General features: G+C 64.6%; 118 protein-coding genes and 1 other RNA gene (2 of these 119 cut by a window edge). 64 read left to right on the forward strand and 55 right to left on the reverse strand.

Translation table 11 applies throughout. The features are described 5' to 3' along the window. Positions 1–181, reverse strand: the 5' portion of a protein-coding gene (locus tag B6V74_RS05785; RefSeq protein WP_075773879.1) for a pyridoxal phosphate-dependent aminotransferase. The gene continues 929 nt to the left of window position 1, outside the view; the window shows 181 of its 1,110 coding nt (coding positions 1–181); it begins with the start codon at positions 179–181; the stop codon falls past the left edge of the window. A 137-nt stretch (positions 182–318) separates the two neighbouring features. Here B6V74_RS05785 and B6V74_RS05790 point away from each other — a divergent pair, with 137 nt between their 5' ends. After that, positions 319–1,614: an MFS transporter gene (locus B6V74_RS05790; protein ID WP_088722256.1), complete on the forward strand. Its 1,296-nt coding sequence runs from the start codon at positions 319–321 to the stop codon at positions 1,612–1,614. A gap of 91 nt (positions 1,615–1,705) precedes the next feature. On the opposite strand, the gene B6V74_RS05795 is transcribed toward B6V74_RS05790, so the two are convergent. Then, on the reverse strand, positions 1,706–4,825 hold the full coding sequence (locus tag B6V74_RS05795; RefSeq protein WP_088722257.1) for a valine--tRNA ligase: 3,120 nt from the start codon (positions 4,823–4,825) through the stop codon (positions 1,706–1,708). 188 nt (positions 4,826–5,013) lie between these two features. On the opposite strand from B6V74_RS05795, the gene B6V74_RS05800 reads away from it, so the two are divergent. Then, complete coding sequence (locus B6V74_RS05800) at positions 5,014–6,234, forward strand: DUF2235 domain-containing protein (protein WP_088722258.1); 1,221 nt, start codon at positions 5,014–5,016, stop codon at positions 6,232–6,234. Here B6V74_RS05800 and B6V74_RS05805 read toward each other — a convergent pair. The 3 genes from B6V74_RS05805 to metF all read right to left on the reverse strand — a co-directional run bounded on the left by B6V74_RS05805 (position 6,136) and on the right by metF (position 8,139). Next, entirely contained in the window at positions 6,136–6,627 is a 492-nt protein-coding gene (locus B6V74_RS05805) for a PaaI family thioesterase (RefSeq protein WP_075773883.1), read from the reverse strand. The genes B6V74_RS05800 and B6V74_RS05805 overlap by 99 nt on opposite strands. Positions 6,628–6,717: 90 nt before the next feature. Next, positions 6,718–7,050 (reverse strand): GYD domain-containing protein, encoded by a 333-nt coding sequence (locus B6V74_RS05810; RefSeq protein ID WP_088722259.1) that lies wholly within the window; start codon positions 7,048–7,050, stop codon positions 6,718–6,720. A gap of 222 nt (positions 7,051–7,272) precedes the next feature. Further along, positions 7,273–8,139: a methylenetetrahydrofolate reductase [NAD(P)H] gene (gene metF / locus B6V74_RS05815; protein ID WP_088722260.1), complete on the reverse strand. Its 867-nt coding sequence runs from the start codon at positions 8,137–8,139 to the stop codon at positions 7,273–7,275. Positions 8,140–8,232: 93 nt separating this feature from the next. On the opposite strand from metF, the gene B6V74_RS05820 reads away from it, so the two are divergent. The 4 genes from B6V74_RS05820 to mscL all read left to right on the forward strand — a co-directional run bounded on the left by B6V74_RS05820 (position 8,233) and on the right by mscL (position 11,390). Continuing rightward, a complete protein-coding gene (locus B6V74_RS05820; RefSeq protein ID WP_075773886.1) occupies positions 8,233–9,138 on the forward strand; it encodes a LysR family transcriptional regulator in 906 nt (301 codons plus the stop codon). A 144-nt stretch (positions 9,139–9,282) separates the two neighbouring features. After that, positions 9,283–10,074: an inositol monophosphatase family protein gene (locus B6V74_RS05825; protein WP_075773887.1), complete on the forward strand. Its 792-nt coding sequence runs from the start codon at positions 9,283–9,285 to the stop codon at positions 10,072–10,074. Positions 10,075–10,230: 156 nt separating this feature from the next. Next, positions 10,231–10,854 (forward strand): hypothetical protein, encoded by a 624-nt coding sequence (locus B6V74_RS05830; RefSeq protein WP_146694523.1) that lies wholly within the window; start codon positions 10,231–10,233, stop codon positions 10,852–10,854. Positions 10,855–10,961: 107 nt separating this feature from the next. Beyond that, positions 10,962–11,390 (forward strand): large conductance mechanosensitive channel protein MscL, encoded by a 429-nt coding sequence (gene mscL, locus B6V74_RS05835; protein ID WP_075773889.1) that lies wholly within the window; start codon positions 10,962–10,964, stop codon positions 11,388–11,390. A 100-nt stretch (positions 11,391–11,490) separates the two neighbouring features. On the opposite strand, the gene ald is transcribed toward mscL, so the two are convergent. After that, positions 11,491–12,615 (reverse strand): alanine dehydrogenase, encoded by a 1,125-nt coding sequence (gene ald / locus B6V74_RS05840; protein ID WP_088722262.1) that lies wholly within the window; start codon positions 12,613–12,615, stop codon positions 11,491–11,493. 143 nt (positions 12,616–12,758) lie between these two features. Here ald and B6V74_RS05845 point away from each other — a divergent pair, with 143 nt between their 5' ends. Next, positions 12,759–13,223, forward strand: a complete 465-nt coding sequence (locus tag B6V74_RS05845; protein WP_075773891.1) for an Lrp/AsnC family transcriptional regulator — start codon at positions 12,759–12,761, stop codon at positions 13,221–13,223. A gap of 3 nt (positions 13,224–13,226) precedes the next feature. Here the strand turns inward: B6V74_RS05845 and B6V74_RS05850 are convergent, their stop codons facing one another. Together B6V74_RS05850 and rpsU are read right to left on the reverse strand one after the other, a co-directional pair. Further along, positions 13,227–14,675 carry a TrkH family potassium uptake protein gene (locus B6V74_RS05850; RefSeq protein ID WP_088722263.1) on the reverse strand — a complete coding sequence of 483 codons (1,449 nt, stop codon included), beginning with the start codon at positions 14,673–14,675 and terminating at the stop codon, positions 13,227–13,229. A 206-nt stretch (positions 14,676–14,881) separates the two neighbouring features. Continuing rightward, positions 14,882–15,088, reverse strand: coding sequence for a 30S ribosomal protein S21 (gene rpsU, locus B6V74_RS05855; protein WP_011748553.1), 207 nt, complete (start codon positions 15,086–15,088; stop codon positions 14,882–14,884). Between the two features lie 107 nt (positions 15,089–15,195). Between rpsU and B6V74_RS05860 the strand changes: the two genes are divergently transcribed. From B6V74_RS05860 to B6V74_RS05870, 3 genes are all read left to right on the forward strand, one after another. After that, entirely contained in the window at positions 15,196–15,864 is a 669-nt protein-coding gene (locus tag B6V74_RS05860) for a COQ9 family protein (RefSeq protein ID WP_088719497.1), read from the forward strand. 14 nt (positions 15,865–15,878) lie between these two features. Continuing rightward, positions 15,879–16,865 (forward strand): NAD(P)H-quinone oxidoreductase, encoded by a 987-nt coding sequence (locus B6V74_RS05865; protein WP_088722621.1) that lies wholly within the window; start codon positions 15,879–15,881, stop codon positions 16,863–16,865. A 65-nt stretch (positions 16,866–16,930) separates the two neighbouring features. Next, positions 16,931–17,395 carry an STAS/SEC14 domain-containing protein gene (locus tag B6V74_RS05870; RefSeq protein ID WP_168184188.1) on the forward strand — a complete coding sequence of 155 codons (465 nt, stop codon included), beginning with the start codon at positions 16,931–16,933 and terminating at the stop codon, positions 17,393–17,395. Between the two features lie 4 nt (positions 17,396–17,399). On the opposite strand, the gene B6V74_RS05875 is transcribed toward B6V74_RS05870, so the two are convergent. Then, a complete protein-coding gene (locus tag B6V74_RS05875) occupies positions 17,400–18,050 on the reverse strand; it encodes a ribonuclease T2 (RefSeq protein ID WP_088722265.1) in 651 nt (216 codons plus the stop codon). A 132-nt stretch (positions 18,051–18,182) separates the two neighbouring features. On the opposite strand from B6V74_RS05875, the gene B6V74_RS05880 reads away from it, so the two are divergent. Beyond that, positions 18,183–18,959, forward strand: coding sequence for a cell cycle transcriptional regulator TrcR (locus B6V74_RS05880; RefSeq protein ID WP_075773894.1), 777 nt, complete (start codon positions 18,183–18,185; stop codon positions 18,957–18,959). 182 nt (positions 18,960–19,141) lie between these two features. Here the strand turns inward: B6V74_RS05880 and B6V74_RS05885 are convergent, their stop codons facing one another. After that, positions 19,142–20,203, reverse strand: coding sequence for a hypothetical protein (locus B6V74_RS05885; RefSeq protein WP_088722266.1), 1,062 nt, complete (start codon positions 20,201–20,203; stop codon positions 19,142–19,144). 220 nt (positions 20,204–20,423) lie between these two features. Between B6V74_RS05885 and B6V74_RS05890 the strand changes: the two genes are divergently transcribed. Then, positions 20,424–21,173 (forward strand): SDR family oxidoreductase, encoded by a 750-nt coding sequence (locus B6V74_RS05890; RefSeq protein ID WP_088722267.1) that lies wholly within the window; start codon positions 20,424–20,426, stop codon positions 21,171–21,173. Here the strand turns inward: B6V74_RS05890 and B6V74_RS05895 are convergent. Further along, a complete protein-coding gene (locus B6V74_RS05895) occupies positions 21,170–21,580 on the reverse strand; it encodes a metalloregulator ArsR/SmtB family transcription factor (RefSeq protein WP_088722268.1) in 411 nt (136 codons plus the stop codon). The genes B6V74_RS05890 and B6V74_RS05895 overlap by 4 nt on opposite strands. Positions 21,581–21,795: 215 nt before the next feature. Here B6V74_RS05895 and B6V74_RS05900 point away from each other — a divergent pair, with 215 nt between their 5' ends. From B6V74_RS05900 to B6V74_RS05920, 5 genes are all read left to right on the forward strand, one after another. Further along, on the forward strand, positions 21,796–22,152 hold the full coding sequence (locus B6V74_RS05900; RefSeq protein WP_075773898.1) for an AtpZ/AtpI family protein: 357 nt from the start codon (positions 21,796–21,798) through the stop codon (positions 22,150–22,152). Between the two features lie 7 nt (positions 22,153–22,159). After that, a complete protein-coding gene (locus tag B6V74_RS05905) occupies positions 22,160–22,915 on the forward strand; it encodes a F0F1 ATP synthase subunit A (protein ID WP_088722269.1) in 756 nt (251 codons plus the stop codon). A gap of 64 nt (positions 22,916–22,979) precedes the next feature. Beyond that, positions 22,980–23,216, forward strand: coding sequence for a F0F1 ATP synthase subunit C (locus tag B6V74_RS05910; protein ID WP_038144344.1), 237 nt, complete (start codon positions 22,980–22,982; stop codon positions 23,214–23,216). Between the two features lie 91 nt (positions 23,217–23,307). Beyond that, positions 23,308–23,871 carry a F0F1 ATP synthase subunit B' gene (locus B6V74_RS05915; RefSeq protein ID WP_075773900.1) on the forward strand — a complete coding sequence of 188 codons (564 nt, stop codon included), beginning with the start codon at positions 23,308–23,310 and terminating at the stop codon, positions 23,869–23,871. Between the two features lie 4 nt (positions 23,872–23,875). Then, entirely contained in the window at positions 23,876–24,433 is a 558-nt protein-coding gene (locus tag B6V74_RS05920; RefSeq protein ID WP_075773901.1) for a F0F1 ATP synthase subunit B, read from the forward strand. Between the two features lie 57 nt (positions 24,434–24,490). On the opposite strand, the gene B6V74_RS05925 is transcribed toward B6V74_RS05920, so the two are convergent. The 3 genes from B6V74_RS05925 to B6V74_RS05935 form a co-directional block, all read right to left on the reverse strand. After that, positions 24,491–25,252: an FCD domain-containing protein gene (locus B6V74_RS05925; protein ID WP_075773902.1), complete on the reverse strand. Its 762-nt coding sequence runs from the start codon at positions 25,250–25,252 to the stop codon at positions 24,491–24,493. Positions 25,253–25,350: 98 nt separating this feature from the next. Next, entirely contained in the window at positions 25,351–26,031 is a 681-nt protein-coding gene (locus B6V74_RS05930) for an OmpA family protein (protein WP_075773903.1), read from the reverse strand. Positions 26,032–26,172: 141 nt separating this feature from the next. Next, on the reverse strand, positions 26,173–27,027 hold the full coding sequence (locus tag B6V74_RS05935) for a methylated-DNA--[protein]-cysteine S-methyltransferase (RefSeq protein WP_088722270.1): 855 nt from the start codon (positions 27,025–27,027) through the stop codon (positions 26,173–26,175). A gap of 115 nt (positions 27,028–27,142) precedes the next feature. On the opposite strand from B6V74_RS05935, the gene nth reads away from it, so the two are divergent. Continuing rightward, positions 27,143–27,787, forward strand: coding sequence for an endonuclease III (nth, locus tag B6V74_RS05940; protein WP_088722271.1), 645 nt, complete (start codon positions 27,143–27,145; stop codon positions 27,785–27,787). Between the two features lie 19 nt (positions 27,788–27,806). Then, complete coding sequence (locus tag B6V74_RS05945; protein ID WP_088722272.1) at positions 27,807–28,793, forward strand: adenosine kinase; 987 nt, start codon at positions 27,807–27,809, stop codon at positions 28,791–28,793. Between the two features lie 40 nt (positions 28,794–28,833). On the opposite strand, the gene B6V74_RS05950 is transcribed toward B6V74_RS05945, so the two are convergent. Both B6V74_RS05950 and B6V74_RS05955 read right to left on the reverse strand, forming a co-directional pair. Beyond that, positions 28,834–29,214, reverse strand: coding sequence for an HIT domain-containing protein (locus B6V74_RS05950; RefSeq protein WP_075773907.1), 381 nt, complete (start codon positions 29,212–29,214; stop codon positions 28,834–28,836). A gap of 11 nt (positions 29,215–29,225) precedes the next feature. Beyond that, a complete protein-coding gene (locus tag B6V74_RS05955; RefSeq protein ID WP_075773908.1) occupies positions 29,226–30,800 on the reverse strand; it encodes a DUF5928 domain-containing protein in 1,575 nt (524 codons plus the stop codon). Between the two features lie 150 nt (positions 30,801–30,950). On the opposite strand from B6V74_RS05955, the gene B6V74_RS05960 reads away from it, so the two are divergent. Continuing rightward, a complete protein-coding gene (locus B6V74_RS05960; RefSeq protein WP_088722273.1) occupies positions 30,951–31,769 on the forward strand; it encodes a sulfotransferase family protein in 819 nt (272 codons plus the stop codon). Here B6V74_RS05960 and B6V74_RS05965 read toward each other — a convergent pair whose 3' ends face one another. The 9 genes from B6V74_RS05965 to B6V74_RS06005 all read right to left on the reverse strand — a co-directional run bounded on the left by B6V74_RS05965 (position 31,770) and on the right by B6V74_RS06005 (position 39,200). Beyond that, positions 31,770–32,210, reverse strand: coding sequence for a molybdenum cofactor biosynthesis protein MoaE (locus B6V74_RS05965; protein ID WP_088722274.1), 441 nt, complete (start codon positions 32,208–32,210; stop codon positions 31,770–31,772). Between the two features lies 1 nt (position 32,211). After that, positions 32,212–32,460: a molybdopterin converting factor subunit 1 gene (gene moaD, locus B6V74_RS05970; RefSeq protein ID WP_075773911.1), complete on the reverse strand. Its 249-nt coding sequence runs from the start codon at positions 32,458–32,460 to the stop codon at positions 32,212–32,214. Then, positions 32,453–33,082: a CDP-diacylglycerol--glycerol-3-phosphate 3-phosphatidyltransferase gene (pgsA, locus tag B6V74_RS05975; RefSeq protein ID WP_075773912.1), complete on the reverse strand. Its 630-nt coding sequence runs from the start codon at positions 33,080–33,082 to the stop codon at positions 32,453–32,455. The genes moaD and pgsA overlap by 8 nt, the downstream gene beginning before the upstream one ends. 45 nt (positions 33,083–33,127) lie before the next feature. Continuing rightward, entirely contained in the window at positions 33,128–34,186 is a 1,059-nt protein-coding gene (locus tag B6V74_RS05980) for a lysine-2,3-aminomutase-like protein (protein WP_088722275.1), read from the reverse strand. Position 34,187: 1 nt separating this feature from the next. Then, the gene (gene uvrC, locus B6V74_RS05985; RefSeq protein ID WP_088722276.1) at positions 34,188–36,095 is read right to left on the reverse strand and encodes an excinuclease ABC subunit UvrC; all 1,908 of its coding nucleotides are present in this window, start codon (positions 36,093–36,095) and stop codon (positions 34,188–34,190) included. Positions 36,096–36,393: 298 nt separating this feature from the next. Further along, complete coding sequence (locus B6V74_RS05990) at positions 36,394–37,170, reverse strand: SDR family oxidoreductase (RefSeq protein ID WP_088722277.1); 777 nt, start codon at positions 37,168–37,170, stop codon at positions 36,394–36,396. Then, positions 37,167–38,147 carry a calcium/sodium antiporter gene (locus B6V74_RS05995; RefSeq protein ID WP_088719512.1) on the reverse strand — a complete coding sequence of 327 codons (981 nt, stop codon included), beginning with the start codon at positions 38,145–38,147 and terminating at the stop codon, positions 37,167–37,169. The genes B6V74_RS05990 and B6V74_RS05995 overlap by 4 nt, the downstream gene beginning before the upstream one ends. Continuing rightward, a complete protein-coding gene (locus B6V74_RS06000; protein ID WP_088722278.1) occupies positions 38,144–38,356 on the reverse strand; it encodes a hypothetical protein in 213 nt (70 codons plus the stop codon). Before B6V74_RS06000 ends, B6V74_RS05995 begins: the two co-directional genes overlap by 4 nt. Before the next feature lie 4 nt (positions 38,357–38,360). Next, positions 38,361–39,200, reverse strand: a complete 840-nt coding sequence (locus B6V74_RS06005) for a S49 family peptidase (RefSeq protein WP_088722279.1) — start codon at positions 39,198–39,200, stop codon at positions 38,361–38,363. Between the two features lie 138 nt (positions 39,201–39,338). On the opposite strand from B6V74_RS06005, the gene B6V74_RS06010 reads away from it, so the two are divergent. From B6V74_RS06010 to B6V74_RS06030, 5 genes are read left to right on the forward strand one after another with little or no spacing between them, the layout of a single operon-like run. Further along, the gene (locus tag B6V74_RS06010; protein ID WP_088722280.1) at positions 39,339–39,791 is read left to right on the forward strand and encodes a formate dehydrogenase subunit gamma; all 453 of its coding nucleotides are present in this window, start codon (positions 39,339–39,341) and stop codon (positions 39,789–39,791) included. Further along, complete coding sequence (locus B6V74_RS06015) at positions 39,788–41,311, forward strand: formate dehydrogenase beta subunit (RefSeq protein WP_088722281.1); 1,524 nt, start codon at positions 39,788–39,790, stop codon at positions 41,309–41,311. The genes B6V74_RS06010 and B6V74_RS06015 overlap by 4 nt, the downstream gene beginning before the upstream one ends. Further along, positions 41,308–44,193, forward strand: a complete 2,886-nt coding sequence (gene fdhF / locus B6V74_RS06020; protein WP_088722282.1) for a formate dehydrogenase subunit alpha — start codon at positions 41,308–41,310, stop codon at positions 44,191–44,193. The genes B6V74_RS06015 and fdhF overlap by 4 nt, the downstream gene beginning before the upstream one ends. Then, the gene (gene fdhD, locus B6V74_RS06025; RefSeq protein WP_088722283.1) at positions 44,190–44,960 is read left to right on the forward strand and encodes a formate dehydrogenase accessory sulfurtransferase FdhD; all 771 of its coding nucleotides are present in this window, start codon (positions 44,190–44,192) and stop codon (positions 44,958–44,960) included. Before fdhF ends, fdhD begins: the two co-directional genes overlap by 4 nt. Further along, the gene (locus tag B6V74_RS06030) at positions 44,957–45,169 is read left to right on the forward strand and encodes a formate dehydrogenase subunit delta (RefSeq protein ID WP_088722284.1); all 213 of its coding nucleotides are present in this window, start codon (positions 44,957–44,959) and stop codon (positions 45,167–45,169) included. The genes fdhD and B6V74_RS06030 overlap by 4 nt, the downstream gene beginning before the upstream one ends. Here B6V74_RS06030 and B6V74_RS18925 read toward each other — a convergent pair. The 4 genes from B6V74_RS18925 to ubiA form a co-directional block, all read right to left on the reverse strand. Beyond that, positions 45,157–45,315 (reverse strand): hypothetical protein, encoded by a 159-nt coding sequence (locus tag B6V74_RS18925; protein ID WP_168184189.1) that lies wholly within the window; start codon positions 45,313–45,315, stop codon positions 45,157–45,159. The genes B6V74_RS06030 and B6V74_RS18925 overlap by 13 nt on opposite strands. Positions 45,316–45,547: 232 nt before the next feature. Then, positions 45,548–45,874 carry a hypothetical protein gene (locus tag B6V74_RS06035; protein WP_075773923.1) on the reverse strand — a complete coding sequence of 109 codons (327 nt, stop codon included), beginning with the start codon at positions 45,872–45,874 and terminating at the stop codon, positions 45,548–45,550. Between the two features lie 11 nt (positions 45,875–45,885). Further along, positions 45,886–47,973 (reverse strand): OmpA family protein, encoded by a 2,088-nt coding sequence (locus tag B6V74_RS06040; RefSeq protein WP_075773924.1) that lies wholly within the window; start codon positions 47,971–47,973, stop codon positions 45,886–45,888. Positions 47,974–48,051: 78 nt separating this feature from the next. Next, on the reverse strand, positions 48,052–49,032 hold the full coding sequence (ubiA, locus tag B6V74_RS06045; protein ID WP_075773925.1) for a 4-hydroxybenzoate octaprenyltransferase: 981 nt from the start codon (positions 49,030–49,032) through the stop codon (positions 48,052–48,054). A gap of 12 nt (positions 49,033–49,044) precedes the next feature. On the opposite strand from ubiA, the gene B6V74_RS06050 reads away from it, so the two are divergent. The 3 genes from B6V74_RS06050 to B6V74_RS06060 are packed head-to-tail and all read left to right on the forward strand — an operon-like array spanning position 49,045 to position 51,743. Beyond that, the gene (locus tag B6V74_RS06050) at positions 49,045–49,770 is read left to right on the forward strand and encodes a 16S rRNA (uracil(1498)-N(3))-methyltransferase (RefSeq protein WP_088722285.1); all 726 of its coding nucleotides are present in this window, start codon (positions 49,045–49,047) and stop codon (positions 49,768–49,770) included. Then, a complete protein-coding gene (locus B6V74_RS06055; protein ID WP_088722286.1) occupies positions 49,767–50,321 on the forward strand; it encodes a hypothetical protein in 555 nt (184 codons plus the stop codon). Before B6V74_RS06050 ends, B6V74_RS06055 begins: the two co-directional genes overlap by 4 nt. A gap of 51 nt (positions 50,322–50,372) precedes the next feature. Further along, positions 50,373–51,743: a glutamate--cysteine ligase gene (locus B6V74_RS06060; protein WP_075773928.1), complete on the forward strand. Its 1,371-nt coding sequence runs from the start codon at positions 50,373–50,375 to the stop codon at positions 51,741–51,743. A gap of 34 nt (positions 51,744–51,777) precedes the next feature. Here the strand turns inward: B6V74_RS06060 and B6V74_RS06065 are convergent, their stop codons facing one another. Further along, positions 51,778–52,467 (reverse strand): NAD-dependent deacylase, encoded by a 690-nt coding sequence (locus tag B6V74_RS06065; RefSeq protein WP_088722287.1) that lies wholly within the window; start codon positions 52,465–52,467, stop codon positions 51,778–51,780. Positions 52,468–52,495: 28 nt separating this feature from the next. On the opposite strand from B6V74_RS06065, the gene B6V74_RS06070 reads away from it, so the two are divergent. Continuing rightward, the gene (locus tag B6V74_RS06070; RefSeq protein ID WP_075773930.1) at positions 52,496–52,966 is read left to right on the forward strand and encodes a low molecular weight protein-tyrosine-phosphatase; all 471 of its coding nucleotides are present in this window, start codon (positions 52,496–52,498) and stop codon (positions 52,964–52,966) included. Between the two features lie 23 nt (positions 52,967–52,989). Here B6V74_RS06070 and B6V74_RS06075 read toward each other — a convergent pair whose 3' ends face one another. Further along, positions 52,990–53,298 carry a hypothetical protein gene (locus B6V74_RS06075; protein ID WP_075773931.1) on the reverse strand — a complete coding sequence of 103 codons (309 nt, stop codon included), beginning with the start codon at positions 53,296–53,298 and terminating at the stop codon, positions 52,990–52,992. 204 nt (positions 53,299–53,502) lie between these two features. Continuing rightward, positions 53,503–53,694: a heavy metal-associated domain-containing protein gene (locus B6V74_RS06080; RefSeq protein WP_075773932.1), complete on the reverse strand. Its 192-nt coding sequence runs from the start codon at positions 53,692–53,694 to the stop codon at positions 53,503–53,505. Between the two features lie 119 nt (positions 53,695–53,813). Between B6V74_RS06080 and lepA the strand changes: the two genes are divergently transcribed. Both lepA and B6V74_RS06090 read left to right on the forward strand, forming a co-directional pair. After that, positions 53,814–55,613 carry a translation elongation factor 4 gene (gene lepA, locus B6V74_RS06085; protein ID WP_075773933.1) on the forward strand — a complete coding sequence of 600 codons (1,800 nt, stop codon included), beginning with the start codon at positions 53,814–53,816 and terminating at the stop codon, positions 55,611–55,613. A 143-nt stretch (positions 55,614–55,756) separates the two neighbouring features. Then, positions 55,757–56,236 (forward strand): pyridoxamine 5'-phosphate oxidase family protein, encoded by a 480-nt coding sequence (locus B6V74_RS06090; RefSeq protein ID WP_088722288.1) that lies wholly within the window; start codon positions 55,757–55,759, stop codon positions 56,234–56,236. 98 nt (positions 56,237–56,334) lie between these two features. Here B6V74_RS06090 and B6V74_RS18745 read toward each other — a convergent pair whose 3' ends face one another. Further along, a complete protein-coding gene (locus B6V74_RS18745) occupies positions 56,335–56,472 on the reverse strand; it encodes an entericidin A/B family lipoprotein (protein WP_109171601.1) in 138 nt (45 codons plus the stop codon). A 361-nt stretch (positions 56,473–56,833) separates the two neighbouring features. Between B6V74_RS18745 and B6V74_RS06095 the strand changes: the two genes are divergently transcribed. The 3 genes from B6V74_RS06095 (at position 56,834) to B6V74_RS06105 (ending at position 58,060) form a co-directional block, all read left to right on the forward strand. Continuing rightward, positions 56,834–57,151 (forward strand): hypothetical protein, encoded by a 318-nt coding sequence (locus B6V74_RS06095; protein WP_088719523.1) that lies wholly within the window; start codon positions 56,834–56,836, stop codon positions 57,149–57,151. 111 nt (positions 57,152–57,262) lie between these two features. Further along, positions 57,263–57,445, forward strand: a complete 183-nt coding sequence (locus tag B6V74_RS06100; protein WP_075773936.1) for a hypothetical protein — start codon at positions 57,263–57,265, stop codon at positions 57,443–57,445. 123 nt (positions 57,446–57,568) lie between these two features. Further along, positions 57,569–58,060, forward strand: coding sequence for a cytochrome b/b6 domain-containing protein (locus B6V74_RS06105; RefSeq protein ID WP_088722289.1), 492 nt, complete (start codon positions 57,569–57,571; stop codon positions 58,058–58,060). Positions 58,061–58,079: 19 nt separating this feature from the next. Here the strand turns inward: B6V74_RS06105 and B6V74_RS06110 are convergent, their stop codons facing one another. Continuing rightward, the gene (locus B6V74_RS06110; protein WP_075773938.1) at positions 58,080–58,868 is read right to left on the reverse strand and encodes an alpha/beta fold hydrolase; all 789 of its coding nucleotides are present in this window, start codon (positions 58,866–58,868) and stop codon (positions 58,080–58,082) included. A gap of 144 nt (positions 58,869–59,012) precedes the next feature. Here B6V74_RS06110 and B6V74_RS06115 point away from each other — a divergent pair, with 144 nt between their 5' ends. Further along, entirely contained in the window at positions 59,013–59,384 is a 372-nt protein-coding gene (locus tag B6V74_RS06115) for a hypothetical protein (RefSeq protein WP_075773939.1), read from the forward strand. 72 nt (positions 59,385–59,456) lie between these two features. On the opposite strand, the gene glyA is transcribed toward B6V74_RS06115, so the two are convergent. Further along, entirely contained in the window at positions 59,457–60,749 is a 1,293-nt protein-coding gene (gene glyA, locus B6V74_RS06120) for a serine hydroxymethyltransferase (protein ID WP_088722290.1), read from the reverse strand. A gap of 157 nt (positions 60,750–60,906) precedes the next feature. Here glyA and B6V74_RS06125 point away from each other — a divergent pair, with 157 nt between their 5' ends. Continuing rightward, entirely contained in the window at positions 60,907–61,671 is a 765-nt protein-coding gene (locus B6V74_RS06125; protein ID WP_199224616.1) for an NAD kinase, read from the forward strand. Between the two features lie 3 nt (positions 61,672–61,674). Here B6V74_RS06125 and B6V74_RS06130 read toward each other — a convergent pair whose 3' ends face one another. The 4 genes from B6V74_RS06130 to B6V74_RS06145 all read right to left on the reverse strand — a co-directional run bounded on the left by B6V74_RS06130 (position 61,675) and on the right by B6V74_RS06145 (position 69,202). Then, positions 61,675–63,135, reverse strand: coding sequence for a sigma-54 dependent transcriptional regulator (locus tag B6V74_RS06130; protein WP_088722291.1), 1,461 nt, complete (start codon positions 63,133–63,135; stop codon positions 61,675–61,677). Further along, positions 63,122–64,495, reverse strand: a complete 1,374-nt coding sequence (locus B6V74_RS06135) for an ATP-binding protein (protein WP_168184190.1) — start codon at positions 64,493–64,495, stop codon at positions 63,122–63,124. The genes B6V74_RS06130 and B6V74_RS06135 overlap by 14 nt, the downstream gene beginning before the upstream one ends. A gap of 331 nt (positions 64,496–64,826) precedes the next feature. Beyond that, on the reverse strand, positions 64,827–66,719 hold the full coding sequence (locus tag B6V74_RS06140; RefSeq protein ID WP_088719529.1) for a propionyl-CoA synthetase: 1,893 nt from the start codon (positions 66,717–66,719) through the stop codon (positions 64,827–64,829). Between the two features lie 206 nt (positions 66,720–66,925). Next, entirely contained in the window at positions 66,926–69,202 is a 2,277-nt protein-coding gene (locus B6V74_RS06145; RefSeq protein WP_075773943.1) for an NADP-dependent malic enzyme, read from the reverse strand. A gap of 242 nt (positions 69,203–69,444) precedes the next feature. Between B6V74_RS06145 and B6V74_RS06150 the strand changes: the two genes are divergently transcribed. From B6V74_RS06150 to B6V74_RS06170, 5 genes are all read left to right on the forward strand, one after another. Then, positions 69,445–69,837, forward strand: a complete 393-nt coding sequence (locus B6V74_RS06150; protein ID WP_075773944.1) for a cytidine deaminase — start codon at positions 69,445–69,447, stop codon at positions 69,835–69,837. Then, positions 69,837–71,159 carry a thymidine phosphorylase gene (locus B6V74_RS06155; protein WP_088722293.1) on the forward strand — a complete coding sequence of 441 codons (1,323 nt, stop codon included), beginning with the start codon at positions 69,837–69,839 and terminating at the stop codon, positions 71,157–71,159. Before B6V74_RS06150 ends, B6V74_RS06155 begins: the two co-directional genes overlap by 1 nt. Beyond that, on the forward strand, positions 71,156–72,373 hold the full coding sequence (locus B6V74_RS06160) for a phosphopentomutase (protein ID WP_088722294.1): 1,218 nt from the start codon (positions 71,156–71,158) through the stop codon (positions 72,371–72,373). The genes B6V74_RS06155 and B6V74_RS06160 overlap by 4 nt, the downstream gene beginning before the upstream one ends. 11 nt (positions 72,374–72,384) lie before the next feature. Then, complete coding sequence (upp, locus tag B6V74_RS06165; RefSeq protein WP_075773947.1) at positions 72,385–73,017, forward strand: uracil phosphoribosyltransferase; 633 nt, start codon at positions 72,385–72,387, stop codon at positions 73,015–73,017. A gap of 65 nt (positions 73,018–73,082) precedes the next feature. Further along, positions 73,083–73,964, forward strand: coding sequence for an SPOR domain-containing protein (locus B6V74_RS06170; protein ID WP_146694524.1), 882 nt, complete (start codon positions 73,083–73,085; stop codon positions 73,962–73,964). A gap of 47 nt (positions 73,965–74,011) precedes the next feature. Here B6V74_RS06170 and B6V74_RS06175 read toward each other — a convergent pair whose 3' ends face one another. Further along, a complete protein-coding gene (locus B6V74_RS06175) occupies positions 74,012–75,031 on the reverse strand; it encodes a hypothetical protein (protein WP_088722296.1) in 1,020 nt (339 codons plus the stop codon). 175 nt (positions 75,032–75,206) lie between these two features. Further along, positions 75,207–75,641 (reverse strand): DsrE family protein, encoded by a 435-nt coding sequence (locus B6V74_RS06180; protein ID WP_088722297.1) that lies wholly within the window; start codon positions 75,639–75,641, stop codon positions 75,207–75,209. Between the two features lie 197 nt (positions 75,642–75,838). On the opposite strand from B6V74_RS06180, the gene rnpB reads away from it, so the two are divergent. The 4 genes from rnpB (at position 75,839) to rpmG (ending at position 77,949) form a co-directional block, all read left to right on the forward strand. Further along, an RNA gene (gene rnpB / locus B6V74_RS06185) (RNase P RNA component class A) lies at positions 75,839–76,253 on the forward strand. A 195-nt stretch (positions 76,254–76,448) separates the two neighbouring features. Continuing rightward, positions 76,449–76,832: a DUF302 domain-containing protein gene (locus B6V74_RS06190; RefSeq protein WP_075773951.1), complete on the forward strand. Its 384-nt coding sequence runs from the start codon at positions 76,449–76,451 to the stop codon at positions 76,830–76,832. A gap of 80 nt (positions 76,833–76,912) precedes the next feature. Further along, complete coding sequence (locus B6V74_RS06195) at positions 76,913–77,623, forward strand: tellurite resistance TerB family protein (protein WP_088719534.1); 711 nt, start codon at positions 76,913–76,915, stop codon at positions 77,621–77,623. Positions 77,624–77,781: 158 nt separating this feature from the next. After that, positions 77,782–77,949 (forward strand): 50S ribosomal protein L33, encoded by a 168-nt coding sequence (gene rpmG / locus B6V74_RS06200; protein ID WP_036638206.1) that lies wholly within the window; start codon positions 77,782–77,784, stop codon positions 77,947–77,949. 357 nt (positions 77,950–78,306) lie between these two features. Here the strand turns inward: rpmG and B6V74_RS06205 are convergent, their stop codons facing one another. Continuing rightward, positions 78,307–78,636 (reverse strand): AzlD domain-containing protein, encoded by a 330-nt coding sequence (locus B6V74_RS06205; RefSeq protein ID WP_075773953.1) that lies wholly within the window; start codon positions 78,634–78,636, stop codon positions 78,307–78,309. After that, positions 78,633–79,379: an AzlC family ABC transporter permease gene (locus B6V74_RS06210; protein ID WP_240497064.1), complete on the reverse strand. Its 747-nt coding sequence runs from the start codon at positions 79,377–79,379 to the stop codon at positions 78,633–78,635. The genes B6V74_RS06205 and B6V74_RS06210 overlap by 4 nt, the downstream gene beginning before the upstream one ends. Before the next feature lie 88 nt (positions 79,380–79,467). Here B6V74_RS06210 and mobA point away from each other — a divergent pair, with 88 nt between their 5' ends. Both mobA and B6V74_RS06220 read left to right on the forward strand, forming a co-directional pair. Then, a complete protein-coding gene (gene mobA, locus B6V74_RS06215) occupies positions 79,468–80,070 on the forward strand; it encodes a molybdenum cofactor guanylyltransferase MobA (RefSeq protein WP_276206149.1) in 603 nt (200 codons plus the stop codon). Continuing rightward, the gene (locus tag B6V74_RS06220; RefSeq protein ID WP_240496942.1) at positions 80,067–80,654 is read left to right on the forward strand and encodes a GNAT family N-acetyltransferase; all 588 of its coding nucleotides are present in this window, start codon (positions 80,067–80,069) and stop codon (positions 80,652–80,654) included. The genes mobA and B6V74_RS06220 overlap by 4 nt, the downstream gene beginning before the upstream one ends. A gap of 74 nt (positions 80,655–80,728) precedes the next feature. Here the strand turns inward: B6V74_RS06220 and B6V74_RS06225 are convergent, their stop codons facing one another. Next, the gene (locus B6V74_RS06225; protein WP_233242995.1) at positions 80,729–81,775 is read right to left on the reverse strand and encodes a hypothetical protein; all 1,047 of its coding nucleotides are present in this window, start codon (positions 81,773–81,775) and stop codon (positions 80,729–80,731) included. Positions 81,776–81,838: 63 nt separating this feature from the next. Continuing rightward, positions 81,839–82,309 (reverse strand): transcription elongation factor GreA, encoded by a 471-nt coding sequence (gene greA / locus B6V74_RS06230; protein WP_078522518.1) that lies wholly within the window; start codon positions 82,307–82,309, stop codon positions 81,839–81,841. Positions 82,310–82,546: 237 nt separating this feature from the next. On the opposite strand from greA, the gene B6V74_RS06235 reads away from it, so the two are divergent. From B6V74_RS06235 to B6V74_RS06245, 3 genes are all read left to right on the forward strand, one after another. After that, on the forward strand, positions 82,547–84,193 hold the full coding sequence (locus tag B6V74_RS06235; RefSeq protein ID WP_088722299.1) for an electron transfer flavoprotein-ubiquinone oxidoreductase: 1,647 nt from the start codon (positions 82,547–82,549) through the stop codon (positions 84,191–84,193). A 164-nt stretch (positions 84,194–84,357) separates the two neighbouring features. Further along, positions 84,358–86,232, forward strand: a complete 1,875-nt coding sequence (locus B6V74_RS06240; RefSeq protein ID WP_088719537.1) for a tetratricopeptide repeat protein — start codon at positions 84,358–84,360, stop codon at positions 86,230–86,232. Further along, positions 86,219–87,100: a 4-(cytidine 5'-diphospho)-2-C-methyl-D-erythritol kinase gene (locus B6V74_RS06245; protein ID WP_088722300.1), complete on the forward strand. Its 882-nt coding sequence runs from the start codon at positions 86,219–86,221 to the stop codon at positions 87,098–87,100. Before B6V74_RS06240 ends, B6V74_RS06245 begins: the two co-directional genes overlap by 14 nt. A 46-nt stretch (positions 87,101–87,146) precedes the next feature. Here B6V74_RS06245 and B6V74_RS06250 read toward each other — a convergent pair whose 3' ends face one another. Continuing rightward, entirely contained in the window at positions 87,147–88,181 is a 1,035-nt protein-coding gene (locus tag B6V74_RS06250; RefSeq protein ID WP_240497065.1) for a polyprenyl synthetase family protein, read from the reverse strand. Positions 88,182–88,217: 36 nt separating this feature from the next. Between B6V74_RS06250 and B6V74_RS06255 the strand changes: the two genes are divergently transcribed. The 3 genes from B6V74_RS06255 (at position 88,218) to B6V74_RS06265 (ending at position 89,488) form a co-directional block, all read left to right on the forward strand. Continuing rightward, complete coding sequence (locus B6V74_RS06255) at positions 88,218–88,430, forward strand: DUF2007 domain-containing protein (protein ID WP_075773958.1); 213 nt, start codon at positions 88,218–88,220, stop codon at positions 88,428–88,430. 4 nt (positions 88,431–88,434) lie between these two features. Then, a complete protein-coding gene (locus B6V74_RS06260; RefSeq protein ID WP_088722301.1) occupies positions 88,435–89,202 on the forward strand; it encodes a methyltransferase in 768 nt (255 codons plus the stop codon). Positions 89,203–89,320: 118 nt separating this feature from the next. Further along, the gene (locus B6V74_RS06265) at positions 89,321–89,488 is read left to right on the forward strand and encodes a DUF465 domain-containing protein (RefSeq protein ID WP_075773960.1); all 168 of its coding nucleotides are present in this window, start codon (positions 89,321–89,323) and stop codon (positions 89,486–89,488) included. An 80-nt stretch (positions 89,489–89,568) separates the two neighbouring features. On the opposite strand, the gene B6V74_RS06270 is transcribed toward B6V74_RS06265, so the two are convergent. The 4 genes from B6V74_RS06270 to B6V74_RS06285 all read right to left on the reverse strand — a co-directional run bounded on the left by B6V74_RS06270 (position 89,569) and on the right by B6V74_RS06285 (position 93,544). Continuing rightward, positions 89,569–90,489, reverse strand: a complete 921-nt coding sequence (locus B6V74_RS06270) for an EamA family transporter (RefSeq protein WP_088722302.1) — start codon at positions 90,487–90,489, stop codon at positions 89,569–89,571. A 67-nt stretch (positions 90,490–90,556) separates the two neighbouring features. Further along, positions 90,557–91,279 carry a beta-ketoacyl-ACP reductase gene (locus B6V74_RS06275; RefSeq protein WP_075773961.1) on the reverse strand — a complete coding sequence of 241 codons (723 nt, stop codon included), beginning with the start codon at positions 91,277–91,279 and terminating at the stop codon, positions 90,557–90,559. Positions 91,280–91,384: 105 nt separating this feature from the next. Beyond that, the gene (locus B6V74_RS06280; protein ID WP_075773962.1) at positions 91,385–92,560 is read right to left on the reverse strand and encodes an acetyl-CoA C-acetyltransferase; all 1,176 of its coding nucleotides are present in this window, start codon (positions 92,558–92,560) and stop codon (positions 91,385–91,387) included. Between the two features lie 141 nt (positions 92,561–92,701). Further along, the gene (locus B6V74_RS06285; protein ID WP_240497066.1) at positions 92,702–93,544 is read right to left on the reverse strand and encodes an EAL domain-containing protein; all 843 of its coding nucleotides are present in this window, start codon (positions 93,542–93,544) and stop codon (positions 92,702–92,704) included. A 174-nt stretch (positions 93,545–93,718) separates the two neighbouring features. Here B6V74_RS06285 and B6V74_RS06290 point away from each other — a divergent pair, with 174 nt between their 5' ends. Next, positions 93,719–94,966 (forward strand): PAS domain-containing protein, encoded by a 1,248-nt coding sequence (locus tag B6V74_RS06290; RefSeq protein WP_088722303.1) that lies wholly within the window; start codon positions 93,719–93,721, stop codon positions 94,964–94,966. A 280-nt stretch (positions 94,967–95,246) separates the two neighbouring features. Here the strand turns inward: B6V74_RS06290 and B6V74_RS06295 are convergent, their stop codons facing one another. Beyond that, positions 95,247–95,795: a TlpA disulfide reductase family protein gene (locus B6V74_RS06295; RefSeq protein WP_088722304.1), complete on the reverse strand. Its 549-nt coding sequence runs from the start codon at positions 95,793–95,795 to the stop codon at positions 95,247–95,249. 27 nt (positions 95,796–95,822) lie between these two features. Between B6V74_RS06295 and argH the strand changes: the two genes are divergently transcribed. The 5 genes from argH to B6V74_RS06310 are packed head-to-tail and all read left to right on the forward strand — an operon-like array spanning position 95,823 to position 101,595. Next, entirely contained in the window at positions 95,823–97,229 is a 1,407-nt protein-coding gene (gene argH, locus B6V74_RS06300; RefSeq protein WP_088722305.1) for an argininosuccinate lyase, read from the forward strand. After that, positions 97,226–97,384, forward strand: a complete 159-nt coding sequence (locus B6V74_RS18930; protein ID WP_157771608.1) for a hypothetical protein — start codon at positions 97,226–97,228, stop codon at positions 97,382–97,384. The genes argH and B6V74_RS18930 overlap by 4 nt, the downstream gene beginning before the upstream one ends. Next, positions 97,381–97,506 (forward strand): hypothetical protein, encoded by a 126-nt coding sequence (locus B6V74_RS19205; RefSeq protein WP_255415012.1) that lies wholly within the window; start codon positions 97,381–97,383, stop codon positions 97,504–97,506. The genes B6V74_RS18930 and B6V74_RS19205 overlap by 4 nt, the downstream gene beginning before the upstream one ends. A 12-nt stretch (positions 97,507–97,518) precedes the next feature. Continuing rightward, on the forward strand, positions 97,519–98,784 hold the full coding sequence (gene lysA / locus B6V74_RS06305) for a diaminopimelate decarboxylase (protein ID WP_088722306.1): 1,266 nt from the start codon (positions 97,519–97,521) through the stop codon (positions 98,782–98,784). 39 nt (positions 98,785–98,823) lie between these two features. Then, positions 98,824–101,595, forward strand: coding sequence for a DUF4175 domain-containing protein (locus tag B6V74_RS06310; protein WP_240497067.1), 2,772 nt, complete (start codon positions 98,824–98,826; stop codon positions 101,593–101,595). A gap of 53 nt (positions 101,596–101,648) precedes the next feature. Here B6V74_RS06310 and B6V74_RS06315 read toward each other — a convergent pair whose 3' ends face one another. Then, positions 101,649–102,761 (reverse strand): zinc-ribbon domain-containing protein, encoded by a 1,113-nt coding sequence (locus B6V74_RS06315; RefSeq protein WP_088722307.1) that lies wholly within the window; start codon positions 102,759–102,761, stop codon positions 101,649–101,651. Between the two features lie 138 nt (positions 102,762–102,899). Between B6V74_RS06315 and B6V74_RS06320 the strand changes: the two genes are divergently transcribed. The 3 genes from B6V74_RS06320 to B6V74_RS06330 are packed head-to-tail and all read left to right on the forward strand — an operon-like array spanning position 102,900 to position 105,240. Then, a complete protein-coding gene (locus B6V74_RS06320; RefSeq protein WP_075773969.1) occupies positions 102,900–103,571 on the forward strand; it encodes an ATP-binding cassette domain-containing protein in 672 nt (223 codons plus the stop codon). Between the two features lie 8 nt (positions 103,572–103,579). Further along, entirely contained in the window at positions 103,580–104,464 is an 885-nt protein-coding gene (locus tag B6V74_RS06325) for an FtsX-like permease family protein (RefSeq protein WP_088722625.1), read from the forward strand. After that, positions 104,464–105,240, forward strand: coding sequence for a lysophospholipid acyltransferase family protein (locus B6V74_RS06330; RefSeq protein WP_240496944.1), 777 nt, complete (start codon positions 104,464–104,466; stop codon positions 105,238–105,240). Before B6V74_RS06325 ends, B6V74_RS06330 begins: the two co-directional genes overlap by 1 nt. A gap of 99 nt (positions 105,241–105,339) precedes the next feature. On the opposite strand, the gene B6V74_RS06335 is transcribed toward B6V74_RS06330, so the two are convergent. Next, positions 105,340–105,672 (reverse strand): helix-turn-helix transcriptional regulator, encoded by a 333-nt coding sequence (locus tag B6V74_RS06335; RefSeq protein WP_075773971.1) that lies wholly within the window; start codon positions 105,670–105,672, stop codon positions 105,340–105,342. A gap of 83 nt (positions 105,673–105,755) precedes the next feature. On the opposite strand from B6V74_RS06335, the gene B6V74_RS06340 reads away from it, so the two are divergent. Next, positions 105,756–106,976: an MFS transporter gene (locus tag B6V74_RS06340; protein WP_088722308.1), complete on the forward strand. Its 1,221-nt coding sequence runs from the start codon at positions 105,756–105,758 to the stop codon at positions 106,974–106,976. 39 nt (positions 106,977–107,015) lie between these two features. On the opposite strand, the gene B6V74_RS06345 is transcribed toward B6V74_RS06340, so the two are convergent. Beyond that, positions 107,016–107,975, reverse strand: a complete 960-nt coding sequence (locus B6V74_RS06345; RefSeq protein ID WP_088719547.1) for an acetyl-CoA carboxylase carboxyltransferase subunit alpha — start codon at positions 107,973–107,975, stop codon at positions 107,016–107,018. Between the two features lie 183 nt (positions 107,976–108,158). Between B6V74_RS06345 and B6V74_RS06350 the strand changes: the two genes are divergently transcribed. Further along, a complete protein-coding gene (locus tag B6V74_RS06350) occupies positions 108,159–108,626 on the forward strand; it encodes a GyrI-like domain-containing protein (RefSeq protein WP_168184191.1) in 468 nt (155 codons plus the stop codon). 191 nt (positions 108,627–108,817) lie between these two features. Here B6V74_RS06350 and B6V74_RS06355 read toward each other — a convergent pair whose 3' ends face one another. Beyond that, positions 108,818–108,863: the final stretch of an L-malyl-CoA/beta-methylmalyl-CoA lyase gene (locus B6V74_RS06355; protein WP_075773975.1), read on the reverse strand. It continues 911 nt past the right edge of the window; the window shows 46 of its 957 coding nt (coding positions 912–957); the start codon falls outside the window, past its right edge — the gene reads right to left on this strand; the stop codon is at positions 108,818–108,820.

Raw genomic sequence — 108,863 nt, forward strand, 5'->3', positions numbered from 1 at the left:
CATCGCCTGCCGCAGCCGCCATCGCGGAAATCGCCCGCGGCGAGGGGCCAAAGCCGTTCTCGTTGGCTCCGAGCCGCGCAGTGAAGCGGCGACCGGCAAGGCGCTCGTGTTCCTCGGGCCCGACGAAGGGCACGGTGGCGGGAAGGCTGTCGATCAGGCGGGTGTAACGAGGTCCGGTCATGGCTACAGGCGTAAGCGCAAAGCGCGGATGCGGCAAGAGGCTGCGTCGATCGGTTCCTCGCGGCGGAACCGGGGACTGGGCCAAGCGCTTTTCCCTGCGTAATATCGTGAAATGACATAAGTTCGGGAAGCCAGCCGATGAGCGCCAGCGACACCTCTTTCTCCTCCTCCCTATTCGAAACGCTGACCGGCGATGCGCCGGGGAACGTGAAAGAGCTGAGCGACACCGCCGCCAAGCACGAACCCGGCAGTTTTTTGCGCCATGTCGGATCGCTGTCGATGACCAAGCTGGCAGACGGGCTTATCGACCCGAAGCTGGTGCTCAGCTGGCTCATGCAGGCGGTGGGCGCGCCCGCCGCTCTGGTCAGTTGGCTGGTGCCGGTGCGCGAGGCGGGCTCGCTATTGCCGCAGCTGTTCACCGCACCGCATGTCCGCAAGATGCCGCAGCGCAAATGGGCCTGGGCCGCCGGTAGCATGATCCAGGGGCTGGCGGCGGCGGCGATCGTGGTGATTGCGCTGACGATGCAGGGGATGGCCGCGGGGCTTGCGATGCTCGCCGCGCTGGGCGTGCTGGCCATTGCGCGCTCGCTGTCCTCGGTGAGCTACAAGGATGTGCTGGGCAAGACGGTCGACCGGACGCGGCGCGGCACGACGACCGGGATCGCGACGAGCGTCTCGGCCGCCGGGGTGATCCTGTTCGCGATCATCCTGATGACCGGCATGGTGGAGCGGATGAGCCTCGTGATCGGGGCGATCTCGCTGGCGGCCGTGCTGTGGGTCGCGGCGGCGGCGCTGTTCTCGACGCTGACGGAAGAAGACCAGCCGGGCGAAGACAAGGCCAGCATCGGCCTGTCCGAGCTGAGCCTGCTGTGGAAGGACGCCGATCTGGGCAAGTTCGTGTTCGCGCGGGTGCTGCTGCTGCCGACCGCGCTCGCGCCGCCCTATATCGTGCTGCTCGCGGCGCAGGCGGGCGATAACCGGTTCGGCGCCCTGGGGGCGATGGTGCTGGCCTCGGCGCTGGCCTCGCTGGTGAGCTCCTACATCTGGGGGCGGCTGGCGGATCGCTCTTCGCGCAAGGTGTTGATCTTCACCGGGCTGGTCGCCGCCGCGTTCCTGGCGCTTGCGGTGGGATTGAGTTGGTCGGGGCTGATGGGCACGATCTGGGCCTCGCCGGTGGCGCTGTTCGGGCTGATGATCGGCTATCAGGGGGTGCGGCTGGGCCGCTCGACCTACCTCGTGGATATGTCGCCCAAGGATGACCGCGCGGCCTATACGGCGGTGTCCAACACGACCGTGGGGGTGATGCTGCTGGCCTTCGGCGCGGCGAGTTCGGCGCTCGCGATGGCGGGGCCGGATATGGTGCTGATCGTCTATGCGGGGATCTGCGTGGTCGCCTCGGGCGTGGCGTTCACGATGAAGGAAGTGTCGGAGTAAGGTCTCCGCTCAGCTCACGGCGCGGGACGACCGGCCCCGGGGCCGCGCCCACCCGAGGGTCAGGCGCGGCCCTGATCGCTAAAGGCCTCGCTCAGCCCAGCTCGGCCAGACGCGCCACGGCCTGACGCACCTTCTCGGCCTCTTCCTCGGCGCGGGCGAGGTTTTCGCGGGTTTCCACGACCACGTCGGGATCGGCATTGGCGATGAATTTCGGATTGTTCAGACGGCCCTTCATGCCGCCGATTTCCTTCTCCATCTTGCCCAGAGCCTTCTCCAGACGCGCCTTCTCCTTGGCGATGTCGATCACGCCTTCCAGCGGCAGACCGAACAGCGCGCCCTGCGCTGGGATCGAGATCGCGCCTTTCGGGATCGGTCCCTCGGTGATGCTTTCGATGCGGGCCAGCTTGAAAATCAGCGCCTCGTTATTGGCGAGCGCTGCGCGCGCCGCGTCATCGGCCTCGGCCAGAACCATCGGCAGTTTCAGACCCACCGGCACGCCCATCTGGGTGCGCGACGACCGGATCGCCTCGATCAGTTCGATCACCCAGTTCATCTCGCGGTCGGCGGCCTCATCCACCAGATCGGCGGCTTTGTAATCCGGCCAGTCGGCATGGACGAGCATCTTCGCGCGGTCGCCCTGCGGCGCGGTCAGCTCCCACAGCTCTTCGGTGATGAAGGGCATGATCGGGTGCAGCAGCGTGTAGCACTGATCGAGCACCCAACGCATCGTGGCGCGGGTTTCCTCGGCATGCTCGCCATCGAACAGGGGCTTGGCGAATTCGACATACCAGTCGCAGACCTTGCCCCAGACAAAACCGTAAAGCCCCAGCGCCGCGTCGTTGAAGCGGTATGCGGCGAAGGCCTCGTCCACCTGCTCACGGATCTTCGCGGTCTCGCCGATGATCCAGCGGTTCACCGTATGCGTCGGCTGCGGGATCTCGGTCACGACCGGCCCTTCGAACACGCCGTTCATCTCGGCGAAGCGTGTCGCGTTCCAGATCTTCGTGCCGAAGTTGCGATAGCCCTTGATGCGCTCTTCCGAGAGCTTCAGCACGCCGCCCATCGCCGCCATCGCGGCATTGGTGAAGCGCAGCGCGTCCGCGCCGTAAGCATCGATGATCTCGAGCGGGTCGATCACGTTGCCCGTCGTCTTCGACATCTTCTTGCCCTTCTCGTCACGGACGAGCTGGTGCAGGTAGACGGTGTGGAAGGGCACCTGATCCATCACGGCCAGCTGCATCATCATCATCCGCGCCACCCAGAAGAACAGGATGTCGAAGCCGGTCACGAGGACATCGGTCGGGAAATACTTGCGCATCTCCTCGGTATCCTCGGGCCAGCCCAGCGTGCCGATCGGCCAGAGGCCCGACGAGAACCAGGTGTCGAGCACATCGGCATCGCGCCAGACCGGGTAGACGAGCTGCGTCGGGTCCTCGGTCATCTCGTATTGCGCGAGGCTCGCGGCGAGCACTTCGATCGCCTTGTGGCGATCTTCCACTTCAACGATGCGCGCCACGTTGAGCGGCGTCGGCAGCTCGGCATTCTGCGCCTTGAACCAGCCGATGACGCTCTCGAAGTCCGAGGCGCAGTGGTAGCGGTCGTCGCGATGGACCATCTTCGTCTCGACGAGCAGGCGGCCCATCTCCACGAGGTCGATCGTGCCATCGCCTTCGTCATCGCGGAAGTCGGGCGCTTCCATGTCCAGACCGTACCAGACCGGGATCTGGTGGCCCCACCAGAGCTGGCGCGAGATGCACCAGGGCTCGATGTTTTCCAGCCAGTGGAAATAGGTTTTCTCGCCCGCTTCGGGCATGATCACGGTGTCGCCGTTGCGCACCGCGTCGAGCGCCTTGCCGACGATCTGCTCGGCATCGACGAACCACTGATCGGTCAGCATCGGCTCGATCACCACTTTCGAGCGGTCACCGAAGGGCTGCATGATCGGCTTGTCTTCGACATACGGAACGGTGGTTTCGGTCTCAACGCCGTCTTCGTCGGTGACGGTCTTCGTGGTCGTCACCGCGAGGCCTTCCTCGGTGATCTGACGGATCACGGCTTCGCGCGCCTCGAACCGGTCGAGACCGCGCAGCTCCTCGGGCACGAGGTTGAGCGCGTCGATCTCTGCCTCGGTGAAATCCGCGCCGCGGGAGATCTCCATCGCGCGGGCCGCGCATTCCTCGTAGGACAGCCCGTCGGCGCGCATCGCGCCCTTGGTGTCCATGAGGCGATACATCGGGATGCCGCCGCGTTTGGCGACCATGTAGTCGTTGAAGTCATGCGCGCCGGTGATCTTCACCGCGCCCGAGCCGAATTCGGGATCGGGATATTGATCGGTGATGATCGGGATCAGGCGGCGATGCTCTTTCGGGCCCACCGGGATTTCGCAGAGCTTGCCGACGATCGGCGCGTAACGCTCATCGGACGGGTGCACCGCGACAGCGCCGTCGCCCAGCATCGTCTCGGGGCGGGTCGTCGCGATCGAGATGTAGTCGCGCTCTTCCGTGAAGACGACGTTCCCCTCTTCGTCCTTCTCGACATAGGTATAGGTCTCGCCGCCCGCGAGCGGGTATTTGAAGTGCCACATGTGACCGGCGACTTCGATATTCTCGACCTCGAGATCGGAGATCGCGGTCTCGAAATGGGGATCCCAGTTCACCAGCCGCTTGCCGCGATAGATCAGGCCCTTCTCGTACATGTCGACGAAGACCTTGATCACGGCGTCATGGAAGTTACCCTCGTTGCCTTCCGGCGCGCCGGGAGCCCCCGACATGGTGAAGGCGTTGCGCGACCAATCGCAGCTCGAGCCCAGACGCTTGAGCTGGTTGATGATGGTCGAGCCGTATTCGCCTTTCCACTCCCAGACCTTCCCGAGGAATTTCTCACGGCCGAGTTCGATGCGCTTGGGCTGACCTGTCTTGGCCAGTTCCTTCTCGACCATCAGCTGGGTCGCGATACCCGCATGGTCCTGTCCCGGCTGCCAGAGCGTGTCGAAGCCGCGCATCCGGTGCCAGCGCACGAGGATATCCTGCACGGTGTTGTTGAAGGCGTGGCCCACATGCAGCGCGCCCGTCACGTTGGGCGGCGGGATCATCACGCAGAAGGTCTCGTCGCGCGACGCGTTGGCCCCGGCCTTGAAGGCTCCGGCCTCTTCCCATTTCGCGTAGATCCGCGGCTCGGCGCTCGCGGCATCGAAAGTCTTGTCCATCGTCATGTCAGGCATCCTTGGCTCGGCTTGAGGGCTGTTTAGCCCGCGCAGGCGACAAGGAAAACCCCGTGCGCGCGGTCCGAAAAAGCGCGGTGGGCACGATCGGGTCAACAAACTGCCGCGATTACCCCTGAAGATAAGTGAAACTTATCCTACATTGGATAGTATAAGCCCAACTTATGTGGAGCGCTGATATGCGCGGTCTCTTCGAGCGTGTGATCTCTGCCCTGCGCCGCCGCAGCCCGGAACGGGCCGAGGCGCGCTCGGCGGCAGGCGCGGGCCGTGGTCCGGTCGATCATGTCGTGTTGCTCGACGGGACGCTCGGCTCGCTGCGCGCCGACCGGCTGACCTCAATCGGGCTGATCTACCGCTTCCTGCGCCGGGCGGCGCCGAAAGTCTCGGTCTATTACGGGCGCGGCCTGCGCTGGCGCGATTGGCACGACATGTCGGATGTCTGGTTCGGCTGGGGCGTGAATCAGCAGATCTCCCGCGCCTATGGCTGGCTCGCGATGCGCTACCGCCCGGGCGACCGCATCTTCCTGATCGGCTATTCCCGGGGCGGCTTCGCTGCGCGCTCGCTGGCGGGGATGATCGGGCGGATCGGTCTGTTGCGCCCGGAGCATGCGATCGAACGCAACACGCGGCTTGCATGGCGCCACTACGAGGAAGAGACGCCCGCGGACGTCCTGCAAAGCTTCCGCAACAGCCTGTGCCACGAGAATGTCGAGATCGAGATGGTCGGCGCCTTTGATACGGTTCAGGCGCTGGGCATTCGCGTGCCGTTCTTCTGGATCGTCAACGAGGAGCGCGTGCGCTTTCACGACCACCACCTGAGCGACCATGTGCACCACGGGTTTCAGGCGCTCGCGCTCGACGAGCGGCGCTCTGTGCTGGAACCGCTGGTGTGGGAAAGCGACGAGGGCGCTTCCGACGCCGATTCTTCCGCCACCCGGATCGAGCAGCGCTGGTTTCGCGGCGCCCATGGCGATATCGGCGGAATGCTCGGGCATTTCGCGGATGCGCGCCCGCTCGCCAATATTCCGCTCGTGTGGATGCTGGAGCGGGCGGAATCGCTGGGTCTGAGCCTGCCGCCCGGTTGGCAGGCGGAGTTCCCGCGCGATCCGAATGCGCCCTCGGTCGGCACCTGGACTGGCTGGGGCAAGCTGTTCTGGCTGCGCGCGCCGCGCGTCGTGGGGCGCGACCCCTCTGAAGGGCTGCATGAGAGCGTGGTCTTGCCCGAAGGCTCGCGCGCGATTTTCAGGCCGCGCATCCTGCGTCCCGAAATCCGTCGTCTCGCGCGCCGGTCCGAGCCTGTCTCAGAGGTCAGGCGTCATGACGAAACAGGTGGCGGTGCCGGTCGCGTAGAGGCGTCCATCCTCGGCGCCCCGGATCTCACCCCGCGCGACGCCGGTTGACCGGCCGATGTGATCGAGCTGTCCCACGCCGATCACCTCGGTGCCGGGCTTGATCGCGCGGATCAGGTTCACCTTGAATTCGAGCGTGGTCTGCGTCTGCCCCTTCTTCAGTCCGGTGATCACCGAGCAGGTCATCACCGTATCTAGCATCATCGCATACCAGCCGCCGTGAATGCCGCCATAGCCGTTGGTCTGCGGATGGCCCGGCGTCCCGCGGCAGACGACGCGGCCTTCCTCGGCCTCGGTGATCCGATAGGCCATCAGCTTCTGCACGGTGGGCGAGGGAACGTCGCCCGTCACCATCTTGCGAACGTAGTCGAGCCCCGACATCGAAAGCACCTCCTCGAGCGGGAGGAAATCTTCGGGGCCTTCGGCGAAATATTGGTCGGGCATCTTCGGGTCCTTTTCCGGGTCGGCACTAAGCTATCGTCGCCGAGCGGAAAGGAAAGGGGAGGTAGGTGTCGACCTGCGACCGAAGTGGCCTTAACTGCCCGGCGGCACGAAGTTCGAACGGATGCCGGCCGCAGCCTTCTGCATCTCCTTGAAGTCGGCGGTCGTGAAGGCCTCCTGCGTCTGCACCTTCGACAATGACCCCGAGCCAGCGGCGGCCATGATCGCCGGCAGCACCTTCTTCATGTCGTCGCCCGTGGCGATGATCAAAAAGTCACTCGGACCGGTGGTTATGTAGTAGCTTTCCAGTTTCCCCCCAGCCGCCTTTATCAACGCGTCGATGGTCTCCCATCGGTCCGTCGGGCTGTCCATGAAGCCCTTTATGGCCTGAGGAGAGAAGCTCCCCGTGATCACGAAACGTCCCATGTGTTACCTCCCTAGAACGGACGCCAGTCATCGGCGCGATCTCGTCGGCAGATTTGAACTGGTTTCCGCTGGGTAAACATTATCACGACCGGCGCGATTTCCTGAGCGTCTTCTCGGCGGTGGTGTGGGCGTTGCGACAAGCGTCAGACGCGTGACGCATCACGACCAAAAAAGAAAAGGGGCCCAGCCGGGCCCCTTCGTTCAATCCATTTGAGTGCCCTTTCAGGCCACTTTCTCCAGCACCGTATCGGGCGTCACACCCAGCGCGTGGCAGACGTCGCGGGTCAGGCCGGGCCGGTTGAGCGTGTAGAAATGCAGGTCTTCCACGCCGCCCTCGATCAGCTTGTCGCACAGCTCGGTGCACAGCGCGGTCGCCAGAAGATGCTCGCGCCCGTCGCGGATCGCGGCCTCGAAGGCTTCCTCGACCCAGGCGGGGATGGAGGTGCCGCAGCTTTGCGCGAATTTCTTGGCGCCCTTCCACGACTGGATCGGCAGGATGCCGGGGATGATCTTCGCGTCGATCCCTTCGCGCTCACAGGCGTCGCGGAAGCGGAAGAAGGTCTCGGGCTCGAAGAAGAACTGGGTGATCGCCGAGGTCGCACCCGCCTCGACCTTGCGCTTGAGCCAGCGCACATCGGCCATATTGTCGGCGGCGTCCGGATGCGGCTCGGGATAGGCGCCGGCGCGGATCGTGAAGCGGCCATCCTCGGCCAGCGCCTCGATCAGTTCGACCGAAGAGGCGAAGCCCTCGGGATGCGTCGTGAAATGCTTGGCACCCTGCGGCGGGTCGCCCCGCAGCGCCACGATCTCGGTCACGCCGACCTCGGCATAGGCGTCCACGATTTCCATAGTCTCAGCCTTGGTCGCTTCCACGCAGGTCAGGTGGGCGGCGACATTGAGGCCGTAATTCTTGTGGATGGTCCCCACCGCCTCGTGGGTCAGCTTGCGCGTCGTGCCGCCCGCGCCATAGGTCACGGAGGTGAACTCGGGTTTGAGCGGTGCCAGAACCTGCGCGGTTTCCCACAGCCGGAACGACGCATCGAGCGTCTTCGGCGGGAAAAATTCGAAACTGACCTTGGGCGTCGTCATGGGATTTTGTCCTTTCGTTCGCTCTCTTGTGCCAGATCGGGCTTTGTGAGACAAACTCATAATCCTCAAAATGGTTATGAGTGTAACAGCAAGATGCATCTCGAGTTCCGTCACCTGCGCACAATCAAGGCGATTCACGATGCCGGAGGGCTCGCGAAGGCAGCGGACGTTCTGCACATAACACAATCGGCGCTGTCGCACCAAATCAAAGGGCTCGAGGACCAGACCGGGGTGGAGCTGTTCGTGCGCCGCTCGAAGCCGCTGAAGCTCTCGGCGGCGGGGCAGAAGCTGTTGCGGCTGGCCGAACGCATCCTGCCCGAGATCGCGGCAACCGAGGCCGAGTTCGACGCGCTGCGGTCGGGGCGGGCGGGCCGTCTGCATATTGCGATCGAGTGCCACGCCTGTTTCGACTGGCTGTTTCCGGTGCTGGAGCGTTTCCGCCATGCCTGGCCCGATATCGACGTTGATATCCGGCCCGGTCTGGCTTTCAACGCGCTTCCCGCGCTGAGCCGCGAAGAGGTCGATCTGGTGATATCGTCGGATCCGGAAAAGATCGACGGCGTCACCTTCAATCCGCTTTTCGACTACGCGCCGACCTTCATCGCCGCCGCGAATTCACCGCTGGCGGCGAAGCCATATATCGAGGCGCAGGACTTCGCGGATCAGACGCTGATCACCTATCCGATCGACCGCGGTCGCTCGGACATCTTCACCCAGCTGCTCACGCCCGCACGGGTGGAGCCGAAAGCCGTGCGACAGGTGGAGCTGACGGCGGTGATCCTGATGCTGGTCGCCTCGAATCGCGGCGTGGCGGTGCTGCCCGACTGGGTGCTGCGCGAGGTGAAGTACCAGCCTGACTACATCACCAAACCTGTGACCGAACACGGGCTGACCAAGCGCCTTTACGCCGCGACGCGGTCCGAGGATGCCACCCAGCCCTTCATGGCGCATTTCCTGCGGCTTGCACGCACCGAGCCGGTGAAGCTTCAGCGTGCCTGATCCATCGGGCTTGTCCGAATATCCCGGGGGCTCGCGCAGCGAGCGGGGCAGAGCCCCTCCTCAGTTTGCCTCACGTGCCAAAGCTCTTGGATTTTCCGCGCAACCCCTGTAAGGCGACCGCTTGAAACGCGAAGGAGCCCAGAGATGCAAGGCAGCGCAAACCTCAACCTGATGATCAAGGCCGCCCGCAAGGCAGGCCGCTCGCTCGTCAAGGATTTCCGCGAGGTCGAGAACCTTCAGGTCTCCTCGAAGGGTCCGGGCGATTTCGTCTCGAAGGCCGATCGCGAAGCCGAGAAGATCATCAAGGACGAGCTGCGCGGCGCGCGCCCTTCCTATGGCTGGCTTGGCGAGGAGACCGGTGAAGAGGCGGGCGATGACCCGACCCGCCGCTGGATCGTCGACCCGCTCGACGGCACCACGAACTTCCTGCACGGCCTGCCGCATTGGGCGATCTCGATCGCGCTGGAGCATAAGGGCGAAATCATCGCGGCCGTGGTGTTTGACGCCGCGAAAGACGAGATGTATTTCGCCGAGAAGGGCCTCGGCGCCTACATGAACGACACGCGTCTGCGGGTCTCTGGCCGTCACAAGATGATCGAATCGATCTTCGCGACGGGCGTGCCCTTCGGCGGCAAGTCGACCCTTCCGGCGACGCTGCAGGACCTTGCGAAGCTGATGCCGCAATGCGCGGGCGTTCGTCGCTGGGGCGCGGCCTCGCTCGACCTCGCCTATGTCGCGGCGGGCCGCTACGAGGGCTATTGGGAGCGCGGGCTCAACGCCTGGGACATGGCCGCGGGCATTCTTCTCGTGAAAGAAGCGGGCGGTTTCGTGGAAGCAGTGCGCGAGGGGCGCGACGTTCTCGAATCGGGTTCGGTGATCGCGTCGAATGCTGAAATGTTCCCGGCTCTCACCAAGGCGCTTCGGTCAAACGACTGAGAAATCTCTGAAAATTCGATGAGGCGGCGAAAGGTGAGCGAAAGTTCACCTTTCGTTCATTCCGTTGTGCCAGCCTGAAGCGGTTACCAGAAAGGGGATGCCGCCATGGTTGGACAGGAATTCGGGTCCGCGTCACTCGCGCTTGAACAGCGCGCATTGACTGCGCTGCACGGGCCGGGCGATTGCGCGGTCGAACGCGCGTTGGAGGAGTTACGGCAGGCGGTGTCCGATCTCGCCTTCGCCGAGGTCGCCGAGTTGATCGCGCGGCATCGGGTCGCCTGCCTGGACGAGATGATTTCGGGCTGCCTCGACGATGCCGAAACGGCGGAGGCGGACACTGCGGCGGCGCTGCGCACGGCCGCCGAGGGGCTTCAGGAGGAGCGGGCGACCGTGGCAGAGACCATGCCGCTGGAGCTTGCCCTGCGCGCCGACCAACGCGACGCGGCCTGCGATCGCATCCGTGCTGCGCAGCGGCGTCTGCGCAATATCTCACAAATGCCCCAGCATTTCGGTTGTGCCTGCGGCTTTGACTGTCCCTCTGAGGGCGACGGGGCGGGACCCTGCTCGGGGGTGGCCGAGCGAATTCAGCAGGCGCTTCGCTGTGATGCAGACGCCATCGCCGACATCGCCAGGCAGGAAGCGCGCGCAAGGCTCAGCGACCGTTTCGCGGCCTTGCCGGTCGCCGCGCCTCTCTCGTCCCGTTCCGGCGGCGACACGGTGTCCACGGCGGCGCAGGTCGCCCGCCGCCTTGTCGAGGATGCACGCCGAAGGTTGTGCTAAAGCGAAACCGGCAAGCCTGCCTTGCGCTCGCTGCTTGAGGCTATGCAGACGCAAAGATCGTGATAGCCTGTCGTCGCGCAGAACGCGCATCGCAATGAGGGGCTGGAATGATTCAGGAATTCAAGGATTTCATCGCCAAGGGCAATGTCATGGACATGGCGGTGGGCATCATCATCGGCGCGGCCTTCACCGCCATCGTGACCTCGCTGGTCGGCGACATCATCAACCCGATCATCGGTCTGTTCACCGGAGGCGTTGATTTCACGAATAACTACGCCGTGCTCTCCGGCGAGGTTCCCACCGGGGCGAGCCTTGAAGAGGCGCGCAAGGCGGGTGCCTCGGTCTTCGCCTATGGCGCGTTCCTGATGGCGGTGATCAATTTCTTCATCATCGCCTTCGTGGTCTTCATGCTGGTGAAGATGGTCAACCGCATCAAGGCTGCGGCGGAGAAGCCGGACGATGTCGCGCCCGAGGTGCATACCGGTCCGAGCCAGCTCGACGTGTTGCTCGAAATTCGCGACGCACTTCGGAAGTGACGGCGCGGCGCGCAGCGCCGCCTGAAGATAGAAGAACGGCCCGGGGCAAAGCGCCGGGCCGTCCTCGTCATGGGTGCAGTTGTTCTTGGCGTCGTGGCCTTTATTCGGCCGCGTGCATCACCGCGTCCGGCGCGTCGAACGGCAAGTCGAGCGCTTCGGCCACTGCCTTATAGGTCACCTTGCCGGCATGGATGTTAAGCCCCGCCGCGAGATGCGGATCCTCGGCACAGGCGCGCTCCCATCCCTTGTCGGCCAATGCGAGCAGGAAGGGCTGGGTTGCGTTCGACAGCGCGAGCGTCGCGGTGCGCGCGACCGCGCCGGGCATATTGGCCACGCAGTAATGCATGATGCCCTCGACCTCGTAGATCGGGTCGTCATGGGTGGTCGGGTGCGAGGTCTCGACGCAGCCGCCCTGATCGATCGCGACATCGACGATCGCCGCGCCGGGCTTCATCGTCTTGAGCATTTCGCGGGTTACCAGTTTCGGGGCGGCGGCCCCGGGGATCAGCACCGCCCCGATCACCAGATCGGAGGCCGCGACCAGCGCCTCGGTCTCGGCTTTCGAGGCATAGGCGGTGCGGAAGGTTCCGCCGAACGTGTCATCGAGATAGCGCAGACGCGGCAGCGACTTGTCGAGCACGGTCACATCCGCGCCCATCCCGGCAGCCACGCGCGCGGCGTTGGTGCCCACGACGCCGCCGCCGATCACGACGACCTTCGCGGGCGACACGCCGGGCACGCCGCCCAACAGCACACCGCGCCCACCATTGGCCTTCTGCAGGGTCCACGCGCCCATCTGCGGCGCGAGGCGACCAGCCACCTCGGACATCGGCGCGAGCAGCGGCAGGGTGCCGTCCTTCGCCGTCACCGTCTCGTAGGCGATGCAGGTCGCGCCCGCTTTCATCAGGTCATGAGTCTGCGCCGGGTCGGCGGCCAGATGCAGATAGGTGAACAGAAGCTGGCCTTCGCGGAGCATCGCGCGCTCGGAGGCCTGCGGCTCTTTCACCTTCACGATCATCTCGGCCTCGGCGAACACCTTTGCCGCATCGCCGAGGATCTTCGCGCCGGCGGCCTCGTAATCGCTGTCATTGAAACCCGCGCCCAGGCCTGCGCCGGTTTCCACCAGCACTTCGTGGCCATGGGCGACCGCCTCTTGCGCCGCGGCCGGAGTCAGCCCGACGCGGAATTCCTGCGCCTTGATTTCGCGTACGGTTCCGATCTTCATCGCGTGTCCTCCTCCAAAACATGGGAACGTCCTGCGACCAGTATGCGCTCCGTCACAAGCAAGTGCTTTGCCATTTGGCGGTTGTGGATGGGGTAGGCCGCTCGTATCTTCGATAAAATACGTGAATAGCGGCAGGATATTGCATGAGCGACAAGCTGGACGCGACAGATCGTCGGTTGCTGGAGGTTTTGCAGCGGCAGGGGCGAATCTCCAATGCCGAGTTGAGCGAGCGGGTGAACCTCTCGCCCTCGGCCTGTCACCGGCGGGTGCAGCGACTGGAGGAGGAGGGTTACATCCGCGATTACGTCGCCCTGCTGAACCCGCGCAAGCTGGGGCGGACGACGACGGTCTATGTCGAGATCAAGCTGTCCAGTCAGGCCGACGAGGTTCTGGATGCCTTCGAGAAGGGTGTGCAGCAGGTCCCGGAGGTGCTCGAATGTCATCTGATGGCGGGGGCTGCGGATTACCTTCTGAAAGTGGTCGCCGCCGATGCCGAGGATTTTGCGCGGCTGCACCGGGCGAAGCTGGCCAACATTCCGGGCGTGGCGCAGATCCAGTCGAGCTTCTCGCTCAAATGCGTGGTCTCGACCACGGCGATGCCGGTCTGAGAGTCAGGCACGCCAGAAGCGCGGCAGGAATACGACGAGGATCGCGAGCATCCCGATCCGGCCCAGCAGCATTGCGAGGGTCAATAGCCAGGTCGCGGCGTCGCTGAAGTCGATCATCGTGCCGGTGCGATCGGTCAGCGGGCCGACCCCGTAGCCTATATTGCCGAGAGCCCCCCAGGTCGCGAAGATGGCCGAGACGAAATCGGCCCCGGTCATCGAAATTCCGACCGAGATCAGGCCCAGCGTCAGGATGTAGCCGGTAAAATAGAGGATCAGGGAGGAGAGGATGTCTTCCTCCAGCAGCCTTTCGCCGAGGCGCGGCTGCAGTACTCGATGTGGCATCTGCAATCGGCGCACGGCGGCGCGGATCACCGCGCCGAGTGCCTGCCAGCGAAAAACTGACAGCGCGCCCGAGCTGGACCCGGTGCAGCCGCCGATCAGCCCGACCCAATAGGCCAGCACCATCGCAAAGCTGCCCCAATTCGAGACGTTGGCCGTGCCGAAGCCGGTGCCGGTCATGATCGAGGACAGGTTGAAAGCGGCGGAACGGAAGGTCGGCTCGATCCCGTCGGGCGCGTGGGTGTAGAGCCAGATCAGGAGGGCCGCGAGCGCGAGGCCGAACCAACGAAAGAAGGCGTGGATTTGCGGGTCGTCCCAGAACGGGCGCAGGTCGCCTCGGCCAAGCTGGACATAGCGGATGAAGGGCAAGGCCGAACCCAGCATGAAGACGACGCCCGCATATTGCGATCCGGGCGAGAAGTTCGCGAAGGAGCTGTCATGCGTGCCGAAGCCCCCGGTCGCGATCGTCGCCATTGCGTAGCAGATCGCGTCGAAGGAGGTCATGCCCGTGGCGGTGTAGCTGATCGCGCAGGCCAGCGTCAGCGAAACATAGACCCAGAGCAGCGAGCGCGCGATGTTATGGGCGCGCGGCATGACCTTGCCCAGCGTGTCGAAGCCTTCCGCCTGGAAATAACGCATGCCGCCGATGCGGAGCACCGGCAGGAAGATCATCGCGACGAAGGCGATCCCGAGCCCACCGAACCAGTTCAGCATCCCGCGCCACAACACGACACCGCGTGGCAGCGTGTCGAGATGTTCGAAGACGGTGTAGCCGGTCGTGGTGATGCCCGAGGCGGCTTCGAAATAGGCATTCGTCCAGGTCGCGTGCGGTGCGCCTTCGATGAAAGGGAGGGCGGCGAAGATCGGCAGGCCGAGCCAGATCGCCGCGGTGAGCAGATAGGCCTGCCGCGTGGTGAGCCCGCTCGCGCTCTTGGTGCGGGTCGCGAGCGCGAGAGCGCCCCCGATCAGCGCAGTCTCGAACGCCGCTTCCAGGAAGTCCTGCCAGTTCGGGTTGAGGTCGCTGAAATCCAGCGCCGCGGGCACCAGCATAGCGGTTCCGAGGGCTGTGACGATCAGGCCAAATAGGTGCAGGACGGGCCGGATATCGGACATTTGAAAGCGGTTCCCGCCAGAGCGAAGTGCTGGCGCTAGGGTAGGGGGCGCAGCGCTTTAGGCAAGATCAAAGCGGCGGCGATTGCGCTTTCTTGTAGCGGTGTCCTCCAGAAACCAAAAACCCCCGCGGCCAAGCCTCGGGGGTCATCGGTGCGGGCAAGCCCGCCAGCATTTTCAGGCGCCTTTTCAGACGCGGAGCGGTGCACTTAGAGCGCGCCTTCGCGCTGAGCCTTCTTACGTGCCAGTTTACGGGCACGGCGGACGGCTTCGGCTTTCTCGCGCGCTTTTTTGACCGAGGGTTTCTCGAAATGCTGCTTGAGCTTCATTTCGCGGAACACACCCTCGCGCTGAAGCTTTTTCTTCAGAGCACGGAGCGCCTGTTCGACGTTGTTGTCGCGAACGCTGACCTGCATGTGGTGTCACCACCTTCCTAAGTTAGAGTTGCAGTTGCTTGCAGGAGCGCTCCATATAGTCACCAAAAGGCGGTTTGTCTACCGTCAAAGCTGAGAGAGGAAACGCGATGAAAAACGACCATCTCGATATGGAACGCACGCGGTCCGAGCTGTTGGCGGCGATCAAGCCGCATGTCCCTTTCGATGGCTGGTCCGAGCCTGCCTTCAAGCTCGCAGTGTCCGATCTGGGGCTCGATCCGGGGTTGGCGCGGGTCGTGTGTCCGCGTGGTGCCGTCGATCTGGCGGTGGCCTATCACCGCGAGGGCGATGCCGAAATGCTCAGGCGTCTGGAAGAGGCGGATCTGTCGGGACTGAAGTTCCGCGACCGGATCGCGACTGCCGTGCGCTTCCGTCTGGAAGAGGCCGATCCGGAGCTGGTGCGCCGTGGCGCCGCGATCTTCGCGCTGCCGCAGAACGCCACGACCGGCTCGAAGCTGATCTGGGAAACGTCGGACAAGATCTGGCGCGCGCTGGGTGATATCAGCGAGGATTACAACTGGTACACGAAGCGGATGACGCTTTCGGGGGTCTACAGCTCAACGGTGCTCTACTGGATGGGCGACGAGAGCGAGGGCAAGGGCGACACCTGGGCCTTCCTCGACCGCCGGATCGAGGACGTGATGCAGTTCGAGAAGGTGAAGGGGGCCGCGATGAAGCTGCCCTTCCTGCCGAAACTCCTTGGCGGCATCCGTGCGCCCAAGGGCAATGCCGACATGCCGGGTCGGGAGGCGCAGTGATGGAGCCTGTCGAGATGCCGACCGAGATGCGCTGCGTCGAGATTTCCGAACATGGCAAGCCGGAGGTGCTGAAGGAAGTGACCCGCGCCGTGCCGGTCGCGGGACATGGCGAGATCCTGATCGAGGTGGCCTATGCCGGAGTGAACCGCCCGGACGCGCTGCAGCGTGCGGGCGCCTACAATCCGCCGCCCGGCGCGTCGGATCTGCCGGGGCTGGAATGCTCGGGTCGGGTCGCGGCGATCGGCCCGGGCGTCACCGATTGGGAGATTGGCGACGAGGTCTGCGCGCTGCTGCCCGGTGGCGGATACGCGGAATACGCGACCTGCCCGGCAGAACATGCGTTACCCGTGCCCGCCGGGCTCGATCTGAAATCGGCGGCCTGCCTTCCCGAGACCTGCTTCACCGTCTGGTCGACCGTTGTGATGCGCGGCGGCTTGCAGGCGGGCGAGCGGTTCCTCGTGCATGGCGGCTCGTCGGGCATCGGCACCACCGCGATCCAGATCGCGACGGCGCTGGGTGCGCGGGTGTTCACCACCGCCGGGTCAGCGGAGAAATGCGCGGTCTGCGAAGAACTCGGCGCGACCGCGATCAACTACAAGACCGGCGATTTCGTCGACGTGCTGAAGGCCGAAGGCGGGGCGAACCTCGTGCTCGACATGGTGGGCGGCGACTATATCGCGCGCAACATCAAGGCGATGGCCGATGACGCGCGGCTGGTCTTCATCGCTTTCCTCGGCGGTCCGAAGGCTGAAATCAATTTTGCGCAGGTCATGGCGAAGCGGCTGACGCTTACCGGGGCGACGCTGCGCCCGCAATCGGTTGCGGCCAAGGCAGAGATCGCGCGGCAATTGCGCGCCAATGTCTGGCCGATGATCAATTCGGGCAAGCTGCGGGTGATCCATGACAGCAGCTTCCCGCTGGCCGAGGCCGCAAAAGCCCATACCCGGATGGAGACGAGCCAGCATATTGGCAAGATCGTGTTGGAAGTTGCGGGCGGCTGAACTTTCGTCACGCGCGCGCCGGGTGTATGCTTGCGGCGCGCGCGAACCAACGAGGGGAGGCGGTCATGAGCGAAGGACGCTTTGAATTTCTGGACGGATTTCCGGCGGATGTGCTGGCTTTCGAAGCCAAAGGCACGATCGGTGCGGAAGCCTACGAAAAACACCTGATCCCGGCGGTGGAGAAGAAGATCGCCGCCGAGGGAAAGGTGAAGCTGCTCTATATCATCGGGGAAGAATTCGACGGCTACACTGCGAAGGGAGCATGGGACGACACCAAGCTGGGCCTGTCGCATCTGGGCGATTTCGCCGCCGTGGCGCTGGTCAGCGATGTCGACTGGATCCGCTGGGGCATTCAGGCCTTCGCGCCGATGATCCCCGGCACGGTCAAGCTGTTTCATCTCAGCGAGCTCGAGCAGGCGGAAGCGTGGATCTGTTCCTCGGGCAAGCCGGAGGAAGATCACAGTCACGACGTCGCGGCGACACACAAGCTGCCGACGCTGGAAGATCGTCAGCCGCCGCTCGACGAATAGCGCCTCAGCGCACCTTTTCCATCAGCGCGTCCGACAGGCTGCAATCGCGGATCGTATCGGCCCCGCAGCGGCGCGGCTCCAGCTCCTTGGTCAGGCAGATGCGCGCTTCTTGGATGCGTCCGGATTTGCAGGTGATGGTGATCTCGTCGGCATCGAGGCCAGGATTGGCCTCGAGAAACGCCTGCTCGACCACTTTCGCGGGCAATCTTACGTCGCGGTCGAGGTTCGCCAGCACGCGCGGAATTTCGATGCTCTCGTAAGCCTTGCGCTCCAACGCGAAGTAATCCGTGGCGGACAGCCCCGAGCAGCGCCCGTGCTTCTTCCACTCGTACCACGCCAGCCCCGGCGCGCCGGTCAGGTCCTCCATCGCCGCGGTCTGCTGGCGCGACGGATCGCGCTGCGGCGTGCGGCAGAAGCTGGGCCAGCCGGTCTCGTATTGCGGCCAGAGCCCGTGCAGCACGAAGCCGCGATCCTCCGCCGGGTCACATTGCGGCGAGTTGCGCGCGTCGCCGGTCAGCGCGCACCACGTGGGCGACCAGCTGAGCGAGAGGAGGTAATAGTCGAAATCGCCCGCGCGCTCGCCCTCGGCGGAGACGCTGGATGTGAGGGTCGAAAGCGCAAGCAGGGCTGCGGTCAGAAGGCTCAAACGAGTCATTTTCTCTTTTCTCCTGACGCGCGATTGACTATATGAGGCGGCAATTCCCCTTCCAGAAATGGACCGCGGCAGGGAAATCTCGCGCCGCAGCCGATTTCTCGGCCCGGGAGAGATATGTAAAGGATGGCTGCAATGACGAACAAGCCCCTGATGGCAAAGGCCACCGCCGTGTGGCTGGTGGACAATACGACGCTCAGCTTCAAGCAGATCGCGGATTTCTGCGGCCTGCACGAGCTGGAAGTACAGGGCATCGCCGATGGTGACGTCGCCACCGGCGTGAAAGGCTTCGATCCGGTCGCCTCGAACCAGCTCGATCAGGAAGAGATCGACAAGGCCGAGAAAGACCCGCTGCACAAGCTGAAGCTGAAGTTCAACAAGGCGGCGCTGGGCGAGGACAAGCGTCGCGGCCCGCGGTACACCCCGCTGTCGAAGCGTCAGGACCGTCCGAACGCGATCCTGTGGCTGGTGAAATTCCATCCGGAACTGGCCGATGCGCAGATTGCACGTCTCGTCGGCACCACCAAACCCACGATCCAGTCGATCCGCGAGCGCACGCACTGGAACATCCAGAACATGACCCCGATCGATCCGGTCGCGCTGGGTCTTTGCCGCCAGTCGGAACTGGATATCGAAGTGCAGAAGGCCGCGAAGAAAGCCGCCGCCGAAGGCGTGATGAGCGATGACGAGCGCCGCAAGCTGGTCTCGACCGAGCAGTCGCTGGGCATGCCCGACGAACCGCGTCTGCCCTCGGGCATCGCCGGCCTGGAGAACTTCTCCTCCTCCGATCTCAAGCAGGAGACCGAGGAAGAGGAAGAGACCGCGGACAATGCCGACTATTCGGACGCGGACAGCTTCTTCAACCTGCCCGACGACAACGAGGACGAGGACGAAGACGACAACCACAAATAAGTTGTCGCCCTCGCGAAAGATCAGGGCCGCTCCATCGGGGGCGGCCTTTTCACATTGCGGGTGCGACGTTTCGCGTCGCTGAGGATGGAAAAGGAACACGGGCGACGAATGAACCGTCGCCCGTCGCTGATATGGCAGAGTGAGCTGCTCGAGAGGCGGCCCTGTTCCGCTGCAGCTGCGACTTACTGCTTCAGCACCACCGGCTGGAACGAGAACACGGCGTCGGATTTCGGATCGACCGTCATCTCGACCCAGCTGTTGTCGCTGCTGCCGAAGACCTCGACGCGGGTGAAGTTCGCGGTGCTGCGGCCATCGGGCTGGATCATCGGCTTGTCGACCTTGAAGTAATGGGAGTCGCCATGGACCAACAGGACCTGACCTTCGAAGTTATGCGTCTCCTCGACGAGAGTCTTGTAGAAGTCGGTGAAGCCGTTCTTGTCGTCGAGGGTCGGAAGGAAATCCTCTTCGTAGCCGCCGTCGCTTAGCTCGAACGGGAAGAAGATGTCGGCCTGAATGTCGATCAGGATGCCCGCGTCGTTATTCTCGCGCGCCTTCGCGAAGGACTCCTTGAGCCATTCGACGTTCTTCGGATTGCGGGCTTCGTATTCCGCGGTTGCGGCATCGCAATCGGCCTGCGTGCGGTCGGATTTCTTGGTGCACTGCTTGTCGGTCACGACGAGGTTGTTGTTGCTGCCCGGCACGTTGAGGGCCACGAACATGACGTTGTCGCGCTCGAAACGGCTGTTCTCGCTGTAAGCTTCGCCCGGCGTGCCCTGACGTTCGACGTCGATCGGGTTCTGGCCTTGCGACTTCGCGGCAGCAAAGAAAGTCTTGCGCAGGTAGGACAGCCGCTCGACCGGGTCGTAGCTGCCGTTGTTGGTCCGGTGGCAGTCGACCCATTCATTGTCGCCGAGGGCGTAGAGTGTCGGCATGTCGAGGCGGTTGAAGATCGCCTGCACGTCCGCCCCGATCGCCTGATCGGTGCACTCGCTGCTGCCGCTCTTGGTGTCGCCGGCGAAGATCGTGAAGTCGAGATCGTGTGCGTTCATCGAGGCGACGGTCTGGTCGATCCAGTTCGCCTTTTCCTCCGGGTCCTTGCTGTAGAACTCGTCGCCCCAGAGCGCGACCTTCAGCACGCCCGCGTCGGAGGCGGATTGTGCATGGGCCGGAGCCAACAGGGCAGTGGAGAGAACGGCGGCAGCGAGCGCCGCGCAAAGCGTGATCGAACGGGAAGGACGTGGCATATATACCCCCAAGGTAGACTTGATATGACGAAGGCCCAGAGGGTGACGCGGTGCATCGGGCGGCGGACTGTCGGCTCGGGGCGCTTCGGGCGTCATAATACGCCGGGCTGTGACAGCCCGCTGACGCAGGGGCGAAGGATTTGTGACGCGGGCCGAGCCGCCACCGGCTGGACAGTCGCGACCCCGGGCGCGATGCTCCCGTCGAGAAGAGGAGGAACAGATGCCGGAATTCGCCACTTATCCGAGCCTGAAGGGCAAATCCGTGATCGTGACCGGGGGCGCCTCGGGGATCGGAGCGCTGATCGTCGAAGGCTTCGCCGCGCAGGGGGCGAAGGTCGGCTTTCTCGACCGCGATGCGGAGGGGAGTGCGGCGGTCGCGAAACGGCTGGGCGTCGAGTACGAGCTGTGCGACCTGCGCGACATCGCCGCGATGAAGGGGGCGCTGGGTCAGCTGCGCGAGAAGATCGGCCCCGCGGATGTGCTGGTGAACAATGCCGCGCGCGACGACCGCCACGACTGGCGCGAGATCGATGCGGAGTACTGGGACGAACGCCAGCACACCAACCTGCGCCACATGTTCTTCGCGATCCAGGCGGTTGCGCCGGACATGATCTCGAAAGGGGCGGGGTCGATCATCAATATGGGCTCGAATTCGTGGTGGGAGGCCGGCAGCGGTTTCCCGGCCTACGCGACGGCGAAAGCGGCGGTGCACGGGCTGACCCGCACGATGGCACGTGAGTTGGGCGGGCATCGCATCCGGGTCAACACGGTCGTGCCGGGCTGGATCATGACGGATCGGCAGAAAACACTCTGGGCCACGCCCGAGGCGCTGGAGGATCATCGTCGCAATCAATGCCTGCCGGATCTGATCCAGCCGGAATATGTCGCGCGGATGGTGCTGTTCCTCGCGTCCGACGATGCGGCTATGTGCACCGCGAACAACTACATGGTCGAGGCGGGTTCGATTTAATCGGGTTGCGGCGCGTTGTTCGACGGCGCGTCGCTTTGCCCGGTCTCCAAGGGCTCGACAGGTTCGATCTCGACCTGCGCGAGTTCGGTTTCGAGGAATTTCTCGAACGCATCGAAGTCCAGCGGTTCGAACTGGCCGAAGCCCTGGATCCATGTCGTCGCGGCAGACATTGCGAGCGGCTCCAGCTTGCACCATTTCACCCGGCCGCGTTTCTCCTGCGAGATCAGCCCGGCATTGGTCAGGATCGCGAGGTGCTTGGAAACGGCGGCGAGCGACATCTCGAAAGGCTCTGCCACGTCGGTCACCGCCATGTCGTCTTCGAGCAGCATCGTCAGGATCGTCCGCCGGGTCGGGTCGGCGAGCGCGGCGAAGATCGCATCGAGAGAAGGGGCGGGCGGCGGTAGCATCGCTCCTTGATGGGGCGGCACGCGACAAACGTCAACCGATCGGTTGAATATGCCCTTGCTCGCATTCCCGTGAGCTTGGCGCGGCGCGAATTTGATGCCTATTTTCAAAATCGTTACGGATCAATGGGTTGCGCGGTGCCTTCAAGGGGCTATCCGGAATTGACTCAGGCTGGGGGCGCGGCTATCACGGCTGGGACCTGAGTGGGGGCCGAACCATGCCTGATCACCGCTCCGACGAGCCCGATCCCGAGCGCCTCGCAGCGCTTGAGAAGAAGCTTGCGGCAGTGAGAAAGACGCAAGAACCGCCTCCGCAACGTGCCGATCATCATCTGTCCCAGGCGAACATGGCCTGGCGTATGGTGATCGAAATGGTTTCGGGGCTGGGGATCGGCTTCGGCATCGGATACGGGCTTGATGTGCTGCTTGGCACGATGCCTTGGATGATGGTGCTGTTCACGCTTCTCGGGCTCGCGGCCGGGGTGAAGGTGATGCTTCGCTCGGCCAAGGAAATGAACGAAGAGCGTGCGGCCGACATGGCCGATGAAGAGGAAGACGACCGTGGCAAATCTTGAACAGGAAATGCGCAGTGAACTGACCTTCCACCCGATGGATCAGTTCATCGTTAAGCCCCTCTTCGGCGAGGGTCCGGTTCACTGGTACACGCCGACCAATGCGACGCTGTGGATGGCGATTGCCGTTCTGGCGATCTTCTTCATGCTGGTCATCGGCACCCGTGGCCGCGCCGTGGTACCCTCGCGCGCCCAGTCGATCGCGGAGCTGTCCTACGGCTTCATCCACAAGATGGTCGAGGACGTGGCGGGCAAGGACGCGCTGAAGTTCTTCCCCTATATCTTCACGGTCTTCCTGTTCATCGTCTTCTCGAACTTCCTCGGCCTGCTGCCGCGCGGCTTCACCACGACTTCGCATATCGCGGTGACCGGTCTGCTAGCAGTCGCGGTGTTCGTTGCGGTGACCATCATCGGTTTCGTCAAGAACGGCGCGGGCTTCCTGAGCCTGTTCTGGGTGGCTTCGGCCCCGCTGGCGCTGCGCCCGATCCTCGCGATCATCGAGGTGATCTCCTACTTCGTGCGTCCCGTCAGCCACTCCATTCGTCTTGCGGGCAACATGATGGCCGGCCACGCGGTTATGAAAGTGTTCGCCGCCTTCGCGCCGCTGATCCTGTTCTCCGGCGTCGGCCTCGCTGTGACCCCGCTGTCGATCCTCGCGATCACCGCGATGTACGGGCTCGAAGTTCTCGTGGCCTTCATCCAGGCCTATGTCTTCACGATCCTGACCTGCGTCTACCTGCGCGACGCGCTGCACCCGGCACACTGACCGGATAGCGGATCGAACCAGTTCACCAAGTTTCTGCCACTTCCAACCTCAAGGAGTTACGACAATGGAAGGCAATATCGTTCAAATGGGTGCTTACATCGGCGCTGGTCTGGCCTGCATGGGCATGGGCGGCTCGGCTATCGGTGTGGGCAACGTTGCCGGCAACTTCCTGTCGGGTGCCCTGCGCAACCCCTCGGCGGCCGCTGGCCAGACCGCGACCCTCTTCATCGGCATCGCCTTCGCAGAAGCGCTCGGGATCTTCTCGTTCCTCGTCGCTCTGCTGCTGATGTTCGCAGTCTGATCCAGCACGCTTTTCCTTGAGGGCGGGTGGGCTCATTCGGAGCCCATCCCGTGACCCGCAAGGGGATTTGTGATCAGGGTCGAGGGACGACATGGCAAGCGAAACGCAAAATACGGCGCACGCAGCCGCTGATGCGGCCCAAGGCGCGGCACATTCCGCGCAGCAGGGCGGCATGCCGCAGCTCGACTTCTCGAGCTACCCGAACCAGATCTTCTGGCTTCTGGTCGCTCTCGTCGCGATCTACTGGCTGCTGACGCGCATCGCACTGCCCCGGATCGAGGCAGTTCTCGCCGACCGTCAGGGCACGATCGCGGGTGACATCGCCGCGGCCGAGGACTTCAAGCGCAAGGCCGAAGAGGCCGAAGCCGCTTACGAGAAAGCTCTGGCCGAAGCACGCGCTCAGGCGCAGAAGATCGCAGGCGAAACCAAGGCCGAGATCCAGAAGGACCTCGACGCGGCCATCGCCAAGGCAGATGCCGAGATCGCGGCACGCTCCGCGGAATCGGAAGCGCGCATCGCGGAAATCCGGGACGGCGCACTTGCAGCGGTCGATCAGGTCGCCAAGGATACCGCCGGCGAGATCGTCGCGGCTCTGGGTGGCAACTCGGACGCAGCGGCTGTGAACGCAGCTGTCGAACAACGGCTGAAAGGGTAAGACGATGAAGAAACTCTCGCTTCTCCTTCCGCTCGTGGCGGCACAGCCCGCCTTCGCGGCAACTGGTCCGTTCTTCTCGCTGTGGAACACGAATTTCATCGTGACCATCGCCTTCATCATCTTCGTGGCCATCGTGCTCTACGCGAAGGTGCCGGCGACGCTGGGCAAGATGCTCGACAAGCGTGCGGCGAACATCCGTTCGGATCTCGACGAAGCTCGCAAGCTGCGTGACGAGGCACAGGCGGTTCTGGCCAGCTACGAGCGCAAGGCGCGCGAAGTGCAGGGGCAGGCCGACCAGATCGTCGCCGCCGCCAAGCGCGACGCCGAAGCCGCCGCAGAGAAGGCCAAGGAAGATCTGAAGGTCTCGATCGAGCGCCGCCTGAAGGCCGCTGACGAGCAGATCGCCTCGGCCGAGGCGCAGGCTCTGAAAGAGGTCAAGGACCGCGCCGTGTCGGTCGCCGTGGCCGCCGCCGGCGATGTGCTCGCCAAGCAGCTGAGCGCGTCGGACCGCGCCGCGATGATCGACAGCTCGCTTTCGGAAGTCGAACAGCGCCTGAACTGATCTCCCTTACGGGTGACATTGAAAACCCCGGTCCGATGGGCCGGGGTTTTTCTTTATTCAGCGGTTATGTTCGAGACGTAATCGCGCGGTGGCCTCGTTGCGCTCGGCCCGGCGCATCGCCGCCATCTCGACCTCGACGAATTCCATATGGGCCGCGATGGCCTTGCGCGCGGAGTTGGCGTCGCGGCGCTGGATCGCATCGTTGATCGCGCGGTGCTGGTCGAGCAGCTTGCTGCGCGTGCCGCGGTTCTTGAACATCATGGAGCGGTTGTAGAACACGCCTTCGGCCAGAAGATCGAACATCGCGCGCATCATATGGATCATGATGACGTTATGGCTCGCCTCGATGATCGCCATGTGGAACTGCGCATCGAGCTGCGCTTCCTGCGTGGGATTGCGCTTTGAATGGGCCGCTTCCATCTGAGAGAACAGGGTCTGGATCACTTCGAGATCGGTGTCCGAGCCGCATTGCGCGGCGCGCTCGGCGGCCAGTCCTTCCATGTCGCGGCGGAACGAGATGTAATCGAACAGCGCCTGGTCGTTGCGGGCGAAGAGCCGGATCAGGGCGGGCGAAAAGGCGGAATCGAGCACTTCAGCGACATAGATGCCCGCCCCGGCGCGGGTCGTCAGAAGGCCGGATTCCTGCAGCTCCGCGACCGCTTCGCGCAGACTTGGGCGCGACACGCCGAGACGCTCGGAGAGCTCTCGCTCCGAGGGGAGGCGCTCTCCTGGGCGCAGGATGCCCTGCAGGATGAGCTGCTCGATCTGGCGCACGACGGCATTCGCGAGCTTCTCGGATTCAATCTTCTGAAACGGCATTTCCCCCTCCATGTGGTCAAGATGTATGACCAGATCAGGGGGTAGGCAATGAAAAAAGGCCGGGATTTCCCGGCCCTTTTCCCGCTCTGATGAGCGATTTAGTTGTTCGGACGAATGATGAATTCGACCCGGCGGTTGGCCTGACGGCCTTCCGGCGTGAGGTTGCTCGCGATGGGCTGATCCTCGCCACGACCGGTCGGGATGACGCGGTAGCTCGGGACGCCGCCATTGATGAGGACATTGGCCACCGACTGCGCGCGCTGACGCGAAAGGCGCATGTTGTAGGCCGCATCGCCGGTGTTGTCGGTGTGGCCGACGACCTCGACGGTGGTATCCGGATAGCGGTTGAGGCTGCCGGCGAGCGTGTACAGATCGCGCTGCAGATCGGGGCGCACGGCTGCGCTGTCAGTCGCGAAGAGCACGTCTTGCGGCATCGTCACGATCAGCTGGTTGCCCTGACGCACGACGCTGACGCCGTTGGTGGTCAGGTCGCGACGCAGTTCCTGTGCCTGACGGTCAAGCTGCGAACCGATCGCGCCGCCGATCACGCCGCCGACGATTGCGCCGGCTGCGGCTTTGGTCAGCTTCTCGTCGCCTTTGCTTTTCGCGCCGAGGGCGCCGCCGATCAGCGCACCGGTGATCGCACCGGCATTGCGATTTGCGTTCGGGCTCTGGTCGGGGTTGTTCGCCCCGGTATAGCCGCCCGGCACACAAGCGGTGAGCGCCATCGCTGCGGCGGCACTCAGAAGAATGGTTTTGGTCTTGAGAACGGTGGTCATGTTCTGTCTCTGCCTTCTCTGGTCGCCCCATGTTTCGAGGCTTGACGGAAGATACGCGTAAAAAACGCGCAGGTTCCATGCCCTTTTCGCGAAGCGCGGAATTCCGCGCATCATCTGCCGGTAGAAGCGGCGGAGCGACGCTCAATCTGCCTCTGCGCGGGCGCCTTCCCAGCCCAGAATCGCGCGTTTGACGCCCAAACCCCAGTGATAGCCGCCCAATCCGCCCGATTTGCGTAAGGCGCGGTGGCAGGGAATCAGGAAGGAAATCGGGTTGCGGCCTACGGCGGTGCCGACGGCGCGGACCGCTTTCGGGTGGCCGATCGCCTCGGCGATGTCGGAATAGGTCGTGACCTGTCCCGAGGGGATCGAGAGCAGCGCCTCCCACACCTTGATCTGGAAGGGCGCGCCGATCAGCGTCAGCTTCGCCTCGCCATGGCGGGAGAAGGCGGCGTCGACCCAAGCGCGCAGCGGCTCGGGGTCTTCGGTGAAGCGGGCCTCGGGCCAGCGGCGGGCGAGATCGTCAAATGTCTCCTGCTCGCCCATCTCGGCAGTGAAGCCCATGCCGCAAAGCCCCTGACCGGTGCCCATCGCGATCACCGGGCCGAAGGGGCTGTCGAACCGTCCCCACCGGATCGCGACGCCTTCGCCGCCACGCGCGAAGGCGCCGGGCGTCATCGCTTCCCAGCGCAGCACCAGATCGTGCAGCCGGCCCGTGCCCGAAAGCCCCGCACGGTCGGCCACCTCGTCGAGCGGCAGGCGCTGGCTCAGCAATTCGCGCACGAAGTCGAGCGTCAGATATTGCTGGTAGCGTTTCGGAGAGACCCCGACCCAGGCAGAGAACAGCCGCTGGAAATGCGCCGGGCTCATCGAGAGCCGCGCCGAGATCGCCTCGAGCGTCAGCAACTCGCCCGCCGCCTGTGCCGCATCGATCTCGGCCAGCGCGCGGGCGATGACCTGATAGTGGTAGCTGTCGGCGATGTCGCTGTGGTCGTTCATCACGCACCTCTTGGGCTTTCCCCGATCCTAGGACGCGGGCGGCAGGCACGCGACCCGAAAGCTGCGGTTTTCGCGTGGCCTTGCCCTTCGCGCGCGTGGCGGGCATTAGGAAAGCATGGCCAAGCAATTCGATTATGCCACGATGAAAGAGGTCTTCGCGCGGTTCGAAGCCTCAGAGCCCCATCCCAAGGGGGAGCTCGAGCACGTCAACGCCTATACGCTGGTGGTGGCCGTGGCGCTGTCGGCGCAGGCGACCGATGCGGGCGTGAACAAGGCCACGCGGAAGCTTTTCGCCGTGGCCGACACGCCCGAGAAGATGCTGGAGCTGGGCCTTGAGGGCGTGACCGAGCATATCAAGACGATCGGTCTCTTTCGGCAGAAGGCGAAGAACGTCATCAAGCTGAGCCAGATCCTCGTCGATCAGTATAACGGCGAGGTGCCATCCTCGCGTGCCGCGCTGCAATCGCTGCCGGGCGTGGGGCGCAAGACCGCGAATGTCGTGCTGAACATGTGGTTCGGCCATCCCGCGCAGGCGGTCGATACGCATATCTTCCGGGTCGGCAATCGCAGCGGCATCTGCCCGGGCAAGGATGTCGACGCGGTCGAGCGCGCCATCGAAGACAACGTGCCCGTCGAATACCAGCGCCACGCCCATCACTGGCTGATCCTGCACGGTCGCTATATCTGCGTGGCGCGCAAACCCAAATGTCAGGCCTGTCCGATCAAGGATCTGTGCCAGTTCGACGATAAGACCGTGTGAAACACGAGGAGAAAAACCTTTGAAACAGTATCAGGTCGTCGGCATCGGCAATGCCGTCGTGGACGTGATCGCGCAATGCGACGACAGCTTTCTCGAGCATATGGGCATCGAGAAAGGCATCATGCAACTGATCGAGCGCGAGCGCGGCGAAACGCTGTACGGCGCCATGAAAGAACGCACGCAGGCGCCGGGCGGCTCGGTTGGCAACACGATCGCGGGGCTGGGCAATCTGGGCCTGACCACCGCCTTTATCGGCCGGGTGCGCGACGACACGCTGGGGCGCTTCTACGAGGCGGCTCTGCATGGCGAGGGCACGGATTTCCCGAACCCGCCGGTGAAGGATGGCGAGCTGCCGACCTCGCGTTCGATGATCTTCGTGACGCCGGATGGTGAGCGTTCGATGAACACCTATCTGGGGATCTCGGCGGAGGTCTCGACAGAGGATGTCAGCCTCGAAGTGGTGGAGAACACGCAGATTCTGTTCCTCGAAGGCTATCTCTTCGACAAGGATCACGGGAAGGCCGCATTCCTGAAGGCGGCGCAGGGCTGTCACCGGGGCGGCGGCAAGGCGGGGATTGCGCTGTCGGACCCGTTCTGCGTCGACCGTCACCGCGCCGATTTCCGTCGTCTGGTGCGCGACCAGATGGATTACGTGATCGGCAACCAGCACGAATGGGAATCGCTCTACCAGACCGATCTGGATGCGGCGCTGAAACAGGCGGCCGAGGAATGCGAGCTGGTGGTCTGCACCCGCTCGGGCGACGACGTGATCCTGATCCGTGGCGAGGAGCGTGCGACGGTTCCGGTCAAGCGCGTGGTGCCGGTCGATGCGACGGGCGCGGGCGATCAGTTCGCGGCGGGCTTCCTCTATGGCTACGCGACGGGGCAGAACCTCGAGACCGCGGGCAAGATGGGCTGCGCCGCGGCGGCCGAGGTGATCGGCCATTATGGCGCGCGCCCGGAAGTGGATGTGAAGGCGCTGTTCGCAGAGCGCGGGCTCATCTGAGCCTGTCCGGCGCGCCCGGGATCAGGGCGGGCCACCAGCCTTAACGCATCAGCAGCATCGGCCCGAGCGGGCGACCTGCGAGGATATGCAGGTGGTAATGCGGCACTTCCTGCACGCCGTTCTCGCCCGCATTGGTAATGCCGCGATAGCCTTCGCCGCCTTCGCCCGGGCTCGCCCCGGTCATCTTGCAGACCTCGGCCACGGTGCGGTGGAAATCGACGATCTCTGCATCGCTGGCTTCAGCGCAGAAATGATCGAGCGCGACATAGGCGCCTTTCGGGATCACCAGCACATGCTCGGGCGCTTTCGGGGCGATGTCGCGGAAGGCCAGCGTATGCTCGGTCTCCAGAACGGTGTCGTTCGGGATCTCGCCGCGCAGGATTTTGGCGAAGATGTTCTGATCGTCATAGGTATAGGCCATGGCCTCTCTCCTCAGTCGCGGAAGATGTAGTCGAGTTCGGCCAATTCCTGCGCCATATCGGAGGGGATGTCGAGCGCATGGGCCAGCGCGCGTGCGTTGTCCTCGATCTCGCCGCCCTCGCGCATAAGCGCGTAATTCTCGAACTCGGCATCGCGGAGCCGTTCGGATTCATGATGCAGGTCGGCGCGGATCGTCGGCAGCATCTGATCGAGCACCTGCGGCGGCGTATGATGCCCAGCGAGGCCCACGCGTTGCGCGTGCCCCTTGAGATAGTCGTCGGAGAACTGGCACTCGATCTCGAGGATGCGGGTCTGGCATTTGTCGCGGGTGAAATCCTCGATCACGTCAAGCTCGGCCGGATCGACGCAGATCACCATGCGGTCGGCGTTCTCATGGTCGAACACCATCCGCATCAGGGCGCGGCGGTGACGGTTGCGCTTTTCGGGGCTGGTCTCGATGCCGCCGAGATCGGGCAGGGGGGCCATCTCGTTGAAAACGTAATCGAGCGCGGGGATCGAGGAGCGTTTGCGGAACTCGGCCACCAGCCGCTTCGCGACATGCCATTTCTTGCACAGGATCAGGGTCAGCGTGCGTTCGCGCCCCAAGGTCGCCTCCGCCTCCCAGAAGCGCGGTGCGAAGCGACGGCCGACGCGACCGCGCCCGGTCAGGAAGCGATGCAGCGCGCGGCCTTCGTTCGAGACGGCGAATTGGACGCCCTCGCGTGTCCACAGCTCGCCCAGACGCTGCTTCAGCTCCTTCGCCTCGGGGCTGATCTTGCGCGCGAAAAGGTAATCCTGCGCGAGCAGCAGGTCGTAATGGTCGTTGTAGAAATTCGCCGGCATCCCGTAATCGGTGAACATCAGGAAGGTCAGCGTCCGGGCACGGATCTCGGTCTCGGGGATCAGGTGGTGGACGATGGTCTGAAAGAAGGTCTCGTCCGGAATCCATGTCGTGCGGAAGAACCGCATCACATCGGGCCGCGCCTTGATGAAATCTAGCACCTGCTCCATCGTGCGCCGCCGCAGGCACCACCATTGCGAGCCGATCATCATCTGCAGATCGCGCGGCACCTCGCGCGACAGCTTCAGCCGTTTCTGCAGGTTATAGGCAAGGTAGAACCGCTTGGGCTGATTGCGCTCGTTGAACCAGTGGCGATAGACCAGCCGGTCCTCCTTCATCCCGGTCTTGATCCAGCCAGACGAAAAGAAGTCGAAGCTTTCGATGTAATCGACCTCTTCTGCGTCGAGAAAGTCATGCGCGTATTCGGCCGATTTGATCTGCATGCAATCGCCCGAGAGCATGTAGAAATGCGTGGCGCGCGGGAAATCGGCGACGGCGGCTTTTACCGCCTCCAAGGTCGCGGCGACGAGGCTCCATTCGCCCCAGCCGCATTTGACGCGCTTTTTCGCGAAGGTGACATTGGGATTGGCATCGAGCGCGCTGCGCAGCTTGCGGTAATGCTCTGGTTTGGCGCGTGCATCGAAATGGATCGCCACATAATCGCCGGTCTGCGTCAGTCGTTCCGCCTGAGCGATGATCCCGTCCGGGTCCTTATGGGTCAGAAGAATAAAGGCGATTCGGGCCATACGGGAAACGATGCGCTGTCACTTGCTGGTATTATCCGACTTGTTAGCCGGAATGAGCGTTGAAAAGACAGGGTTTCTTTGCTCTTTACTCGATATTTATTATGTCTGCGTCACCCATTCACGGGTGCGCGACCTTCTGGAGGGCTTTGAATGGGATTTCCCGGAACCTGGATGACCGAGAGCGAAAGCATGGTGTATCGCGTCGTGCCGAAATGCGCCTGCTCCTCCATCGGGCAGATCATGTTCTATTCCGACCACGGGAAATTCTTCGACGGCGACATCCACGATTCCAAGACCGGGCTGCATAAGTGGTCGCAGGAGGAAAGCCAGACGCCGATCACCGAGAACGTGGTGGCGCACAAAAGCTACGCCTTCACCTGCGTTCGCAACCCGTATCAGCGCATCCTGTCGAGCTTCTTCGACAAGATCGCGGGCATCCAGCGCAACGGCAAACGCTATCGCGGAAATCTGGTGCCGCAGCTGGTGCAGAAATACGGGATCGAGGTCGGCTCGCCGGAAGATAACTTCGATTTCGACCAGATCGCCTCGTTCCGCCGCTTCTTGCTGTTCGCGCGAGACACGATCCGCTGGCGCCGCCCGATGGAGCCGGACATTCACTGGTCGTCCATGTCGGGCCATATCTCGACCTTCATCGTCAATGGCGGGCGCTACGACAACATCTTCTTTACCGAGAAATTCAACGAAGGGATGCAGTCGGTGCTCGACGCGGTCGAGACGCCGGTGAAGGTCGATCTGGCCGACGTGCCGCGGTTCAACGAATCCGAAGGGCACGGGCCGAAGCGAGCGCATAAGGTCAGCGATTACTTCGACGACCTGTCGCGCCACCTGATCTGGGAAATCTACAAGAAGGATTTCCAGCTGTTCCAATACGACTTCGACGATCCGGACAACAAGATGCCGGTGGGCGAGGTCGATCTGGACGAGGTGCACGCAAAGCTGGGCGACTGATCACCAGCGTTTCAGCGCGTCCTCATCCTCATCCTTCGCGGCGACCCAGGAGGTGCCTTCGGGCCCGTGTTCCTTCTTCCAGAAGGGCGCGCGGGATTTCAGGTAATCCATCAGGAATTCGGCCGCCTCGAAGGCAGCGACGCGGTGGCGTGCGGCGGTGGCGACCATCATGATCTGCTCGCCCACGGCGAGACGTCCATGGCGGTGGATCACGGTCACGTCCGACAGGGACCAACGCTCGACCGCCTGATCGACGATCTTCGCGATAGCACGCTCGGTCATGCCTGGGTAATGCTCCAGCTCCAGCGCCTCCATCGCGCCGGTGTCGTCGCGTACGATGCCGGTGAAGCTTACGACCGCGCCCACATCCGCGCGGCCCGTGCCGAAATCGGCAAGCTCTGCGCCCAGATCGAAGGGCTCGGCCTGAACGGAGACTTTCATCTCAGCCTCCCGTCATCGGCGGGAAAAAGGCCACCTCGCGCACGCCTTCGAGCGGCGCATCGAACTCTGCCAGATCCTGATCGAGCGCGACCCGCAGCGCCGAGATGTCGGCAAAGGCCGCCTCGTAGCGCGGCTCGCGCGCTTTCAGCTCCTCGACCAGATCGGCCACTGTTTTTGCCTCGGTCTCGACCTTTTCCCTCGGCAGGCCGATCCGCTCGCGGACCCATGCGAAATAGAGAACGTCAATCATGGCTCGGCTCCTTCAGATAGGGCAGGGCCTTGCGGAAATAGTCCCAGCCGGTGATTGCGGTCAGCACGGCGGCGATCCAGATCAGCGCAAGCCCCACATGGGTCGCGACATCGGCGGGGGTGGCGCCCATGCGGATATCACCTTCCCCCGCGCGCGGGGCCTGACCCTGTTCGAGATAGGCGAGCCCGGTACCGAGGAACAGCACCGCGATCGCCACCATCTGCGCGGTCGTTTTCCACTTCGCGAGCTTGGTCACCCGCAGCCGCCCGGCATCCGCGCCGAGGAATTCGCGCAGCCCCGAGACGAAGACCTCGCGGAACAGGATCACGGTGGCGGGCAGGATCAGCCAGGGGTTCATGCCCGAGTAGCCGGTCAGCACCACAAGCGCGATCACCACCATCGCCTTGTCTGCGATCGGGTCGAGCATCGCGCCGAAGCGGCTCTCCTGCTTCCACGCCCGGGCAAGGTAGCCATCGAACCAGTCGGTGATTGCTGCGCCGATGAATAGCGCGAGCGCCAGCCAGTCGGCCCAGGGCCGCGAGAAATAGAGGAACATGACCGCCACGCCCGGGGCAGCCAAGAGCCTGAGCACGGTCAGGATATTGGGAAGGGTCCATTTCATGGGAGGCAACCTAGCTGCGTGCTTGGCAAAGCGGAAGAGGGCGCGTTAACGGGTCGCGGGATCGCGATATGCATGCACCGTGCCGCGTCGGTCGGTCACATGCCAGTCTCCGGGACTGTCCCCCGGCGTGAAATGGTCGGGCGTGATCGGCACTTTGCCATGCCCACCGGGGATGTCGAGCACATAGGTCGGCAGCATGGTGCCCGAGCAGCGGCGGCGCAGCTCGGCCATCAGCGCGCGGCCTTCCGCGATGGTGGTGCGGAAATGCGAGGTACCGCGCGCGAGGTCGCAATGGTGCAGGTAATAGGGTTTGACGCGCAGCTTGGTCAGGGCGCGGAACAGGCCCTCCAACGCGTCGGCACTGTCGTTGATGCCCCGCAGCAGTACGGTTTGCGAGAGCATCGGTATGCCGCGATCGACAAGTCGTGCGATGGCGGTGCGGGCGGCGGGCGTCAGTTCCTGCGCGTGGTTGGTGTGCAGCACGATCCACGCAGTAGGCGCCTTGCGCAACAGAGCGCAAAGCTGATCGGTGATGCGCTCTGGCGCGACGACCGGAACGCGGGTGTGGAGCCGGACCTGGTCGAGATGGGGGATGCCGGAAAGACGCTCCAGCACCGCGCCGAGCCTGCGCGTCGACAGCGTCAGCGGATCGCCCCCGGTCAGGATCACCTCGCGAATGGCCGGGGTCGCGGCGATATAGTCGAGCGCCTGCGTCAATTGGTCTTCCGGCAGCGGCCCGTTCTCCCCCACCGTCTCGCGGCGGAAGCAGAAGCGGCAATAAACATCGCAGGTCTTGGTGATGTGCAGGATCACCCGGTCGGGATAGCGATGCGTCAGCCCGGGCGCTGGGGAATGGGCATCGTCGCCGATGGGGTCTTCCATTTCTTCGGGGCGGGTCACCAGCTCCGCCGCGGAGGGTACGAATTGCGCGGCCACCGGATCGGTCGGATCGGCGATGGCCCCACGCATCTCGGGTGTCACGCGGATGCGGAATTCCTTGGCGACGCGCTCCAGATCGACGCGCGCCCCCGAGGCGGTCAGACCGTCGCGTTCGAGATCGGCCACGCGGGTCAGCGCGCGGGGGTGGCGGCTGTGATCGGTCATCTCAGCCCTTCTCGTTGAAGAAATTGTGGATGGTCTCGGCCATCGCCTCGGAAATGCCGTCGACTTCCATAAGATCGATCGGGGCCGCGCGGCTCACCGCCTTTGCGGAGCCGAAATGCGCCAGCAGCGCGCGTTTGCGGGCCGCGCCGATGCCCGGAATTTCATCCAGCGGGTTCGCCATCTGCGCCTTGGCGCGTTTCGCGCGGTGCGTGCCGATGGCCCAGCGGTGCGCCTCGTCGCGCAGACGCTGGATGTAATAGAGGACCGGCGATTGCCGGGGCAGGGCGATCGGGCGCTGGCCGGTACGGTGGAATTCTTCCTTGCCGTGGTCGCGGTCGACGCCCTTCGCGACGCCGACCATCGCGACGTCGCTCACGCCCATCTCGTCCATGATCTCGCGCACCGCCGAGACCTGTCCGGCGCCGCCGTCGATGAGCAGCAGATCGGGCCAGGATTCGGATTTGCGCTCTGGGTCTTCCTTCAGCAAACGGGTGAAGCGGCGCGTCAGTACCTCTTTCATCATCCCGAAGTCGTCGCCCGGCGTCAGGTCGGCGTTCTTGATGTTGAACTTGCGATACTGGCTTTTGATGAAGCCCTCGGGCCCCGCGACGATCATGCCCCCCACGGCATGCGCGCCCTGAATATGCGAGTTGTCGTAGACCTCGATCCGCCGCGGCGGTTTCTCCAGCCCGAAGGCTTCGGCCACGCCAGCCAGAAGCTTCGCCTGTGCCGCGGATTCCGACATCTTCCGACCGAGGCTCTCGCGGGCGTTGCGCGCGGCGTTCTCGACGAGTTCGGCTTTCTCGCCCCGTTGCGGCACGGTGATCTCGACCTTGCGCTCGGCGCGCTCGGACAGGAATTCGCTTACCAGTTCCTCATCCTCGACTGGGTGCGACAGCAGGATCAGCTTCGGCGGCGGGCGGTTGGTGTAGAACTGCGCGATGAAGGCCTGCAGGATTTCGGGCGCCTCGGCGCCGGAGCCGGTCTTCGGGTAGAAGTCGTGATTGCCCCAGCTCTGGTTCGCGCGGATGAAGAAAACCTGAACACAGGCCTGCCCGCCTTCCTGATGGAGCGCGATGACATCGGCCTCGGCGGTGGTACGAGGATTGATCCCCTGGCTTTGCTGCACGTTGGTCAGCGCCTTGATCCGGTCACGGAGCGCCGCGGCGCGCTCGAACTCCATATCGTCCGAGGCTTGCTGCATCTGCTCCGCCAATTCACGCTGGATCGTGGTGGACTTGCCCTGCAGGAAGCGCTTCGCATCGTCGACCAGCGCTGCGTAATCCTCCTCGGAGATCTTGCCGACGCAAGGCCCCGAACAGCGTTTGATCTGGTATTGCAGACAGGGGCGTGTGCGGGTCTCGAACATCGAATCCGAGCAGTTGCGCAGCAGGAACACCCGCTCCAGCTGGTTCAGCGTGCGGTTCACCGCGCCAGCGCTCGCGAAGGGGCCGAAGTAATGTCCCTTCTCTTTGCGCGCGCCGCGATGCTTCTTGATCATCGGGTAGGGGTGATCGGTCGCGATCAGGATGTTGGGGAAGCTCTTGTCGTCGCGTGCGAGAACGTTGTAGCGCGGCTTGAGCTGCTTGATCAGGTTCTGCTCGAGCAGCAGCGCCTCGGTCTCGGTCCGCGTCGTGAGGAACATCATCGAGGCGGTCTCGAAGATCATCCGCGCGATCCGTGCCGAGTGTCCCGAGGGCCGCGCATAGTTCGAAACCCGCGCCTTCAGGTTGCGCGCCTTGCCCACATAGAGCACCTCGCCCTTCGCGTTCAGCATCCGGTACACGCCGGGCGATCCGTCGAGACGCTTGAGGTAATCCGCGATCAGAGCATGGCCCGTCAGCCCGTGTTGCGGGCGCGTGGCCGCCGGGGGATCGAGGGTGTCCTTGTTGTTCTCGTCATCATTCATGAGCAGGCTTCGATTCTCCCCCGTGGCTGCAACCTCGCGCGACCGTTTTCAAGAAAAAACATGTCCACGAAATTTGGGGATAAGTCTGTTGGCAAACATGTGGGACCGCGGGTTCCGACCTTAATATAAGGGTTGATCGAGTGTTTGCCCGTTTTTTGAGCAATTGCGGAGCGCATTGATTTCATTGAGAAATTTTCTGCACATTTGCCAAGCTATTGAAAGGATTAATACTTTTGTGACGGTCTCGTTACAGGCCGCGGCGCAGTGCACAACTTCGACCTGTGATTCGATTTCAGGCTCATTCCGGACCTAATACATCGGGCGTCCGCCAGCCTAGATGTTGGCCGCCATCTACGCAGAGCAACTGCCCTGTGACGGCCGGCGCATCCATGAAATATCCCAGCGCTGCGACGATATCCGCCGGGTCCGCGCCACGCTCAAGGATCGTCGCCGCGCGCTGCCGGTTGAAGTGATCTTCCGACTGGCGCGCGCCCTGCAGGGTGGGGCCGGGGCCGATCGCGTTCACCCGGATATCGGGGGCCAGCGCCTGCGCGCCGGTCTGGGTCAGCGTCCACAGCCCCATCTTCGCGAGCGAGTAGGTCATGAACTCGGGCGTCAGCTTGCGCATCCGCTGATCGACCATGTTGACCACCAGGGCACGGGCCTTGGGTTCCGCGCCTGAGCGGTCGGCTTGCGGGGCCTGTGCCGCGAAATGCTGGATCAGCACGAAGGGTGCGCGCAGATTGGAGCCAATATGCCGGTCCCAGCTTTCGCGCGTAGCCGAGCGGATCGTGTCGTATTCGAAGATCGAGGCATTGTTGATCAGCAGATCGAGCGGCCCGTCGAGCAGTTGCGCCGCATGCGGCACCAGTGCCGCCGTCGCTGCCTCGTCCAGCAGGTCGGCCTGTAGGATCTCGGCGCGCACGCCCTTCGCGCGGGCCTCCGCTGCCGTGGCCTCCGCGTCCTCCGCGGAGCCGTGATAATGGATCGCGACGTCCAGGCCGCGTTCGGCCAGATAAAGCGCCATCGCACGCCCCAGCCGCTTCGCGCCGCCTGTCACCAATGCTCGTTTCATGCGCTGCCTCCAATGAAGAGGGCCACCATATAGGCCAGATAAGCCACGGAAAAAGCGATACCGACGCCGCGGGTGATCACGCGGTTGCCGAAGATGAATGGCGCGAGCGCGATCGAGGCGGCTGCCATGACCCAAAGGTCGATCTGCAGCATCTGCCGAGGCACCGGAATATCGCCGAACAGCCCCGCAACGCCGATGATGCAGAGCAGGTTGAAGATGTTCGAGCCCACGACGTTGCCGAGCGCGAGGTCCGAGCGACCTTTCATCGCCGCCGTGATCGAGGTCGCCAGCTCCGGCAGCGAGGTGCCGAGCGCCACCAGCGTCAGGCCGATCACCGCATCCGAGATGCCCATGGCGCTGGCGATCTCCGATGCGCCGCTGACCAACCAGTTCGCGCCCAGCGGCAAGCCGACGAGGCCCGCGAGAACGTAAAGCCCGATCCGCCAGAGCGGCATCTTCGGATCGACGCTTTCGATCTCTTCATTCGCCTCGGTCTCGGCCGCGCTCCCGTTGCCGCGATTGGCGCGATGGGCGCGCGCCTCGCGGATCTGCCGGAACAGGACGATGCTCAGAGCAAAGAGCAGAAGCAGCCCCTGCGCCCAGCGGATCGGGCCCATGAAACAGACGAGAATGAACAGAATCGTCGCGCCCATCATCAGCACGAAGCTTTCGCGCGTGTCGTGCAGGTCGGTGCGGATCGCGGAGATGATCGCCGGCAGTCCCAGTACCAGCAGGATATTCGCGATATTCGAGCCCACGACGTTTCCGAGCGCGATGCTCGGCGCATTGTCGAGGACGGCGGCGACGGAGACCATCAGCTCTGGCGCGGAGGTGCCGAAGGCCACGACAGTAAGCCCGACGATCAGCGCCGGAATGCCCAGGCGCAGCGACATCGCCACCGCGCCTTTCACCAGCAGATCGCCCGCCACGACCAGCAACGCCAGCCCGGCAATGATCTCGCCGAAATCCCAGATCATGACCGGCGCTCCGTCTTCTTGCTCTTGGTCTTGGAGGTCGTCTGGCAGGGGCAGGGGCCGCGTCCTATTTTCGGACGTCCGCAATCGGGACAACGTGCCGACAGCCGGCCCGGACCGCGCGGGCCCTTGATCTTCGGCATCCGCAGCTTGCCGAACATGGCGAGCACCGCCATGACGACCAGGAAGAGGGTCATGCCCTTGATGAGCATCGGGTTACAGCCCGTAGCGCGCCCAGAGCGCGCGCTCTTCGGTCGTGTCGATAAGTGCGCCTGCCGTCGCCGCCGCCATCTCGCCGCCGATCTGCGCGCCGAAACGCCGGAAGAGCGAACGCTTGGGCGCATAGGGCACGATGCGTGTCTTCTCGCCGTAGATTTCTTTCAGCTTCGGTACCGCATGGGCCAGACCGTCGATCAGGCCGGTATTCTCGGCCAGCGCTTGTCGCCCGGTCCAGATATCGCCGGTAAAGAGGTCGCGATCCGAGGCCAGTTTTGCACCGCGCCGGGACTCGACATGTTCCTTGAAGCTGACATGCATGTCCTCGAGCAGCTTGTTCAGCCGCGCGACGTCCTCGTCCTTTTCTGGGCGGAACGGGTCCATGAAACTTTTCGAGCCGCCCGCCGTGTGCACACGGCGCTGGATTCCGTGACGGCTGATGAACTCGTCGAGGCCGAACCCTGCCGAGATCACACCGATCGAGCCCACGACCGAAGTCGGGTCGGCCCAGATCTGGTCGGCGGCGCAGGCGAGCCAATAGCCGCCCGAGGCCGCGACGTCTTCGACGAAGGCATGCACGGGAATACCTTTTTCGTCCGCGAGCCTGCGGATACGCCCCGCGATCAGCGCCGATTGCACGGGCGATCCGCCGGGCGAATTGATCATCAGGGCCACCGCCGCCGGTTTCCCGCGGGAAAAAGCCCGCTCGATGATCGGGGCCATCGCGGCATCCGACAGGCCGGGCGATCCCGGGCGCGAGATGCCAATGGCACCGTGCAGACGGATCACCGCGACGAAGGGCGATTTCTTGACGAAGGGGAGGCGTTGGATCAGGCTCATGTGAGGGATGTAGAGGCTCACCCCTGCCCGCGCAAGCACGGCGATGACGGTTCCTGTCCGCGCCTGTTCGCGATTGAACCAGTCGTGACTTGCTGGCCGGGGCATGCTCGCCCCATCATCGGGGCCGGGAGGATGGAAATGACCGAAGACGACAGGCTCGCCGCGATTCTGGCGGATCATGCGGGGCGCGAAGGTGCGCTGCTGCCCATTCTTCACGATGTGCAGGCCGCTTACGGCTGCGTGCCCGCCGATAGCTATCAGCCGATTGCCGATGCGCTGCGGTTGAGCCGGGCGGAGGTGGCGGGCGTCGTCTCCTTCTATCACGATTTCCGCGATGCGCCCGCGGGCAAGCATGTGATCAAGCTGTGCCGTGCCGAGGCCTGCCAATCGATGGGCGGGACGGAGATGATCGCGCGGCTGGAGCGCGCGCTCGGCATGAAAGTAGGAGAAACGAAGGGTGACGTGACCCTTGAGGCGGTCTACTGTCTCGGGCTGTGTGCCTGCGCACCCGCCGCGATGGTGGGCGATCAGTTGGTCGGGCGGGCGACCCCCGAGCGGATCGAGGCTTTGGTTACGGAGGTCTCGGCATGAAGATCTGGGTTCCCTGCGATGCCGCTGCCGTAGCCTGTGGGGCCGATGAGGTCGCGGCGGCGATTGCCTCGGCGGCTGGTCTGAGCGGCGAAACGGTCGAGATCATCCGCAACGGCACGCGCGGGATGATCTGGCTGGAGCCTTTGGTCGAGATCGAGCGCGACGGCGTGCGCTACGGCTTCGGACCGATGACGCCCGAGGACGTACCTGCGCTGTTCGAAGACGGCGATCACCCGAAGGCGCTCGGCCCGGTCGAGGAAATCCCCTTCTTCGCAAAACAGACCCGCCTGACTTTCGCGCGCTGCGGTCGGACCGATCCGCTGTCGCTGTCCGATTATGAGGCGGGCGAGGGCTGGCAGGGTCTCAAGCGTGCGTTGGAACTGAGCGGGGAGCAGACCATCGAAGAGGTCACCACATCGGGGCTGCGCGGTCGTGGCGGTGCGGGCTTCCCGACCGGCATAAAATGGAAGACTGTCGCCGGGGCAGAGGCCTCGCAGAAATATATCGTCTGCAACGCGGACGAAGGCGATAGCGGCTCTTTCGCGGATCGGATGCTGATGGAAGGCGATCCCTTCTGCCTGCTCGAGGGCATGGCGATTGCCGGTCTTGCGGTCGGCGCGACCAAGGGCTTCATCTATGTCCGTTCGGAATATCCCCACGCGATCCGCACGCTGAACGCAGCGATCAAGGCAGCGCGCGCGGCCGGGATCATCGGCGACAGCCTGATGGGGCAGGGGCCGGCCTTCGATCTGGAGGTGCGCGTCGGCGCAGGCGCCTATATTTGCGGCGAGGAGACCTCGCTTCTCAATTCGCTCGAAGGAAAGCGCGGGATGGTGCGCGCCAAGCCGCCGCTGCCCGCGCTGGAAGGCGCGTTCGGCAAGCCGACCGTGGTGAACAACGTGCTCTCGCTGGCCGCCGTGCCGTGGATCTTGGTCCACGGCGGCGCTGCTTATGCCGAGTTCGGGCTGGGTCGCTCGCGCGGGACGATCCCGCTTCAGATCGCGGGCAACGTCAAACATGGCGGGTTGTTCGAGACCGGTTTCGGGATGTCGCTCGGCACGCTGGTCAACGAGATCGGCGGCGGTACGGCTTCGGGTCGTCCGTTCAAAGCGGTGCAGGTGGGCGGACCGCTGGGCGCCTATCACGGGCCGGACGATTTCGATTTGCCGGTCTGCTACGAGGCTTTCGCCGATCAGGGTGGCCTCGTGGGCCATGCCGGTTTCGTGGTGCATGACGACAGCGCCGACATGCTCGCGCTCGCCCGCTACGCGATGGAGTTCTGCGCCGTCGAGAGCTGCGGGAAATGCACGCCCTGCCGGATCGGCGCGGTGCGCGGCATGGAAACGCTCGACCGCGTGGCAGCGGGCGACCCGGCGGCGATCGAGTTGCTGCACGAGCTATGCGAAGTGATGGAGAAGGGCTCGCTCTGCGCGATGGGGGGCTTCACGCCCTTCCCGGTGCGCTCGGCGATCCGGCTTTTCCCGCAAGAATTCTCGCTCTCACAGGAGGCTGCGGAATGAAGGATTTCATCATCCCCGACGGAGTGCACGGGCCGAAACTCTCCGATATGGGCACGCCTGCCAAATCGGGCCCGCCTGTGACGCTGGTGATTGACGGCATGGATGTGAGCGTGCCCGAGGGTACCTCCGTGATGCGCGCCGCCGCCGAGGCCGGGATCACCGTGCCAAAGCTGTGTGCGACCGATATGCTCGACGCTTACGGCTCGTGCCGTCTTTGCGTTGTCGAGATCGAGGGGATGCGCGGCACGCCCGCGTCGTGCACCACGCCCGTGCGCGAAGGCATGGTCGTGAAAACCCAGACCGAGCAGCTGCACAGGCTGCGTCGCGGGGTGATGGAGCTTTATATCTCCGATCACCCGCTCGACTGTCTGACCTGCGCGGCGAACGGCGATTGCGAATTGCAGGACATGGCAGGGGCCGTCGGCCTGCGCGACGTGCGCTACACGCCGGGCGAGAACCATGTCGAGACGCGCGCGGCGGACGGCGCCAATCCGCTCTATATTCCGCGCGACGATTCCAACCCGTATTTCTTCTACGATCCGTCGAAATGCATCGTCTGCATGCGCTGCGTGCGCGCCTGCGAAGAGGTGCAGGGCACTTTCGCGCTGACCGTGGACGGGCGCGGCTTCGACGCCCGCATCTCGACCGGTACGGAAGATTTCCTGAACTCGGATTGCGTCAGCTGCGGCGCCTGCGTGCAGGCCTGCCCGACCGCGACCCTTCAGGAGAAGACCGTCGACGAGATCGGCGTGCCGGAGCGTTCCGTGGTTACGACCTGCGCCTATTGCGGCGTGGGCTGCTCTTTTGAGGCGCAGATGCGCGGCGACCAGCTGGTGCGCATGGTGCCGTGGAAAGAGGGCAAGGCGAACCGTGGCCATAGCTGCGTGAAGGGCCGTTTCGCCTGGGGCTATGCGAACCATGGCGACCGCATCCTCAACCCGATGATCCGCGACAGCATCACTGACCCGTGGCGCGAAGTGTCGTGGGAAGAGGCGCTGGAATTTGCTGCCAACGGCATCAAGCGCGCGCAGGCCAAGCACGGTAAGGATTCAGTGGGCGTCATCACCTCGTCGCGCTGCACCAATGAGGAGACCTTCCTCGTGCAGAAACTCGCCCGCGCGGTGATGGGCACGAACAACACCGATACCTGCGCCCGGGTCTGCCATTCGCCGACCGGCTACGGGCTGAAGCAGACCTTCGGGACCTCGGCTGGCACGCAGGATTTCGACTCCGTCGAGCAGGTGGATTGCGCCGTGGTCATTGGGGCGAACCCGACCGACGGCCACCCGGTTTTCGCCTCGCGGCTGCGCAAAAGGCTGCGGCAGGGCGCGAAGCTGATCGTGGTGGACCCGCGCCGGATCGATCTGCTGGAGACCCCGCATATGGGCGAGGGGCATCACCTACCGCTACGTCCGGGAACCAATGTCGCGGTGTTGACCGCGATGGCCCATGTGATCGTGACGGAAGGGCTGTTTGACGAGGCGTTCATCCGCGAGCGCTGCGATTGGGACGAATGGACGGATTATGCCGAGTTCGCCGCCGATCCGGCCCATTCTCCCGAGGCGGTCGAAGAGTTGACCGGCGTGCCGGCCGACGCGCTGCGCCACGCTGCGCGGACCTACGCCGCCGCGCCGAACGGGGCGATCTATTACGGGCTGGGCGTGACCGAGCACAGCCAGGGCTCCACCACTGTGATCGCCATCGCCAACCTCGCGATGATGACCGGCAATATCGGACGCCCCGGTGTGGGGGTGAACCCGCTACGGGGGCAGAACAATGTGCAGGGCTCGTGCGATATGGGCTCCTTCCCCCACGAACTGCCGGGCTATCGCCATGTCTCGGACGACTCCGTGCGCGCGGTGTTCGAAGCGGAATGGGGTAGGACGCTCGACCCCGAGCCGGGGCTGCGTATTCCCAATATGCTCGACGCCGCCGTCGCGGGGGACTTCAAGGCGATCTACATTCAGGGTGAGGATATTCTGCAATCCGACCCCGATACCCATCACGTGGCCGCGGGCCTCGCGGCGATGGATTGCGTGATCGTGCATGACCTCTTCCTGAACGAGACCGCGCGCTACGCCCATGTCTTCCTGCCGGGCTCCACCTTCCTCGAGAAGGACGGGACCTTCACCAATGCCGAGCGCCGGATCAACCCGGTGCGCAAGGTCATGGCGCCGAAAGCAGGGCTGGCCGACTGGGAGGCGACGCAGGCGCTGGCCAATGCGCTGGGCGCGGGATGGAGTTACACCCACCCGTCCGAGATCATGGCCGAGATCGGTCGTACGACGCCCGCCTTCGCGGGCGTGACCTACGACCTGATCGACCGTATGGGCTCGGTGCAGTGGCCTTGTAACGATGCGCATCCGCAAGGCTCGCCGGTGATGCATGAACATGGCTTCGTGCGCGGCAAGGGGCGGTTCATCCGCACGGCCTATGTCGCGACCGAGGAGCGCACCGGGCCGCGCTTCCCGCTGCTGCTGACCACCGGGCGCATCCTGTCGCAGTATAACGTGGGCGCGCAGACGCGGCGGACCGAGAATTCCGTCTGGCATGCCGAGGACCGGCTGGAAATTCACCCGCATGATGCCGAGACGCGCGGCATTCGCGAGGGCGACTGGGTCCGGCTCACCAGCCGAGCGGGCGAGACGTCTTTGCGCGCGACGATCACCGACCGGGTCTCGCCCGGCGTCGTCTATACGACTTTCCACCACCCCGAAACGCAGGCGAACGTCGTCACCACCGACAATTCCGATTGGGCGACGAACTGCCCGGAATACAAGGTGACGGCGGTGCAGGTGGGGCTGTCGAACGGGCCGTCGGACTGGCAGGAGCTCTACACCGCGCAGACCAAGTTGACCCGCCGCGTCGAGGCTGCTGAATGACGGCGACCGATTGGGAAATGCCCAGCGGCGCTGTGCAGCGCCTTGCCGAGGAAGTGCCCGTGGCGCTGTCTTTCGACGGGGTGACGCAGGCGGTGATGATGGCGAGCCCCGCCGATCTGGAGGATTTCGCACTTGGATTCGCGCTCTCCGAAGGGCTCATCGAGGACGCGTCCGAGATTGCCCGGCAGGAGCTCGAAGTGACCGAGGCCGGGATCGAAGCGCGCAACTGGCTGGCAGCCCCCGCCGGCGCCCGGTTTGCCGAACGCCGCCGCGCTACGATGGGGCCGGTGGGCTGCGGGCTCTGCGGGATCGAGCAGCTGGAGGAGGCGCGTCGCAAGCTCGCTCCGGTTCTCCCGCCCGCCTTTACCATGACGCCGGAACAGGCCTCGGAGGCGCTCGAGACCCTGCGTGACCATCAGCCTCTGCAGGACGAAACCCGCGCCGCCCATGCGTCGAGCTTCTGGCAGCCGGGCAAGGGGATCGTGCTGACGCGCGAAGATGTCGGCCGCCACAACGCCCTCGACAAGCTGATCGGGGCGCTGATCCGGGGCGGGATAGACCCGGCGAGCGGCGCGCTGGTGATGACCTCGCGGCTTTCGGTCGACCTGATCCAGAAGGTCGCGACCCTACGTATTCCGGTGATAGTCGGCCCCTCCGCCCCCACCGCTTTGGCGGTGAGCGAGGCGCGGGACGCGGGCCTTACCGTAATTGCACGCGCAGGCCGGGGCCTCGCGCTTTACACCGCGCCGCAGGAGGCCACCGCATGAAGCCTGAGAAACTCGCCGGGATGGCCAATCAGATCGCACAGTTCTTCGAAAGCCAGCCCGGCGATCAGGCGCATGCCGTGGCAGATCACATCAATGCCAATTGGGCGCCCACGATGCGCGACACGTTCCTCGCGGCGGCGGACAAGCTGGAGCTGCACCCGCTGGTGAAAGCGGCCCTGCCGGATATCCGTCCCCCTCAGCGCGGCTGATCGCCCGGCGTCACGATTGGCGCGACCGAGAGGGTGAACTTCGTCTCATCCGCGAAGGGGTAGGTGGCCGCGAACTGCTGCACCGGACCGATCGTCCAGTCGGGATGGTCTGGATAGGTCGTGCGCGGAAGACCTGCCCCGGACATATCATCTGCGCCTCGTCAATCCCGCGCGCGCCGCCGAGCGCGGTGCGGAAGGGGAGGGCGCCACGGGAAAGGTCTGGAGCATGGCGCAGCTATTGGCTTGCAGATCGGCCGCGCATGGCGGGCAGGACTCGATACCAACTTCGGGGCGCGGGCCAAAGCGCCACGGGCGTCTGCCGCCTGACATGACCGTTTGGAGAATCTGCGGCAATATCGGGCGGGGAGCCGCGAGAGATCAGGCCTCTTTCGTACGCTCTATATAGGCGCGCAATTCCTCGGCCTCGTGACGCGCGTCGCGCAATCCATCCATCGCCGCGCGCAGCTCGGCCTCGGTCTGGCTGAGCTGATTGGCCAGTTCCGCCTCGCGCTGCTCGACATAGACGAGCGCCTGATCGCGGGTCTCCTCGGCTTCATGCAACGCCTGCGCCATCTGCTCCAGCTCGCCCATATCGGCCTGGCTCACACGGGTGAGGCGGTGGATCAGCCAGCTCGCGAACCAGCCAAGCGCGAAAGCCACGAAAAGGATGATCGCTGTGGCGATGATGAATTCGTCTCTGTTCATATGGCGTCCCTTCAGCCCTTCGACAGGTCCTCCGGCCGGGATTGCGGGCGCGGCGTCTTCTCGCCGGGCGTCTCGACCGGAATTTCTTCTTGTTGCGGGGTCTGTTGCCCCGGTTCTGCGGCGGTGTCCCCATCGCCGGATTTGTCCTGCGCGCCGTTCTCGGTGGCGGGGGCGCCGTCATCGGTCACGGCGCCGTTCCAGTGCGGCTCGCCAGCGCCATCCCCAGTCCCCTCGTCAGCGCCTGCCGTGGCGTCTGCCGTGGCATCGGGCAGCGCCTCGTCACCCACCGGCGCCTCGTCCAGCAGCACGAACTCGATCCTGCGGTTCTGCTCGCGGCCGGCTTCGGTGTCGTTCGAGGCGATGGGCTGGGCTTCGCCGTAGCCTTTTGCCTCCAGGTTGCCGATCAGCACGCCACGGTCCAGAAGCCCGCGGATCACCGCCTGCGCGCGCTGTTGCGAGAGCTGCAGGTTCATTTCCTCGCGCCCCTGATTGTCGGTATAGCCGGCCACTTCCATCTTGAAGTCGGTGCAGTTCTTCATCGCCTTGGCCAACGCGTCGAGCGCGTCGAGGCTTTCCGCAGCGACCTGCGCCGAACCCGGATCGAAATCGACTTTCTTCTTCTTCAGCGTGTCGTTCAGGCGGGCCACGCACTCCTTGCCGGTCGGCAGGGCGAGCTGCTCATCGAGGCGCTTGTCGTATTTCACGCTCAGGTCGATCTGCGCATCTTCGCCAAGCTCGCTCGTCAGGATGCGCGAAATCGTGTCGGAGGCCTGCGGATCGCCCGAGACGCCGCTGACCGAGATGCCGTCGGGGGTCACGGTGACCTTGCCTTCGTGCAGCACCGACAGCGCGTCGAGGGCGGCCAGCGTGCGTACCGGCCAACCGGCGGGAAGCTCCTTGTCGACGCGGGTCGCGCCATGGACATTCGCATGGCCGAGCTTGGCGCGTGCGTAACTCTCGACGGTCTGGCGCTCACGCGCATCGGTCACGCGGCCCTTCAGGTCGACATGGCCGTTGCCGTCGCGGGTGGCGGTGAAGCTCGCCTCGCCGGCTTTCGCATCGGGGGCGGGCTCGCGCTTGGCCTTGAGCGAAAACACCCCGGGCAGGTTCGATTCCAGCTCACCCACGACATCGTCGAATTGCTGCTGATCGACGGTCGAAGGCACATCCAGCGCGATATCGGCATCCGAGAAGGTCACCGAGCCCGCGCCGAGATCGCCGAGCGCCTTGATCGCCATCTGCGCGGCCTTGGACCAGTCGGGTGAAGGCGTGCCCATCCCGATCGTGCAGCTCAGCGTGCCTTTCGCGCCAGCCGCGCGGGCCGCAGTCAGGATGCGGTCGCGCGCACGTTCGTTATCGGCGGAGCAGGCGTCGAAATGCGGGCCTTCCGCCTTGTCGATGAGGAAGCGCAGCGTGAAGGGGGTGATCACGGGGCGCGGTGCGGAGATGTCGAAGCTGAGCTTGAGATCGGAGGGGCGGCGGCGTGCCAGCGAAGTCTCCACTCGCCCCTTCTCGGCGGGGCTGTCGGTGATCGCCTCCACCGAGACTTTGCCCGCGCTGACCGACACTTTCGAGCGCGGCAGCGTCTCGAGCGTCGTCATCGCGAATTTCATCGCTTCGTCCCAACCGCCGGGCACCGGGTAATCGGCGCTCTCCAGCATGTCGGTGACGCCATCCTCGCCTGCGACTTTCGAGAGCTTCTCCACGATCGCCTCGCGGTCGATCGAGGATGGCACCAGCCCGATCAGCGAGATGCCGTTCTCGTTGCGCAGCATTTCCAGCGAGAAGGCGGGTGGCGTGATCGGCTTCGTGATCTGGGTGTCGGTATTGTCGACGACCCGCGAGCTGTCGACGTATTTGTCGACCTCGGAAACGGCGCGGAACCGCTCGGCCTCAGTCGGGGCGGTGCCGGAGAGGATCACCTGCAGCCCATCGGTATGGATACGCATCCAGCCGTAGCCCTGCGCCTCCATCGCGACGCGCACTTCTTGTTTCGTGGATTTTTCGACAATTGTCGCCGCGCCGCCCGCGATGACTGCGGAGACGACGAGTGCGAGGACAAAGGCGGCGATCGTCAACAAGGTGGCGCGGCTGCGCATCGGTCTCAGGCCCTCCCCAGGGGAATCTTTATCCCGTTTCCTTAAGGTGCAGGGGCGCGGGGATCAATCGATACGCCGTTACACGATTGCGCCAACGGCGAGAAACAGCGCAGCGATCAGGCCCGTATCGCGGTTCGCGCGGAACAGTTTCAGACAGGTGTCCGGGTCGTCGATATCGAGCTGACGCATCTGCCAGAGCATGTGCCACCCCATCGCCCAGGGCGCGAGCAACGAGAGCGCGAGGCGCAGCGGCGGCGCGCCGGGCAACAGTGCGCCCATCACGGCGATGGTCATCAGCGCGACGGAGGTCATCAGGAAGCCGCCCAGCCATTTCGCGCTGTCGTCCCCGAAGAGCCGCGCGGTGGATTTCACGCCGATCAGCGCGTCGTCTTCCTTGTCCTGATGCGCGTAGATCGTGTCGTAGAACAACGTCCAGGCCATGCCCGCGAAATAAAGCACGACGGGCGGCCAGCTGAGGCTTCCAGTATGCGCGACCCACAGCAGCAGCGCGCCCCAGTTGAACGCGATCCCGAGGAAGATCTGCGGCCACCAGGTGAAGCGCTTGGCGAAGGGGTAGATCGCGACCGGACCGAGCGAGACGATCCCGAGAATGATCGCGGGGGTGTTGAAGGTCAGCAGGATCGCGAAGGAGATCAGCGACTGGATCACAGCCCAAGCCAGCGCCTGTTTCGTCGAGACCTGCCCCGAGGGGATCGGGCGCGAGCGGGTGCGCGCCACGCCGGCGTCGATGTCGCGGTCGGTGATGTCGTTCCAGGTGCAGCCCGCGCCGCGCATCAGGAAGGCTCCGACGGAGGCGCCGATGGCCAGCCACAGATCCCACCAGATGAAGCCGCCCGTCGAGGACGCCGCCAGCGCGATCGACCAGTAGCAGGGCAGCAGCAGCAGCCACGTCCCGATAGGCCGGTCGGCGCGGCTCAGGCGCAGATAGGGCCGCGTCCATGCCGGGGCCAGCCGGTCGACCCAGTTGCCGCGATAAGCATCCGCGACCGTGCCGTTTGCATCTTCCGCCGCCTCTGGCGTTTCGGGTTTTCCGCTCATAAAGTCCGCCTCATGGAACGTGCCAAGATCAGGCTCTGTGTAGAGCACCCGCTGGGCGCGGGGCAAGCCGTGCCTCTGACTCAGGACGAAGCGCATTACCTCTTCGCGGTGATGCGGCTGGCCGTGGGCGCCCGTGTTGCGCTGTTCAACGGGCGCGATGGCGAGTGGACGGCGGAGGTCGTCGAGGCTCACAAGAAGCGCGGTATTCTGGCCTGCGTCGAGCAGGCCGCGCCGCAGCTCGCGCCGCCGGATCTCTGGCTGATCTTCGCGCCGATCAAGAAAGAGCGCACTGATTTCATCGTCGAAAAGGCGACCGAGCTGGGCTGCGCCAAGGTGCTGCCGGTGCAGACCGAGTTCACCAATTCCGCGCGCATCCGGCAGGACCGCTTGCAGGCCCATGCCAAGGAAGCGGCGGAGCAATGTCTGGGCACCTATGTGCCGCCGGTCGAGGATTTGCAGGGTCTCAAGAAGCTGCTGGATGGCTGGGATCCGAGCCGTCGCATCCTCTGGGCCGACGAGGCTTTGGTGGGCCCCGCAGAGACGCTCGCGGGGCTGCGGCCCGGCCCTTGGGCGATCCTGATCGGGCCGGAAGGTGGGTTCTCGGAGGCCGAGCGCGAGATGCTTCGCAGTCGCGATTTCGTGACCCCCGTCAGCCTCGGCCCGCGCATCCTGCGCGCCGATACGGCGGTCTGCGCGGCGATCACATTGTGGCAATCGGCGCTGGGAGACTGGCGGTGATCCGTCCCGAAGTTGCAGAAGGCTTCAAGCGCTGGGGCGAGGTGATCGCGGCGGGCGTCGTGGTGGCGTTCGGAGCTTGGCTGATCTGGCTCGGCGGATTGATCCTGATGCCGCTGGGACTGGTCGCCGTGGCGCTCGGGCTCGGCTGGGCGCTGATCGGCTGGCGGCGGCTGCGCTTTGCGCGTGAAACCAGCGCGCCGGGTCTGGTCGAGATCGACGAGGGGCGTATCTCCTATTTCGCAGCCAGCCGGGCGCGCGCCATTGCGGGGCCGGGCAGCAATGTCTCGGCGCTCGGGATGGGCGGCGAGGTGCCGCTGCGCGAACTGGCGGAAATCCGACTGCTGACGCTGCAGGGCCAGCAATATTGGCGGCTTCGCAGCCTGTCGGGCGAGGCGCTTCTGATCCCGCTCGACGCGGCGGGGGCGGATGCGCTCTACGATGCCTTCGCGAGCTTGCCGGGGATCGATATGGGGAAAATCTCCGCCGCGCTCGACCAGCAGACTACCGCACAGAGCCTCTGGATCCGTAAACAGGTTTCACGCTTGACTTGAGCTAGCCCCCGCGCCACCTGTGGCGCTCCATAAAGCGACGCGAGAAAAGACATGTCCATTCCGCAGCAGGGCGGTGGCCCGATCGAGCGCTTCGAGCAACTGGCCGAATATCTGGCCGCGGGCGAGAAGCCGCGCGACGATTGGCGCATCGGCACCGAACACGAGAAATTCGGCTATTGCGCGGACAAGCAATTGCCGCTGCCCTATGACGGCCCGCGGTCGATCAAGGCGATGCTGGAAGGTCTGCGCGACCGCTTTGGCTGGCAGCCGGTGGAAGAGCAGGGCAACATCATCGGGCTGGAGCTGAACGGCGCGAATGTGAGCCTCGAGCCCGGTGGGCAGCTGGAACTGTCGGGCGCGCCGCTCGAGACGATCCACCAGACCTGCGACGAGGTGAACCTCCACCTGCGCGAAGTGCAGTCGGTCGCCGACGATCTCGGCGTAAGGTTCATTGGCCTTGGCGCGGCTCCGATCTGGTCGCAGGAGCAGATGCCGATGATGCCCAAGGGGCGCTACCGGCTGATGACCGATTACATGGGGCGCGTGGGCGAGCTGGGCACGCAGATGATGTATCGCACCTGCACCGTGCAGGTGAATCTCGACTTCGCGTCCGAGGCCGACATGGTACAGAAGATGCGCGTGGCGCTGGCGCTGCAGCCGGTCGCGACGGCGCTCTTCGCGAACTCGCCCTTCCTCGATGGCAAGCCCAACGGCATGAAATCGTGGCGCAGCCATATCTGGCAGAACCTCGACGATGCGCGCACGGGCATGCTGCCATTCATGTTCGAAGAGGGCGCGGGCTACGAGGCCTACGCGAACTACGTTCTCGATGTGCCGATGTATTTCGTCTATCGCGACGGCAAATATATCAATGCTCTGGGCCAGTCGTTCCGCGACTTCCTCAAGGGCGAGCTGCCCGCGCTGCCCGGCGAGAAGCCGACGCTGAGTGACTGGGCCGATCACCTGACGACCGTCTTCCCCGAGGCGCGGGCGAAAAAATTCATCGAGATGCGCGGTGCCGATGGCGGGCCCTGGCGGCGTTTGTGTGCGCTGCCCGCGCTGTGGGTCGGCCTGTGCTATGACCAGACCGCGCTCGATGCGGCTTGGGATCTGGTGAAGGGCTTCGATCACGAGACCCGCGAAGGTCTGCGCCGTGCGGCGGCGGTCGATGCGCTGCAGGGCGAGTTCAACGGCGTGAAGCTGCATGACCTCGCACGCGAAACGGTGGCGATCGCGAAATCCGGTCTGGCGGCACGGGCGAAGCCCGGCGCAGGCGGAATGATCCCCGACGAGACCCATTTCCTCAACGCGCTGGAAGAGAGCGTCGAGACCGGCCGCGTGCCTGCCGACGAACTCCTCGAGAAATATCACGGCGAGTGGAATGGCGATCTGAGCAAGATCTACGCCGAATACAGCTACTAACGGACAGGGCAGGGCGGTTAGCCGCCCCGCCGCTCTATCCCAGCCGCTCGCGCACCCATTGCGGGACGAGCACGCTCGCCGGTCCCTGGCGCGAGATGTCGAACATCTCGCTGCCCGCCGAGCGGTCGAGGTTCAGCTCCAGCGTCTCGACACCGGCCATCGCGGCATCCTGTACGAAGCCTGCCGCCGGATAGACGTTGCCGCTGGTGCCGATCGAGACGAAGAGGTCTGCGGCTTCCAGCTCGCGGATTATCCGGTCCATCTGGTAGGGCATCTCGTTGAACCAGACGATGTCGGGCCGCGTGGCTTTTCGCCCGCACTCGGGGCAGGTGTCACGCGGCTTCATCGCTTCCGGCGCGGGCCAGCGATGGCCGCATGCGTGGCACAAGGCTCCAAACAGCGTGCCGTGCATGTGGATCACGTTCCGAGAGCCAGCGCGCTCGTGCAGGTCATCGACATTCTGCGTCACCACCAGAACCTCGTGGCCCGGATCGGCCTCGAGTTTCGCCAACGCGACATGGGCAGGATTTGGCTGTGCCGCGCGCGCCGCCGCCCGGCGCGCATTGTAGAAGCGATGCACCAATTCGGGGTCGCGCGCAAAACCCTCAGGCGTCGCCACATCCATGATGCGATGCTCTTCCCAAAGGCCGTCACTCGCCCGAAACGTCTTGAGACCACTTTCGGCGGAAATACCGGCGCCAGTCAGAATCACGACCTTGGCCATCGCGCTGCCCTCCGTTATCACTCCTCCTATGCGTATCCTCTTTCTCTGCCTTGGCAATATCTGCCGCTCGCCCGCCGCCGAAGCGGTGACCCGTCACAAGGCCGCCGCGGCCGGCCTCGATATCGAGTTCGACAGCGCCGGCACCGGTAGCTGGCATCTGGGAGAGCCGCCCTACGAACCGATGATCGCGGCGGCGGAGGCGCGCGGCTATGACATGCGCGCTCTGCGCGCACGGAAAATCGAGCCCGCCGATTACGACGCGTTCGATGTGATCCTGGCGATGGATGAAAATAACCTGCGCGATGCGCTGGACGGGGCGCCGCGCGAGATGCGCGCGCAGGTGCAGATGTTCATCGACGGGCCGGAAGGACCGCGCGATGTGCCCGACCCTTATTTTACTCGCAATTTCGAGGGAGCCCTCGACATGATCGAGGCGGGCGCGGATCAGCTGATCGCCGATTTGCTGGCCGATGAGGAAGAAAAGCGGCGCGGGCAGTAGACCGCGCGCCGCAGACTGACCGCTTACTTGCAGAAGCCTTCCGCGGTGGAGGCGAAGTTCTTGTAGCGGTCCCAGAAGTCCGAATCCGACTTGCGATCCGACATCCGCACTTCCTGCGCGCGGTCGGGATCGTGGAAGAAGCTTGCGGCGCGGCGCTGGTCGCGGTGGCTCAGCGTCATGTCGGCGACTTGCTGGATGCACCCACAGGTGCCGGGATTGCTGGCGCGCCCCGCCTTCAGGCAGGCGTTGTCGATGGGCCCGGCCGAGGCCATCGAAGCGAGCGCCACGGCGCCCGAGAATGCGCAGAGTCCGAGTGTCGTCTTGAAAGTCATCTACTGCCCCTTTTGTCGTTGCGGCCGGCATGTATTTGCCGATCCTGCCTGCTCATTTGTCCGCGATTCTAAACAAATTTCAAAAAGCAGGCAATAAAACAGGCAGGATTTCGCTTGTCCGGGGCAGGGCAGGGAACCCGATTTCTAACCGTCGCGTTGCGCGGCGCTGGGCCTACTACATCTGGACCGCGACGCCCCTCCGGATCACTCTTCGACCGGGGTGGCCTCGTAGCCCGCGCCTTTCAACGCGCTGATCACGGTGGATTCGGGCAGCCCTTCCACCTCGACCTCGCGATCTTCCAGATAGACATCGGCCTTGCCGCCCACCTCTTCGATCGCGGCTTCGACCGAGGCTTTGCAATGCCCGCAGGTCATGTTCGGAACGGAATAGATCATCTTGCGTCTCCCGTGTTTCGTGTCTCAGGGATATGTCGGACGCGACCGGGCCGAGGTCAATGGCAGATGGCGTTCAATCCCTCTTCCCGGCCCGCTTTTTCCCCTGTATACGCGCGCCCATGACTGATCTTGATCGCATCCGCAATTTCTCCATCGTGGCCCATATCGACCACGGTAAATCCACGCTTGCCGACCGGCTGATCCAGCTGACCGGCACCGTGGCCGAACGCGATATGAAGGACCAGCTCCTCGATGCGATGGATATCGAGCGAGAGCGCGGCATCACGATCAAGGCCAACTCGGTGCGGATCGACTATCCCGCCAAGGATGGCAAAACCTATGTGCTGAACCTGATCGACACCCCCGGCCACGTCGACTTCGCCTATGAGGTGTCGCGCTCGATGCAGGCGGTCGAGGGATCGCTGCTGGTCGTCGATGCCTCGCAGGGCGTCGAGGCGCAGACGCTGGCCAACGTCTATCAGGCGATCGACGCGGATCACGAGATCGTCCCGGTCCTGAACAAGATCGACCTTCCGGCGGCAGAGCCCGAGCGCGTGAAGGAGCAGATCGAGGATGTGATCGGGATCGACGCCTCCGAGGCGGTCGAGATTTCCGCGAAGACCGGCCTGGGCATCCCGGATGTTCTGGAAGCTATCGTCCATCGTCTGCCCGCCCCGCAGGGCGACCGTGACGCGCCGCTGAAAGCGATGCTGGTGGATTCGTGGTATGACCCCTATCTGGGCGTCGTGGTTCTGATCCGCGTCATGGATGGCGTGATCAAGAAGGGCGACCAGATCAAGATGATGAAGACGGGGGCGACCTACAAGCTCGACCGTCTCGCCGTTCTGAAGCCCGCTATGGTCAATATCGACGAGCTGGGCCCCGGCGAGATCGGCGTCTTCACCGCCTCGATCAAGCAGGTGCGCGACACCAAGGTCGGCGACACGATCACCCATGAGAAGAAGCCCTGCGCCAACGCGCTGCCGGGCTTCAAACCCTCGATCCCGGTCGTGTTCTGCGGCCTCTTCCCGGTCGATGCGAACGATTTCGAGGCGCTGCGCGACGCGATCGAGAAACTGCAGCTGAACGATGCGAGCTTCTCGGCGGAGATGGAAACCTCGGCCGCGCTCGGCTTCGGCTTCCGCTGCGGCTTCCTCGGGCTGTTGCACCTCGAAGTGGTGCGCGACCGTCTGGAGCGGGAATACGATCTCGACCTGATCACCACCGCGCCGTCGGTGGTCTTCAAGGTCCACATGAAGGACGGGGAGGTGATCGAGCTTCACAACCCCGCCGACATGCCCGACCTGACCTATGTCGACCATATCGAGGAGCCGCGCATCAAGGCGACGATCCTCGTGCCGGACGAATATCTGGGCGATGTGCTCAAGCTCTGTCAGGACCGCCGCGGCATCCAGCAGGACCTGACCTATGTCGGTGGCCGCGCGATGGTGGTCTATGACCTGCCGCTCGCCGAGGTCGTGTTCGACTTCTACGACCGCCTGAAATCGGTCACGAAGGGCTATGCCAGCTTCGATTACCAGATCACCGAATATCGCGAGGACTACCTCGTGAAGATGTCGATCCTGGTGAATGACGAGCCGGTCGACGCGCTCTCGATCATGGTTCACCGCGACCGGGCCGAGGCCCGGGGCCGCGCGATGTGCGAGAAACTCAAGGACCTGATCCCGCGCCACATGTTCAAGATTCCGATCCAGGCCGCCATCGGTGGCCGCGTGATCGCGCGCGAAACGCTGTCGGCGATGCGCAAGGACGTGACCGCGAAATGCTATGGCGGCGACGCGAGCCGGAAGAAGAAGCTGCTGGAAAAGCAGAAAGCCGGTAAGAAGAAGATGCGCCAGTTCGGGAAGGTCGAAATCCCGCAGAGCGCGTTCATCGCTGCGCTGAAGATGGACGAGTGATCCTCTTCGAAGTTTCTTGATTGAAGGCCCGGCGATTGCGCCGGGCCTTTTCATTTCTGGCGGCGCAGGGCGGCGGCCTTTCTGAGGAACATGGGAAGGCGGGCTCACGTTCTCCTCCCAGACCTATTTCAGGAGGAAACGACATGACCGACCAAGCCAAGATCGAGAAAGACTTCTGGGACGCCCTCGACTCGGATCGCACAGTGATGTTGGCGCGGGCCGGCGTCGATACGGCGGCGCCGCGTCCGATGACGGCGATCGTCGAGGAAAAGCCCGGCCCTGTGTGGTTCTTCACCGCGCGCGACACGGAATTGATGGACGGGCTGGCCCCCGGCGCCGGTGCGATGTTCACCTTCGCCGACAAGGGGCATGATGTCTTCGCGACCGTCACCGGCAGTCTGACGGAGAACACCGACCCGGAGATCGTCGAGCGTCTGTGGAACCCCTTTGTCAGCGCCTGGTATGACGGCAAGGACGACCCGAAGCTGGTGCTGTTGCGCTTCGATGCGGATGCGGCCGAGATCTGGGACAGCGGCAATGCCTTGGTGGCGGGCGCGAAAATCCTTCTGTCGTCGGACCCGGGCGAGTCGATGAAGGATCGCGTCGCCCATGTGAAATACTGAGCCGGACGCATCTCTGACGGCATCGGTCCGAAGTTCGAAATGCAAAGGCCCCGGAAATTTCCGGGGCCTTTGATGTTTCCGGCAAGCTTCGGTCGTGCTTAGCGCGCCTGACGGGCTTCACCCGCAATCGTGCTGCCCGCGACGGACAGATCCTGACCCGCGCCTTGCACCGTGTTGCAGGCCGCGAGGCCCAGAAGAATCACGGTCATTGCTGCCATTTGAACCGATTTCGTCATCTCTTACGCTCTCCTATTAAGCCATTGTCGGCCAACGTACGAAAAAATTTACGGTTCCGTGGAACTGTAGGCAAGAAGCGGCGTTTTGCCCTCGAACACATAAGGGAGAGCCCGAAGAAAGACGCCTCTGCGCCTATTCGTCGTCGCCCTCCCGGATCGAATTTTCGCCGGACTCCGGTCCGAGCGGCGTAACAAAAGGAATGACCCGTTCTGGCCGCCCCGCCAGGCATGATCCCTGTCAGAACGGTCTTGCGGCCTCTGCTATGTCCCTCGCGGGGGCCGCACACTCCGCCCGAGCTGGTTAACTTATTGTTAATCAAGCTCTGAAAGGCTCCGGGTTGTCCCTCCCCGGAGCCTTTCCATGTCTAGAGCCTCGTTTTTCCTCGCTCTTTGCCTCCTCACGAGCTGCGCTTCCCCGGCGCCGCAGTTCCTCGGTGCGTCGCGGCACAAGGTGAGGCTCGACGGCATCGATTTCGTCGTCTTCCTCAAGGGGGACCGGGCGGAGGTCGTGCGAATGGGCTATCTGCGCAGGGCAGAGAGGGGCCGCGTGCCGCCCCTGTTGATCCGCGCGGCGGAACAGGTATCTGGCTGCAAGGTCACGGGTTCGGCGGGCGGGCTCTATCGGTCGCCCTCGCTGCCCGGCGATACGGGCGAAGCGCGCTTCCAGCTCGATTGCTGATGCGACGCCCTGCCGCAGCGGCGAGAGGGCGGATTTGATGCGGATCAAGGTAACATCGCCGTGATCGTGGCCAATCTGACGTCCGAAATGTGTTCTCACTGGAGATCAGATATGCGCCTCTTCGGTATCATCTACGCCCTCGCCGGACCGACCCTTGCGGGCATCCTCATTATCGCCGTATTGACGATGAATATGGTCACGACCAACGCGATCATCGTTTCGGCAGTAATCGGCTTCCTCGTGGCCCTTCCGATCGCGTGGTTCGTCGCCAAGGCGATCCGCGAAAACGCCTGATCGCATTCGCGCGAGCCGTCGTCGCGGGGGGATCCCAACTTCGTGACGGGGCGGAACCTCTGCGCCTTCCTCGCGCTAGTCTGGCGAAGCGCAGAGCCGTTTCGCCAATTTTGAAGAGGTAACATGTCCTACGCCCCCGGTTATTCGAAAACGCAGATATGGCTTCACTGGGCCGTCGTCCTGCTGCTCATCGTCCAGTACCTGTTCAATGACGAGATGGGCCACACTTTCCATGACCTGATGAAGAACGGATCGGCCGATGCCGGGTTTCTGACCTATGGTCACATCGTCATCGGCATCACGGTGCTCGTGCTTGCGATTTGGCGCTTGGCGCTGCGCGCAGGCCATGGAACACCCGAGCCGCCGGAGAACGATCCTGCCATTCTGCGGTTCGGCGCAGCGGCAATCCACTGGTTCCTTTACGTGCTGCTCTTCCTGATCCCGGTTGCGGGGCTCGTGGCCTATTACGGGCAGCTGGGATGGGCGGCCGAGACGCACTCGATCCTGACGACGGCTCTCCTTTGGCTCGCCGGTCTGCATGTGGCGGCCGCGCTCTACCACCAATACGTCAAGCGCGATCATCTGCTCCGCCGGATGATGAAGCCGGGCGCCTGAACGAAGGGACGCGGTTTCCTCAGCTCGCGGAGTTGAGGAAACGCGCCACGTCGGCTTCGAATTCGCGGGGTTTCTCGGCGTGCAGCCAGTGCCCCGCGTTGTCGACTTCCTCGAAGCGAGCCTGCGGGAAGAAGCCGCGGATACGCTCGTGCATCTCCGGCTGGACATAATGCGAGTCCGCGCCGGACAGGAACAGCGTCGGTCCGTCGAACTGTTTGCCCTCGAGTGTCTCGGGCCAGCCGAGAATGCCGTCCATATTCGCCTTCAGCGCCGCAAGGTTGAACTTCCAGCGCGGCGGGCCGTCGCGAAGCACCAGCGATTGTAGCAGAAAGGCGCGGGTGCCCGGATCGAAGACCTGCTCGCCCAGCCGCTCGTCCGCGGTGGAACGCGAGGTCAGATCGCTGATATCCATCTCCTGCATCGCTTCGATCAGCGCAGTGTGGTTGTCGCCGTGGTCGTAGTTCTCGGGCGCGATATCCGCGACGATGAGATGCTCGACACGTTCCGGCCGCGTCAGGGCGAGCGTCATCGCCGCCTTGCCGCCCATCGAATGGCCCAGAACGTCCGCGACCCCACCATTCGCCTCGATCACCTCGGCGATATCCCCCGCCATCGCCTCATAGCTGTGATCGTCGTCCCAGAAGCTGTCGCCGTGATTGCGCATGTCGAGCGCGATCACGGGCCGGTCCGCGCTCAGCCGTTTGGCGATCGCGGTCCAGTTCCGGGCCGATCCGAAAAGGCCGGGCGCGATGATCAGGGGCCGCGCGCCGGGATTGCTGTCGGAGGAGTAGAGGGTCGTGTTCAACATGGGGCCTAAGCTAGATCGCTCTTCCAGGCGCTTCCAGAGCGGATGCGAAAAAAAACTGCGGCCATGCGCGCTGTTGCGCTGATCTCGCGCGGCGGCTAGCGTCCGGTGCGGTCGTGCCGAACGCCGCGTAGGGGAGAGGGTCGCATGGGGCCGGAGAAGATAAACGAGATGGTGCGGCAGGTCTCGCGGCTTCTGGCGCAGCGGCTGGGCGCTAAGGGGCCGACGCTCGAGGCGCGGGTCGCCTCGCGGGCCCGGGCGCTGCCGCGCAAGGTGCGCAAGGCGGCGCTGGTGCTGATCGATGCCGAGCGCAAGATGCAGGCCCCCAAAATCGCCCGACAACTGGATGCCCGCCGGGTGGAGGCGGCCTTCGCGACCTGCCGCGATTATCTCGAACCGCTGGGCGCGGCAGAGCGGTTGCGCTCTGCGGCGCTTGGCCTCGCCACGTCGATCGCGGTGATCGTGGTGATCGTGGGCGGCACCTTGCTGGCGGCGATGGTCTGGACCGGGGCGATCTGATCCGCCCGCAATCTCCCACATGAAAAAAGGCCCCCGGAACGCGGGGGCCTTCGTCGTGATCTCGGATCCGGATCAGAGTTCGGGGTAGATAGGGAAGCCGCTCAGCAGGGTCGAGACCTTGGCCTTCACGGCCGCTTCGACCTCGCCATTGCCCTCTTCGCCATTCGCAGCGAGCCCGTCGACCACTTCGACGATCAGCCGTGCGATCTCGCGGAACTCTTCTTCGCCGAAGCCACGGGTCGTGCCCGCCGGGGTGCCCAGACGGATGCCCGAGGTGACCATCGGCTTTTCCGGGTCGAACGGGATGCCGTTCTTGTTGCAGGTGATGTGCGCGCGGCCCAGAGCCTTCTCGGTCGCGTTGCCCTTCACGCCTTTCGGGCGCAGGTCGACCAGCATCACGTGGGTGTCGGTGCCGCCGGTGACGATGTCGAGGCCACCCTTCATCAGCTCGTCGGCCAGCGCCTGAGCGTTCTTCACGACCTGGGCTGCGTAGTTCTTGAACTCGGGGCGCAGCGCTTCGCCGAAGGCCACGGCCTTGCCGGCGATGACATGCATCAGCGGACCGCCCTGAATGCCCGGGAAGATCGCAGAGTTCACCTTCTTCGCAATCTCCTCGTTGTTGGTGAGGATCATGCCGCCACGCGGACCGCGCAACGTCTTGTGCGTCGTGGTGGTCGCGACATCGGCATAGGGGAAGGGCGAGGGGTGCTGACCGCCCGCCACGAGGCCCGCGAAGTGGGCCATGTCGACCATCAGGTAGGCGCCGACCTCGTCCGCGATTTCACGGAACTTGGCGAAGTCGATCTGGCGCGGGATGGCCGAGCCACCGGCGATGATAAGCTTCGGCTTGTGCTCCAGCGCGAGTTCACGGACCTGCTCGTAGTCCAGCAGGCTGTCTTGCTTGCGCACGCCGTACTGGATCGCGTTGAACCACTTGCCCGACTGGTTCGGCTTGGCGCCGTGGGTCAGGTGGCCGCCCGCATCGAGGCTCATGCCGAGGATGGTGTCGCCGGGTTTCAGAAGCGCGGTGAACACGCCCTGGTTCGCCTGGCTGCCCGAGTTCGGCTGGACGTTCGCGAATTCGCAGCCGAAGAGCTGCTTGGCGCGGTCGATCGCGAGGTTCTCCGCGACGTCGACATATTGGCAACCGCCGTAGTAGCGCTTGCCCGGGTACCCTTCGGCGTATTTGTTCGTCATCACCGAACCCTGCGCCTCCATCACCGCCTTCGAGACGATGTTTTCCGAGGCGATCAGTTCGATCTCGTCGCGCTGGCGACCGAGTTCATCGGTGATCGACTTGAACAGTTCGGGGTCACGGCTGGAGAGGCTTTCGGTGAAGAAGCCCGCATCGCGTTGGTCTTTCATGGCCATTCCTCGCAAAGATCCGGTCGCCGACCGTTTAGCGCAGATTTCGCAGGGCTGAAAGCAGACAAACGACCAAATCGGTCATTTCCGCGCCGGATTGACGCTTGTCTTTCGTCCAAGCCCTTGCAACACCTTGGACAAGCAGGAGGACGGCGCGGTGGCGAAGCAATTTACCCATATCCATTTCGCAGCCTCCCATGCCGAGACGGCGCAGAAGGCGCTCGAGGATCTGGTGGCGCGTTACGGGCAGGTGCCGCGCTATGCGGCCGATGTGATCGTGGCGCTTGGCGGTGACGGGTTCATGCTGCAATGCCTCCACGAGGGCACGGGGTTGCCGGTCTACGGGATGAACCGCGGCTCGGTCGGCTTCCTGATGAACGACTATGTCGCCGACGATCTGCCAGAGCGGCTGGAGGCGGCGGAGCAGGCGGTGATCAATCCGCTGTCGATGAAAGCCGAGACCGAAGACGGGATGCTGCACGAAGCGCTCGCCATCAACGAGGTCTCGCTGCTGCGCGCGGGTCCGCAGGCCGCGAAGCTGAAGATCTCGATCAACGGCAAGGTGCGGATGGAAGAACTGGTCTGCGACGGCGCGATCGTCTCCACCCCGGCCGGATCGACCGCCTACAACTTCTCCGCCCACGGGCCGATCCTGCCGATCGGCTCCGACGTGCTGGCGCTGACCGGCATCGCGAGCTTCCGGCCACGTCGCTGGCAGGGCGCGATCCTGCCATCCTCCGCGCTCGTGCGCTTCGACATTCTGGAATCCGACAAGCGACCGGTCATGGCCGATGCGGACAGCCGATCGGTCAAGCCGGTCAAATGGGTCGAGGTGCGCTCCGAGCCGGAGATCGAGCACTGCATCCTCTTCGATCCCGGCCACGGTCTCGAAGAGCGATTGATGCGCGAGCAATTCGCCTGACGCTCAGTCCTTCGACAGCCACGCATCGCGCTTTCGATAGATCGTAGAGGGCGCGACCCCCAGTTCCAGCGCCGCCCGCGGGATAGATCCGTCATGGCGGTCTATCGCGGCTTCGATCGCGGCGCGCTCGATCTCTGCCAGGGTGCGGTTCGCGAAGGGATCGGCGGCTTGCGCGGCGGGCGCGGCGGCGGCGGCCATCGTCGGGTCGAACTCCGGAAGCATATGGGCGCGCAGCACCGGCCCCTCATGCATGACGATCGTCGCGCGGATCACGTTCATGAGTTCGCGCACGTTGCCGGGCCAGGGGCGGTCTTCAAGACGGGCGATCGCTTCGGGCTCGATCTCGCTGAAGCAGCGATCTTCCTCGGAGGCGAACCGCTCCAGCGCCATCCGCGCCAGAGGGCCGATATCCTGCCGGTGCATCCTCAGCGGCGGCATCTCAATCGCGAGCACCACCAGCCGGTAATAGAGGTCTTCGCGGATCGCGCCGCTTTGCAGCAGTGCCGTCGGCGAACTGGTGGCGGCGCAGACGATACGCACGTTGACGTCAATCGCCTGGCTGGCACCGAGCGGTTTGATCTGACCGCTTTGCAAAAACCGCAGCAGCTTGATCTGCGCGGTGGGGGCGAGCTCGCCGATATTGTCGAGCAACAGAGTGCCTCCATCTGCGTCATGGAGCGCACCGGGTTTGTCTTCCAAGGCGCCGGGCAAGGCGCCGCGGCTGTGACCGAACAGCTCGCTGTCGATCCGTTCCGCGGGCAGGGCGCCGCAATCAAGCGCGACGAAGGGGCCGTCGGCGCGGGGGCTCGTGCTGTGAACCGCATGGGCGCAGAGTTCCTTGCCGGTGCCGCTCTCGCCCCAGATATAGACCGGCGCGGTCGAGCGGGCGGCGGCGCGCGTCCGGGCATAGAGCGCGCGCATCTTCGGCGCGCTGCCGATGAACTCCCCGACCGTCCCTTCGACCGCGTTCGCATCGTTGGCATCCGCTCGCAGCGACAGGCTGCGCGCGCTCTCGATGGCGCTTCGGAAGCGCGGTTCGTCGATCGGTTTGACGAGAAAGTCGATCGCGCCCTCCTGCATCGCTCGCACCGCGCGATCGATCGACCGGTCGGCGGTGACCGCGATAATCGCCGTGTAGGGGCGCAGGGCCAGCATCTCCGCGATCAACTCATCGCCATCACGGTCGGGCAGCATCAGATCGAGCAGAACCATGCGGATCGGGTTCTCGCGGAAGATGCGCATCCCTTCCTCGGCGCTTGCCGCGAGATGGGTGACGAAGCCGGCATTGCGCAGATAAGCGTCGTAGATCGCGCGCAGCGATCCGACATCTTCGATCAGAAGGAAATGATCGGCTTCTGCGTCTTCGCCGTCCCGCGCGCGTCGGCCTGACGCGTAAGGCTGGTCGTCCGTCCCCCCGTGCGTCTCGCTGTCCGGGGTCTTCGTATCGGAGTCACTGGGTCTCATGCTGTAAATCAGTCTTCGTGTTCAAATTATTTCGAGTGGTGGCGATCAGCCGGTCGATGAAAATGAGGGCGACACGGCCAAGGGTTTGAATATCTTCATAAGTCCCATGACGGGTAGCGCTGTCAAGCGCCCGTGCTTGCCGCGACAGGGGTGTGTCACCGGCGGCTCCAGCCACGGCACTGAGCTTATGACTAAGTAATTGCAGGGCGCAGAGGTCGAAAGGGGGCAATGCGAGCGAGAGTCCGTGACGTACCGTCTCGAGATCGGCGATCAACTCGCGCCCGAGTCCTGCCGGCAGCGCCTTCTCGGTCAGGCGCAGGTGCGCGAGCAGACCGCGCGGCGGTGTGGTCACCCGCGGCACCGTCGTCGTGCAGCCGGCGTCTTCCAGAGCGCGCAGGATCGGCTGCAGACCCAGCATCGGCTTGAGGAGGCAGGCATCGGCCCCACCCATCTGAGCTCCGCGATGGCCGCTACACTGAATGATCGGAAGGTCCGCCCAAGGCAGCCCGGAGCGGCGAATAGCCGCAATCACCTCGGTGCCGCGGAGACCCGGCATCTCGATGTCCAGCACCGCGAGATCGAACCGTTCGGTCAATAACTGGGCAGCGGCGGTGCCGCCGTTGCTCAACCCTGTCACTTGCGCGCCCAACGCGCTCAGGAACTGTTCGAGCAAGGCGCGGCTCGTCTCGCTGTCGTCCGCGACGAGCACGTTCCATCCGCTGAGATCGGGCAGCGGAGCGTCTGGCATCGTGGAGCCGATATCGACGGGACGGGCGGGAAGCGACACGCGAATTTCGGCGCCACCTTCCAGTCCGTTGGCGAGTTCGATCCGGCCGCCGGCCTCCGCCACCAGCGCGTGGCAGATCGCGAGCCCCAGGCCTTGCCCTTCTGGACTGCGGAACGTCGCGGTCTCGCTGCGTTGCCCCGCGCATGCCGGATCGCTGAGGCGTTCGGCGGGAAAGCCATCCCCCTCGTCCCGCACGGTCAGCAAAAGCCCCTCGGCTTGGTCGAAGTCAAGCGACAGATGGATCGTGCCACGCTGCGCATAGCACAGTGCGTTGCGCATCAGGTTGGCGAAGATGCGGGTGAGCGGCACGCGGTCGATCGCCAGCACCGGCGGAATATCGGGGGACATATGAACTGCGAGCGCCATGCCGCGACCGGAGGCCGCGCTGGTCCAGCGACGGCGCACACGTTCAAGCGCATCGGCGATGACCAAGGGCGGTGTCTCGGAGGGGGTGCCCCGATCGGCTGCGTCATCGCTCTGGACCACGGGCGCACCCGTCACCGCGTCGTCCAGATCGATCAGCTGAGCGAGATCGTTCGCCGCTTCGCGTGCGCGTTGGAGTTGCCCATGCATGCCTCGCCCGCCGGGATCGGCGAGCGCCGCGTCCAATCCGCACATCACATCGGCAAGCGCGGCGCGCAGATCGTGCTGCCATAAAGGCCCCCGATCGCATCGCGATGTCGCGAGAGGGGCTTGGTCAGCGGGGTCTGGTAGCTCTCGGTTCATCAAAATAACCCCTCGATGGATGATTCCGGGGTGCGGTTCTCAAATCAATCTTTGATAGCATAAACAATAACGTAAAGCCGCACCCATTGTGGATGCGGCTTCTTAACTTTCGCGTAAACTTCTAAAGTGGTGCCTATTCGCGTCTCTCACAATCAGCGACGCTTATTATAAGCTTGCCTTACTTTCGGGGATAACCGAGCCCCTTGAGCGCCTCGGTTATCTCGTCGAGGATCGCCGGATCGTCGATGGTGGCAGGCATTTTCCACTCCTGCCCGTCCGCGATCTTCACCATCGTCGCGCGAAGGATCTTGCCAGAGCGGGTCTTTGGCAGCCGATCCACCACAGTGGCGAGCTTGAAGGCCGCGACCGGACCTATCTGTTCGCGCACGCGGCTCACGCATTCCTTGACGATCTCTTCATGCGGGCGGTTGCAGCCAGAACTGAGGCACAGGAAGCCCAGCGGCGTCTGCCCCTTAAGCTCGTCCGCCACGCCGATCACGGCGCATTCGGCGACGTCGGGATGCCCTGCGAGAACCTCCTCCATCGCGCCGGTCGAGAGGCGGTGACCGGCGACGTTGATCACGTCATCGGTGCGCGCCATGATGTAGAGATAGCCATCTTCGTCGACATAGCCCGCGTCGCCCGTCTCGTAATAGCCGGGGAACTGTTCGAGATACGCCTTCTTGAAGCGTGCCTCGGCATTCCACAGCGTCGGCAGCGTGCCCGGAGGCAGCGGCAGCTTGATCGCGATGGCGCCGAGCTGGCCCGCCTCGACCGGGTGGCCGCCCTCGTCGAGCACCTGAATGTCATAGCCCGGCATCGGCACCGAGGGGCTGCCCACCTTGGTCGGCAGTTCCTCGATCCCGATCGGGTTTGCGGCGATGGCCCAGCCGGTCTCGGTCTGCCACCAGTGATCGACCACCGGCACGCCAAGATGTTTCTGCGCCCATTCGACGGTCGCGGGATCGGCCCGTTCGCCTGCGAGGTAGAGTGCCTGCAGGTCGTGCAGCGCATAGCGCTTGATCCATTCGCCATTCGGGTCTTCGCGCTTGATCGCACGCAGCGCCGTGGGGGCGGTGAAGAAGCTCTTGATGCGGTTGTTCTGAATAATCCGCCAGAATACGCCCGGATGCGGCGTACCGATCGGCTTGCCTTCGAAAACCACCGTGGTGGCGCCTGCGATCAGCGGGCCGTAGCAGATGTAGGAGTGACCCACGACCCAGCCGACATCGGACGCCGCCCAGAAACGGTCGCCCGCCTCGATATTGTAGATGTTCTTCATCGACCATTGCAGCGCGACGAGATGGCCGCCGGTATGGCGCACGACGCCCTTCGGCTGTCCGGTCGTGCCCGAGGTGTAGAGGATATAGGCCGGGTGGTTGCCTTCGACCGGCACGCAGTCTGCGGGCTTCACGCCATATTGGAAACCGTGCCACGAGAAGTCGCGCCCCTCGATCAGCTTCGCCACTTCCTGTTCGCGCTGGAAGATGACGCAGAATTCCGGCTTGTGCTCGGCCTGCTCGATCGCCTCGTCGAGAAGCGGCTTGTAATGCACTGTGCGACCCGGCTCGAGACCGCAGCTGGCCGCGATGATCGCCTTGGGGGTGCAGTCGTCGATCCGCACCGCGAGTTCATGCGCCGCGAAGCCGCCGAACACGACCGAATGGACCGCGCCGATCCGGGCGCAGGCGAGCATCGCCTCCAGCGCCTCGGGGATCATCGGCATGTAGATGATGACGCGATCGCCCTTCTCGACGCCGCGCATTTTCAGCGCGCCCGCCAGCGAGGCAACGCGCGTCTGCAATTCCTTGTAGGTGATGCCCTTGGTCGAGTGGGTGATCGGGCTTTCATGCATGATCGCGATCTGATCGCCACGTCCTTCCTCGACATGGCGGTCGACCGCGTTCCAGCAGGTATTGACCATCCCGTCCGAGAACCACTCGTAGAGCGGCGCGTTCCCGTCAAACAGGGCCTTCGAGGGCTTCTCGTCCCAGTCGATCTTCTCGGCGGCGTCCATCCAGAATTTCTCGGGATCGGCCTGCCAGGCGGAATAGACCTCTTTGTAGCCCATGCGAACATCTCCTCCTCAGGAATTTGGAGATGTGTTACGGAGCGGAAACGGCTGACGCAAGAATGTTACCGCGCACAATCCGTTGCCCTGCCAAAAAATTTGCAGAAACCGCGACAAATCGCCCGCAAACTTTTGCAAACTGCGGGCGAGTTTTCAGGTTATTTGCACCCTCGTGGGGGTTTGCAAATTTCGCTGGCGAACGCGACTCAGCTGTAATGCGCCACCGGCGTGCCTGCGATGGCCGACATGTTCAGCAGGCCGCGCGAGGTGATCGAGGGCGTGACGATATGCGCCTTGTTGCCCATCCCCATCAGGATCGGCCCGACTTCCAGACCGCCCGCTTTCATCTTGAGGATGTTGCGCACGCCCGACGCCGCATCGGTATTGGCGAAGACCAGAACGTTGGCCGCCCCCTCGAAGCGCGAATTCGGCATCAGGCGGGCGCGGGTGTCGGGGTCGAGCGCCGCGTCGACATGCATTTCGCCTTCGAAGTCGAAATTCACCTCGCGCTGGATCAGCAGATTCATCGCGGCGCGCATCCGCTCGCCCGAGTCGCTGTCGAGATTGCCGAACTGGCTATGCGAACACAGCGCGATCTTCGGCTTCAGCCCGAAGCGCGAGACGTGCCGCGCCGCGCCGCAGACCGTTTCCATGATCTGCTCCGGCGTCGGGGCGTGATGGACGTGGGTGTCGGCCACGAAAAGCGGGCCGTCCTCCAGGATCATCAGGCTCAGCGCGCCCTGAGGATGGAGCCCGTCGCGGGCAAGGATTTCGCGCACGTATTTCAGGTGCCACAGATACTGCCCGAAGGTGCCGCAGATCAGCGAATCCGCTTCCTCGCGATGGACCATAACGCCGGCAATCGCGGTGGAGTTGGTGCGCATGATCGCACGCGCGAGGTCGGGCGTGACACCGCGGCGGGCCATCAGCTCGTGATAGGTGCCCCAATAGTCGCGGTAACGCGGGTCGTTCTCCGGGTTCACGATCTCGACCGCGCCGAGATCGAGCGGCAGGCCGGCCCGTTCGCAGCGCATCTCGATCACGTCGGGACGACCGATCAGGATCGGCGTGTCGGTGGTTTCCTCGATCATCGCGTTGGCGGCGCGCAGCACCCGCTCGTCCTCGCCCTCGGCGAAAACGATACGGCGGCTCACGGTCGCAGCGGCGTCGAAGACAGGACGCATCAGCAGGGCCGATTTGAACACCGAACTGTCGAGCTGGACCTTGTAGGCATCGAGATCCTCCAGCGGGCGGGTCGCCACGCCGGTCTCCATCGCGGCTCTCGCCACAGCGGAGGCGACGATGCCGATCAGCCGGGGGTCGAACGGCTTGGGGATCAGGTAGTCCACGCCGAAGGTTAGTTTCTCTCCGCGATAGGCGGCGGCGGCTTCGGCGGAGGTGGTCTGCCGCGCGAGTTTGGCGATCCCTTCGACGCAGGCGATCTGCATCTCGTCGTTGATCGTCGTCGCGCCCACATCCAGCGCGCCCCGGAAGATGAACGGGAAGCACAGCACGTTGTTGACCTGGTTCGGGAAATCGCTGCGCCCGGTCGCGATGAGCGCGTCGGGGGCGACCTCGCGGGCGAGATCGGGCAGGATTTCCGGGTTCGGGTTCGCCAGCGCGAAGATGATCGGCTGCTTGGCCATCTTCTGCACCATTTCGGGCTTCAGCACGCCGGGACCGGAAAGGCCGAGGAACATGTCCGCGCCTTCGATCACCTCGTCGAGCGTGCGCAGATCGCTGTCCTGCGCGAATTCGGCCTTCTGCGGCGTCATGTCGGCTTCGCGGCCCTTGTAGACCAGCCCTTCGATATCGCAGAGCCAGACGTTCTCGCGCTTCACGCCCAGCTTCAGCAGCATGTTGAGACAGGCGATGCCCGCCGCCCCGCCGCCGGTCGAGACGATCTTGATGTCCTCGAAGTTCTTCTTCGCGATGCGCAGCGCGTTGGTCGCGGCTGCCCCCACAACGATCGCGGTGCCGTGCTGGTCGTCGTGGAAGACCGGGATGTTCATCTTCTCGCGGCAGATTTTCTCCACGATGAAGCAGTCGGGCGCCTTGATGTCTTCAAGGTTGATCGCGCCGAAAGAGGGCTCGAGCGCGCAGACGATCTCGGCCAGCTTCTCGGGGTCATTCTGGTTCACCTCGATGTCGAACGCGTCGATATTGGCGAATTTCTTGAAAAGAACCGCTTTGCCTTCCATCACCGGTTTCGCGGCGAGCGGGCCGATATTGCCCAGGCCCAGCACCGCCGAGCCGTTGGTGACGACAGCCACCAGGTTGCCCCGCGCGGTGTAGTCATGCGCGGTGTCGGGATCTTCCTTGATGGCGAGGCTCGCCTCGGCCACGCCGGGCGAATAGGCGCGGGCCAGATCGCGGCCGTTCGCGAGCGGCTTCGTCGCACGAATTTCCAGTTTTCCGGGTTTCGGCTTGGCGTGATATTCCAGTGCCGACTGACGCAGGGTGTCCTGACGCGCCTCTTCCATGAGATCCTCCCCGAACTGGTTTAGCGCTAAACTAATTTTTCGCGCGCGATTCTCCCGCCGTTCTAGATAGCACGAAGGGAGTGATTGCAACCCCTGCGAATTACGTTGCGGCATGAACTCCGCGCGAGGCGGACGGGTGGCGCGAGGTGAGCGCTTGCATCCGGAGCAGGTGCGGCGCAGGATCGGGAGAACTCAACCGGCTGGACAAATTTTACGCTCCGGCCACGGACCGGAGACCGCCGATGTCGCTGCTCGATTCTGCCCGTCAGGTGCGCGAAAACGCCTATGCGCCCTATTCGAAATTCAAGGTCGGTGCGGCGGTGCGCGGGGCGTCCGGCACCATCTATAGCGGCGTGAATGTCGAGAACGTGGCCTATCCCGAAGGCACCTGTGCCGAGGCCGGCGCGATCGCCGCGATGGTGGCCGCGGGCGAGACCGAGATCACCGAGGTCGCCGTGATTGCCGACAGCCCGACGCCGGTCCCGCCCTGTGGCGGCTGCCGTCAGAAGCTGGCGGAATTCGCGCGTCACGACACGCCGGTGACGCTGGCCACGACCGAGGGCGAGCGACTCGATACGACGGTGGGCGATCTGCTGCCCGGTCGCTTCGATATGAGCCATATGGAAAACACCTGATGGATGCCCGCAGCATTATCCAATCGGTGCGCGACGGCAAAAGCTTGAGCGCAGATCAAGCCCAATGGTTCGCGCGCGGTCTGGCCGACGGCTCGGTCTCCGATGCGCAGGCGGGGGCCTTCGCGATGGCCGTTCTGCTGAAAGGTATCGGCACCGACGGTCGTGTGGCGCTGACGCAGGCGATGCGCGATTCCGGCGAGGTGCTGCGCTGGGATATGCCCGGCCCGGTCATCGACAAACACTCGACCGGCGGGGTGGGGGATTCCGTCTCGCTGCTGCTTGCGCCCGCGCTGGCGGCCTGTGGCTGCTACGTGCCGATGATCTCGGGGCGGGGCTTGGGCCATACCGGCGGCACGCTCGACAAGATGGAAGCGATACCCGGCTATGACGCGACCCCCGGTATCGGCGCGTTGCGCAAGGTCGTGGGCGAGGTCGGCTGCGCCATCGTCGGCGCGACGGGCGAGATCGCCCCGGCCGACAAGCGCCTCTACGGGATCCGCGACATCTCGGGCACGGTCGAGAGCATCGACCTGATCACCGCGTCGATCCTGTCGAAGAAGCTGGCCGCCGGGCTCGAAGGGCTGATCCTCGACGTCAAGGTCGGCTCGGGCGCGTTCATGGCGCGGCCCGAGGATGCGAAGGCGCTGGCGCAGAGCCTCGTCGCCACCGCGAACGGTGCGGGCTGCAAGACTACGGCGCTGATCACCGACATGGACCAGCCGCTGGGTCATTCGGCGGGCAATGCGCTGGAAGTGATCGAGGTGATGGAGACGCTGACCGGCACCGGTGTGAACGAGGCGCTTTGGGACGTGACCGCGGCTCTGGGCGGCGAGGCGTTGGTTCTCGCGGGGTTGGCCAAGGACGCGGTCGACGGCACGGCGCGGATCGACGAGGTGCTCAGCAACGGGCGCGCGGTCGAGGTGTTCGGCAAGATGGTCGCCGCGTTGGGTGGCCCGAGCGATTTCGTCGAACGTTTCCCCGACCGACTGCCCTCCGCCCCGGTGATCCGCGCCGTGGAGGCCCCGCGCGCAGGCTTCGTCAGCCGCATCGACACCCGCGCGGTGGGCGAAGCGGTGGTGCATCTGGGCGGCGGGCGTCTGGTCGGCACCGACAGGATCAATCCCTCGGTCGGGCTGTGGGAGATCGTCTCGCTGGGCGACGACGTGACATCGGGCGAACCGCTGGTGACGATCCATGCCGCGAATGATCGCGACGCCGATGCCGCCGAAGCGGCCCTTCTGGCTGCGATCGACCTGAGCGACGAGGCCCCCGAAGAGCCGCCCCTGATCCACGAACGTATCGGCCCGGAGGATGTGCAATGAGCCGCGCCTTTCTGATCGTCATGGACAGCGTCGGGATCGGCGGCGCGCCCGATGCGGATCGTTTCTTCAACGACGGCGCGCCGGATACGGGCGCGAATACCGTGGGCCATATCGCGCAGGCCTGCGCCGAAGGACGGGCAGAGGAGGGCCGCTCGGGGCCGCTGAAGATGCCGACATTGGCCGGTCTGGGGCTGGGCGCTGCGGTGAAGCTCGCCTCGGGCGAGGATGCGCCGGGGCTGATGGCCGAACCTGTCGGGCTCTGGGGCGCGGCCACCGAGGTCTCTCCCGGCAAGGACACGCCCTCGGGCCATTGGGAACTGGCTGGTGTGCCGGTGCCGTGGGAATGGCATTACTTCCCGGACAAGGAGAACAGCTTCCCGCCGGATCTCGTCGCGAAAGCCTGCGAGATCGCTGGGACCGACGGCATCCTCGGCAATTGCCACGCCTCGGGCACGAACATCATCGAGGAACTGGGCGACGAGCATATCCGCACCGGCTGGCCGATCTGTTACACCTCTGCCGATAGCGTGTTCCAGATTGCAGCCCATGAAGAGCATTTCGGCCTCGACCGCCTTCTGAAGCTCTGCGAGGGGCTCGCGCCGACGCTGCATGCGATGAAGGTGGGGCGCGTGATTGCGCGGCCGTTCATCGGCGAGAATGGCGAGTTCACCCGCACCCCGAACCGCCGCGATTACGCGATCCCGGCACCGTCGCCGACGCTACTAGACTGGGCCTATGACGCGGGCCGCGTGACACATGCGATCGGCAAGATCGGGGATATCTTCTCGCATCGCGGCATCACCCATCTGCACAAGGGCAAGGGCGATGCCGATCTGGCCGATCACTTGATCCGGCTGACGGGTGAGGCTGAGGAGGGCTCGCTCACCTTCGCCAATTTCGTCGAGTTCGACAGCCTCTACGGCCATCGCCGCGACGTCTCGGGTTATGCCCGCGCGCTGGAATGGTTCGACACGGTGGCGGAGCAATTTCTCGACCGCCTGCAACCGGGCGATCTGGCGATCTTCACCGCCGATCACGGCAATGATCCAAGCTGGCGCGGCACCGATCACACCCGCGAACGCGTGCCTGTTCTGGGCGCGGGCCCGGGTATCGGGTCGCGCAGCGTGGGGAATGTGGGCTATGTCGACCTAGCGGCCTCGCTCGCCACGCATCTGAACATTCCGGCGCAAGGGCCGGGCAAAAGCTTTCTGTGAGGGACAAGACCATGAGTGACCATCTGACCGTCGTCAAACATCCGCTGGTGCAGCACAAACTGACCCTGATGCGCGAGAAGGACACCTCGACCGCGTCCTTCCGTCGTCTGCTGCGCGAGATCAGCCTGCTGCTGGCCTACGAGATCACGTCGGAGCTGGAGCTGACCTCGAAGAACATCGAGACGCCGCTTCAGGAAATGGACGCGCCGATCCTCGCGGGCAAGAAGCTCGCGCTGGTCTCGATCCTGCGGGCGGGCAACGGTCTGCTGGATGGGGTGCTGGAACTGGTGCCGGCGGCGCGCGTGGGGTTCGTCGGTCTCTACCGTGACCCCGAGACGCTGAAGCCGGTCGAGTATTACTGCAAGCTGCCGAGCGAGCTCGAAGATCGTCTGACCATCGTGGTCGACCCGATGCTGGCCACCGGCAACTCCTCGGTCGCGGCGATCGACCTGATCAAGGAAAAGGGCGCGAAGAACATCCGCTTCATGTGCCTGCTGGCCGCCCCCGAGGGCGTCGCGCGCATGAAAGAGGCGCACCCGGACGTGCCGATCGTGACCGCCGCGCTCGACGAGAAGCTCAACGAGCACGCCTATATCGTGCCGGGTCTGGGCGACGCGGGCGACCGGATGTTCGGGACGAAGTAAGGGCAACGTCCTTTACTCAAAGGAAAACCCGGCTATCCTCCCCCTAGATAGTTTAGGGGTTGTATATGCGATTGAACGCAGGAGCAGCGGTCGGTCTGGCCGCAATTCTCACGCTGGGGCTGGGAGGCTTCGCATCGGAATTGCGGGCGCAGCAATATGCGCCCGCCGAGATGCCCCCGGCAAGCTATACCGAGCCGCAATATGTCGACAGCGAGGGCTGCGTCTTCGTGCGCGCCGACTATGGTGGTGCCGTGCGCTGGGTGCCACGAATGAATAGCGACCGCGGCATCGTCTGCGGCTATAAGCCTACTGTGACGCTGGCGGCGAAGCCTGCAACTGCGAAACCTGCCACCCGGGCGAAGGTGGCAACGCGCGCTCCCTATTCGCCGACCCCTGCGTCCCCGCCCGCGCCGCGCGACAGCGCGCGCGTGTCGCACAGGGTGAGCGTCGGTGGGCTCGCCCCGATCGTAACCCGCGCGCCCCAGCCGGAAAACGGCTGGACGAATGCCTTCGAGGACGGGCGCCTCAACCCCTATCGCGGTCCACGCACCGTCCAGGGCAACGAACAGATGCGGGCGCGCTGGACCGAGGAGACGCCGATGCAGCTACGGCCCACCGCGACGCCCGATCAGGTCTATGTCGAAAGCTCTCACCCGCCGGTGCCGAAAACCCGGATCGTGGTGGTGCCGACCGTCACTGTGTCGAACAAATCGGTCGCGCCGGTCAGCTCGAATGGCAAGCAATATGTGCAGGTCGGCAGCTTCGCCAATGTCGCGAATGTTGCGACCGCGACGAAGCGTCTGCAGGCGCTGGGCCTGCCGGTCGCGACGTCCAAGACGCAGGAGCTGACTGTGGTCTATGCCGGGCCGTTCTACGATACCGCGAAGCTGAACTCGGCGCTGGCCTCGGCGCGTCGAGCGGGCTTTCCCGATGCGCTCGTGCGCTGAGGAAGTATGGACCGAAGCAAGATCGAGCGGCCCTTCGGGGCCGTTTTTCATTGCGCTGAGCAGATATCCTGCAGGGCCACCCATTGCGCATCTTCGAGAACCGGCTCCGGCGCGGGCTGGCCCTTGAACGGATCGGCCTCGATCAGGCCCAGCACGGACTCTCCGGTCGGGTCGAGCGCGTAGGCGTAGGGCGTCGCGCTGACCCCGGCCTCGCGGAAGGCGCGCAGAAGCGTGTCGCCATCGGCGCGAGCAGGCGGACGCTGCAACAGGTCCTGCGCATACTCGGCCAGTCCGCTTTCGGGAAGGTCGCCCGTCGTCAGCAGCCGCAGCGCCGCCGCGGGCCCGAGACGATCGAGCATCCGGTGCAGCGGGCGTTCTCCGGCGGCGCTGTTCTGCGCGGCGATGATGTAGCCCGCGACGACCTCGGGCGTGTCCGGCCCGTTGATCGTGTCGCGACCGACCACGGTCATCCCGCCGGGCAACAGCCGCGCTCCTTCGAGCGCCTGCGGCAGGACCGCGATCGCCGATTGTCCGGGCAGTCGCTCGGCGAGGGCCGAGAGCGCGCGATCGCCGCCGGGGCTGTGACAGGCAGCGCCCGTCATCTTTACCATCTCCGACAGCAGCTTACGCCCGATCTCGACGCGCTTTGCCTGGGGTGCGACGCGCGCGGCATGATCGACCAGCGCCGAGGGTAGCCAGAACAGCGCCACCGCGCCGACTGCCAGCAGAACCGCCCCGATGAGCACGCCGCGCAGCCGCCCCGGATGCGGGCGCTGTGCGGCGATCATCGCGTGAACCTTCTCGATCGCGGCGATCATCGTTTCGTCTTCGACCTCGAGCTCTTCGCCCGGCTCCTCGGATGGGGCGAAGATCGCGGGGCGCTTGCCGGGGTTGCGACGGTGCATCGCGGGCAGCGACCAGTGTGCGAGTGCCGTGCCGGAGCGCACCTCCGACAGCACAAGCGTCGCGTCGCCCAGCGAGAGGATCACCTCGCGGCGTTGTGCGTCCGCATCGGGACGCCATATGCCGATCGCCTCGAGGCGCTCATATTCGGAAAGGGCGGTCATGCGGGCCCGTTACTGCTCTTGTTTGTCAAGAGGATAGCCGATCCTGCCGGGGGGTCAATCAAACAGCCCTGCCTGCAACGTAAGCCGCCCCGCACGGAAGGCCGAGCGGGGCGATCTGGGGCGCAATTCAGAGTGGAGTGCGCGGGATGCGTGGTGCTGCCCGCGCTCTCGTCCGTCAGGGGCGCAGATAGGCGTAACCGTCGCGCTGCAGATCGACGAGGTAGGCCGCGCCGGACGGGACGATCTCCGCCTCTTCGACCATCGGAGGCTCCTTGCCGAGCTTCTTCGTCATACCGGCGAGCGTGTTGGCGCAGGCGCGGAAATGGATCGGCTGGCCCAGCATCGCCATTTCCTCGATCCGGGCTTTCACCGGCGAGGTATCGGCGCGCAGCATGTTGAGACCGGGCCCGTAGGTGACCAGCTCGATCTGCACGTCTTCGCCCTGGTCCTTGTAGTATTGGATCATGTTGAGCGCGTTGTTGAGCGCCATGTTCATCACTTGTGGGTCGGCGCTGTTGACCTGAATCGCGATCTTCTCGTTCGCCATCGCGGGCAACGCCCAAACCATCGCCGCGAGCGCTAGCCCGAGGCGCAGTCCTCCCTTTTCCATCGTGATCTCCCTTTCACTTCAATGGAAGCTCAGCCTCGACGTGCCGGGGTCGAAAAGCAAGCGATTGCACGGATCGCTCCGCAAATTTCACGTCCTCGTGATGGATGGCTGGCGCTCTCGGCCCGGCTACGGGCGCGCGCGGTGCGCCCATCCGGGCGATTGACCGCATGAGTGCGAATGTCTATCTGCTGCCTTGCGCGGATGGCTGGATGGCCGCGAGCGCCCGTAGCCCCGCGCAATGCGGGCAGCCGGGTGCCCGAGGAAAGTCCGGACTCCATGAAGCAACGGTGCCGGGTAACGCCCGGGCGGGGAAACTCGACGGAAAGCGCCACAGAAAACAGACCGCCCCGGTTTCGGCCGGGGTCAGGGTGAAACGGTGGGGTAAGAGCCCACCGCGGGACTGGCAACAGGACCGGCACGGCAAGCCCCACCGGGAGCAACGCCGAATAGGGATCGTGTGCTGCGCCGCTTGCGGTGATGGCAGGGGAGCTTCGCCCCGAGCGATCCGGGTTGGCGGCTGGACCCTGCGAGCAATCGCAGGGCGAGAGGAATGGTCATCCACGGGGGCGCGAGCCCCCGGGACAAAATCCGGCTTACAGGCCGTCCGCGCAAATTCCGCTTCCACTATCGCCAGAAAACGCGGGCATGGAACAAGCTCCCACCCGCACGGGTTCCCGCCATTGCGGCACAGCGAGCGCGCGTTGAAGCACAGGCCTCGCCATGATCGTGACTTGCGTTTCGGACCGAATTAACCACGCTCGAAGCAAAGGCAAACAAAGCTGAGACGAACAGGGGAGAGAGATTGCCATGGGCTATACGATCGACAAGGTGATGACCGGGGCATTCGACGAGGTCGAGGCGAAAGTGCGCGAGGGATTGGCTGATGCGGGCTTCGGCGTGCTGACCGAGATCAACGTCTCGGCCACGATGAAGGCCAAGCTCGACAAGGACATGCCGCGCTACAAAATCCTCGGTGCCTGCAACCCGAAGTTGGCCTACGAGGCGATCGGCTTCGCGCCACGGATCGGGGCGATGCTGCCCTGCAACGTGGTCCTGCGCGAGGTCGAAAACGGGATCGAGGTCAGCGCGGTCGACCCGGTGGCTTCGATGCTGGCGGTCGAGAACGACGATCTCGTGGAAGTCGCCAGCCAGGTGCGCCAGATGCTCGCCGACGTGATCGCCAAACTGTAGACCGCACGAGTTTTTTCTAGCCAAGCGCGCCGACGCGCGCGAAGCTGTCGCAACAGGAAACCGAATTTCGGGGGAATGATATGAGCTTCGTGAAGACATTGGCCACGCTCGCGGTGGGCTTCGCCGCTGCCAAGGGCGTGGAGCGTTTCAACAAGATGGGCGGTCTCGACGGCATGAAGGACGCGCTCGGCAAGGCGGGCGAACCCGGCGGTATGGGTGACCAGATGGGCGAGTGGGCCGAGAAGATGGGCATGCCCGGCGGCAAGGAGACCGTGCGCGGTCTGTTCGGCCAGTTCGGCTCTCAGGCGGCCTCCGCGACGGCTGCGACCGAGGCGGGACTGGGCGCGCTGATCGGCGCCATGACCGGCGCTGCGAAGACGGGCGCGGGCAATATCTCGGAAATGCTCGGCGCCGTGACCTCCGGCACGCCGGTCAACGCGATGATGGAAGATCAGGCCAAGCTGATGATCCGCGCAATGATTCAGGCCGCGAAAGCCGATGGCGAGATCGACGACAAAGAGCGGCAGACCATTCTCGATCACCTGTCCGATGCCTCCGATGAGGAAATCGCCTTCGTGAAGGCCGAACTCGACGGCCCGATCGACATCACCGCTCTGGCCAATGCCACCTCGGATCACATGAAGTCGCAGGTCTATTCCGCAGCGCTTCTTCCGATCACAGTCGATACCGAGGCGGAGAAGCAATATCTGGCGAATCTGGCTGCCGCGCTGGGCCTCGAGACGGAGAAAGTCGCCCAGATCCACGAGACGATGGGCAAGCCGCTGATCTGAGCGGAGAGAGCCTTCCGGCTTTATGGGGCGCGGGCGAAGAATTTTCAGCTTGCGGCCCGGTTTGCCGGTTGACTCCGCATCGCGCATCGCTAAAAGGCGGGCTTCAAGGATTCCGCGGGTGCGTAGTTTTTTCGATGCCCGGAGCTAGGAGATAGACAATGGCGAAGCCGACGACGATCAAGATCCGTCTGAACTCGACGGCGGGCACCGGGCACTTCTATGTGACCAAGAAGAACGCCCGCACCATGACCGAAAAGATGACCGTGAACAAATACGATCCGGTCGCGCGCAAGCACGTCGAATACAAGGAAGGCAAGATCAAGTAAGATCGCCTGACCTTGACGGTTAGAAGGCCGTGCCTCTGGGCACGGCCTTTTTCTTTTTGTATTGGAATTGGAAGCTGGCTGCCCGGATCAGCCGCGAAGCGGCCCGGGCCGCGCCCGACCTCCCCCGGGGAGGGCGCATTGGCGATGTTGTCACGGGTATATGTGTCTTGCGGACTTGCGAGATAAAGCACCCAGCCACAGGCGGGGAAAGCGCCCAACTGAGGTCGGGCGCGGCCCTCTGGAGGCTCAAGATGGAGTTGCCGGGGGTTCCCCGGGTCATTGCTCGCGCAATCCGCGTTCGCCGCTTCGGTGGCTTCTCTGGAGCCCCCGATCTGCGCCTTCAGCGCAGGCCGCGGCTCACACCAGCCACAGCGAGAGATAAAGCGCTGCGAGGCCGCTCAGAATCGCCCACAGCGTGTTGCGCGTCGCGATCCCGACGCCGAGCGTCGCGAAGGCCGCGATCATCCGCGCGGGGTCGGTCTCACCGCCGGTACCTGCGGGCCACAGCACCAGCGGGGCCACGAGTCCCGGCAGCACCGCAACCGGCGTGTAGCGCAGGTAGCGCAGCGCCCATTCAGGCAGTTGCCGGTCGCCGAGAAACCCCATGAAGGAATAGCGCAGGAAGTAGGTGCCGATCCCCAGTGCGACGATGATTCCCCAGACCAAAGCGTCCGAATAGCCGTTCATTCCCGCACCGCCTTTCTACGCGCGACCCAAAGCTCGACCTGCGCGCCTGTCACCATCGCGGCGACGGCGGCGATCATCAGCCCAACGCCCGAGGGCAGGAAGCTCAGCGCCAGTGCGCCCACGACCGAGACGGCCGCCGCGGCGACATGGGCCAACGTGCGCAGCGCCGGCCCGATCATCGCAAGAAAGGTGATCGGCACCGCGAAATCGAGCGCGAATTCCGGCGGGATCTGCGCGCCGACCAACGCGCCGACAAGGGTCGCGACATACCAGTTCGGGCAGACCGGGGAGCAGACGCCCGCGTAATAGGCCAGCTTCTCGGCGCGGCTCATGTCGGGCTCGGCCTCGTATTCATTGGCCGCCATCGCATAGGCCTGATCGACCATGAAATAGGCCACCAACGCTTTCTGCCACGTCTTCGCCTTGCCGAAATGCGGGGTGAGGGCCGCCGAATACATCGCCATGCGCAGATTGACCGCAAGCGAGGCTGCGAGGATCAGCACGACCGGCGCGTGATCGCCCATCAGTTGCAATGCGGTGAACTGCGCGGCGCCCGCGATGACCATCACCGAGAAGCCCATCACCTGGACCAGATCGAGCCCCGCACTGGTTGCGGCCACGCCGAACAGGAGGCCGAAAGGCACGATGACCAGAAGGAACGGCAGGCCATGCCGAAATCCGCGCCAATAGGCGGCCCGCACCGCGCCTTTCGGGGCCGTCCCGTTCGCAGTCATGTCCGACATGATGCTTGTCTCCCGTTCTCAGTTGCGGGACAGATAGGGAAGGATGCGGGCAAAGGCAAAGCGCGCGATTGTATTGGAGGCAATCATCTTGACCGCTGGCGAAGAAGTCGGGCCGCGCGTGGTCGCGGTGATCCTTGCGGGCGGGCGGGGCCGGCGCATGGGCGGCGTCGACAAGGCGATGGTGGTGCTCGCCGGACGCCCGCTATTTGCCCATGTCGCAGCACGGATCGGTCCGCAGGTGGCAGGGCTCGCGATCTCCGCCAATGGTGCGGCGGTTCGATTCGCTCCGATCCCCGTTCTACCCGATCCGCCCCAAAGGCAGGGCGAGGGCCCCCTGGCGGGGCTCCTGAGCGCGCTGGACTGGGCGGCGGAGCAGGGCGCGGATATGCTGCTCAGCGTTCCCGTCGACACACCTTTCCTGCCCCGCGACCTCGTTGCCCGGCTGCGCGCTCCCGGCGGCGCGGCTTACGCCGCCTCGGCCGGTCGCGACCACCCGAGCGTCGCGCTGTGCCCGGTCATGGAACGGGCGCGGATAGCCGAGCTGTTCGCCTCGGGCGAACGCCGATTGCGTGCGGCCTTCCCGGAGGCGACGCGGGTGGCGTTCGAGGGCAGCCCAGACCCGTTCACCAATCTCAACACGCCCGAGGATCTCGCCACGGCGGCCGCGCATCTGGCTGAGGCGACCCGGTGACCCAGGTGTCGATCCGGCACGGGCTCGCACGCGAGCATCGCGCAGCGGCGGCGGAGCTTTACTGGCAGGCATTCGGCGGCAAGCTCGGCCGCGTGATGGGGCCGGAGCAGCGCGCCTTGGGCTTCATCGCCGAGGTGATCGATCCGAGCCACGCGCTCTCGGCGCTCGATGGCGATGGCGCGCTGGTCGGGGTGGTCGGGTTTCGCACGCTGCGCGGCTCCTTCGTCGGCGGTAGCTGGGCCGATCTGCGCAGCCATTACGGGCGCGGTGGCGGGCTCTGGCGCGGTGCCTGTCTGCATCTTCTGGCCCACGATCTGCCCGAAGGCGGAATGATGATCGACGGGATCGCCGTCCACCCGGAACTGCGCGGCGCAGGCATAGGGCGCGCGCTGATCGAGGCGCTGTCCCACGAGGCGCGCAGGCGTGGCTACCGGGCGCTCTGTCTCGACGTGATCGACGAGAACCTGCGCGCACGCGCCTTGTACCAACGGCTGGGCTTCGAGGTGACGGGGCGGCGCAGTTCGCGACTGACGCGGCTGGTCTTCGATTTCCGTTCGGTGCAACTGATGCGCCGCGCGCTCTGAAGGCTTCGCCGCGCCCTTTCGTATTGGCTCAAATATCCCCGGGGGGTGAGGGCGAAGCCCGAGGGGCTGGCCCCTCAGTCGAAACTGCCGGTGACGCGCCCCAGCAGCATGAAGGCGCGGGCGGTGCGGGTTTCGGCCATCTCGGCGATGTCCTGATCGGAGGCGTTCTTCTCGAACTCGGCGAAGGTCCGGTCGAACTGGCGCAGGAAGTGATGCGCCACGTCGCGGAAGATCGTATCGCCGCGCATCCGGCCCGCGCTGAGCGCCAGCGACGAGCGATCGCGAATGCCGCCGAGGCTGGTGATCTCGCGGCCGCGCTCGCCTTGCGCAAAACGACGCCATAGTTCGGGCCGGGCGCGGTCGGGCTTGAGGTCGTCCATGTAGATGCCGTCCTGCGCGAGCAGGTTCAGCACATCCTGCGCCGAGCGCAGCAGCTTTGCCGTCGAACGGTCTTCGAGCGCGCGGCGTAGCGCGCGGAAGCCCTCGGTATCGTCGGGCGAATCCGGGAAGTTCAGCGCGCGGACGAAATCCGCGACCGAGAGCGGCGCGCGGAGGTCCTCCGCCGGGGTGCCGAGCGCCAGCATCGGTTCGCTGTCATCGGGTCGGGGCGGGGGCGGGGCGACCAGCGCCGCCTTGCGGTCGGCGGAGGGCTGGCTTGCCTGCACGTCGCGGCGCGAGGCGAAGGTCGCGATCGTGGTCTCCGCCTGACGGGCGACGGCAGCGATCTCGTCGAGCTTCTTCTCGACATTCTGATCGGTACGCATCGCCTGCTGATTGAGCCAGGCGGTACGCATCGCCTCGATCGATTGTCGCAGCGCGGCGGTTTCGGCGCGCATCTCGCGGGTAGCGCGCGCGGTCACGGCGGCGACCCAGACCATCACGATCGGCACCGCCATCCCCACGACGAGGCTGACGGTGGCAAACAGCGACGCGGCGCGCGCGATCCCGGGTGCGAAGAACCAGAAGGCCGCGACCAGGAAGACCCACAGGATGCTTAGCCCCAGCGCGATCCATTCCGGCGCGCCGGGAAAGCGTGTCTTGAGGCGTGGACGACCGGCAGGCGGGTGCGATCCGCCGGGCATGGCGAACCGATCCTTGTCCTGCTCTGCGGGTCCTTCCATTCAGGCTCTCCGTCAGTGGCGCACGGGCACATGCTCAGCGGCAGCCGCGCAGGGGCGTCCGTGTCAGGCGAAAACGATCTTGAGGATTTCGTAAGCCTTGTCGCCACCCGGCGTACGAACCTCGACAGAGTCGCCCTCGTCCTTGCCGATCAGCGCGCGCGCCAGAGGCGACTTCATGTTGAGCTTGCCCTTCTCCAGATCGGCTTCGGGTTCGCCGACGATCTGGTAGGTCTTCTCTTCGTCAGTGTCCTCGTCGACGATGGTCACTGTCGCGCCGAATTTCACGGCGCCCGACATCTTCGACGGGTCGATCACCTCGGCGCGGCCCAGAAGCCCTTCGAGCTCCTTGATCCGGCCTTCGATAAAGCCCTGCTTCTCGCGTGCCGAATGGTATTCGGCATTCTCCGAGAGGTCGCCCAGTTCCCGCGCTTCCGCGATCGCGGCAATGATCGCGGGACGCTCTTCGGACTTGAGCTTTTTCAATTCTGTATTGAGCGCGTCAAAACCTGCGCGCGTCATCGGTTGTTTGTCCATGGAAGGCTCCCGAACTCGGAACTGTCCCCAATTCAGGGCATCTAAATCTGCTCTCACCCCCGGAAGTCAAGTGGACAGCGCGATTTTCGCGGCGAATTGCCGATCTCGTCAGTTCGGGAAGGCGGCGTAATTTGGCGCAAGATTGTTGCGCGGCATCGCAGCGTAACAATTGCCTCGTTACGCGAGGTAGGCTAGGCAGGACGCCAGCTAGGACGACCAGCAAGGGGTTCGACAGACATGACCGACGTGACGCGCGAGTCGATGGAATATGATGTGGTGATCGTGGGCGCGGGGCCTGCAGGGCTTTCGGCGGCGATCCGCCTCAAACAGATCGACCCGGAGCTCGAGGTCGTCGTGCTCGAGAAGGGCTCGGAAGTGGGCGCGCATATCCTGTCGGGCGCGGTGCTCGACACCAGCGGGTTGGATCAGCTGATCCCCGACTGGAAGGACAAGGGCGCGCCGATCACCGTGCCGGTCAAGAAGGACAATTTCTATGTCCTCGGAGAGGCCGGAGCGATGCGCATTCCGAACTGGCCGATGCCGCGCCTGATGTCGAACCATGGCAAATACATCGTCTCGATGGGCAATGTCTGCCGCTGGATGGCCGAGCAGGCTGAAGCCCTCGGCGTCGAGATTTTCCCGGGCATGGCCGCGTCGGAAATCGTCTGGGATGGAGACCGGGTGGCCGGTGTCGTCGCGGGCGAATTCGGCAAGAACCCTGATGGAACCGAGGGCCCGGGCTACGAGCCGGGCATGGAGCTGCGCGGCAAATACGTGATGATCGCCGAGGGCGTGCGCGGCTCGCTCGCCAAGGTGGTGATGGAGAAGCACAACCTCTCCGACGGTCACTGCCCGCAGAAATTCGGCCTCGGCATGAAGGAAATCTGGGAGATCGACCCGGAGAAGCACCGCGAAGGCACCGTGACCCATACGATGGGCTGGCCTTTGGGCGGCAATGCGGGCGGCGGGTCGTTTATCTATCACCTCGACAACAATCAGGTCTATGTCGGCTTCGTCGTGCACCTGAACTACGAGAACCCGCATCTGTATCCCTACATGGAGTTCCAGCGCTTCAAGCATCACCCGATGGTTGCGGAGCTGCTGGAGGGCGGTAAGCGCGTGGCTTACGGCGCGCGGGCGATCTCGGAAGGCGGCTGGCAGTCGATCCCGAAACTGACCGTACCGGGCGCGGTGCTGCTGGGCTGTTCGGCGGGGCTCGTGAACGTGCCGCGCATCAAGGGCAACCATAACGCGATGCTCTCCGGCATCGCGGCGGCGGAAGCCGCGGCAGCCGCGATCAAGGGCGGGCGTTCGGGCGACGAGCTGACCGAGTACGAGACCGATCTGCGCTCCGGTCCGATCGCGGAAGACCTCAAGAAGGTCCGCAACGTGAAGCCGATGTGGTCGAAATGGGGGATGGTCCCCTCGCTCGTCCTCGGCGGGCTCGACATGTGGACCAACGATCTCTTCGGCTTCTCGCTGTTCGGCACGCTCAAGCATGGCAAGTCGGATGCGAAAGCGACCGGCGAGGCGAAAAACTTCAAGCCGATCGACTATCCCAAACCCGACGGCAAGCTTAGCTTCGACCGCCTGACCAATGTCAGCTTCTCCTTCACCAACCACGAAGAGAGCCAGCCCTGCCACCTGAAGCTGAAGGACGCGTCGGTCCCGATATCGGTGAACCTGCCGAAATATGACGAGCCCGCTCAGCGCTATTGCCCGGCGGGCGTCTACGAGGTGGTCGGCGAGGGCGACGACGCGAAGTTCCAGATCAATTTCCAGAACTGCGTCCACTGCAAGACCTGCGACATCAAGGATCCGAGCCAGAACATCAACTGGACCACCCCGCAAGGCGGCGACGGGCCAAACTACCCGAACATGTGATCGCGAAAGGGGCCTGCGGGCCCCTTTTTCGTTTCCATCCCTCATCGCCCCCATCACAACGCCGTGTCTGTGACGGCGGCTTCCCGCGTGCGGTCGTTCGGCTCATTGTAATGCCCGCAGCGCCCCGTTACGCTCGATTTCGACCCGAATGAGAGGACCGTTTCGTGCCGAGTTTTAAGACCCCGCTGCGCCTTGCGCTCTTCGCCCTCTTGATGGGCTCCACCGCGCCCCTGCCGCTGTTCGCTCAGGATGCGCCGACGGCCGGCAGCGCCGAGGATGCCGCGCAGGCTGCCGATACTGCTGCTGCCGAAGGCGATGCAGGCGACACCGCGAATGACCCGAGCCCTGCGGAGGCGGGGGCCTATCTCGCCGCGCGCATCGCGTCGCAGCAATTCGATTTCGCCGAAGCCGCGCATTACTACCGCCAGTTGATGGCCAGTGGCGATACCAGTGGCACGACGGCAGAGGCCACGCTCGTCTCAGAGATCGCGATCGCCGATTTCGACCGTGCCAAGCCGCTTGCGCAGCAGATGGTCGAGGCCGGCACCGGAAGCCAGATCGCGGCGCTGACCGTGCTCGCTGCGGACGCGCATGACAAGAACTGGAGCGCCGCGCTCAAGTTGCTCGACAGCGATGCCGATCCGGGGCCGCTCGTGGGCGGGCTGACCAAGGCCTGGGTGCTTGCGGGCGACGGCAAGATGTCCGACGCCTCCGCTGCCTTCGACGAGGTCGGCAAGCAGCAGGGCCTCGCAGCCTTCGCGGGTTTCCACAAGGCGCTCGCACTCGCGCTCGTCGGCGATTACGAGGGGGCTGATGCGATCCTCTCGGGCGAAGATGGCGAGAAGATCACCTCGACCCGTCGCGGCGTTCTGGCCCATGTCGAGGTGCTCTCGCAACTCGAGAAGAACAAGGAGGCGCTGAAGCTGATCGAGGATCGCTTCGGCAAGGATCTCGACCCGCAGCTTAAAGATATCCGCTCCAAGCTGGAGGCGGGCGACACGCTGCCCTTCGACGTCGTGCGCAATGCGTCCGACGGCGTTGCAGAGGTCTATTACTCGGTCGCGCAGGCGCTGATCGGCGATGCGCCCGACACGTTCACGCTGGTGCATTCGCGGCTGGCCAACATGATCCGGCCCGACATGGATGACGCCACTCTGCTGACCGCGTCGATGCTCGACCAGCAGGGCCAATACGATCTGGCCATCGAAGCCTATGCCGATATCAAGCCCGACAGCCCGATCTACCACGCCGCCGAAATCGGGCGCGCGGAATCGATGGTGCGCGCGGGCCGCAACGATGCGGCCATCGAAGTGCTCGAGAACCTGTCGCGCAGCCGACCCAACCTCGTCGGCGTCTGGACCGCTCTGGGCGATACGCTCCGCCGCGAGAGCCGCTTTGCCGAGGCTGCGAAAGCCTATGACAAGGCGATCGACCTGCTCGGCCAACCCGAGCCGAAGGACTGGTTCGTCTGGTATTCGCGCGCCATCGCGCAGGAACGCTCGGGTAACTGGGACGAGGCTGAGAAGGGTTTCCGCGAGGCGCTGCGCCTTTCGCCCGATCAGCCCTCTGTGCTGAACTATCTGGGCTATTCCTACGTGGACAAGGGCGAAAACCTCGACGAGGCGCTCGACATGATCCGCAAGGCCGCCGCCGAGCGTCCCGATGCGGGCTTCATCATCGACAGCCTCGGCTGGGCGCTGTTCAAGCTTGGCCATTACCAAGAGGCGGCCCAGAAGATGGAGCGAGCCGTGGAGCTCGAGCCGCGCGATCCGCTGCTCAACGACCACTTGGGCGATGTGCTCTGGGCCGTGGGCCGCCAGCGCGAGGCGAAATTCCAGTGGCGCCGCGCGTTGTCCTTCGCGACCGACGACGCGGAGACCACCGAGGAACTCGATCCCGATGCGATCCGCCGCAAGATCGAGGTAGGTCTGGACCAGCAGCGCAAGGAGCAGGGTCTGCCGCCGCTCGAGGATAAGGGCCCGAGCAAGGATAGCCCCAAGGCCGCCCCCGAAACGCCCGCGAGCGATGCGAATAATTGACGCTATCGCGCCTGCGAAGATCAACCTGACGCTGCATGTCATCGGCCAGAGGGCCGATGGCTATCACCTGCTCGACAGCCTCGTGGCCTTCGGGCCGATGGGCGACCGGCTGGTGCTGCGCGAAGCCGGCACCCTGTCGCTCAGTGTGACGGGCCCCGAAGCGGCAGGCGTGCCTGCCGATCCGTCGAACCTCGTGCTGAAGGCCGCAGCGCTTCTGTCGCGCCCGGCGGGGCAGGGGGCGGAAATCCATCTCGACAAATATCTGCCGCCCGCCTCGGGCATCGGCGGTGGATCGTCAGACGCGGCGGCTGCGCTGCGGGCGCTGGCTGCGCTTTGGGACCATCCGCTGCCGGCGGAGACCGCACAACTTGGGGCAGACGTGCCGATGTGTCTGACGCCACGCCCCCAGCGCGTGCGCGGCATTGGCGAGGCGCTCGACCTCGTGTCGCTGCCGCCGCTGCCCGCGCTACTGGTGAACCCGCGTGTGGAGGTGCCGACGCCTGCGATCTTCAAGGGGCTAGATTCGAAGGACAATCCCCCGATGCCCGACGTGCTGCCGACATTTACTGGCGCGCCTGACTGCATCGACTGGCTGGCCACGCAGCGTAACGATCTGCAGGCGCCTGCCATCGCCTCGGCCCCCGTGATCGGGGAGGTGCTGGACGCGCTCATGACGCTCCCCGGCTGTCGTCTCGCGCGCATGTCGGGCTCTGGCGCGACCTGTTTCGCGCTGTTCGAGACGCTGGACGCCGCGCAGGCTGCGGAAGCCACGCTGGCTCAGCGCCGCCCTGGCTGGTGGCGGGCCTCCGGCATGCTCGGCGATCAGACGCAAGAGGCGCAGCCCCATAGCCGCGCCTCTTCTTCTTGACCCAAATATCCCGTGGGGAGCCCGCAGGGCGGGGGGTAGTGCCCCCTCAGCGCAACCGCACCACCACGTAATCGGCCAGATCGTCCAGCATCTGCCGCAGCTCGCTTTCCGGCAGGATCTGCAGGCGCTCGCGCCCGCGATCGGCCCACTCGAGGGCTGCCGCGCGGGTCTCTTCCAGCGCGCCGGTCGCCTTCAGCAACTCCAACGCATACTCCAGATCGCCCTCGCGCTGATCGCCCTTGTCGATGGTGCGGGTCCAGAAAGCGCGGGCCTCGCCGTCGGCCTTGGCCAGCGCCTTGATCAGCGGCAGCGTCAGCTTGCGCTCGCGGAAATCGTCGCCCACGTTCTTGCCCATCGTCTTGGCATCGCTGAGATAATCCAGCAGATCGTCGACCACCTGGAAGGCGATCCCGAGGCTCTCGCCGTAATCGTGCAGCGCCGCGATCTGTTCCTCCGGCGCGCCGGCCAGAACCGCGCCCGCCTCGGTCGCCGCCGAGAACAGAGCCGCCGTCTTGCCGCGCACCACCTTGTAATAGGTGTCCTCGGTCGTGTTCAGGTCTTCGGCCGCCGAGAGCTGCAGCACCTCGCCTTCGGTGATGACGGCGGAGGCGTTCGACAGGATAGACAGAACCCGCAGGTTGTCTGTATCCGTCATCAGCTGGAACGACCGCGCGAAAAGGTAATCGCCAACCAGCACGCTCGATTTGTTGTCCCAGAGCAGGTTTGCGGTCGGGCGGCCCCGGCGCTGCTTGCTCTCGTCGACCACATCGTCATGCAGCAGCGTTGCGGTATGGATGAATTCGACCGCCGCGGCGAGGTTGTGGTGCAGATTGCCCTCGTAGCTGCACAGCCGTGCCGCCGCCACCGTTAGCATCGGTCGCAGCCGCTTGCCGCCCGCGCCGACCAGATGGGCGGTCACTTCGGGGATGCGCGGCGCGTTCTCCGAGGCCATGCGCTCGGCGATCAGCGCATCCACCGCCGCCATGTCGTCGGCCAAGGCTTCCGCGAGCCGGTCGTGCGGTTTCGCTGTGTTGTCGGGCTTGTCGTCGAGGCTCATGTTCATCCCTTCGATCTGCCTCATCTCGACAGCCCTCGCAAGGGGCCGTAAGTGAGGGATATGAAAGAGCTACTGCGCAGCACGGACCCGGTGAAACTGGCCATGGCGACCGCCCTTCTCGAGGGCGAGGGTATAAGCACGTTTCAACTCGACGTCCATACGAGCGTGCTGGAAGGCTCGCTCGGAATCCTTCCGCGCCGCCTGATGGTGCGCGACAGCGACATGTTCATGGCGCAGGCGGTGCTGCGCGATAACGAGATAAAATCGGATTGAGCGCATGGATCGGTTCGCGCCCGAAGATCTGACAGTCGATGGCTTTCTCGGCGGGCGGTTGCGCATCGCCCAGCCGCGCGCGGGCTACCGCGCCGCGATGGATCCGGTCCTGCTGGCGGCGGCCTGTCCGGCGCAGGCCGGCCAGTCGGTCCTGGAGCTCGGCTGCGGGGCAGGGGTGGCGAGCCTGTGTCTTGGCTGGCGGGTGCCGGGGCTCAGACAATGCGGGTTGGAACTGCAGCCGGACTATGCCGATCTCGCGCGGCGCAACGCGGCGGATAACGGGATCGCGCTCGAGGTGATCGAAGGCGATCTGGCGCAGATGCCCGCCGAATTGCGGGCGCGCAGTTTCGATCATGTCATCGCCAATCCGCCCTATTTCAGCCCCGAAGACGGGACACCCGCCGCCGATCCCGGTCGCGAGCGCGCGCAGCGGGAGGCGACGCCGATCAGCGCATGGCTCGACGCGGCGTTGCGGCGTCTCAAGCCCGAGGGGCGGATCACGCTCATCCAGCAGGCCGACCGGCTGGCGGATCTGCTGGCGGGGCTCCAGGGGCGCGCGGGCGCGATCACCGTCCTGCCGATCGCGCCGCGGGTGGGGCGCCCGGCGCGGCGGGTGATCGTGACGGCGCGCAAGGGGGTGCGAACGCCGCTGCAGCTTCTCGCGCCGCTGATCTTGCACGCGGCGCCGATGCATTCACACGATGCGGAGGATTTGACGGATATTGCGCGCGAAATTCTGCGCGAAGGTCAAAAATTGCCTATTCCTCGTTAGTGCTTTCGCAAGATTTCGCGAAAATGATGGAGATGCCCCGTCACTATACGACATTTCCGTGACACGACTCAAAAGCTGTGCTGCAATCGACGGGCTGACAACTGGAGAGGAGACTGCCATGTCGCTTGGTTCGCATATCACCGAACTTCGCAAGAAACATGAGGCTCTGTCGATGGAGGTAGAGCGCGCTGCGCGCAGACCCGGCGTCGACGATCTTGAAATCGCTCAGATGAAAAGGCAAAAACTTCGGCTGAAAGAGGAAATCCGCCGCCTCGAAACGGCCTGAGGGCCCTCCCACGAGTTTAACCGGGCCGTCCTTTGGGCGGCCCGTGTCATTATAACGGGGCCGTTCGAGAGGGCGCCTACTCAGGCCGAACCTTTCCGCGGTATCTCTTGCCCGGTCATGTCCGGCGGAGGGGGCGAGGCGCGCCGACCCCGACCGCCAAGCGCCGCCAGCCCCGCGCCCCCGGCGATCATCGCTGCCGCAATCAGCAGGGTCGGGCGCGCGCTCGCGATCCCTACGGTGACCAGCACCAGCGTCGAGACCAGCGGTGCCGCATAGGAGGCCGTGCCTAGCAGCTGAATATCGCCGCGCTTCACGCCAAGATCCCATGTGTAGAAAGCGAGCCCGACGGGCCCCAGTCCCAATCCGATCACCGAGGCCCAGCCGACCGCGCTTTGTGGCCAGATCGTTGGCTCCAGCGCCAGATGGGTGACAGCGGACAGCGCTGCGCTCGCCAGACAATAGACCGCGACCGCCGCCGTCGGCACCGCGCCGAAGCGCCGCGACAGCAGCGAATAGCTCGACCATGTCAGCGCGCAAATCAGCGCCAGCCCATAGCCGGGCAGCGCCTCCGGATCGGCGGAGATCCCGCCTCCCAGGATCAGCGCGGCGCCCCCGAAGGCCAGTATCGCGCCCGCGACATGCCAAAGGGTCAGCCGCTCGCCGGGCAGCAGCCCGGAAAACAGCACGATCAGCAACGGCCAGAGATAGGCAATTAGCCCGGCCTCGGCCGGAGGCGCGAGACGTAGCGCCGAGAAATACAGGAAATGATATCCGAAAAGCCCCGCGGTTCCGGCGAGATAGACCTTCCACGAGACATGCCGCAGTTGCCCTAGCGCGCCGGTCGCGAACAGCCAGATTATGCCCACCGCGCCGCCAAGCGCGAAGCACAGCGCGTTCAGCATCAGGGGCGGCACCGGATCCGATCCCACGGTGAACAGCGCCAGAAGCGCCCACAGCAACACTGCCGTGAACCCGATCGAAGTGGCCTTGCCGCGCGTCATCCTGCCCCCGCCAAAACAAAGAGGCCCGCAAAATGCGGGCCCCCGTCGAGAATGCCAAGAGGCGAAATCAGATGAAATACTGACCGCCATTCGCGGTGATCGTCGAGCCGGTGATGAAGCCCGCATCGTCGGAGACGAGGAACACCACGCAGCGCGCGATCTCTTCGGGCTCGCCCAGACGCCCGACCGGGATCTGGCCGATGATCGACTCACGCACCTTCTCCGGCACCGCCATGACCATTTCGGTTGCGATATAGCCGGGGCAGATCGCGTTCACCGTGATGCCCGCGCGGGCGCCTTCCTGAGCCAGAGCTTTGGTGAAACCCAGATCGCCCGCCTTCGCTGCCGAGTAGTTCGCCTGCGCGAACTGGCCCTTCTGGCCGTTGATCGAGGAGATGTTCACGACGCGGCCAAACTTGCGCTCGCGCATCTTCGTCCAGAGCGGATGGGTCATGTTGAAGATGCCGCTGAGGTTGGTGTCGATCACCTCGCTCCACTGCTCGCGGGTCATCTTGTGGAAGGGCGCGTCACGCGTGATGCCGGCGTTGTTGATCAAAACGTCGATCGGGCCGACTTCGGATTCGATCTGCTCGATGCCCGCCGCGCAGGCGTCGTAATCGGCGACCGACCACTTGTAGGTCTTGATCCCCGTTTCCTCGGTGAACTTGGCCGCAGCCTCGTCATTGCCGGCATAGTTCGCGACGACCGTGTAGCCCGCCGCCTGAAGCGCCTTCGAGATCGCCGCGCCAATGCCGCGCGATCCGCCGGTGACCAATGCAACTCTCGACATGATTCCTCCTCCAATGGATTACCCCTTGAAACGCTGTTACCGAAAATGACGAGAGCGCGCAACAAAGTTGCGCGCTCTTTTTGCAGATGCAGCATTTTTTTGCCGTTAGAGGCCTTCAATACACATTGCGACGCCCATGCCGCCGCCGATGCAGAGCGTGGCGAGGCCTTTTTTCGCGCCTTGGCGCTTCATCTCGAAGAGCAGGGTGTTGAGGATTCGCGCGCCGCTTGCGCCGATCGGGTGGCCGATGGCGATGGCGCCGCCGTTGACGTTCACCTTGCTGACATCCCAGCCCATATCCTTGTTCACGGCGCAAGCCTGCGCCGCGAAGGCTTCGTTTGCCTCGATCAGGTCGAGATCGGAGGCTTTCCAGCCCGCTTTTTCCAGCGCTTTGCGAGAGGAGGGGATCGGACCGCAGCCCATGATCGACGGGTCGAGGCCGGCGGTCGCGTAGGAGGCGATGCGGGCCAGCGGCGTGAGGCCGCGCTTCTCGGCCTCTTCTTCCGACATCAACAGCACTGCTGCCGCGCCGTCGTTGATGCCGCTTGCGTTGCCCGCGGTCACCGAGCCGTCCTTGGTGAAGGCGGGGCGCAGCTTCTGCATGTTCTCGATGGTCGCGCCGTGGCGGATATATTCGTCCTGATCCACGACGATGTCGCCCTTGCGCGTCTTCACGGTGAAGGGTGCGATCTCGTCGGCGAACTTACCCGCCTTCTGCGCGGCTTCCGCCTTGTTCTGCGAGGCGAGCGCGAATTCGTCCTGCTGCTCGCGCGAAATCTGCCACTGGGTCGCGACATTCTCGGCGGTCTGGCCCATGTGGTAGCCGTTGAACGCGTCCCACAGCCCGTCCTTGATCATCGAGTCGATCATCTTCATGTCGCCCATCTTCTGGCCCGCGCGCAGATGCGCGACATGGGGGCTGAGCGACATGCTTTCCTGACCGCCGGCTACGACGATATCGGCATCGCCGCACATGATATGCTGGGCGCCGAGCGCAACGGTGCGCAGGCCCGAGCCGCAGACCTGGTTGATGGACCAGGCGGCGCTTTCGATCGGCAGGCCCGCGTTGATATGGGCTTGGCGGGCGGGGTTCTGGCCTTGGCCCGCGGTCAGCACCTGACCGAGGATCGTTTCGGACACATCGGACTTCTCGATCCCGGCGCGGGCGACGACGGCCTCGATCACGGCGGCGCCGAGGTCATGTGCGGGCGTATTGGCGAACGCGCCCAAAAACGAGCCGACGGGCGTGCGCGCGGCCGAGACGATGACGACATTGGTCATGGGATCCTCCTCATCACTTAAGCGGGCGCGAAAGCGCGTCCGTTCTGCTGCTGCGCAGCATGGCGGATGGAGGCGAGAGGTCAAGCTTAATCCCGTCGCTCGGGAAATTGTTAGCGCAAGTTTATTGCGCTTTCGCCGGGGTCATGCGCGCCTCCTCTGCGGCTCGGGCGTCTGGCTCCACGGAGGGTGGATCGTCGGCGCGCCAAAGTAATAGCCCTGCATGCAATCGATGCCGAGGCTCGCCAGATATTCGGCATCCTCCAGCGACTCGACCGCTTCGGCGATCGTGAACATCTCAAAATGGCGCGCTACATCGAGCAGCGATTTCGTCAACGCCTGATTGTCCGGATCGCGGGAGATGCCGCGAATGAACTGACCGTCGACCTTGATGATGTCGAAGTAGAAATCCCTAAGGTAGCGGAAGGAGGTGTAGCCCGCCCCGAAATCGTCGAGCGCGAAACTGACACCTCGGGCCTGCAGGTCCTCCATGAAGATGCTGACCAGCTCAGGCATTTCCATGGCCGAGCTTTCGGTAATTTCGAGTATGAGGCGATCGGCGACCGTTTCATCGATTGCGAGGCAGCGATTAAGCACCTTGGTCCAGGGCGCGTAGCCGATAGAGCGCGCCGACATGTTGACCGAAAGGCGCAGATCCGGTTGCCCGAGAAGCGCTTTTAAACCGAGTTCGAGCGAGAGGCAGTCGAGCTTTCGCCCGACCTCCGTGCGTTCGATCGCCTCCATGAAATCTTTGGCCGGGATAATCCGCCCGCGGTCGTCGAGCACACGGATCAGCCCTTCATAGAAGGCAGGACGGTCGGGACGACAGGGTTGGATTACGGGTTGAAAGGCCAGCATGACGTCGTGCCTATCGATCGCCGCGTGCACCATGGCAATGGACTGTCGTCTTTGCTCCGCAGCCGCGAAGCTCAGTGGGCTGTCTTCGTCACGATGCACGGGCATGGCTTTCGCGTTTCGAATCGTCATGTGCCCCTCCTTCACCTTCGCAACAAGCATCCCCGCAAGCGCCTAAGAAGCGGTAAAGAGGGGGAAGGGCATCGGACTCGTGGTTAACAAAAAAATCTTCTGCAGCGTTAAGCCGTTCGTAACCGCCGGTTGCCTAGGGTGAGTCCTGATGGAACAGAATGGGCGATAACAACTATGGGGCAGCCGGAAATGCGCGGCACCAGCGAGGTGCCTTTCGCGCTGGAAGAATTGTTCTACTCGCGCACCGACACGCGCGGTGTGATCCAATCGGGTAACGAAATTTTTCGCCGCACCGCCGGCTTCGAGTGGTCCGAGATGATCGGCGCCCCGCATAAGATCGTGCGCCACCCCGATACGCCGCGTGCGGTGTTCCGGGTGCTGTGGGATGCGATCAAAGAGGGCTATCCCATGGGCGCCTATGTGAAAAACAGGGCGAAAGGTGGCGGTTGGTACTGGGTGTTCGCGGTCGTCATGCCAATCGAGAGCGGTTATGTTTCCGTCCGGCTGAAGCCGACGAGCGACCTCTCCGATCGGATTCATTCATTCTATCGCGAGCTCTCTGCGCGCGAGCGGGCAGAGGCCCTCGACCCGGGGGAGAGCGCGGGTCTGCTGCGCGATTTCGCAGAGCGTGGCGGCTACTCCAACTACACTGCCTTCATGGCCTATGCTCTGGCGCTTGAACTGACCGAACGGGATCGCCGCCTCGGTCGAACTGCCGATGAGAATACGCGGATGCTGGCCGAGTTGAACACCGCGATGGGGCGGCTAACGAAGGAACAATTCGGACTTTTGCGCAGTTTCGAGGCGTTGCAATCCGTGCCCAACAATATGCGGATTGTCGCTTCGCGGTTGGAACCATCCGGGGGGCCTGTGTCCGCAATCTCGGAAAATTACAAAGCCTCCTCTGCCGTTATTTCGGAACGGCTGCGCAAATTCGTCGCCGGCCGCGGCAATCTTTGTGGCCAGATGGCCTACCAGGTTGCGCGCGCCGTGTTCCAACTAGGATGCGCTCGTGTTCTCAACGAGATGAGCGAAAATTTCATGGGCGAAGAGGCGCAGCCTAGCCAACCTCGCGAAGGTCATACCCGAGACGAGGAGCGCACATTGCTTCAGTCTCTCGTCGTCAGGGGCACTGCCGATGCGAATGCCGCGATGCGCCAAGCGGCAGAACTCGCTGACGATATGATGGACCAAAGTCGAGATCTTCGTCGCCAGTTGCTCGGGCTCGACACGATCCGGGTTCTCGGGCGGGTCGAGTGCGGGCGCATGCGGGATACCAACGGTGGGCTCGCGGCCACAATAGACCAGCTCGACAGCTTCCATGACGACATCAAGGGACGGCTCGAGGCTATCCTTTCTCTATCCGAAGAGATCGAGCATTGGCTAGGGCGCTACCTCCGAGCCGAAAGAACCGCGGCATGAGCGTGTCTCAGGGCTTATGGCTGTGCTATCACGGCCATGAGGCGCCCAGAGCCTTGTAGCACTAGCAGTGCCACATCGCTCAAAGAAAATACGCGAGGTTTCGCGAAGCGCGGAGCCCACGGGGCGCCATCGGGTGTCCGAACGCGTGCGCCATGTGAGGTGGAATGCGAAGTACAGTATATGCGAAGTACAGTATAAATGCGCAGCACAGCATCTACGAGAATACCGCGATGGCGCAGCGGTTCGCCTTAAACCACACGCGTCACGGCGTCATCGCGCCTCAATCCTCGTCGATCAATGCCTGAATGACCTTCTTCGCCTCGGGCGAATCCCATTCCGCCCCGCCGATCATTCGTGCAACCTCGTGGCCGTTCATGTCGACCAGGACCGAAACCGGCAGGCCCAGCACCCCCATCGCGCGGGCGGCGAAATTGGCGTCGTCGTGGAAACGGGGCAAGACGTCTATGCCTTCCTTGTCGAAGAAGGCGGCGACTTTCTCGGGCGAGTTCGATCCGCCCGTGGCGATCGTCATAACCTGAAACCCATCTTCGCCGAACTCTTTTTGCAGCGCATTCAGCGAAGGCATCTCCTCGCGGCAGGGCGGACACCACGTCGCCCAGAAATTGATCAGCACAACCTTGCCTTCGAAATCTTTCATCGAATGCTCGTCGCCGCTTTCATCGGTCACCGTGAAGGGCGGCAGCGGCAGCGGTTCGTCATAGGTAACGAGGGATTCCATCTGCCCCGATTTAACCGCATCGAGATCCGCAGCCTGCGCAACATTTGCACCCAGCGCCAGCGCCGTATAAAGGACGAGAAACCGTAACATATAGCCTCCTAGCAAGGGCCTTCGACCATGACCGATCAGACCGACGAGAACAAGTCCTCCAACGCGATGTGGGGCGGGCGTTTCGCCGCGGGGCCTGATGCGATCATGGAGGCGATCAACGCCTCGATCGGGTATGATCAGCGGCTCTACGCGCAGGACATCCGCGGCAGCCGGGCCCACGCCGCGATGCTCGCTGCGCAGGGCATCATCAGCGACAAGGATGCCGAGGCGATCGGGGAAGGTTTGCTCACCGTCTTGTCCGAGATCGAAGCGGGCGGCTTTCCGTTCTCTACCGCGCTCGAAGACATCCACATGAATGTCGAGGCGCGGCTGAAAGAGGTCATTGGCGAACCGGCGGGGCGGCTGCACACGGCGCGGTCGCGCAACGATCAGGTCGCGACCGATTTCCGCCTCTGGGTGCGCGAACAATGCGACGCCGCGATCTCGGGTCTCGACACGCTGATCCGCGCCGCGCTGACCCGGGCCGAGGAAGGCGCCGATTGGGTCATGCCCGGCTTCACCCATCTGCAGACCGCGCAGCCGGTGACTTTCGGCCACCACATGATGGCCTATGTCGAGATGTTCGCGCGCGACAAATCCCGGTTCACTGATGCGCGCAAACGGATGAACGAATCTCCTCTAGGGGCGGCGGCGCTTGCTGGCACAGGTTTCCCGATCGACCGTCATGCCACGGCCGAGGCGCTCGGTTTCGATCGGCCGATGGCGAACTCGCTCGATGCGGTGTCGGACCGCGATTTCGCGCTGGAGTTCCTGTCGGCCTCTGCGATTTGCGCGGTGCACATGTCGCGCCTTGCCGAAGAACTGGTGATCTGGTCCTCCGCGCAGTTTCGTTTCGTCGCGATGTCGGACAAGTGGTCGACGGGCTCGTCGATCATGCCGCAGAAACGCAACCCCGACGCGGCAGAACTGATCCGCGCCAAAATCGGACGCATCCTCGGGGCGTCGGTCGCGCTGTTCACCGTGATGAAAGGGCTGCCGCTCGCCTATTCCAAGGATATGCAGGAAGACAAGGAACAGGTCTTCGACGCCGCCGACAACCTGATGCTCGCGCTCGCCGCGATGGCCGGGATGATCGGCGACATGACCGTCAATGCCGACAAGCTGGAGGCCGCGGCCTCGGGCGGGTTCTCCACCGCGACTGATCTGGCCGACTGGCTGGTGCGCGAGGCGGGGCTACCGTTCCGTGACGCTCACCATGTCACTGGCTCGCTCGTCGCGATGGCCGAGGAGCAGGGCTGCGATCTGCCCGATCTGAGCCTCGAGCAGATGCAATCGGTCAACCCGGCGATCACCGAGAGCGTGTTCGACGTGCTCGGGGTTCACAACTCGGTCGCCTCGCGTCAGTCTTACGGGGGCACCGCGCCCGATCAGGTGCGCGCGCAGGTCGCCCGCTGGAAGGAACTGCTTGGATGAACTTCGCGGTCCCTTTCGTGCTGATCGGCCTTCTTGGCGGATGCGCCGCCGACCCGGCCTTGCATACGCATGTCGGCATCAATCGTGACGGCATCAAAGTCTATCCCGCCGCGACGGCGCGTGTCGGCATCATGACCCTGTCGGTGACTCCATGACCAAGACCCTGACCCTCGCGCTGACGCTTCTTCTTTCGCTCGCTGCCTGCGGTGTCGACGGCCCGCCCGTTCCGCCGTCCGAGGCGGACAGCGCGCAATCCCAGCAGGCTTCGGCCCAGTAATCGAGACCTCTCATGGATCATTTCCTTTATCGCGACGGCGTCCTTCATGCAGAGGATGTGCCGATCCCCGAGATCGCGGCGGCCGTGGGCACGCCGTTCTACGTCTATTCGACCGCCACGCTGGAGAGGCATTTCAAGCTGTTCGAAGAGGCGCTTGGCTGGACCGAACACCTGATCTGCTTCGCGATCAAGTCGAACTCGAACCTCGCCGTACTGAGGGTGCTGGGCGATCTCGGCGCGGGGATGGACGTGGTTTCGGGCGGTGAATATCGCCGTGCGCGGGCGGCTGGCGTGCCGGGCGAGCGGGTGGTGTTCTCGGGCGTGGGCAAGACCCGCGAGGAGATCGCCTACGTTCTCGAAAACGGCATCCGCCAGTTCAATGTCGAATCCGAGCCGGAGCTACTGGCGATTTCCGAGATTGCCGCGTCGATGGGCGTGACCGCGCCGATCGCGCTGCGGGTGAACCCGGATGTCGACGCGAAGACCCATGAGAAGATCGCGACCGGGAAATCCGAGAACAAGTTCGGCATCCCGATCGCCAAGGCGCGCGCGGTCTATGCCGAGGCCGCGAAGCTGCCGGGCATCGATGTCGTCGGCATCGATGTGCATATCGGCTCTCAGCTGACCGATCTGGAGCCGTTCGAGGCGGCTTTTCTGAAGGTCCGCGAACTGACCGAGACGTTGCGCGCGGATGGCCATGATATCCGTCGGCTGGACCTCGGTGGCGGCTTGGGCATTCCCTATGAGCGCTCTAACTCCGCGCCGCCGCTGCCCATAGAATACGGGCAGGTGATCCAGCGCACCGTGGGCGATCTGGGCTGCGAGATCGAAATCGAACCGGGCCGCCTGATCTCGGGCAATGCCGGGCTGCTGGTCTCCTCGGTGATCTGGCTGAAAGAGGGAGAGGGACGCGATTTCCTCATTCTCGACGCAGCGATGAACGACCTCGTGCGGCCCTCGATGTATGGCGCCTATCACGATATCGTCCCGGTGCTCGAACCAGAGCCGGGCACCGACTCCGCGCCTTACGACATCGTCGGCCCGGTATGCGAGACCGGCGACACCTTCGCCAAGGCGCGCAACCTGACACCGCTGGGCCCGGGCGATCTGGTCGCCTTCCGCTCGGCGGGGGCCTACGGCGCGGTCATGTCGTCGGAATACAATTCCCGCCCGCTGATCCCCGAGGTTCTGGTGCGGGGGGGCGAATTCGCTCTCATTCGTGCAAGACCGAGCTTTGAGGAAATGCTCTCCCGCGATACGATCCCGGAGTGGCTCTGATCCGTAGGAAGGGAATCAGGGCCGACGGATAGGGAGAGAATGCCGGTCAGGAACTGGTTCAGCAAAGCTTCGCGCGATACCGCGACGAAGGAGGACGGGCAGGCCGCTCTGGCCCCGCTCGCCCGGCCTATTTTGCTGACCCATGCCGGGATGATCCTCGAGCGAGGGCTGGCCGCTTTCTGGCCGCTTCTCTCCGTTCTCGCGCTGATCGCCACCGCCATCGCCTTCGCGCTGCCCGCCTATCTGGGGCCGGGCGGGCGCTGGTTCTGGCTGGTCGCGCTGATCGCGTCGCTCGTGGCTTTGGGCTGGGGCGCGTGGCGGATGCGTTGGCCGCGCCGGACCGATGCGATCGCGCGTCTCGATGCGACGTTGCCGGGCCGGCCACTTTCCGCGCTGACCGACGAAATGGCGCTGGGGCAGAACGATCCCGCAGCCCGCGCGCTCTGGATGGCGCATCTGCGGCGCATGGCGAAAGCCGCGCAGGCCGCCCGCGCGCCGCGACCGAAACCCGATCTCGCCCGCCGTGATCCTTATGCGCTGCGTTTGACTGCGCTCACGGCCTTGGTCGTCGCGGTGATCTTCGGGGTGCCGCAGCGTCTGTTGCATCCGACCGAGGGGCTGCCGACGCCTGCAGGCTCTGCCGAGGCCGCGATGGGACCGAGCTGGGAAGGCTGGGCCGCGCCGCCGCGCTATACCGGCAAGCCGGGGCTCTATCTGAACAAGGTCGAGGGCGACGAACTGATCGTGCCCGAGGGCACCCGTTTCTCGATCCGGCTGTACGGCTCTTCCGGCGCGATCGGCTTCTCCGAGAGCGTTTCGAATCCGGCCGCGCTGCCCGAACAGGGTGCGGCGCAGACCGCCAGCGGCATCGAGACCCACGAATTCGAAGCGGTCCGCGACGGGCTTTTGGAGTTCAAAGGCCCCGCCGCGCGCCGCTTCAACGTGGTGGTGCGCCCCGACGAGGCGCCCTCGGTCGCGCTGGCCGGTACCCCCGACCGCCGCGCCGATGGTAAGCTGAGCCTGCCCTTCACCGCGCAGGACGACTACGCCGTGACCAAGGGCCATGCGGTGATCTCGCTCGATCTGGCGAAGGTCGATCGCCGCTACGGCCTGGAGATCCCGCCCGAGCCGCGAGACGATCTGATCTATGATCTGCCGCTGCCGATTTCCGGCTCGCGCGCCGATTTCACCGAGAGCCTTGTCGAGGATGCCGCGAAGCATCCTTGGGCGAACCTGCCGGTGAAGCTTACGCTCGATGTCGAGGACGGGCGCGGCCAGACCGGCACCTCCGGCACGCAGGAAATCATCCTGCCCGGCAAGCGCTTCTTCGACCCGCTCGCCGCCGCGCTGATTGAGGTGCGCCGCGATCTTCTGTGGTCGCGCGACAACCGCGGCTATGCCGATCAGCTTCTCCGCGCGATCTCGAACCGGCACGAGGGCTTCATCAAGCGCGAGGAGGTGTATCTGATGATCCGCCTCGTGATCGGGCGGCTCGACGATCCCGACCTGTCCCCCGAGGCCCGCGACGAGATCGCCGAGGCGCTGTGGAAGATGGCGGAGCTTGTCGAAGATGGCGGCTTGGCCGATGCGTTGGCCGCGATGCAGAAGGCGCAGGAGAAGCTTTCCGAAGCGATCCGCAACGGGGCCTCCAAGGACGAAATCGCCAAGCTCATGCAGGAGCTGAAACAGGCCACCGACAATTACATCCGCATGCTCGCCGAACGCTCGCAACAGCAGGATCAGGGGCCGCAATTTGGCCAGCAGCCGCAGCAGGGCCAGCAGATAACCGGCGACCAGATCCAGCAGATGATGGACCAGATCCAGAAGCTGATGGAGGAAGGCCGGATGGCTGAGGCGCAGGAATTGCTCGATCAGCTCTCGCGGATGATGGAGAACCTCAAGGTCCAGCAGGGCCAGAACGGTCAGGGCGACATGCCCGGCGGTCAGGCGATGCGCGACATGCAGGACACCTTGCGCAAGCAGCAGGAGCTTTCGGACGACGCGTTCCGCAACCTGCAGGACCAGTTCATGACGCCCGAGGAGCGCCAGCAGCAGGCCGAGAACGGTCAGCAGGGCCAGCAAGGTCAGCAAGGGCAACGGGGTCAGCAGCAAGGTCAGCAGGGGCAACAAGGCCAGCAGGGTGAGCAAGGCCAACAAGGTCAGGGCCAGCAGCCCGGCAACCAGCCCGGCCAAGGCCAGGACGGACAAGCGCAGCGCGACGGCCAGGGGCAGGGCGACCAGCCCGGCATGAACGGCGGGCAGGGCGGTGTGGACGGCCAGAGCCTCGCGGATCGCCAACGTGCGCTCCGCCGCGAACTCGACCGCCAGCGCGGGCTGCTGCCGGGCTTTGGCAACGAGGCGGGCCAGCAGGCCGAGAAGCGTTTCGACGACGCCGGGCGCGCGATGGATCAGGCCGAGCAGGCCCTGCGCCAGGGCGACAATTCGGCGGCGATCGACCGTCAGGCCGACGCGATCGAGGCGCTGCGCGAAGGGATGCGCGCGTTGGGCGAGGCGATGCGCAACGAACAGGCGCGCCGCGACGGTCAGCAGCCCGGCCAGCAGGGCAATCAGCAGGCGGGCCAACCTGGACAACTCGGTGGGCGCGAAATGCCACGCGATCCGCTGGGCCGGGCGCAGGGCGAGGGCAACCAGCTCGGCACGGATCGTCAGATGCTCAACGGCGAGGATGTCTATCGCCGGGCGCAGGACCTGCTCGATGAAATCCGGCGCCGCTCGGCCGATCGTCTGCGCCCCGAGGAAGAACTGGATTACCTCAAGCGGCTGCTCGATCAGTTCTCGAATGCGGGCTGATGCCGGGCGCGCATAAGTTCAACTTATGCGCGGCGTCGAAATATTAGGAAAACTTATTCGGTGAAGCCGTCCGAGGCCGTCTCGGGCGAGAGGCGATGGGTGAGGATCTGGAGCTGGTCGTCGAGCCAGATGCGCCCCTCGTCCACCGCGACGACATATTGCGTCAGCGGCGATTTCAGCGCCGGGAACTTCGCTGCGATGTCCGGCGCGAAAGCATAGAGCAGCGCCAAGACCGCAGTCACGGCCATCACGAAGATGAAGCCCCGGCTGAAGCCAGAGCGACGGCGGCGCGCCATCTCCGGCGAGAATTCGGCGACGCTGTCGCCTTCGCGATCGGAGGTCGCGGTGAGGGTCGAATTGATCTCGTCGATATCGGGCAGGCGTTCGCGCCCGCGGATCGTCTGCAGGTCCTCATCGTCCTCGCCGAGCAGGTCGGCCACGCGATCTTCTTCGCGCTCGGCGTCGGGATCGCGGAGGTCGGAAAAATCCTGTGCGCGTTTGCGACGGCGCGCCAGATCGGCGGCGGCGGCCTCTGCGGCGCGTTCAGCATCTTCGCTGGTTTCGCGTTCTTCGAGGTTCAGCTCCTCTTGCGTCTGCAATTCGCTCGAGCCTTCGGCGCGGCGCTGCGCGGCTTCGCGCTCGGCCTCTTCGCGCAGGATCGACAGGAGCCCGTCATCGAGTGGTTTGCGCGGTTTGGCCCCGACGCGCGGGGCGGGGCCTAGGCCCGGCTCGTCCTCGTCATCTTCCTCGGCCTCCGGCGCCGCGACCATCGCCGCGACGGCTGCATCGGTATCATCGTCGCTTTGCTGCGTCACCACCGGCTCGGGCTCGGGCAGATGGGTCGCCGTGTCGTGGCTGGGTTGCTGTTCGGGCTCCGGCATCGGCGCGGGCTCGGACGGCTCCTCGGTCGCCTTTGAGGCAACGGGCGCCTCTGTCTCGGCTCGGGAGGTTTCGGGTTCTGAGGCCGTTTCGGTGTCGGGATCCGGATCCCAGCCTGCCGGCGGGGCCGCAGGGCCTGTCGGGTCGCTGTCGGCAGAGAGCATATCCTTGCTCGGCTGGAACCAGCCATGCCCGCAATTGGAGCATTGCACATCCCGTCCGCCGTCTGGGATGACGGCGTCATCCACTTCGTATTGCGCACCGCAATTGGGGCAAACCAACCGCATATTGTCCCATCCCTGCCCGTGTTGGCGTTTTGCCGTTCTGGCCAACCACTGTCTTATGTTGTAGCAAGCGCGGGCGGAATGTCCAAATGATTTGGGCCGCTTAATTCGCGAAACGCGCACCAAATAGAGGGGCTGGCAGTGATCGAGCTGCAAAATGTGGCGATGAGCTATAGCGGGGCGGAGCTATTGAGCGATATGTCCCTGACGCTTGCCCCAGGGTCATTTCATTTTCTCACCGGGCCGTCGGGCGCGGGGAAGACCACATTTCTCAAATTGTGCTACGCGGAGCTGCTGCCGACGGCGGGTCATTTGTCTCTGTTCGGCAAGGATGTGCGCACGATGAGCCGCGACGAAATCGCGGGGCTGCGCCAGCGTATCGGTGTCGTGCACCAGGACTGCCAGTTCCTCGATCACCTCTCGGTGGAAGAAAACGTGGCGCTGCCGATGACGGTCAATCGCCGCACCCCCGACATGACCCAGCTGCGCGAATTGCTGGCGTGGGTCGGGCTGAAGCGGCAGGCGAATGCGCTGCCGCCGCAGCTGTCGGGCGGGGAGCGCCAACGGGTTGCATTGGCGCGGGCCGTCATCATGTCGCCCGACGTGATCCTTGCGGACGAGCCGACGGGGAACCTCGATTGGGAGATGTCGCTGCGGCTGCTGTCTTTGCTGGTCGAGCTGAACAAGATGGGCAAGACGGTGGTGATCGCGACCCACGATCTGAACCTGATCCGGCAGGCGAAGCCGCAGGTCTCGGCGCGGGTGCTGCGGATCGCGAAGCGCCATCTGCATACGGCGGGGGCCGATCTGTGAAGCTGACCATGCTGACATTCGCATCCGAGACCACGGGGCCGGATCGTGTCGTGCCGCCGACCGGGTTTACCGCGCGGCTGACCCTGTTCACGGCCGCCGCGATGGCGTTTCTGGCGGTTTTTGCGCTCGCTCTGTCGCTGGCGACCGGGCGGCTTGCCGATCGCTGGGCGGATAGCCTCGCGCGGTCCGCCACGATCCGCATCTCCGCCCCGCCCGAGCAGATGGATGCGCAGGTCGCCGCCGTGCAGGAGGTGCTGAAGACGACGCCGGGTGTCGCCTCGTCGCGGGTGTTGGGCGATGACGAGATGAAGGGGCTGCTGAAGCCGTGGTTCGGTCCCGATCTGCCGGTGGATGCGTTGCCGTTGCCGAAGCTGATCGCAGTGACCGAGACCGGCGCGGGCGTCGATGCCGAGGGGCTGCGGCTGCGGCTGCAGGCTGAAGCGCCCGGCGCGATCTTCGACGACCATACCCGCTGGCGGCGCCCGCTGGTGGCCGCCGCGCAGCGGATTCGGACGCTGGGGCTGCTCTCGCTGCTGCTGATCTTCGGCGCGATGGCGGGGATGATCACGCTGGCCGCGCAGGCCGCGCTGGCCGCGAATGGTCAGGTGATCGCGACGCTCCGGCTTGTGGGCGCGCGCGACGCCTTCATCGCGCGGGCCTTCGTGCGCCGGTTCACCACGCGCGGGCTGATCGGTGCCGTGGCGGGCACGGTGCTGGGGATGCTCGCGGTGGCGCTGCTCCCCTCGACCGAGGCCGCGGGCGGTTTCCTCACCGGCCTGGGCTTTTCCGGGGCCGCATGGCTCTGGCCATTGATCATTCCGCCGATCGCCGCGATCGTGGCCTTTGCCGCCACGCGTTTCGCCGCGCTGCGTATGCTCAGGAGACTTCGCTGATGTCCGATCCTTCGCACCGACCCGGAAAGGTCACGCCGCTGACCCATGTGATGACCGGAATTTACTACGTCCACATTGCGCTCGCGACGGTGCTGATCGGGGCGTGGGGCCTTGTGTTTCAGGTGCTGCCAAAGGGGCGGGACGGGGTGCATCGCGTGGCCGGGATCTGGACGCAGCATCTGTTGACGATGGCGCGCGTCTACCTGGGGTTGCGCTACGAGCTGCGCGGCACGCCGCCGCAGGGCGACTGCATCATCGCGGCCAAGCATCAGAGCTTTTTCGACATTCTTATCCTCGCCAATCACCTGCCGCGCCGGGCTTTCGTGATGAAGAAGGCGCTGTTGAACGTGCCGGTGATGGGCTGGTTCGCGCACAAGGCGGGCTGCATTCCGATCGATCGCTCCAAGGGGTCGGAGGCGATGAAGGTGATGCTTGGGGCGGTCGAAGAGGCGCGTGCGACGCATGGGCTGGGCCAACTGATCATCTATCCCGAGGGCACGCGCGTGCCGCCGGGCGAAAAACGCCGTTACAAGCAGGGCGTGGGGGTGGTGGCGGAGGCCACGAAGCTGCCGGTCGTGCCCGCCGCGACCAATGCCGGGCTGTTCTGGAACAAGCGAGGCTGGCCGATCCGCTCGGGCGTGGCGGTGACCGAGTTCCTGCCGGTGATCGACGCGGCTGGCTCGGCGCCACAGACGTTGGCGGCGGTCGAAGCGGTGGTGGAGCCGCGCTCCGATGCGCTCATGGCGGAGGCCGGGTTCGAGCTGCCGAAGCCCTGAGTGGATGCCGGGGGAGGGAACCTCCGGCAGGGATATTTTAGCCAAGAGGAAGAGGTGCGGCGGCGCCGCGAAGCGCGGGCGCGGAACACGTTGGCGTGATCATCCCTCGCGTAGATCGGCGTCGAGGATCGGGTCGATCAGGCCGGGGAAGCGCGCTTCGAGGTCGTCCCGGCGCAGGGTGAGAAGGCGGCCGCGGCCGTTCGGATTCGGCTCGTTCCGTATTACGCCGGATTCCCGCAAGACCTTGAGAATATGGGATTTCGTAGATTTCGGAACGCCCGCCCCCGCAGAGCTGCAGGCGGCGGCTTCAAGCGGGCCCTCGCGCAGGTTGCGAGCGATTTCGCGCCGCGCCGGATCACTGAGCGCGAAGAGCACTTGCGACAGCGACAGCGAGTCTGCGGGCGGGTGAGGAAGTTCGGGGGGCGTGCTCATGGTTCGACAATACTTGAACCATCGGCTGTGTCGAGTATGTGGAGGTTCAACAATTTTCGAACCTATCGCATCAGGAGACAGCGATGACCGATGAGACCCGTCCCGGCCCGCGCCCCACCTCTCCAAATCCGCCAACGCGGAGCCGCGCGGGCTTCGTTCTGGCCCTTGCAGGGCTCGTGCTGATGCTGGCCGGGGCCAGTGCGCCGTCGCCCTTCTACCCGGTGCTGCAGACGCAGATCGGCTTTTCCTCGGCGATGATGACGGGAATCTTCGCGATCTATGCCGGGGCTCTTCTGGTGACCTTGCTGGTCTTCGGGCGGCTCTCCGACCACCTCGGGCGGCGGCCCGTCCTTTCAGTGGGGTTCGTTCTGTTGGCGGTCGGGATGCTCGAATTCCTCCGGGCCGATACGGCCACGACGCTGCTAATGGCGCGGGTGTTGCAAGGATTGGCGAGCGGTCTGCTGATCTCGACGCTGAGCGCGAGTTCGACCGATCACGAGCCGCCGGCGCGGCCCGGACTGGCGGCGGTCTGGAATGCAGTTGCGCCCTTGGCGGGGCTGGCACTCGGCGCGCTCGCGGGTGGGGCATTGCTGGCCTATGTGCCCGCGCCGCGTTTGGTGACCTTCCTTGGACTTGCTCTGGTCTATGCCGTGCTGGCGCTGCTGGTCTGGCTGCCGCCGGAGACCGCGCCGCGCCATGCGGGCACGCTCGCCTCGCTGCGCCCGCAGGTCTCGGTCCCGCCGCATATTCGCGCAGCGTTCCGGCGGGGCGCGCCTGCCGTCGTGGCGGGGTGGGGGACCGGCTCGCTGTTCCTGTCGCTGGGCGCGCCCATCGTGGCCCGGGTCTTCGAGGTTCACACAGCGCTGGCGCAGGGCGCGATCGTGGCGCTTTTGGCGGCGACCGGAGCGGCCTCGTGCTATGCGACGCGCAATCTGGCGCCACGCCGGATTGCGCTTCTGGGCACGGACGGGTTGGTGCTGGGCACGCTGCTTTCGCTGGCGGCGCTGATGACGGAGAGTTTTCCGCTCTATATCGCGAGCGTCATTCTCGCCGGGATCGGGTTCGGCACCTGCTTCGCGGGGGTGTTACGTTCGCTTGCGCCGCTGGCTGCGCCGGATGAGCGTGGCGGCCTGTTCGCGGCACTGTTCACACTGGCATATTCGGCCTTCGGGGTGCCTGCGGTGCTCGCAGGGCTGGCGGTGCCGGAACTGGGACTGCGGCTGACGACCGAGATTTATGGCGCGGTCATAATCGCGCTCGCGCTCGGGGCGGGGCTGATGCGCAGGCAGGCCGAGCCGGCGTGAGGCCGGCGCTGGTCTTCGCGTTTCGGGAGGAGTTTCGGTTTAGGCCGAAAGCCCCTTCGCGCCCATGTCGAGGAACTTCTTGCGCCGGGCCTTGATGAGATCGGCGGGCTTCTTGCCCTCCAGCTCGGCCAGCATCAGCGAGATTTCAGAGCCGACCGAAGCGATGGTCGCCTTGGGGTCGCGCTGTGCGCCGCCCATCGGCTCCGAGATGATGCGGTCGATCACGCCAAGCTTCTTGAGATCTTGCGCAGTCAGGCGCAGCGCCTCGGCGGCTTCGCGCATCTTCTCGGCATCCTTCCAGAGGATCGAGGCGCAGCCCTCCGGGGAGATCACCGAATAGACGGAATGTTCCAACATCGCGACACGGTCGCCGGTGGCGAAGGCCACGGCGCCGCCCGAGCCGCCCTCGCCGATGATGACCGAGATCAGCGGAACGCCGATCTGCAGGCATTTCTCGGTCGAGCGGGCGATGGCTTCGGACTGGCCGCGCTCTTCCGCGCCCTTGCCGGGATAGGCGCCGGGCGTGTCGATCAGGGCGACGACGGGCAGTCCGAAGCGGGCGGCCATGTCCATCAGGCGGATCGCCTTGCGGTAGCCCTCGGGGCGAGCCATGCCGAAGTTGCGCTCGATGCGGCTCGCGGTGTCGTTGCCCTTCTCGTGGCCGATCACCATCACCGGCTTGTCGCCGAGACGCGCAAGGCCGCCCATCACCGCATGGTCGTCGGCGAAGTTGCGATCGCCTGCGAGCGGCGTGTATTCGGTGAAGAGCTGGTCGATATAGTCCTTGCAATGCGGCCGGTCGGGATGGCGCGCGACCTGGCATTTCCGCCAGGGCGACAGATCCTTGTAGAGATCGCGCAGCATCGTCTCGGCCTTCTTGTCGAGGGCCGACGCTTCCTTGTCGACATCCATCTCTTCGCTTTGCCGGGCCAGCGCGCGCAGCTCTTCGGCTTTGCCTTCGATTTCTGCCAGCGGCTTTTCGAATTCGAGATAGGTCATGGATCACTCCGCATCCGGAAACTCGGGCCCTTAATGTCTTCAACGCTCGGGAATTGCAACTGGGTGGCGCATGGGCAGCCTATCGCAGATGTGCGGGTGGCGGGAGCCTGCTAGATAGGCGGGGCCGCGCGGAGCGCTAAACTGCTCGGGGCGAGGCTCGGTTAGCTTTCAATGGAGGGTGCGATGGCCTACGAGGTCGAGATACGGACGCTGCCGCCGGTGCGGTTGGTGGGTTTGGCGCATACCGGACCCTATCCTGCGGTGGCGCCGGTGTTCCAGAGGCTCGTTTCGCTGATTCCCGAACCGTCTTGGACGGAGGTCGAGCATCCGGCGATGATCGGGCATGACAATCCGCGCACGGTCCCGGCGGAGGATCTGCGTTCGCATGCCTGTTTCATAGTGGGCGAGGGGTTCGTGATCTTCCCGCCTCTCGAGGAAATCCGCTATCCCGCAGGGAGATATGCGACCCTGACGATCGCAGGGCCCTATGACCAGTTGCCCGAGGCGTATCGCTGGCTGGCGCAGGAGTGGTATCCCGCGTCGGGCGAAGCGCCGCGCGGTCTCGATCGCTACGAGGTCTATCTGAACGATCCCTTCGAGCCGAAGCCCGGAAATCTGCTGACGGAGATTCGTTTGCCGCTCAAGGACTGAGCGGTGGCGGTCTGTCACGGGGCGGTCGCACGGGGCTGTTAAGAAAGGTTACGCGGCGAGAGTGCCCGATTCCAGAAAACGGAAACGCCCCGGCACGGGGCCAGGGCGCTCCTTTTCCCTCATGCGGCCGGGCCTCCCCTCCCAACCGCTCCGGGATTCGATAACTATATCGCGATTCGTTCGCGCGCGGCTTAATCTTTAATCATTTCAGCTTGTCTTACAATCACTTCAGCTTGT

This window comes from Thioclava sp. F42-5 (genome assembly GCF_002213195.1).
Classification (GTDB): domain Bacteria; phylum Pseudomonadota; class Alphaproteobacteria; order Rhodobacterales; family Rhodobacteraceae; genus Thioclava; species Thioclava nitratireducens.

Coding starts and splice junctions, on each gene's coding strand:
- B6V74_RS05800 (WP_088722258.1), top strand. CDS start 5,014: ATGCGCGGTCTCTTCGAGCGTGTGATCTCTGCCCTGCGCCGCCGCAGC.
- B6V74_RS06280 (WP_075773962.1), bottom strand. CDS start 92,560: ATGACCAATGTCGTCATCGTCTCGGCCGCGCGCACGCCCGTCGGCTCG.
- B6V74_RS06010 (WP_088722280.1), top strand. CDS start 39,339: ATGACCGAAGACGACAGGCTCGCCGCGATTCTGGCGGATCATGCGGGG.
- B6V74_RS05810 (WP_088722259.1), bottom strand. CDS start 7,050: ATGGGACGTTTCGTGATCACGGGGAGCTTCTCTCCTCAGGCCATAAAG.
- B6V74_RS06105 (WP_088722289.1), top strand. CDS start 57,569: ATGTCCTACGCCCCCGGTTATTCGAAAACGCAGATATGGCTTCACTGG.
- B6V74_RS06265 (WP_075773960.1), top strand. CDS start 89,321: ATGTCGCTTGGTTCGCATATCACCGAACTTCGCAAGAAACATGAGGCT.
- B6V74_RS06070 (WP_075773930.1), top strand. CDS start 52,496: ATGCGTATCCTCTTTCTCTGCCTTGGCAATATCTGCCGCTCGCCCGCC.
- B6V74_RS06005 (WP_088722279.1), bottom strand. CDS start 39,200: ATGAGCCTGATCCAACGCCTCCCCTTCGTCAAGAAATCGCCCTTCGTC.
- B6V74_RS06270 (WP_088722302.1), bottom strand. CDS start 90,489: ATGACGCGCGGCAAGGCCACTTCGATCGGGTTCACGGCAGTGTTGCTG.
- B6V74_RS06190 (WP_075773951.1), top strand. CDS start 76,449: ATGGGCTATACGATCGACAAGGTGATGACCGGGGCATTCGACGAGGTC.
- rpmG (WP_036638206.1), top strand. CDS start 77,782: ATGGCGAAGCCGACGACGATCAAGATCCGTCTGAACTCGACGGCGGGC.
- B6V74_RS06340 (WP_088722308.1), top strand. CDS start 105,756: ATGACCGATGAGACCCGTCCCGGCCCGCGCCCCACCTCTCCAAATCCG.
- B6V74_RS06130 (WP_088722291.1), bottom strand. CDS start 63,135: ATGAGACCCAGTGACTCCGATACGAAGACCCCGGACAGCGAGACGCAC.
- B6V74_RS06255 (WP_075773958.1), top strand. CDS start 88,218: ATGAAAGAGCTACTGCGCAGCACGGACCCGGTGAAACTGGCCATGGCG.
- B6V74_RS06050 (WP_088722285.1), top strand. CDS start 49,045: ATGGAACGTGCCAAGATCAGGCTCTGTGTAGAGCACCCGCTGGGCGCG.
- upp (WP_075773947.1), top strand. CDS start 72,385: ATGAGTGACCATCTGACCGTCGTCAAACATCCGCTGGTGCAGCACAAA.
- B6V74_RS06160 (WP_088722294.1), top strand. CDS start 71,156: ATGAGCCGCGCCTTTCTGATCGTCATGGACAGCGTCGGGATCGGCGGC.
- B6V74_RS06275 (WP_075773961.1), bottom strand. CDS start 91,279: ATGTCGAGAGTTGCATTGGTCACCGGCGGATCGCGCGGCATTGGCGCG.
- nth (WP_088722271.1), top strand. CDS start 27,143: ATGGCCAAGCAATTCGATTATGCCACGATGAAAGAGGTCTTCGCGCGG.
- B6V74_RS05845 (WP_075773891.1), top strand. CDS start 12,759: ATGAGCGACAAGCTGGACGCGACAGATCGTCGGTTGCTGGAGGTTTTG.
- B6V74_RS06015 (WP_088722281.1), top strand. CDS start 39,788: ATGAAGATCTGGGTTCCCTGCGATGCCGCTGCCGTAGCCTGTGGGGCC.
- B6V74_RS06080 (WP_075773932.1), bottom strand. CDS start 53,694: ATGATCTATTCCGTTCCGAACATGACCTGCGGGCATTGCAAAGCCTCG.
- B6V74_RS19205 (WP_255415012.1), top strand. CDS start 97,381: ATGACCAAGACCCTGACCCTCGCGCTGACGCTTCTTCTTTCGCTCGCT.
- B6V74_RS06060 (WP_075773928.1), top strand. CDS start 50,373: ATGTCCATTCCGCAGCAGGGCGGTGGCCCGATCGAGCGCTTCGAGCAA.
- B6V74_RS05955 (WP_075773908.1), bottom strand. CDS start 30,800: ATGGCCCGAATCGCCTTTATTCTTCTGACCCATAAGGACCCGGACGGG.
- B6V74_RS06235 (WP_088722299.1), top strand. CDS start 82,547: ATGACCGACGTGACGCGCGAGTCGATGGAATATGATGTGGTGATCGTG.
- B6V74_RS05870 (WP_168184188.1), top strand. CDS start 16,931: ATGAGCGAAGGACGCTTTGAATTTCTGGACGGATTTCCGGCGGATGTG.
- B6V74_RS06100 (WP_075773936.1), top strand. CDS start 57,263: ATGCGCCTCTTCGGTATCATCTACGCCCTCGCCGGACCGACCCTTGCG.
- B6V74_RS06115 (WP_075773939.1), top strand. CDS start 59,013: ATGGGGCCGGAGAAGATAAACGAGATGGTGCGGCAGGTCTCGCGGCTT.
- B6V74_RS05895 (WP_088722268.1), bottom strand. CDS start 21,580: ATGCTACCGCCGCCCGCCCCTTCTCTCGATGCGATCTTCGCCGCGCTC.
- B6V74_RS05805 (WP_075773883.1), bottom strand. CDS start 6,627: ATGCCCGACCAATATTTCGCCGAAGGCCCCGAAGATTTCCTCCCGCTC.
- B6V74_RS05960 (WP_088722273.1), top strand. CDS start 30,951: ATGGGATTTCCCGGAACCTGGATGACCGAGAGCGAAAGCATGGTGTAT.
- B6V74_RS06350 (WP_168184191.1), top strand. CDS start 108,159: ATGGCCTACGAGGTCGAGATACGGACGCTGCCGCCGGTGCGGTTGGTG.
- uvrC (WP_088722276.1), bottom strand. CDS start 36,095: ATGAATGATGACGAGAACAACAAGGACACCCTCGATCCCCCGGCGGCC.
- B6V74_RS06000 (WP_088722278.1), bottom strand. CDS start 38,356: ATGCTCATCAAGGGCATGACCCTCTTCCTGGTCGTCATGGCGGTGCTC.
- B6V74_RS05995 (WP_088719512.1), bottom strand. CDS start 38,147: ATGATCTGGGATTTCGGCGAGATCATTGCCGGGCTGGCGTTGCTGGTC.
- lepA (WP_075773933.1), top strand. CDS start 53,814: ATGACTGATCTTGATCGCATCCGCAATTTCTCCATCGTGGCCCATATC.
- B6V74_RS05900 (WP_075773898.1), top strand. CDS start 21,796: ATGCCTGATCACCGCTCCGACGAGCCCGATCCCGAGCGCCTCGCAGCG.
- B6V74_RS05930 (WP_075773903.1), bottom strand. CDS start 26,031: ATGACCACCGTTCTCAAGACCAAAACCATTCTTCTGAGTGCCGCCGCA.
- B6V74_RS05980 (WP_088722275.1), bottom strand. CDS start 34,186: ATGACCGATCACAGCCGCCACCCCCGCGCGCTGACCCGCGTGGCCGAT.
- moaD (WP_075773911.1), bottom strand. CDS start 32,460: ATGATTGACGTTCTCTATTTCGCATGGGTCCGCGAGCGGATCGGCCTG.
- B6V74_RS06195 (WP_088719534.1), top strand. CDS start 76,913: ATGAGCTTCGTGAAGACATTGGCCACGCTCGCGGTGGGCTTCGCCGCT.
- B6V74_RS05910 (WP_038144344.1), top strand. CDS start 22,980: ATGGAAGGCAATATCGTTCAAATGGGTGCTTACATCGGCGCTGGTCTG.
- B6V74_RS06145 (WP_075773943.1), bottom strand. CDS start 69,202: ATGGAAGAGGCGCGTCAGGACACCCTGCGTCAGTCGGCACTGGAATAT.
- mscL (WP_075773889.1), top strand. CDS start 10,962: ATGATTCAGGAATTCAAGGATTTCATCGCCAAGGGCAATGTCATGGAC.
- B6V74_RS06295 (WP_088722304.1), bottom strand. CDS start 95,795: ATGTTACGGTTTCTCGTCCTTTATACGGCGCTGGCGCTGGGTGCAAAT.
- B6V74_RS18745 (WP_109171601.1), bottom strand. CDS start 56,472: ATGACGAAATCGGTTCAAATGGCAGCAATGACCGTGATTCTTCTGGGC.
- B6V74_RS06180 (WP_088722297.1), bottom strand. CDS start 75,641: ATGGAAAAGGGAGGACTGCGCCTCGGGCTAGCGCTCGCGGCGATGGTT.
- argH (WP_088722305.1), top strand. CDS start 95,823: ATGACCGATCAGACCGACGAGAACAAGTCCTCCAACGCGATGTGGGGC.
- fdhD (WP_088722283.1), top strand. CDS start 44,190: ATGACGGCGACCGATTGGGAAATGCCCAGCGGCGCTGTGCAGCGCCTT.
- ald (WP_088722262.1), bottom strand. CDS start 12,615: ATGAAGATCGGAACCGTACGCGAAATCAAGGCGCAGGAATTCCGCGTC.
- B6V74_RS05890 (WP_088722267.1), top strand. CDS start 20,424: ATGCCGGAATTCGCCACTTATCCGAGCCTGAAGGGCAAATCCGTGATC.
- B6V74_RS05825 (WP_075773887.1), top strand. CDS start 9,283: ATGCAAGGCAGCGCAAACCTCAACCTGATGATCAAGGCCGCCCGCAAG.
- B6V74_RS06170 (WP_146694524.1), top strand. CDS start 73,083: ATGCGATTGAACGCAGGAGCAGCGGTCGGTCTGGCCGCAATTCTCACG.
- B6V74_RS06090 (WP_088722288.1), top strand. CDS start 55,757: ATGACCGACCAAGCCAAGATCGAGAAAGACTTCTGGGACGCCCTCGAC.
- B6V74_RS06035 (WP_075773923.1), bottom strand. CDS start 45,874: ATGAACAGAGACGAATTCATCATCGCCACAGCGATCATCCTTTTCGTG.
- B6V74_RS05990 (WP_088722277.1), bottom strand. CDS start 37,170: ATGAAACGAGCATTGGTGACAGGCGGCGCGAAGCGGCTGGGGCGTGCG.
- B6V74_RS05935 (WP_088722270.1), bottom strand. CDS start 27,027: ATGAACGACCACAGCGACATCGCCGACAGCTACCACTATCAGGTCATC.
- B6V74_RS06330 (WP_240496944.1), top strand. CDS start 104,464: ATGTCCGATCCTTCGCACCGACCCGGAAAGGTCACGCCGCTGACCCAT.
- B6V74_RS05965 (WP_088722274.1), bottom strand. CDS start 32,210: ATGAAAGTCTCCGTTCAGGCCGAGCCCTTCGATCTGGGCGCAGAGCTT.
- B6V74_RS05885 (WP_088722266.1), bottom strand. CDS start 20,203: ATGCCACGTCCTTCCCGTTCGATCACGCTTTGCGCGGCGCTCGCTGCC.
- B6V74_RS06140 (WP_088719529.1), bottom strand. CDS start 66,719: ATGGGCTACAAAGAGGTCTATTCCGCCTGGCAGGCCGATCCCGAGAAA.
- B6V74_RS05950 (WP_075773907.1), bottom strand. CDS start 29,214: ATGGCCTATACCTATGACGATCAGAACATCTTCGCCAAAATCCTGCGC.
- ubiA (WP_075773925.1), bottom strand. CDS start 49,032: ATGAGCGGAAAACCCGAAACGCCAGAGGCGGCGGAAGATGCAAACGGC.
- B6V74_RS06315 (WP_088722307.1), bottom strand. CDS start 102,761: ATGCGGTTGGTTTGCCCCAATTGCGGTGCGCAATACGAAGTGGATGAC.
- B6V74_RS05790 (WP_088722256.1), top strand. CDS start 319: ATGAGCGCCAGCGACACCTCTTTCTCCTCCTCCCTATTCGAAACGCTG.
- B6V74_RS05925 (WP_075773902.1), bottom strand. CDS start 25,252: ATGCCGTTTCAGAAGATTGAATCCGAGAAGCTCGCGAATGCCGTCGTG.
- B6V74_RS06325 (WP_088722625.1), top strand. CDS start 103,580: ATGCTGACATTCGCATCCGAGACCACGGGGCCGGATCGTGTCGTGCCG.
- B6V74_RS06075 (WP_075773931.1), bottom strand. CDS start 53,298: ATGACTTTCAAGACGACACTCGGACTCTGCGCATTCTCGGGCGCCGTG.
- B6V74_RS06065 (WP_088722287.1), bottom strand. CDS start 52,467: ATGGCCAAGGTCGTGATTCTGACTGGCGCCGGTATTTCCGCCGAAAGT.
- B6V74_RS06335 (WP_075773971.1), bottom strand. CDS start 105,672: ATGAGCACGCCCCCCGAACTTCCTCACCCGCCCGCAGACTCGCTGTCG.
- B6V74_RS06135 (WP_168184190.1), bottom strand. CDS start 64,495: ATGCATGGGCAACTCCAACGCGCACGCGAAGCGGCGAACGATCTCGCT.
- B6V74_RS06310 (WP_240497067.1), top strand. CDS start 98,824: ATGCCGGTCAGGAACTGGTTCAGCAAAGCTTCGCGCGATACCGCGACG.
- B6V74_RS05915 (WP_075773900.1), top strand. CDS start 23,308: ATGGCAAGCGAAACGCAAAATACGGCGCACGCAGCCGCTGATGCGGCC.
- B6V74_RS05875 (WP_088722265.1), bottom strand. CDS start 18,050: ATGACTCGTTTGAGCCTTCTGACCGCAGCCCTGCTTGCGCTTTCGACC.
- B6V74_RS05850 (WP_088722263.1), bottom strand. CDS start 14,675: ATGTCCGATATCCGGCCCGTCCTGCACCTATTTGGCCTGATCGTCACA.
- B6V74_RS06030 (WP_088722284.1), top strand. CDS start 44,957: ATGAAGCCTGAGAAACTCGCCGGGATGGCCAATCAGATCGCACAGTTC.
- B6V74_RS06290 (WP_088722303.1), top strand. CDS start 93,719: ATGGGGCAGCCGGAAATGCGCGGCACCAGCGAGGTGCCTTTCGCGCTG.
- B6V74_RS06245 (WP_088722300.1), top strand. CDS start 86,219: ATGCGAATAATTGACGCTATCGCGCCTGCGAAGATCAACCTGACGCTG.
- B6V74_RS05795 (WP_088722257.1), bottom strand. CDS start 4,825: ATGACGATGGACAAGACTTTCGATGCCGCGAGCGCCGAGCCGCGGATC.
- B6V74_RS06225 (WP_233242995.1), bottom strand. CDS start 81,775: ATGGAAGGACCCGCAGAGCAGGACAAGGATCGGTTCGCCATGCCCGGC.
- B6V74_RS06155 (WP_088722293.1), top strand. CDS start 69,837: ATGGATGCCCGCAGCATTATCCAATCGGTGCGCGACGGCAAAAGCTTG.
- greA (WP_078522518.1), bottom strand. CDS start 82,309: ATGGACAAACAACCGATGACGCGCGCAGGTTTTGACGCGCTCAATACA.
- lysA (WP_088722306.1), top strand. CDS start 97,519: ATGGATCATTTCCTTTATCGCGACGGCGTCCTTCATGCAGAGGATGTG.
- metF (WP_088722260.1), bottom strand. CDS start 8,139: ATGACGACGCCCAAGGTCAGTTTCGAATTTTTCCCGCCGAAGACGCTC.
- B6V74_RS05865 (WP_088722621.1), top strand. CDS start 15,879: ATGCCGACCGAGATGCGCTGCGTCGAGATTTCCGAACATGGCAAGCCG.
- B6V74_RS06175 (WP_088722296.1), bottom strand. CDS start 75,031: ATGACCGCCCTTTCCGAATATGAGCGCCTCGAGGCGATCGGCATATGG.
- rpsU (WP_011748553.1), bottom strand. CDS start 15,088: ATGCAGGTCAGCGTTCGCGACAACAACGTCGAACAGGCGCTCCGTGCT.
- fdhF (WP_088722282.1), top strand. CDS start 41,308: ATGAAGGATTTCATCATCCCCGACGGAGTGCACGGGCCGAAACTCTCC.
- pgsA (WP_075773912.1), bottom strand. CDS start 33,082: ATGAAATGGACCCTTCCCAATATCCTGACCGTGCTCAGGCTCTTGGCT.
- B6V74_RS06110 (WP_075773938.1), bottom strand. CDS start 58,868: ATGTTGAACACGACCCTCTACTCCTCCGACAGCAATCCCGGCGCGCGG.
- B6V74_RS05920 (WP_075773901.1), top strand. CDS start 23,876: ATGAAGAAACTCTCGCTTCTCCTTCCGCTCGTGGCGGCACAGCCCGCC.
- B6V74_RS06150 (WP_075773944.1), top strand. CDS start 69,445: ATGTCGCTGCTCGATTCTGCCCGTCAGGTGCGCGAAAACGCCTATGCG.
- B6V74_RS06095 (WP_088719523.1), top strand. CDS start 56,834: ATGTCTAGAGCCTCGTTTTTCCTCGCTCTTTGCCTCCTCACGAGCTGC.
- B6V74_RS06285 (WP_240497066.1), bottom strand. CDS start 93,544: ATGACGATTCGAAACGCGAAAGCCATGCCCGTGCATCGTGACGAAGAC.
- B6V74_RS06250 (WP_240497065.1), bottom strand. CDS start 88,181: ATGAGGCAGATCGAAGGGATGAACATGAGCCTCGACGACAAGCCCGAC.
- B6V74_RS06205 (WP_075773953.1), bottom strand. CDS start 78,636: ATGAACGGCTATTCGGACGCTTTGGTCTGGGGAATCATCGTCGCACTG.
- B6V74_RS06210 (WP_240497064.1), bottom strand. CDS start 79,379: ATGTCGGACATGACTGCGAACGGGACGGCCCCGAAAGGCGCGGTGCGG.
- B6V74_RS06345 (WP_088719547.1), bottom strand. CDS start 107,975: ATGACCTATCTCGAATTCGAAAAGCCGCTGGCAGAAATCGAAGGCAAA.
- B6V74_RS05860 (WP_088719497.1), top strand. CDS start 15,196: ATGAAAAACGACCATCTCGATATGGAACGCACGCGGTCCGAGCTGTTG.
- B6V74_RS05905 (WP_088722269.1), top strand. CDS start 22,160: ATGCGCAGTGAACTGACCTTCCACCCGATGGATCAGTTCATCGTTAAG.
- B6V74_RS18930 (WP_157771608.1), top strand. CDS start 97,226: ATGAACTTCGCGGTCCCTTTCGTGCTGATCGGCCTTCTTGGCGGATGC.
- B6V74_RS05820 (WP_075773886.1), top strand. CDS start 8,233: ATGCATCTCGAGTTCCGTCACCTGCGCACAATCAAGGCGATTCACGAT.
- B6V74_RS06040 (WP_075773924.1), bottom strand. CDS start 47,973: ATGCGCAGCCGCGCCACCTTGTTGACGATCGCCGCCTTTGTCCTCGCA.
- B6V74_RS06260 (WP_088722301.1), top strand. CDS start 88,435: ATGGATCGGTTCGCGCCCGAAGATCTGACAGTCGATGGCTTTCTCGGC.
- B6V74_RS05880 (WP_075773894.1), top strand. CDS start 18,183: ATGACGAACAAGCCCCTGATGGCAAAGGCCACCGCCGTGTGGCTGGTG.
- B6V74_RS18925 (WP_168184189.1), bottom strand. CDS start 45,315: ATGTCCGGGGCAGGTCTTCCGCGCACGACCTATCCAGACCATCCCGAC.
- glyA (WP_088722290.1), bottom strand. CDS start 60,749: ATGAAAGACCAACGCGATGCGGGCTTCTTCACCGAAAGCCTCTCCAGC.